The following is a 115,082-nucleotide window of genomic DNA, read 5'->3' on the forward strand; positions in this document are numbered from 1 at the left end:
GCGGCGAAGGCGGTGGCGCGCGGTACGTCCCCGGCGCCGATCATGGCGTCGACGGCGCGCAGCAGCCGGTCTTCGCGTTCGGCGCGGCCGGGGCTCAGCCGGGCGGCGTGCACGAGGGTGTCGGCGACCTCGGACCAGGCGCCCGCGGACGCGCGTCCGGTGGCGTGCCGGTCGAGTTCCTCGGCGAGGGCGGCGTCGGTCGTGGTGGTGGCGGCGGTGCGGTGGAGCAGTCCGCGGCCCGGGTCGTCGGTGAGGCGGGCGGCGCGGGCGTGGAGTTCGGCCCGGCGGGTGAGTCCGAGGCCGGTGCGGACGGCGGCGCGGATCAGGGGGTGGGCGAAGGTGAGCAGGGCGCGCCCGGGGTCGACGGCGGCGGTCAGCAGTCCCGCGGCGCGGGCTTCGTCGACGGCGGGCAGCGGGTCGCCGGGTCCGGCGAGGGCGGCGGCTTCGGCGAGGGGGGCGTCGTCGCCGAGGACGGCGCAGGCCTCCACGAGGGCGCGGGTGGCCGGGGCGCAGTGGGCGAGGCGGCGGCGGACGGCGGCGGTGTAGCGCGCGGGGGCGGGGAGTTCGCCGCGGGGGTCCTGCCAGCTATCGGGGGGCAGTTCGCGCAGGAGGCGGCCTGCGTGGCGGGGGTTGCCGCGGGTGTGGCGGCCGAGGCGGCGGGCGGTGGGCAGGTCGAGCGCGATCCCGGCCCTCTCGCGGGCCAGGGCGCGCAGTTCCTGCGGGGTGAGCGGGCCGGGGCGGACGGTGTGTTCGCGGAAGTGGTCGAGGAGTTCCAGGGCGGTGAGGACGGCCGGGGGCGGTCCTGCGGGCGGCTCGGGGCTCTCGTACGGTTCGTACCCGCCGTACAGCTCGCGGGGGTCGTCCCGGGCGACGAGGACGACGAGGAGCCGTTCGGTGGTGGTGCGGCGCAGCGCCGAGCCGATGGCGCGGAGGCTCTCGGGGTCGGCCCAGTGGGCGTCGTCGACGACCACGGTGAGGGGTTCCCGTTCCGCCCGGCCGGTCCACTGCCGGTGGAGGAGGTGTGCGGCGCCGAGGACGTCGCGGGGTGCTTCCGGTGCGGGCGCCAGGCCGTTGCCGGGGGTGCGCAGGAGCTGCTGGACGACTCCGAAGGGCAGTTCCGTCTCCCAGGAGACGCCGCGGACGCGCAGTACGGCGCCGGGCGGTTCCTGGTCGGCGGCCGTGTGGCGGGTGCGCAGGGCGTGCTCGACGAGGGTGGTCTTGCCGATCCCGGCCGGGCCCTCGACGAGGACCGCGGTCGGGCCCCCGGCGCGGGCGGCCCGGATCGCGCGGGCCAGTGCGGCGAGCTCGGCTGCCCGCCCGATCGGGCTCCCGTACGCCTCGGAAGGGTCGTTCATGAGCGGACGCTAGCACCGGCCCTGCCGGGGGCCTCCCGGCGGGAGCGGGGAAAAGCCGCAGGCGGGGGCGGGCCCGGGAGGGGGCGGTCCCGCGCCGCCGGGCTGCCCGGCCCGGTCCGGCGTGCGGGGTCCGACGGAGTCCGGGGACGGGGCCGTGTCCGGAGGGTCCCGCCTGGCCCGCGCCGCCCGGCACGCACACTCTCCCCCTGTGCTCTTCGGGCACGGGGGTGCCCCACCAGCCGCAGGGCTGGGTAGGCCGCAGGCCCCGCCCTTCGGGCGGACGGCGCTACTCTCCGGACACGGCCTAGGAGGGCCACGCTCTCGCGTACCCGGCCTACCGGCCCCGGTGCCATGGCCCGGCCTGCCCGGGACGGCGACGGGCATGGCGCCCGGTCGGCGCCTCGGGCGGCAGGGGGCAGGCGCCGCTCTGTGCGTCGACGGGCCCCGGACGGGGCGGGGGTACGGGACGGCCCCGCGCGGGGGCGGTACGGGACGAGCGCGCCGTCCCCGCCCGGCCGGGGACGGCGCCCTGCGGCCCGGCTGCGGCGCGAGCGCGGCGACGACCCGGGTCCGCCACCGCCGCTCCGACCGCCGGTACGGGGCACGGGCCGCGCCCGCACCGCACTGTCCCGGAACGGACCCCGGCCGAAGCGGCCGGCCCCGGCGCGGGGCGGGGCGGACCGGACCCGCACTGTCCCGGAACGGACCCCCGCCGACGCGGCCGGCCCCGGCGCGGGGCGGGGCGGCGGCGCGGGCCCGGCCCGGGCGGGGGCGGACCGGACCCGCACGGCGCCGGGCCCCGTTGCCCCCTTCGCCGCCGCGGCAGCGGACCGTCAGCCCTGGTCGCCGCCGCCGACCGGGAGGACCGTGCCGGTGATGTAGGACGCCTCGTCGGAGGCGAGGAAGCAGATGGCCGCCGCCTGCTCCGCCACCGTGCCGTACCGCTTCAGCAGGGTGGAGTCCACCGTCTGGTCGACGATCCGCCGGTACCACTCCCGTTCCCGTTCGTCGCGGGGCGCCGGGCCGCGGGCCACCCGGCGGGGCGGTGCGTCGGTGCCGCCCGCCGCGGCGGCGACGATCCTGATCCCGTACGGCGCGGCCTCCATCGCCAGGGACGCGGTGAGCGCGTTGACGCCGCCCTTCGCCGCCGAGTACGGGATGCGGTGGATGCCGCGGGTGGCGATGGAGGAGACGTTGACGACCGTGCCGGAGCGCCGGGCGATCAGATGGGGCAGCACGGCCCGGGTGGTCCAGAGCGTGGTGAAGAGGGAGCGCCGGATCTCGGCTTCGATCTCGTCGGGCGCGTAGTGCTCATAGGGCTTGGCCAGGATGGTGCCGCCGACGTTGTTGACGAGGACGTCGATCCGGCCGTCCAGCTTCTCCAGCGCCCCGGCGATCGCCGTCTCGGCCCCCTCGTAGGTCTCCAGATCGGCGAGGACGGCCGCGGCCCCGCATCCGGCGGCCGCCTCCCGGACGGTCGCGGCCCTGTCGACGAGGACGACGTCGGCGGATTCGGCGGCGAGCCTGCGGGCGACCTCCAGGCCGATGCCCTGTGCGGCACCGGTGACGACGGCCTTCCGGCCCGCGAAGCGTCCGGGGTGAACTGTCATGCCGCGGCCGCCTTGTCGCGTACGGCGGCGGGCGTGAACTTCTCGTAGTGGAAGCCCGCCGGGGTCGTGCCCAGGGCCGCGATGTGCCCGCGTACGGCCTCCACCATGGCGGGCGGTCCGCAGAGGTAGACGTCGGTGTCACCGCCGTGGAGGGTGCCGGTGTCCATCAGACCGGTGACATAGCCCTTGGTGCGGGCCGTGCTCGCGGGGTCGGCGACGCAGTGGTCGAAGGTGAAGGAGGGGATGGTGTCGGCGTAGTGCTCCAGGGTGTCGAGATGGACGAGGTCCACGTCGGTGGTGACGCCGTAGAGCAGCCTCACCGGCTGTGCGACGGGGCCCTGGGCGAGGTGGTCGAGCATCGACAGCAGGGGGGCGAGTCCGGTGCCGCCCGCCAGGAGCAGGGCGGGGCGGTCGAGCCTGCGGAGGTAGAAACCGCCGAGGGGGCCGGTGAACTCCAGCCGGTCGCCGGGGCGGGCGCGTCCGGTGAGATAGCCGGACATCGCGCCGCCGGGCACGATCCGTACCAGGAAGGACACCTGCCGGCGGGAGGGTGCCGAGCTGAAGGAGTACGAGCGGGTCTCGCCGGTGCCGGGGACGGCGATGTTCACGTACTGGCCGGGCAGGAAGTCCAGGGCCTGCCGGTCGTCGACGTCGAGCACGATCTCGGTGGTGGTGGCCGAGAGGTGTTCGACGGCGGCGACGGTCGCGGTGTGGGCGGCGGGCCCGGTCTTCGCGGCGGCGGACGTCGACGGGACCCGCAGGACGAGGTCGCTCTCCGGCACCATCCGGCAGGGCAGGCAGTAGCCGAGGGCGGCCTCGTCCTCGGTCAGCGCCTCGTCGATGTAGTCGCCGCCGTCGTACGTCCCGGCGTCGCAGCGGGACTTGCAGGTGCCGCAGGCGCCGTCGCGGCAGTCCAGCGGGATGTTGATCCGGGCCTTGTACGAGGCTTCGGCGACCGTTTCACCGGGCCGGCACTCCACGAAGCGGGTGATGCCGTCCTCGAAGTTCAGGGCGACCTGGAAGGACATGTTGGGGCTCATTTCCGACGGTTCCGGGCGGGGCGGGGCCGGTTCAGACGTGGTGGACTCGGCGCGGGGGCCGGTTCAGACGTGGTAGACGTCGACGACGTGGTGCACGTAGTCGTTCTTCAGGACGACCTTCTTCCGCAGGATCAGCGGCTCGGCGCCGGAGAGGTCGAGCGTGAGGAAGGTGGTGCCGAAGTAGGTGTCGGTGGTCTGGTAGCGGTAGTAGAGGGTGAACCAGTTGAACCGGACCTCGGCCGTGGCGCCGTCGCGGGCGGTGATCTCGACGTCGGTGATGTTGTGGCCGGTGCGGGGTTCGGGCAGGCTCGTGGCGCTGGAGCGGTCGGTGCGGATGCGGAAGACGCGGTCTTCGAGCCCGGCCCGGTTCGGGTAGTAGACCAGGGAGATCTCCCGCTGCGGATCGGTGGTCAGCGTGTCGTCGTCGGCCCAGGCGGGCATCCAGAACTCGGCCTCGGGGTGGTAGCACTCCAGCCACCGCTCGAACTCGCGGTCGTCGAGGTACCGGGCCTCGCGGTAGAGGAACTGCCGGATCCGCTCCAGGGTGAGCACCGTCTCGACGGTGATCTCCGGACTCCCCGCCACCGCCCCCGGTGCGGCGGTGCTGTTCGTGTCCGCCGTTGTCGTCACTTCGCCGCCTCCGCGTCCAGGGCCCGGCTCAGGGTGGAGCGCCAGTAGCCGTGCTGTACGGGGTAGAGCCCCTCGTCCTCGACCCGCACCCCGCTGGCGAGCGGATTGATGCCGATCTTCCGGGCGTCCTCGTCCGGCCCTTCGATCTGGTGCAGCGCACCGCGGCTGAGGTCGTTCCAGGGCGCCGACCCGGCGAGATACGTCTTCTGGCAGGAGCGGAACTCTTCGAGATCGTCCGGCGTGGCCATGCCCGTCGCGTTGAAGAAGTCCTCGTACTGGCGGATGCGCCGGGCCCGGTCCTCCGCGGGTTCGCCCTTGGGGGCGATGCAGTAGATGGTGACCTCGGTCCGGTCCACGGAGATCGGCCGGAAGTGCCGGATCTGCGAGCTGAACTGGTCCATCAGATACACGTTGGGGTAGAGGCAGAGATTGCGGGAGACGCCGATCATCCACTCGGCCTTCTCCGGGCCGAAGGACTGGGCGAGTTCGTCGCGCCGCTCGTACAGCGGCCGGTTGGCGGGGTCGAGCCACTTGGTCCAGAGCAGCAGATGGCCGTGGTCGAAGGAGTAGAAGCCGCCCTTCTGCTTCGACCAGCCGCCGGCGTCCATGGTCTTCGTCTCGTTCCTGGACTCCCCGGAGGTACGGCGGGCCTGGGTGGCCGCGTAGTTCCAGTGGGTGGCGGAGACGTGGTAGCCGTCGGCGCCGTTCTCGGCCTGGAGCTTCCAGTTGCCGTCGAAGTGGTACGTCGACGAGCCGCGGAGCACCTCCAGTCCTTCGGGTGACTGGTCGACGACCATGTCGATGACGACGGCCGCGTCCCCGAGGTGCTCCCGCAGGGGTTTGACGTCCGGGTTGAGGCTGCCGAAGAGGAAGCCGCGGTAGCTCTCGAAGCGGGCGACCCGGGTCAGGTCGTGCGAGCCGTCGGTGTTGAACTGCTCGGGATAGCCGGCGCCCCGGGGGTCCTTGACCTTCAGCAGCCTGCCGTTGTTGCTGAACGTCCAGCCGTGGAAGGGGCAGGTGAAGGTGGTGCGGTTGTCGGTCTTGCGCCGGCAGAGCATCGCGCCCCGGTGACTGCACGCGTTGATGAGGCAGTGCAGTTCGCCCTGCTTGTCGCGGGAGATCACCACCGGCTGGCGGCCGATGTAGGTGGTGAAGTAGTCGCCGATCCCGGGAATCTGGCTTTCGTGCGCGAGATAGACCCAGTTCCCTTCGAAGATATGCGCCATCTCCAGCTCGAAGATTTCCTCGTCGGTGAAGATGCTCCGCCGCACCCGGTAGACGCCGGTGTCCGGGTCCTCCTGGAGGGCGTCTTCGAGGAGGGTGCGCGCTCGGCTGCGGTCCTCGGTCATGGCCGCCCCTTTCGCCTCTGGGCAGGGCCGCCTCTGCGGCGGCCGCGTTGCCGTTGCTTTTCAGCACGATGACAGCGGGGTGAAGTTCCGGGCCCCGGGCATTCCCCCAGGGTTGACCCAGGGGGGTATTGATATCGCCCGCGTCTCAATAGCCTGCGGATACATATTTGCCGGACCCCGGACGGGCTTCCTACGCTGATGACCTGTCGAGGGCCCCGAAGCCGGGAAGACCCGGACGACCGGGAAGCCGGACGACCGGACGACCCGGAAATCCGGGAGCCGGAAATCCGGAAGCCGGTCGCCGGAAGCCGGTCGCCGGAAACTCCGGGCAACCGGACGAGAAGAAGGCAGCCCTCGATGGAATTGAGAACTCTTCGCTATTTTGCAGCCGTCGCCGGGACCTGTCATTTCGGCAGGGCCGCGGAGAAGCTCCATATGGCGCAGCCACCACTGTCGCAGGCGATCCGCAGGCTGGAGGCGGAGCTGGGCGTCGAGCTGTTCACCCGTACCACCCGGCAGGTCGCACTGACCGGCGCCGGGGAGGTCTTCCGTACCGATGTGGAACGCATCCTCGGGGCCGTCGACGAGGCGGTCACCCGGGTCGGGCGGTTCGCGTCCGGGGTGGAGGGGGTGCTGCGGCTCGGTCTGACCGGCTCCGCCTCGTACCGGCAACTGCCCGCGCTGGCACGGCTGTTGAAACGCACGATGCCGCATGTGGTGACGGAGGTGCACACCGATATGCTCACGGCCGCCCAGGAGACGGCGCTGCTGGAACGCCGCCTCGACCTCGGGGTGCTGCGCCCGCCGCTGCGCCGGGAGGGCATCGCCCACCGGGCGCTGGCGGACGAGCCGCTGCTCGTCGCCGTCCCCGGGGAGCACTGGCTCGCCGGGTCCGGCCGGATCCGCGTCGGACAGCTGCGCCACGAGGATTTCATCGTCTACGGGGCCGGTCTCGGGTCCGTCGTCGGGGACGCCGTCGTCCGGGCCTGCCGGGACGCCGGTTTCGTCCCGCACCGCGCCTACGAGGTCACCGAGACCTCGGCCGCGCTGGCGCTGGTCGCCGCGGGGCTGGGGGTGGCCGTACTGCCGGACTCGGTGCGCTCCGCGCCCCTCGAGGGCGTGCGGTACGAGGAGATCGAGGACGCGCCGTCCGTACCGCTGGCCCTGGCCTGGCGGGCGGACGACACCTCGCCCCTGCTGCGGAACGTGCTGGGGGCGCTGGAGCGGAACGGTGTCTTTCCCCAGTCCGCCGACCCGGCCGCCGGGCCCGGTGCCGTACCGCCGTCCCTAGCGCCATCCGTAGCGCCCACGGGCCCGTCCGGCCGGACCCCGCCCCACCCCGAAGGAGACCTGTGAAGATCACGGCGGTGGAGGCCGTTCCCTTCGCCATTCCCTATACGAAGCCGCTGGCGTTCGCGAGTGGCGAAGTGCGCACCGCCGACCACGTCCTGGTGCGGATCCACACCGACGACGGGCTGACCGGGACCGCCGAGGCCCCGCCCCGTCCCTATACCTACGGCGAGACCCAGGAGTCCATCGTCGCGGTGATCGGCAAGGTGTTCGCCCCGCAGCTGCTGGGCCTCACCGCGCTGGACCGCGAGGCCGTCCACGCCGTACTGGAGCGGACCGTCGGCAATCCGACCGCCAAGGCCGCGCTGGACATGGCGCTGTGGGACATCCTCGGCCAGGCCGCCGGGATGCCGGTGTCCGGGCTGCTCGGCGGCTATACGGACCGGATGCGGGTCGGCCATATGGTCGGCTTCGCACCCGCCGCCGAGATGGTCGCGGAGGCCGAGCGGATCCGGGACACGTACGGCATCACCACCTTCAAGGTGAAGGTCGGGCGGGTGCCCTACGCCCAGGACGTGGCCGCCTGCCGGGCACTGCGCGAGGCCCTCGGCCCCGGTGTCGAGCTGTACATCGACGGCAACCGCGGCTGGACGGCTTCGGACGCGGCGCGCGTCCTCGCGGAGACGGCCGATCTCGGGCTGCTCTTCGCGGAGGAGCTGTGCCCCGCCGACGACGTACTGGGCCGCCGCCGGCTGGTCGCCGGCAGTCCGCTGCCGTTCATCGCCGACGAGAGCGCCACCCGCCCGGCGGAGGTGACCCGTGAGCTGCTGGGCGGCTCCGCCACGGCGATCAGCATCAAAACGGCGCGGACCGGGTTCACCGGCTCGCAGCGGGTGCTGCACCTCTGCGAGGGCCTGGGCACCGAGGTGGTGATGGGCAATCAGATCGACGGCCAGATCGGCACCCTGTGCTCGGTGGCCTTCGGTGCCGCCCACCGCTCCTCGTCCCGCTACGCGGGCGAACTCTCCAACTTCCTCGACATGGCCGACGACCTCCTCGCCGAGCCGCTCACCATCGAGTCCGGCACGCTGCACGTCCGCGAGGGCGCCGGGCTCGGCATCGACATCGACCCCGGGAAGCTGGCCCGCTACCGGCAGGACCGCTGACGGCCGCCCCGGCCTCCCGAACCACCCTCCCCTGAACCGAAGGACGGGACCCCTCCCATGACCGACACCATCACGGAATCCGGCACCGGCACCGGCACCGAGCAGGCCACCGCGGCCGCGTCGGGAGCCGCCGCCACCGAACGGTTCCGGATCCGCGAGCGGGCGGACGGCACCGCCGCCGACACCGCGCGCGTGAACACCCTCGTCTCCGAACTCCTCGCCGCCGCCCACGACATCATCCGCCGCCACCAGGTCACCTATGCCGAGTACGACGCACTGAAGGCGTGGCTGATCCGGGTCGGCGAGGACGGCGAATGGCCGCTCTTCCTCGACGTGTGGCTGGAGCACGTCGTCGAGGAGGTGGCGCACGAGGACCGGCAGGGCAGCAAGGGCACCATCGAAGGCCCCTACTACGTGCCCGGCTCCCCGTCGCTGCCCGCCGAGGCGACGCTCCCGATGCGCGACGGCGAACAAGGCACCCCCCTGACCTTTCGGGGGCAGGTGACGGACGTCGCAGGGAAGCCGCTGCCCGGCGCCTCGGTGGAGATCTGGCAGGCGGACGCCGACGGCTACTACTCGCAGTTCGCGCCGGGGCTGCCGGAGTGGAACCTGCGGGGCACCGTGACCGCCGACGACGAGGGCCGCTTCCGGATAGGCACCGTCGAGCCCGCGCCGTACCGCATCCCCACCGACGGCTCCTGCGGACGGCTCATCGAGGCCGCGGGCTGGCACGCCTGGCGCCCCGCGCACCTCCATCTGAAGGTGTCGGCGCCCGGCCACCGGCTGATCACCACCCAGCTCTACTTCCGTGGCGGCGAACACGTCGGCGACGACATCGCGTCCGCCGTCAAACCGGAACTGGTGCTGGACCCGGTCCCGGCGGGCGACGGCGAAGGCCGCACGGTCACCTACGACTTCGTGCTCGACGGGGAGTGACGGCGGTGCTGTTCGCGGTACGGATGGACGTGACGATCCCGCCCGGTCTCGACCCCGGGGTCCGCGCGGATCTGGTGGCCCGGGAGAAGGAGTACTGCCGGGAGCTCCAGCGGTCGGGCATCTGGGTGCACATCTGGCGCTGCGCCGGGCAGTACGCCAACATCAGCATCTTCGACGCAGCCGACAACGAGGCCCTGCACCGGATCCTGTGGGAGCTGCCGCTCTTCCCCTATCTGGACATCGAGATCACCCCGCTGGCACAGCATCCGTCCGATCTGGCGGCGGGCTGATGGACAAGACCGTGGGTTCGGCCGCGGAAGCGGTCGCCGACGTGCCGGACGGTGCGTCACTGGCGGTCGGCGGATTCGGCCTCAGCGGGGTGCCGCAGGCACTGATCTCGGCCCTGTACGAGCGGGGCACCGGCGGCCTGCACGTGGTCTCCAACAACTGCGGGGCGCTGGACAGCGGACTGGCGGTACTGCTGGCGGCCGGGCGGATCGCCCGGGTCACCGGCTCCTACATCGGCGCCAACAAGGAGTTCGCCCGGCAGTACCTCGCCGGTGAGCTGGAGGTCGAGCTGATCCCGCAGGGCACCCTCGCGGAGCGGCTGCGGGCGGGCGGCACCGGAATCCCCGCCTTCTACACCCCCGCCGGGGTCGGCACCCAGATCGCGGACGGCGGGCTGCCCTGGCGGTACGACGGCTCCGGCGGGGTGGCCGTGGCCTCGCCCCCGAAGGAGACCCGCACCTTCGACGGCACCGACTACGTCCTGGAGCGCGCCGTCCGCACCGACTTCGCCCTGGTACGGGCGGCGCGCGGGGACCGTCACGGCAATCTGGTCTTCGCGAAGTCGGCGCGGAACTTCAACCCCCTGGCGGCGATGGCCGGCCGGATCACGGTCGCCGAGGTCGAGGAGCTGGTGGAGCCCGGCGCCCTGGACCCGGACTCCGTACAGCTGCCCGGGGTCTTCGTCCAGCGGATCGTCGCACTGACCCCCGGTCAGGCGGCCGACAAAAGGATCGAACGGCGGACGGTGAGCGACTGATGGCCTGGACCCGGCCGGAGACGGCCGCACGGGCCGCGCGCGAACTGCGCGACGGCCAGTACGTCAACCTCGGCATCGGACTGCCGACGCTGATCCCCAACCACCTCCCGGACGGGGTGGAGGTGGTCCTCCAGAGCGAGAACGGCATTCTGGGCACCGGCCCCTACCCCGCCCCCGACCAGGTCGACCCCGATCTGATCAACGCCGGGAAGGAGACCGTCACCGTACTGCCGGGGGCGTCCTTCTTCGACTCGTCCCTGTCGTTCGGGATGATCCGCGGCGGGCACGTCGACGTCGCCGTCCTGGGCGCGATGCAGGTGTCCGCGCGGGGCGACCTCGCCAACTGGGCCGTCCCCGGCAAGCTGGTCACCGGCATCGGCGGCGCGATGGACCTGGTCCACGGCGCCCGCAGGGTCGTCGTGGTGATGACCCACACCGCCAAGGACGGCTCCCCGAAGATCCGTGAGCGGTGCACGCTGCCGCTGACCGGACGGGCGTGCGTCGACCGGATCATCACCGATCTCGGGGTCCTGGACATCACCGAGGAGGGGCTGGTGCTGGTGGAGACCGCGCCCGGGGTGACCGCGGCCGAGGTCGCGGACCGGACGGGCGCGCCGCTGACCCTGGCGGACGGCGGCGGAGCCCGTACCACCGCGCCGCGCGGCGCGGACGGGGGGCGGGTGCGATGAGGGACGTGTACGTCGTGGACGCCGTCCGCACCCCGGTCGGGAAGTACAACGGCGCGCTCGCCGCCGTCCGCCCCGACGATCTGGCCGCGCACGTCCTGCGGGAGCTGCTCGCCCGGACGCCCGCTCTCGACCCGGCGCGGATCGACGACGTCGTCCTCGGCAACGCCAACGGCGCGGGCGAGGAGAACCGCAACGTCGCCCGGATGGCCGTCCTCCTCGCCGGGCTGCCGACGTCCGTCCCGGGCGTCACCGTCAACCGGCTGTGCGCCTCCGGTCTGGAGGCCGTCGTCCAGGGGGCGCGCGCCATCGCCTGCGGGGACGCGTCCGTGGTCCTGGCGGGCGGGGTCGAGTCCATGACCCGGGCGCCGTGGGTGCTGCCCAAGAGCGACCGGCCGTTCCCGGCGGGCCACACCGAGCTGCACTCGACCACCCTCGGCTGGCGCATGGTCAATCCGGGCCTCGACCCGCGGTGGACGGTACCCCTCGGGGAGTCCGCCGAGCTGATTGCCGAGCGGTACGGCATCGGCCGCGCCGAACAGGACGCGTTCGCCCTCGACAGCCACCGCAAGGCCGCGCGGGCCCGGGCGGCCGGACTGTTCGACGCCGAAATCGTCCCGGTGCCGGTGCCGGGCCGCCGGGGCGAGGGGCGCACCGTGACCGAGGACGAGTCCGTACGGCCGGACGCCTCCGCCGAGGCCCTGGCCGCGCTCCGGCCGGTGTTCCGGACCGGCGGCGACGGCACGGTCACCGCGGGGAACGCCTCACCGCTCAACGACGGGGCGGCGGCGCTGCTCCTCACCGACGAGGAGGGTCTGCGGAGCACCGGCCGCGAACCGCTCGCCCGGATCGCCGCCCGCGGTGTCTCCGGGATCGACCCCGACTACTTCGGGCTCGGCCCGGTCGAGGCCGTCGACCGGGCCCTCGGCCGGGCGGGCCGGACCTTCCCCGATGTGGACGTACTGGAGCTGAACGAGGCGTTCGCGGCGCAGGTCCTCGGCTGTCTGGCGGCCTGGCCGGAGGCCGATCCGGCGGTGCTCAACCCCCAGGGGGGCGCCGTCGCGCTGGGCCATCCGCTCGGCGCGTCCGGGGCCCGGCTCGCCGGGACCGTCGCCCATCAGCTCGCCCGCAGGGGCTCCGGCGTCGGGGTCGCGACCCTGTGCGTCGGCGTCGGCCAGGGGCTGGCACTCGTCCTGGAGCGCTGAACCGGGGTCCCGGACCGGTGCCGGGCCGTGGCCCCCGTGTGTACGAGAGAACCTCGTCCACAGCCCCGCGGCCGGGCCGGGGGAAGCCGCCGGGCCCACCCCCGTACCGCCGCACCCCCCGTCCCGACCACCCCGCAGGAGCACCGTGCTGCACCACCACCTCAGCGGTCCCGCCGATGCGCCGCCGCTGGTCCTCGGCCCGTCCCTCGGCACCTCCACCGCGGTCTGGGCCGCCGCACTGCCCGAACTGAGCCGCCGGTTCCGGGTGCTCCGGTACGACCTGCCCGGCCACGGCGGCTCCCCGGCGGGGCTGCTGCCCTCCCCCGAACCCGGCCGGACCACGGTCGCCGACCTCACCGACCTGGTACTCGACCTCGCCGACCACCACGGCTGGGACCGGTTCCACTACGCGGGGATCTCTCTCGGCGGGGCCGTCGGCGCCCGGCTCGCGGCCCACCGGCCGGAGCGGATCGCCTCCCTGGCCCTGGTCTGCTCGTCCGCGCACTTCGGACCCCCGGAGCCGTGGCACGAACGCGCCGCACTGGTCCGTACCGAAGGCACCGCTCCCCTGCTGACGACCGCCCCCGGCCGCTGGTTCGCCTCCCCCGACACCACCGTCACCGCCGGCACCCCCTTCGCCCGGCGGCTGCTGGCCGATCTCGCCGCGGCCGATCCGACCGGATACGCGGCCTGCTGCGACGCCCTCGCCGGTTACGACCTCCGGTCCGAGCTGCACCGGATCACCGCCCCCGCGCTCGTCGTCGGCGGCTCCCGGGACACCGCCACCCCGCCCGCACACGCCCGGGAACTCGCCGCGGGCATCGCGAGCAGCCGACTCCTGCTCCTCGACTGCGGCCATCTCGCGGCCGAACGCCCCCGGGAGCTGGCGGCCGCCCTCCTCCCCCACGCGTCCGTCGAGCCCGCGGCCCGGGACCGGAAGCGGAACCCGGGTTCCGCCGGTGGGGCGGGCCGTTCTACCCTGCGCTGACGGACGACCGGCACACCCGTTCGGAGGTTGCTGTGCCCGCAGGTGACACCACGCTCCGCCCCGAGATCGCCCACTCCTGGTGGCGCTCCGAGCGGAGCGGACTGACGCCCGCAGCGCCCCAGCCCCGGGTGGAGCCCGACGCCGTGGACCGGCGCGGCAGACTGCGCACGGCCGCCGGACCGGTCCTGGCCGAGCTGGCCCGGCAGCTCGGCGAGACGGACTTCTGCGTCGTGCTCGCCGACCGGGCGGCACGCATCACGGAACTGTCCGGCGGCGGCCGCGCCCTCCGCGACCGCCTGGAGTCCCTGGGCGTGGTGTCGGGCGGGGTGTTCCTGGAGGAGACGACCGGCACCAACTCGCTGGCGACCGCGTACGAGCTGCGCCGGGGCGTCGCCGTCCACGGCGAGGAACACTATCTGGAGCCGTTCAAACGGTTCAGCTGCTACGGCCATCCGATCACCCACCCGGTGACCCGCCGCCTCGTCGGCGTCCTGGACATCACCTGCCCCAGCGCGGCCGGCTCCCCGCTGCTGGCCCCGCTCGTCGCCCGCGCCGCCCGGGACGTCGAAGAGGGGCTGCTGCGCACCGAGCGCGCCGCCGAACGCCGCATGCTGGCCGCCTTCCGGGCGGCGACCGCCGGACGGCAGCGGCCGGTCCTGGTGCTGGGCGACGGGGTGGTGCTGGCCGGCCCGGCGGCCGTGGCGCTCCTCGACCCCGTCGACCATCTGACGCTGCGCGAACTGGCCGCCGGTTCCGGGGGCGGCGAGGGCACGCTGTCCGCCGTCACGCTCGCATCGGGCCGTACGGTCTCCGTGCGGTGGCGTCCCGTCGAAGGCTCGGACGGTGTCCTCTTCGAGCTCGCGGAGCTTCCGGAGACCGGTGCTCCGGCCCGGCGGCCCGGCGCCCCGGTGCCGGGCAGCGCCGTGTACATCGGCGGCGCGCCGGGAACGGGGCGGACCACGGCGGCCCGGGCCCTGGCGGACGCGGCAGGCGTTGCCGTACGGACCCTGGACGCGTCGGAAGCGCTGGTACGGGGCGACGCCGACTGGCTGGCCCGGCTGGAGCGGGCGGCCGCCGACCGCCCCGGGCTGCTGCTCGTCGAGGACGCCCATCTGCTCTCCGAGACCTGCGCGGTACGGCTGCACCGGATCATGGCACGGCGCTCGGGACCGTGGACGGTCCTGACCGGCGCCCCGCTCGCCGGGCTCACCGGCGCGCACGCGGTCCTGGCCGCCGACTGCCCCGTCCAAGTCGAGCTGCCCGCGCTGCGGGAGCGCACCGCGGAGCTGCCGGGGCTGGTCAGGACCATGATCGACGGTCTGGGCCTGGGCGGCCGGCTGCACTTCACGCCCGCCGCGCTGGCCGCCCTGGGCGCCCAGCCGTTCCCCGGTGAGCTGCGGGAACTCCACGCGGTCGTCCGGGACGTCGCGGCCCGGCGGTCCGCGGGCGGGGTCACGGTCCAGGATCTGCCCGAGCGGTACCGGTTCGGTCCTGGCAGCCCCGCGATGACCCCGCTGGAGCGGGCCGAGCACGAGACGATCACCGCCGCCCTGCTGGACTGCGGCGGCAACAAGCTGCGGGCCGCGCGGCAGCTGGGCATCAGCCGGACCACCCTCTACAGCCGGATGCGCGCGCTCCGGATCACCGGCTGAACGCTCGGCAGGGGCGGACCGGAAGCGTCCGGACCCACCGGGCCGGGCACCCAGGGGGCCCGAGACAGCCGGGCAGGAAGTGTCCAGAAATCGAACAGTCCCCGCCCCCGCGGCGGCCCTACGGTGCCGGAACACCCCCTGGCAAAGGAGCCGGGCCGTCGACGCGCACCCCCGTGCCCCCGTCCGGCTCCGCCGGGTCCCACGACCGAGGAGTCCCGCGATGAACCTGCGTTACGGCACCTTCTACATCGGCGGCGCATGGGTCGACCCCGCCACGGACCGCACGATCACCCCCGTCGACGCGAGCACGGAGCAGCCGCTCGGCGAGGTACCGGAGGGCACCGAAGCGGATATCGACCGTGCGGTCGCCGCGGCCCGTACCGCCTTCGACGCCCCGGCGGGCTGGGCGTCCTGGGAGCCCGCCCGGCGGGCCGAGGCGATGGACCGGCTCGCGGACGCGATCGACCGGCGGGCCGACGAGTTCGTGACCCGGGTCAGCGCCCAGAACGGTATGCCGGTGTCCGTCGCCCGCCAGTTGGAGACCGGCTATCCGAGCGCGATCCTGCGCTACTACGCGGGGCTGGCCCGCGGTCTGTCGACGGCGGAGATCAGGCCCGGCCTGTTCGGCGGCGATATCGAGGTCCGGCGGGAACCGGTGGGGGTCGTTGCGGCGATCGTGCCCTGGAACTTCCCCCAGGCCCTGGCCATGTTCAAGATCGCCCCCGCGCTGGCGACCGGCTGCACGCTGGTCGTGAAGCCGTCCCCGGAGACCGTACTCGACGCCTATCTGCTGGCGGAGGCCGTCGAGGAGGCGGGCCTGCCCGCGGGAGTGGTCAACATCGTGCCGGGCGGCCGGGACGCCGGGGCTCATCTGGTGGCCCATCCCGCGGTCGACAAGGTGGCCTTCACCGGCTCCACCGCCGCGGGCCGCGCCATCGCGGAGACCTGCGGCAGGCTGCTGCGCCCGGTCACCCTGGAACTCGGCGGCAAATCGGCGGCGATCGTCCTCGACGACGCCGATCTGGACCTGGCGGAGATCGGCGAGGGGCTGTTCGGCGCCACGCTCCTCAACAACGGGCAGACCTGTTTCCTCGGCACCCGGATCCTGGCCCCGCGCAGCCGCTACGCCGAGGTGGTCGACGCGTTCACCGCGTTCGCCGGATCGCTCACCGTGGGCGCGGCGAGCGACCCGGCGACGCAGATCGGTCCGATGGCCACCGCGCGGCAGCGCGAGCGGGTGGAGTCGTACATCGCGAAGGGGATCGGTGAGGGCGCCCGGCTGACGACGGGCGGTGGCCGGCCGGAGGGTCTGGAGCGGGGCTGGTTCGTCCGGCCGACCGTCTTCGCCGACGTCGACAACTCCTCCGCCATCGCCCAGGAGGAGATCTTCGGGCCGGTGCTCTCGATCATCGCGTACGAGGACGACGACGACGCCGTCCGGATCGCCGACGACTCCGACTTCGGGCTCGGCGGCACCGTGTGGACCGCCGATCCGGAGCGCGGTGCGGCCGTCGCCCGCCGGGTCCGTACCGGAACCATCGGCGTCAACCGCTATATACCGGACCCCGCGGCCCCGTTCGGCGGTGTCAAGGCCAGCGGCCTCGGACGCGAGCTGGGCCCCGAGGGCCTGACGGCGTACCAGCGGTTCCAGACGATCTACCGCTAGGTCCTGTCCGGGCGAGCGGCGGCGCCCCCGTCGTACCAGGAGCCCGCGAGGACCTCGGTGGTGAAACCGGGGCCGAAGGCGAGGATCAGGCCCCGGGAGCCGTGCTCAGGGGAGCCGTTGTCGTGGTGGCGCCGGAGGACGTCGAAGACGGAGACGCTGGAGGTGTTCCCCACCCGGGCCATGCTCTCCCGGCTGTGCCGCAGGGTGCCGGGGGGCAGTTCCAGCCCCGCTTCGACGCCGTCCATGATGACCGGCCCGCCCGTATGGGAGACGCAGAAGCCCAGGTCGGACGGGGTCCAGCCGAGTTCGGCGAGGAAGGCCGCGATCTCGGGCACCACCCGGGGGACCGTGGAGCGGACCCTCGGGTCGGTGCGGAAGTGGAAGCCGTGCTCCGAGGTGCTGCCCGCGATCACCGACTGGGTGGCGGGGAGCAGATGCTGCCGTACGGCGCGGATCCGGAAGCCCGTGGTCCCCGGGGACGCGCGGCGCAGTACGGCGGCGGCCGCGCCGTCGCCGAAGACGCCGTTGGAGATGAAGTCGCTGAGGGAGTGCTGTTCGGGCTGGAAGGAGAGGGAGCTGATCTCCGCGGCGACGACGAGGACCGTCGCTTCGGGGTACCCCTGGAGGAAGTGGAAGGCCTCCGCGAGCGCGGAGGCCCCGGCGGCGCAGCCCAACTGCTGGATGGGGGTGCGCCGTACCGTCGGCCGGCAGCCGATCTCCTGGGCGATCCAGGCGTCGGGGCCCGGCAGGGCGTAGCCGGTGCAGGAGACGAAGACGAAGGCGTCGACATCGGCGGCGTCGGCACCGGCGTACTCCAGTGCCTGCTGCGCGGCCGCGGCACCGAGCCGGACGGCCTCCGTGCGGTAGTGGGCGTTGCGCCGGCCGAAGGAGCGGGGTGCCAGCATGGCGGGGAGTCCGGCGACCAGGCTGCGGGTCCGCACGGTGGTGCTGCGCATCAGGTCGAGTCCGCGCTCGACGTGGGGTATCCGGGCGAAGTGGTCGCCGAGGGCGCTGATGATCTCCTCCTGGGTCACCACGTGCTCGGGGAGGACGACCGCGGGGCGGTGGACGGCGACGTGGGTCCGGGGTTGGCGCGCAGGTGTGATCGTCACGGCTGCTTCCTTCGGGTGGGGGGAGTGCGCGGGACACATGAGGTGTGTGTGGGGGGTCCGTGCGTGAGGAAGCATGCGGCGCCGGATATCGCACGGCAAGATCGTCTTTCGGACAGCGCGGCCGGTCCGCCGGAGTACGCGGCCGGGGGCGGGTGCGGGTGCTCCGCGGTGGGGCCGGGCCGGGTGCGGGCGGCCGGTGGTGGGGCCGGGCCGGGTGGCCCGGGAGGGCCGCTCGGGCGGAGCAGGTTCCGGGCGGAGCGCAACGAGCCTCCCCCGCAGAGAACTTCATATCCTTGTCATCAGCTGGGATGATCTTCACGGCCGGGTGGAACGCGGTCGGCACCAGAGACGGACCGCCCGGGACCGGCGTGGTCCACGGAGCCCCGGAGGACGTGTGCAGGACACCACCCCGGGCGGCCCGGACGCCGCCCCCGCAGTGTTGAGCCCCCTGGCCGCCGGGCCGCTGCCGCCCCCTCCGGGGTTCGCGGACGGGCCGGTGTATCTCGACTTCAACGCCACCACCCCGGTGGACCCCCGGGTCGCGGAGGCGATGCTGCCGTATCTCACCGGCCACTTCGGGAATCCGTCCAGCGGTCATCCGTATGCGGAGGCGCCCCGGCGGGCACTGGCCGGGGCCCGGGCGCTGGTCGCCGGACTGATCGGCGCCCGCCCCGGCGAGGTGGTGTTCACCGGGTCCGGTTCGGAGGCCGATCTGCTGGCCCTGCGCGGTGCGGTCCTGGCCTCCGGCCGGCCGCGTCCGCATATCGTCACGCAGGCCACGGAGCATCCCGCGGTGCTGGAGACCTGCCGGGCGCTGGAGCGGCTGCACGGCGCGCGGGTGACGGTGCTGCCGGTCGACGGCCGGGGTCTCGTCGATCCGGCCGTGCTGGCCGCCGCGCTCACCGACGACACGGCCCTGGTGTCCGTGATGGCGGCCAACAACGAGACCGGCGCGCTCCAGCCGGTCGCCGCGCTCGCCGCGGCGGCGCATGCGCGCGGGGCGCTGTTCCACTGCGACGCGGCCCAGGCGGTGGGGAAGGTCCCGGTCGACGTCGGTGCGCTGGGGGTGGATCTGCTGACCGTGGTGGGGCACAAGATGTACGCGCCGAAGGGGTCGGCCGCCCTGTACGTCCGCGACGGGGTGGCGCTGGAGCCCGTTGTGTACGGGGGTGCCCAGGAACGCGGACTGCGCGCCGGTACGGAGAACGTGGCCCTGGCCGTCGCCCTCGGCGCCGCCGCGGAGATCGCGGCCGGGGAGCTGGCCGGGGGCGGCCCGGACCGGACCACGGCCCTGCGCGACCGGCTGCACGACCGGCTGGCGGCGGAGCTGTCGGGCCGGGTCCGGCTCAACGGACCGGAGCGGGAACGGCTGCCGAACACGCTGAACATCAGTGTCGAGGGGGCGCTCGGCCATGAACTCCTCGCCGCGGCGGGCGGGATCGCCGCATCGACCGGCTCGGCCTGCCACAGCGGCACCCGTTCCCCCTCCCCCACGCTGACCGCCATGGGGTTCGCGCCCGCCCGGGCCCTGGGGGCGCTGCGGCTGTCCCTGGGCCGCTGGACCACGGCGGAGGACGTCGAGACGGCCGCGGCGGCCCTGACGGCTGCCGCCCGGCGGACGGGGCAGGACGGGCTGCAGGACTGAACGGAATTGCCGGGCCGGGCGTTTCCGCGCCCGGCCCGGCAGCTGCGGCAGCCGCCCGATGCTGCTACAGCCCCGCGGGAGTGTCGCAGCCCGCGTCGCGGTGGCTCTGGCGTGCCACCGCGAGCGCCAGGTCCCGTACCGTGTCCCGGGCCGCCGCCGTATCGTCGGTCCGCCCGCCCTCCGGCAGCCGTACGGTCACGCTCAGACTGCGGGCCCCCTCGGGCGACTGGCCCGCGGGGGCGCACGGCACCAGGACCGCCGCGGCGCGCGCGGACGCCCGGCCGCTGTCGCCCGGTCCGAAGGGGCGGGTCTCGCCGTCCGGGTAGTCCCGTCCCCGTACGGAGTCGAACCAGCCGGCCACGGGTTCGGTGGCCAGCATCTCGGTGTCCGCGACGAAGAGGACCTTCTTGTCGTCGCCGCGGATCCGGCAGGCGGTGGCGTACCCGTCCGCCTTCTGCACCCGGCGTTCGGCGGTCTCGGCGTCGACCGTGTACGAACCGGCGGTGGGCAGCACCGTGTTCAGTGCCTTCGCGGCCGCCTCGGCGGGCCCGAGCTGCGAGCAGAGCCGGCCCGCCGTGATCTCGGCGTCGTCGTCGCCGGGCCCGGGTGCGACGAGGGCGAAGTACACGGTGCCCGCCGCGACCAGGGAGGCCGCGGTCACTCCGGTGATGAAAAGGTTCTTCCTGCGCATGCCCGTCACTTCTCCGAGTCCAGGGTCCGGGGGATGGCCTCACCGTCGATGTGGTTCTTCACGTTCGTCGTCGCGTGGTCGAAACCCCGCTCCGCGGCGGAGGCGATGGTCCGCTCCAGGGCGGGGTTCGGCGCCTTCGCGGCCTCGCCCGCGGCGGCGGCCTCGCGCTCCAGCAGCCGGTAGGTGTCGTCGTGGGTGGAGTCCCACTTCGTCCCGTTCCGGTAGAGCACGTCGTCCGTGCTGTCCTTCTTCATGCCGTCGGTGATGGAGCCGATCGCCGCCTCGGCGAAGGTGCCCGCGAGTTCGCCCGCGACGATGGCGCCGGGACCTGCGGTCGGCGCCACCAGCAGACCGATACCGGTACCGGCGAGCGCACCGCCCCAGGTCCCGGCGGCGTCCAGGGCGCCGTTGTACTTGGCGTCGTGCGCGGCGCCCTGCACTTCGGCCTCGTAGGCCCGGCCGCCGCCCAGGATGCCCTGCACCTCGCCCATGGCCTCCGCGGCCCGCATCGACGCCGTGACCCCCTTGTCGTCCTTGATGAAGGCGTCCGGGTTGGCGGCATGGTATTCGAGGAGGTTCGAGGTGTAGTTGTGCTGGCCCAGGGTGACCGCGGCATAGCCCTCGGGGTTGCGGCCCAGGGTGTACAGGAAGCGGGTCGCATCGCCCTGGTCGATGTCGGCGGTCGCGCCGGGCGCGATGAAGACGTCCGCCTCACCCTTCTCACCGGCGCTGAAGGCCCGGTTGATATCGGGCATGTACTCGGCGGTCATCTGGCCGAAGCTGTCCGACATATAGCCGTTCTTGAGGAGCCGGTCGGGGTTGTCCGACACGGATTCCACGACGTTCTTGTAGAGCGACGCCTGCTCGGGCGAGTGGGCCACGGTCTCCGAGGTCGGCAGCTCGCCCGCCGGGTGCCCGGTCGTCGCCGCTTCCAGGGCCGCGGCGAGGTAGTTCTTGCCCGAGATGCTCTGCTCGCCCTCGGAGTCCTCTTCCTGCATCCAGTCCCGCTCCTCGAAGAGGTACTGGAAGTTGCTGAGGTCGACATGGCCCTTCTTGCCGTCGTCGTCCGTATCCCGCTTGAACGGATTGCCCTCGGCGTCCTTGTCGATGAACTCGGCGTTGAAGAACGCCGTCGCCGCGTCGGGGCTGTTGGAGAGGGCCTTCATATAGCCGGTCATCGGGTCGAAGCCGAAGTCCGTGCCCGTGGCGTTCAGATGCGGCCAGAGACCGCCGCCGTGGTAGCCCCAGATCTGCTCGGGACGCTGCCCGTTGCGGATGCCCTCCTGCTCCCGGGCCAGCATCCCGGTGCCGTAGCTGTTCAGGAAGTCGTCGTCGTAGTCGCCCCACCGCATCAGATTGGACATCACGACATAGCCGGAGAGTCCATTGAGGGCCCCGACCGGCTTGTCGGCCGCCTGGAGCATGTCCGACTTCCAGACCGACATCTCCGGTGAGCCGCTCTGGGTGGCGTTGGCCAGGGTCAGGCTCAGGTTCTTCTGCAGCTCCGCGTACTGGTCGAGCCGTTTTCCGTCGGCCGCGTGGTCGCGGGCGTTCGGGTCGTTGAGCTTCGCCCAGAAGTCGAGGGTGCCCTGCGCGCCGAGCTGCTGGGCGAAGGTCGAGGCGAAGAGGTCGTCGCCGTGGTGTGCCGCGAGCCCGGCGTTGAGCCGGTCGAACTCCTCGGCCGTGAGCTTGCCCGGGTCCTTCTTGGCGAGGGCCGCCAGCTCCTCGGCCTTCTTGACGGCGTTCGCCGCCTGGTCGCGGTCCTGGTACGAGGCGTCCCCGAAGCCCTTGTCGGCCTGGGCGACCAGGGCGCGCAGCACCCGGGAAGCGGTGCTGTCGCTCTCGGTGGCCTTGGCGAGGATGCCCTGGATCCGGTCGCGCACCCCGTCGACGTCGCCCTGCTTCACGTCCTTCCCGGCGTCGCCGTCGGCGGCCCGGACGACGAAGCCCGATCCGTCGGGACGTACCGAGATATTGCGGGCCTGCGCGGTGGATATCGCCTCGTCCAGCTCTCCTTTGAACCCCCGCAGTTCGCCCGCGGTGTCCTTGAGGATGTTCCGGATGGACTCGGCCTGGGTGTGGGCGTCCGCGAACTCTCCGACCGTCTTGCCGATGAACTTCCGGGAGACGTCCGAGTTCACCCCCCGCCAGTCGGCACCGTAGGCGGTGGCCTTGAGGCCCTCGTTGGCGGCCGTGTCCAGGCTCTTCAGATTCTTGACCAGGGTGCTCCAGTCGGTGACCGCGGCGTCGAGCTTGCCGAAGTTGGCATGGAGAAGAGTGTCGAAGTCCACTTACTTGTCGTCCTTCTTCTTCTCGTCGCCGTCGCCGTACGCCTCGTTGCGCTTCCCGGGCGGGCCGACCCGCTCGTCGAATCCGGATGCGAGGGCGGCGATGCTGCTCATCTCGCGCTCGATGAAGACCTCGTCACCGGCGTGGGCGTTCTTGGTGAAGTCCATATGGTTCGAGATATGGGCGCAGGCGTCCATCAGATCCGAGAGGGAGGACATCCACTTGATGCTCACCTGGGTGAGCGCGCCGCCCAGATCGAAGCCCTGGCCGGCGAGATCGGTGCCCGCGGAGTCGGTGGTCTTCTCGGCCACCCGTCCCTCGTTCCACAGCCGGTTGTAGAGCTCGAACGCCTGGTCGCCGACCTTGGCCAGATGCTGCTGGTCGACCTTGAGGTCGCCCTGGCTGTTCGTGGACAGCGTCTTGCCGTCGCCGGGCTCGTCGGGCACCCGGTTCAACTGCATCTGTGTCGACTGCCGCTCGACGGCCGCCGTTTTCAACTGCTCCCACTCGTCCCACGCCATGGCGGGATCCCCTCCCCGTTGGTTGCGCACTGTGCAGCGGACGGGTCCGCGCCACGAACCCCGCCCTGCCGCCCGCGCCCCAGGGCGTCAGGATCCGGCCGGATCGGGGGCTCTCGGCCATCGAGCCCGTCGACGCGGCCCATTCTGCTACGCGCCGTAGGAGTCGATTCTCAGCCGTGTGCAGGAAGTGGGGAGGTTACATGACGACTCCGCCGGATGGCCGGAATGAATCGTACGCGAGACCCGAATACGGGCGTCCGCACGGCTCACCGGCGCCCGGCCGCGGCCTGACGTCCCTACGGCCCGGACCGGACCGTACGGGCGTCAGGCGGCGCCGGACAGGGTCCGGTGCCGCAGTTCCGAACAGGTGTCGCTCAGCAGACGGGAGACGTGCATCTGCGAGATCCCGCACTCCTCGGCGATCCGGCTCTGGGTCATGCCCCGGAAGAAACGGAGATAGAGGATGCGCTGCTCGCGTTCCGGCAGTTCCGCGATCAGCGGGGTGACCGCCACCCGGTCGACCACGGTGTCCAGCTCGGGATCGGGCGCGCCGAGGGTGTCCGCGAGGGTCGACCCCTCACCGGGCGCACCGGGCGCGAGCTCGGCGTCGAGGGAGAGCGCCGCGTAGGCGTGCAGTGCGGAGAGGCCCTCCAGGACGTCCTCCGGGTCCAGACCGGCGCGGGCGGCGATATCGGCGGGGGTCGGTTCCCGGCCGGAGCCTGCGAGGTCCCGGTGGGCCGTACGGACCAGGCCGCGCAGTTCCTGGGTACGGCGCGGGACCCGCAGCAGCCAGGTGTGGTCCCGGAAGTGCCGGCGGACCTCGCCGGTGATCGTCGGGACCGCATAGCTCTCGAAGGCCGGCCCGCGGTCGGGGTCGTATCCGTCCACGGCCTTGACCAGCCCGAGCGCGGCGACCTGGCACAGATCGTCGAGTGGTTCGCCGCGGTTGCGGTAGCGGGCGGCGATCCGGTGGGCCATCGGCAGCCAGTCGCGGACCAGTCCGTCCCGCAGGGCGTCGTGCTCCACCCCGGGGGGCAGGGCGGCGAGCCGCCGGAAGTCGGCCGCGGTGTCGGGGGCGTCGTCGTGAGAGTGCCGTCGGCGGGCCACGCTGATCACCTGTTCCGGGGAAGGGGGATCGTCACATACCACCGGCCGGGGCGGCGCCTGCGCCGCCGTACGGTCGTCGGCGGGGGCGCGGGGCCCTCGGGCCGGGCAGCTGCGCACCTGCCCCGCTTCCACCCTGCCAAACCGGTCGCCGTCCCGCACCCCGTACTCCGTTCGGCCCGTCCGGGGCCTCAGCGCCCGTTCCGCAGCCGGATCCACAGCGGCAGGACGAACCAGCACAGCACGAACCAGAGCGCCATCGGGACGACCAGCCAGACGGCGAGGGGGTTGTGGAGGGCGACGCGCAGGACGAGCAGCAGGGCGGCGGCCATCGTGCAGAGCAGGAGCACCAGGCCGATGACGGTGAGCCGGGAGGCCAGGTCCACCGTTCTCGGCTTCATCCGGTGTCCGGTGAGCATCCGGTGCAGCGCCACCGGTCCGACCAGGGCGCCGGTGGCGGCCGCGCCGAGGAGGACGGTGATCACATAGATGTTCCGGTCGACGGGCCCCAGTTCGGTGAACCGGGGCTGGAAGACCACGGTCAGCAGGAAGCCGAAGAGGATCTGGACGCCCGTCTGGGCGACCCTGACCTCCTGGAGCAGTTCGGCCCAGAGGCGGTCCGCCCGCTCGTCCTCCGATTCGTCCCGTCCTCGTCTGCGGTGGGCGTCTTCCCGTACCGGTTCCGTCATGGGCTCTCCTCTCCGGCGGCGGCATAGGCGTAGGCGAAGGCGTCGTGCGGCCGGCCCGGGTCAGCGCACCACGGCCGCACCGACCAGCAGCCGGACGGCGGCGGCGATCGAATCGGCGTCGATTCCGGCGTGGGCGAGCTGCTCTGCGGGGGTGGCCGAGCCCGGCATGGTGCGGACGGCGAGCCGGACCAGCCGCGGCAGCGGCCTGCCGTCGGCGAAGGCGGAGGCGACCGCGTCGCCGATACCGCCCTCGGGCCGGTGGTCCTCGACGGTCATCAGACAGCCCGTCGCGTCGGCGGCCGCCTCCAGGGCCTCCGTGTCCACCGGCTTGACCGAGTAGAGGTCGAGCACCCGGACCCCGATACCGGCGCCCGCCAGCAGGTCGGCGGCCTTCAGCGCCTCGTGGACCGTGACCCCGGCGGCGACGACGGTGACCCGGTCGCCGTCCCCGGACCGCAGCAGCCGGGACCCGCCGACGGGGAACGCCTCGTCCGGTCCGTAGAGAACCGGCCCGGCGCCCCGGCTGGTGCGCAGATAGCCGATTCCGGGCAGCTGTGCCATGCGCCGCACCAGATCGGCGGTCTGGTTGGCGTCGCAGGGGTAGAGCACGGTGGAACCGTGGACGGCCCGCATCATGGCGAGGTCTTCGAGGCCCATCTGGGAAGGCCCGTCGGGTCCGATGGCGACTCCGGCGTGGGAGCCGCAGAGCTGGATTCCGGCCTCGCTGACCGCGGCCATCCTGATCATGTCGTGGGCGCGGGTGAGGAAGGCGGCGAAGGTGGTCGCGAAGGGCAGGTATCCGCGGGCCCGCATGCCCACGGCGGCGGCGACGAGCTGCTGTTCCGCGATGTAGAACTCGAAGGCGCGGTCCGGGTGGGCCCGGGCGAACGCCTCGGTACGGGTGGAGTCCCCGACCTCTCCGTCGAGGGCGACGACGTCGCCGCGCACCGATCCGAGGGCCGCCAGCGCCTCGCCGAAGGCGTCCCGGGTCGCCACCTCGTCCCCGATCCGGTAGCGCGGCGGTTCGGCCGGCCTGAGCGGTGTCGCGGGACGGGCCGTCACCGGTGGCGGGAGGGCGACGTCCACCCGGATGTCGCGGACCCCGCCCAGCTCCTCGACGGCCTGTTCGGGGTGCGGCAGGGGCTTTCCGTGGAAGCCCTCCCGGTCCTCGACCTCGGCGACGCCCCGCCCCTTGCGGGTGCGGGCGAGGACGGCCGTGGGGCGCCCGGCGGTGGCGGCGGCCTCAGCGAAGGCCGCGTCGACCGCTTCGACGTCGTGTCCGTCCACCTCGACCGTGTGCCATCCGAAGGCGTCCAGTCTCCGCGCGTAGGCGTCGAGGTCCCAGCCTTCCCGGGTCGGGCCGCGCTGGCCGAGCCGGTTGACGTCCACGATCAGGGTCAGGTGGTCGAGCTTCTCGTACGCGGCCGCCTCGACGGCCTCCCAGACCGAGCCCTCGGCCATCTCGCTGTCCCCGCAGAGCACCCAGATCCGGTACGGAACCCGGTCCAGGCGCTGTCCCGCCAGCGCCATTCCGACACCGATCGGCAGCCCCTGCCCCAGCGATCCGGTGGCCACGTCCACCCAGGGCAGCCGGGGCGTGGGGTGGCCCTCCAGCGGACTGCCGTCGTGGCGGAAGGTGAGCAGTTCGGCACCGTCGATGACGCCCGCCGCCCGGTAGAGCGCATACAGCAGGGGCGAGGCATGCCCCTTCGACAGGATCAGCCGGTCGTTCCCGGGGTGGTCGGGCCGGTCGAAGTCGTAGCGCAGCTGATGGGCCAGGAGTACGGCGGCGAGATCGGCGGCGGACATCGCGGACGTCGGATGCCCCGATCCGGCGGCCGCGGCGGCCCGGACCGCGTCCACCCTGAGCTGCTGTCCCAGCTCCGCCAGTTCCTCGGTGCGCATGGTCGGCTCCCTCTCGTCGGCAGCTGCCGTGCCGCGACCGCCGTCCCCGCGGGGGCTCCCGGCACGACCGAGCGGGAAGACCGCCTCGGGGCGCCTTCCCGATACGCCCCGGGTGCCCATGCGCCCGGGGCCGAAACCCGCCGGGGAACGCGCACCGTACGGAAACACCCGGAACCGTACGGAACCAGCGCCCGGAGCCGTCAGCCGTCGCCCAGCTCGGCCCGGACGCGACGGGAGGGGCTGAAGGTGTAGAGGTCGAGCACCTCGGGCGGATCGGCCTTCCCGGGCCCACCGGCGTCGACCCAGGCGGCTATGTCGGCGCTGGCGTCCGGATCGTTGACCAGGCCCAGCCACACCGGGCGGCCCCCTGCCCTGCGCCCCTCGGCGGAGGGCTGTACGACGACGACGTTGGCCTGCTCGCAGACGTCCAGACAGTCGGTGACCCGGACGGTCGCCTTGTCCGCCAGAGCCGTCCGCAGCTCCCGGAGCTGCGCGGCATGATCGACCCCGGGGATCTTGGCAGTGCCGCAGCAACAGCCCCGGCACACGGTGACGGTGGGCCGGACGGCACCCGGTGCGGACGCGGTGCGGCTGGAACGTCTGCTCATACGATCTCCTCGGCAGGGCCGGTCACGGGCCGTCGATTCCGACGATGATCCGACGATGATCGTAAAGCCTGCGGCACCACCCCTCCGAGGCTAGGCTGGGAGGAGTACTCGGGGCTGCTTCTCGCCGGGAGGCGAAGGACGATGACCGGTCTGGTGATCCGGAACTTCGACACAGCGGACGAGACACGCCCCTTCGAGGACGGCAAGGGGAGACTGGAAGTCCTCAACACCTCGGGCGGACCCGTCGGCCGTGCCGTCTTCGAACCCGGCTGGCGCTGGTCGGACCATGTGAAGCCGCTGGCGGGCACGGACAGCTGTCTGGCGGCCCACACGGGCTATGTCGTGAGCGGCCGCGTGACGATCGTCATGGACGACGGGGAGCGCGCCGATGCCGGCCCCGGCGACTTCATCGAGATCCCTCCGGGACACGACGCCTGGGTGGTCGGGGACGAACCCTGCGTGACGATCGACTGGACCGGGTACGGCGACTACGCGAAGCCCGCGTGACCCCTCGGGAGCAGGGCGGAAGGCGAAGCCGGGCCCGGCCTTCCGGTGTTTCACCGCCGCGGTGCACAACTCGGGCATTTCAGGATCGACCATCCGGCGCACCACTGGTGTGCTAGAATTTCCACGTTGCAGTTTTGGTACCCATGAACTATGTGCGCCTGACGGGAATGTTTCTCCTTCGGGCGCGTTTTTGTTTCCGGCATCTCCGGATGGGGCCTCTGCCTACAGAAGGAGAGCACCATGGCACAGGGAACCGTGAAGTGGTTCAACGCCGAAAAGGGTTTCGGCTTCATCGAGCAGGACGGCGGCGGCCCGGACGTCTTCGCCCACTACTCGAACATCGCGACGCAGGGCTTCCGCGAGCTCCGTGAGGGCCAGCGGGTCAGCTTCGACGTCACGCAGGGCCAGAAGGGCCCGCAGGCCGAGAACATCGTCCCCGCCTGATCGCCGGACGCTGATCGACCCGCCGGGGTCCGCACCGTGACGGTGCGGACCCCGGCGGTGTATCCGGGCCGGGCGCCGTTGCGGCGCCCGGCCCGGTTCTGTTTTCCCGGTGCGGCTCAGCGCCCGAAGAAGGCGTTGTGGACCGTGACCGCCGACTGATTGTCCTGCTGGTCGGTGACGACGGCCTTCAGGGACACCGCCTTGCCCTTCTCCGGCGCGCGGACCGTCGCCTTGCCCCCGACGACCGGGGCGGGCAGCCACTTCTTGCCGTCGTACGACACCGCGACCCGCAGGGCCTTCAGTCCGGCCCCGGCCGCCGCACCCTGGACGACCACGGGGACGGTCTGCTTGCCGCCCGCCGGGACGGTGGAGTCGGGTGCCGTGGCCGGCCGGAACCGGACCGTGGAGACCGGGAGCATCGTCGCCGCGTCGGTACGCGCCGAGGTGAAGGTCCACGAGGCGTCGATGCGGGTTCCGGCCCGGTTGAACGCCGGGTCCCGGTGGACCGTGGTCGCCACCGTGTAGCGGGCGGACTCGGGCGGCAGCGTGAAGTTCAGCGCGTCGAGAGCCGCGTTCTCCTGTGCGTACAGCACACCGTTGCGGTGGATCGTGGTGTTCGCCGCCGCGTACCGTGCGTTGCCGTCGTGGCCCGCGTCGTCACTGATCAGGGGCAGTGAGGCAGAGAGGTCGTTGCCGGTACGGGCGATGCCCGCCCGGGCGTCGACCCGCGGCCCCGGGACTCCGGTGTTGAAGTTCTCCGTGTACGTGGCGCCCGCCGTGTACTGCCGCGGCTCGGTTCCGTACAGCACGTCGAAGCGGAGGTATCCCTCCGGGTCCGGCACGCCGGGGATGCCCGCGGCCAGCTGCCAGGTGGCCCCGTCGTCCGTGGAGAGATGGACGTTACGGGTCTGCGGCGCCGGCCTGACGGAGAAGAACGTCTCCACTCCGGAGCCGCTGGGCAGGGCGCCGAACAGCGCCAGGGCACCCCGGGCACCCGGGGCGGACGCCCCGATGGCCGTCTTCACCAGGGCCAGGTCCTTGGCCGCGTAGGCCTTGGTGTAGCCGGTGGCCAGTTGGGCGACCGGTCCGCCGGCGAGGGTGTGGTACTCGTCGGTGCCGCGCTCCCAGTCCGTGGACCACGTCTGTGCGAGTTCGCCTTCGAGCTGCCGGGGGCCCTGGTAGGCGGTGCGGACGTTGTCGAAGCTCGTGAACTCGCCGCCCTGGAGGAAGAACGACCCGCCTGCCAGGTAGGTGTACAGCACGCCCGCGCGTATCGAGCGGGCGGCCGGGTCCGGCACCGTGACCGTCACCGGCCGGGTGGTCCGGGCGTCGAGGGTGACGGTGGTGGGGCCGTCCACGGAGAACTGCGGATTGTCGATCAGGTCGGCGCCCTTCCGCGGCGCCGCGGGGTCGACGAGCATATCGGCCGAGAGGAAGTAGGTGCCGCGCGGCATCCGGACCGTGGCGGAGCCCGCCGTCAGATCCGGAAGGATGCGCCGGTTGGTGGCGGCGCCGCTGTATCCGCGCAGTTCGGCCTGCCAGTCGGTGCCCGGCGCGCCGTCCCGTCCGAAGGTGTTGAAGGTGACCTCGTACGATTCGACCTCCCGGTCGACCGAGGCCGCGGTCCGTACGGTCCGGCCGCCTCCCGACGCGACGACGGTGACCGAGTACAGGCCGTCGACGGTCCCGCCGAGCCGGGTGTCGGCCGTCAGATCCACCGCGGCGGTACCGCCCGCGGGGACCGTGATCCGCTGCGCCCCGAGCGTGAAGAACCCGGCCGGTGCGGGCTGTCCGTCGGCGCCGGTGGCCGCCGTCGCCGCCAGGTCGAGGGTCACGTCCGCGGTGCCGTAATTGCGGTACGTGAGCTTCTTGGTGACGGGGGTGTCGTCCTGGTGCGGCCACAACTGGGTGCCCAGGTTGAGCGATACGGGTTCGGCGACGACCGTCTGGTCGATCGCCCGGTCGATCTGGATCCGCCCGGCGCCCTGCCGGAACACCGAATGGGCGCCGTCCTTCGCCGAGGCGACCAGCACCGACTTGAGCTGGGCGCCCGTCCAGGTGGGGTTCTTCTGCTTCAGGATCGCCGCGGCGCCCGCGACATGCGGGGACGCCATGGACGTACCGTTCTGGGCGACGTACCCGGGCGGGTTCTGGCCCCCGGTACCCGCGGCCGCGGCGGCCGTGATCGCCACACCGGGTGCGGTGACGTCCGGTTTGACGGCGCCGTCCCCGGTACGGGGCCCGGCCGAGGAGAAGTCGGCCATCAGGTCGTTGTCGTCGACCGCGCCGACGGTGAGGGCCGCGTCGGCGGTGCCCGGTGTGCCGAGGGTGCCCGCGTCCGGCCCCTCGTTGCCCGCGGCGACGGCGAACAGGACGCCCTTCTCCGCGGACAGCTTGTTGATCTGCGCTTCCAGCGGGTCGATCCCGGGGGTGTCGGGCGCGCCGAGGCTCATATTGACGACATCGGCGCCTTGGGCGACGGCCCAGTCGACCCCGGCGAGGATGCCGGAGTCCAGCCCTTCGCCCCGGTCGTCCAGCACCTTGGCGTTGATCAGCTGCGCCCCGGGCGCCACACCTTTGAACCGGCTGTCCTTGGCCCCGGTACCGGCCGCGATGGAAGCGACGTGCGTTCCGTGCCCCGACCGGTCGGTGGCGTCCGGTGAACCGCTGAAGTTCTTCTCCGCGACCACGCGGCCGGCCAGATCCGGGTGGGTGGAGTCGATACCGGTGTCGACCACGGCGATCTTGACGCCGGTGCCGTCGTACGAGCGGGACCAGGCGGCCGGGGTGCCGATCTGTGCGGTGCTGCGGTCGAGCGTCGCCTTCCGCACCCCGTCCAGCCAGACCCGCGCGACGCCGGAGGTCAGTGCCGCCGACCCGTCGCCCTGCGGCCGGCTCAGGGCCTCCCACAGTGCGTCCGCACTGCCTTCGGCGCTGGTCACGGCGTCGGCGTTGAGCATCGACAGGGTCCGGTGGACGGTTGTGCCGCCGGACGTGCGCACCCCGTCCCTGGCCGCCTTCGCCGCGGTACCCCGGTAGCCGACGATCACCTTGAGCCCGGTCCCGTGGGCCTTCCGGAGCTCCGGCTTGGCGAGCGCGGTGACGTCGAACAGCTGTCGGTCCAGGGTGCCGTCGGCGATCAGCCGCCGGGCGTCGCGCGGCACCACATAGGTGCGGCCCTGGTGGATCTGGGTGAAGAAGGGGATGTGCTCCCGCCCCTTCGCCCGCTCGATACCACCGACACGGCCCCGGGCGTCCACCGTGACCCGGTCACCGGTGATCAGGGTGACGGTCTGCCCGGTCCCGGCACCGCCCTTGGACTTCGCGACGGCCGACGGGGACACCGTGTCCCGGCCACCGCTCTCCGCCGACGCCGGGCCGGTCGTGCCCGCCGCCAGAGCCACGGCACACGCGGCTGCCGCGTACGCCCTCTTTGCTGGTTTGCGCAAGATTCCCCCTTGCTCAGGAGTACGGACCGGGCGGGGGCCCGGTCCCTTCCGGGGGCGCATTCGGAAAAGGCGAACGGCCCCGGGATCCCGAAGTATGCCGAGGCCGTTCCGGAGCACTCAATGATCGTTCTGTAACAGGCTTACGCTGGTGGAACGTTGTCGGAAGCACTGCTTCACGGGCGGTAAGCTCGCTGTCGACCGTCGGAAACCGCTGAGAAAGACCGACGGACCCGGGCCGGACAGCAGTAGCCGACCGGGACCCCAGGGCTGCCCCGACATCTTTTGCAGCGTTACTCCTGCAAACACCAGTCGACGAAGGACGCGATGCTGGGGTCCACCCGGCCCTCCCCGTCGGCCACCGCGGCCGTACAGAAGAACCGCACCTCGTCGAACTCCAGGTCCATCGTCTTCACCAGATTCCGCAGCCCCAGCCCCTCGCACAGCCACTCCCGGGCCGTATCGCTGTGGTCCAGCCGCTCCGGCAGCAGCGCGGGCTGCCCGGCGAGCAGATCGGTCTTGCTGACGGCGACGGCCAGCCGCGCCCGGTCCAGCCGGGTGCCCATCGTGCGTACGGTCTGCACCGACCGTGCAAAGACGTCCTCCGGATCGACCGTCGAGGCCAGGGTGCGGTCCACCTTCGGACCCTGCGGGTCCAGCCGGGTCCAGAAGGCGCCGACGGCCATCGGGTCGAGGACGAAGACGAAGGTGCGGGCGGCCCGGGCATAGCGCAGCGCATCCGTCTCGTCCCGGTTGACGAACCGCTCGCCCGCGGTGTCGAAGACATGCACCAGCCGTTCGGCACGGCCGCTGCCCAGGACGAACGAATGGGCCCGGGGCAGCGTCTTCTGGGTGGGGCGGGTACGGCCCTGAATCGCCAGCACCTCGCGCAGGACCCGGTAGTTGCCGTCGGATTCGGCGTCCGCGAGCCGGATCGCCGGACCGCCGTTCCCGGCGGCGTTCTCCAGCGCCATCAGCATCGCCGCCATCAGCTGCGTCTTCCCCGCGGCCCGGCCGCCGATCAACGGCAGGATCAGCTCGGGCATATGCCCGGCGTCGGGGTTCATGGGCTTGCGGCAGTGGTCGTGCACGCAGTGGCCGCTCAGCCGGGCGTCCCTGCTCATCAGCATCAGCAGCGTCGGCAGGCGCTCCCCGCAGGCACAGCGGCGTCTGAAGAGCCCGAAGGTGCCCGGCCGGATATCGGTGTGCCGGCGCCGGCAGGTCGCGCGGGGGCAGTCGTACTCCGGATACGGCACCCGCTCGAAGCAGCTCGGGCACAGCATGCCCCGGGGCAGCCCGCGGAGCACCATCATCGTCCGGTCGGCGGTGCGGAGCGCGCCCGCGGTCAGCCGGGCACCGCCCATCAGCAGGAAAACGCCGAGGGCGTGCAGCCCGAACAGCAGCCCCAGCAGCGGGACCGCGAGGGCCGCACCGGCGGCGAGACCCAGGTGGAGGGTGAGGCCGTACGGCACCGAAACCGCCGGGTGGACGGAGGGCGCGGTGAACTGTTCCGCGGTGACCCGGCGGAAGGAGTCGGTGACCGTACGGACGTACATCCGGGCGCCCAGGGTGCGGAGTTGCCGCAGATCGCGGACCGCGGGGCCGTAGAAGTAGTTGCGGTGGGCCGATTCGTCGGCGGGGCGGTACGGCGGCACCGTCACGTACTCGGGGGTCCGCAGCCGCAGGACGCCGTTGAGGACCCGGGAGTACCGCCAGTGGACTTCACTGACGAAGGCGAGTCCGCGCAGGCCCGCGATCAGGGGGACGACGGACAGATAGAACATCAGCAGGCCCAGATAGAGGGCGGGCACGACGACGAACATCACCACGGCTCCCATGGCCGCTCACCTCTCTTCCCGGCCCGGATCGTCCGGTGTCCGTCGCCGGGTGATCCTGCGGACCAGCTTCTTCCCGGCGCCCAGGCGGCGCTCGGCGCACTTCAGATAGGCATCGGCGAGCGCGGAGTCGTAGGGGCGGACGGCACCGGCCAGCCGGTTCAGGTCGTCCGGCCGCCAACGGCCGGCGATATCGTGGCGCAGGGCCGTGATCAGCTCGAAGTGGGCCTGCGGCAGCGGGCACCGGGAGTCCATCGCGACGACCCCGGTGACATGGCTGAACAGCACCTCGTCGACGGGTCCGCTGTCGGCCGCGGCCTCGCGCAGCGCGCGGAGATAGCCGTCCGTGAGGGAGAACCCGAACTCCCCGATGTCGGTGCGCAGCCGGGCGTGGTCGGCGGGCAGCGCGAGGAGGGCGGGGATCAGCCGGTGGCGTTTCAGGGCGCGCGGCGCCGCCCAGGCGTCGGCCTGCGGGATCCGGAACGCGCGGGCGAGCGCGGTCGCCTCGGGTGCCTCGTGCAGGGCCCGGTCCAGGCCGAGGGTGGTTGCCACGCACTCCCGGGTGACCGGGCGCAGCCAGGCGGAGCGGCCCGGTGCGGCCAGTGCCTCGTAGAGCAGCAGACAGGACCGCAGGGCCTCTTCGTCGTGGATCTCCTGTTTGACGGCGCGGTCGAACCACTCGCCGATCGCGTCGTCGGCCTGCTGTTCCGGGGGAAGCCGGCGGGCGATCTCGGTGGCTTCCTCGTAGGTCCAGGCCGGTGAGGCCTGCCGCCACAGGGCCCTGAGCAGTTCCCCGTCCGGCGAGGTCAGGCCGCGTACTGCCAGGATCCGGAAGAGCAGTTCGACCGTGCGGGCGGGTTCGCGCTCGGCCTGGGCCCGCCAGTAGTGCTCCAGGAGCCGGGGGCGCTCCCCGAGGTCGGATTCGCGCAGCAGGCTCGCGGGGAACTGGGCGAAGAGCTGCTCCTGGCCGTTCCGCCGGGCCAGCACCTCGTGGACGGCGGTCGCCAGTGCGGCTCTGAACTCCGGGAGGGTGTGGACGAGCTGTGCCGTTTCGGCGCGGAGCTCGGGGCCCGCGGCGGAGGAGCCGAGGAGGGTACGGGCCAGGTCCAGGCTCTGTGCGGCGAGCGGTTCGGGCGGCGGGGTGAGCCGGGCGCCCAGGGCCCACAGCAACAGCCGGACCCGGACGCGGGTGGTGGTGGCCTCGTCGAGCAGCCGCTGCCACAGGGCGGTGGCCCGTTCGCGTTCGGCGGGGTGGGTGATCGGTACGGGGCCGGCCGCGTTCTCCGCTCCGGTCGCGTAGGCGCGGATCCGGGACCGGTGGAGCCTGCCTTCGAGTTCCTGGTGGAGTGCGCTGTCTCCGCCCGCTTCGGCGGCTGCGCTCAGTGTCGCCAGTTGCCCGTCGTCCAGGTCCCGGTGGCGGTGGTGGATGTCGGCCGCCACCGCCGCCCGGCGCGTCCCGAGGTGGCCCGCGCCCGGCAGCCAGTCGATCACGGCCCGGACGTCGGTACCGGTCAGTTCGATGCCGCCCGCGGCCGCTGCCGCCGCCACGGGGGCGTGCCAGTCCCCGGGGTCCCGCTCCCGGCCGTCCGCGTACTCGGCGGTCCAGGACCAGACCGAGCGGACGGAGCCGACGCCGATCCCGGTCAGCAGCCGTACCAGATCGTGGACGGGTGCCGGTTCGGGGAAGCGGCCTGCGGAGAAGTCGAAGACGGTGTACGTCTCCTCGCCGTCGGGTCCGAAGTCGGGGTGCGCCTCGGGCACGGTGCCGATGAGGTGGAGCCGGCTGCGGGCGGGGCGCAGCAGGTAGGTGGCGAAGGACAGGGTGCGGGCCAGCGGGGGCGGCAGCAGGTAGGAGACGGCGGCGAACCAGTGGGCGATCCGGTCCGTCGTATCGTCGATCACCACCACCGAGCCGTCGTCCGCGAGTGCCGTGAACACGGCCGCCAGCAGGGCCGGGAGCTGTCCGGCGTCCGGGCGGCCGCGCAGGAAGTCGCGTACGGCGCGGGGGCTGAGCGGGCCGCGCGGCAGGGGTGCGGAGAGTTCGGGGAGTTCGGTGGAGTCGGCCACCCGGGCCGTCCACAGCGGCGAGTTCCACAGTTCGACGGCGAGCAGCCCGCCGCTGTCGGGGGTGAACTCGCCTTCCGTGTGCAGGGCGTGGGCGAAGTAGTTGCCGAATCTGCGGGCCGAGTCGCGGCCCGCGTACCGGACGCACAGCGTTGTCGTCCCCTGTCCGCCGGGGCTGTGGCAGAGGTTGACCGGGCAGCGGGCCAGTGTTTCCGGGGTGTCCGATTCGATCAGGGAGCGCGGGGGTTCGTATCCGGCGAGGCCCTCCACCCGGTGCCGGGTCTCCGCGGAGACCTGCTCGCTGACCGCGTTGAACTGGAAGCCGGAGGAGCCGCTGAGCCCTTGTTCGCAGGAGGTGTAGTACAGCTGCTGGAAGCTCCTCATCCGCGGCCCGCCTTGGGCACCGAGCCGAATTCGGTGAGCAGCCACAGCAGGGGGTCCGCCACCCGGTAGGGCTGGATGCCGGTCGGGGCGACCCGGGAGTCGGGCGTGGCGCTGCGGCCGAGTGCGGAGACCCCGAAGTAGCGGTAGCGGGCGAAGGTGTTCTCCAGGGCCTGGTCGATGGGGACGCCGTCCCACTCCTTCAGCAGCCGGCGGACCTCCTCGTGCACGCTGAGGCTGTCGCCGACGTCGAACCGGCCGCGGGCGGGGGCGTGGGCGCGCAGCGGGCTGCCGTTCTCCAGCAGATGCCAGAAGGCGTCCGTCTTGGAGAAGACCACCGCGAGCGGGGTGTCGACCTTCGCCGCCCGGCCGCCGTTCGCGGCCAGCAGCAGTCCGCTGACCCGGCTCAGTACGTTGATCGGCGGGTCGATGCCGTCCATCCGGGGCAGCGCGGTGCCGGGGGCGGCGTGTTCCCGGGCGCCCGGCATCTGCAGGGGGTCCAGCAGCAGGACGATGCCGTCCGCGTTGGCCAGGTAGCGGGTGTTGAGTTCGACGCTCTCCCGGCTGTTGAAGTCCTCGCCCGCCGTGTCGAAGAACGACAGCACGGTGTGCTGCGGCCGCTCGCCGAACAGCCCTCTGCGGCGCAGCCCGAAGCGGAACACCAGCGGCTCGACCCGGTTGGCGTTGGTCGTCGCGGTCTGGGTGGGCGGGAACATCTGCCGGTCGCGGTAGAGCCGGTCCTCGTACTCCGAGCTGTAGCGGCGCATGGTGGTGTCGTCGAGGCCCATCATGGAGGCGCCGTACGCCTCGCCGACCCGGTTGCGCATCTCGTGCAGCAGTACGGTCATGTAGATCGTCTTGCCGGAGGACCGGGCACCGACCATGGCGATCAGCCGGTTGTCCACCATGCCGAACTGGACGGGCAGTTCGACGTGGCAGACGGGGCAGATGCGGTACGTGGTCTCGCCGTCGCAGTCCGGGCACGGGGCGGTCGGTCTGCGGCCGTCGGCGGTGAAGTCCGGGCCGACGTCGTGGGCGGGGCGGCGGCCGAACCGTTCGTCGAGGACCGGGTCCCGGCGCCGTCGGCACTGTTTGCGGGTGCGGCTGAGCCGGCTGTTGCAGCGGAAGCGGATCTCGCGCGCGGCGAAGGTCTCGTAGCAGTAGGGGCAGGTGAGGCGTTTGGCCATCAGGTCACTCGCAGCTTGTGCAGGGCCGTGGGGCGGATATCGGGATCGGAGTCGGCGGGCCGGGCCGGGAAGCAGACCAGCCAGGAGGGGCCTCGGCCGGCGGGGAGCGGGAATTGGACGGTGAGAGGGGTGCCGGCGGGAAGTCGCTGGGCGGGGACCTCGTGCAGGACGGTGCCGTCGGCCGTACTGGTGGGGCGGTAGCGGCCGACGCCGTGCACGATGCGGAGGTCGGGGAGGTCGCATCCGGTCCGGGCGGTGAAGGTGACGGTGGCGACCCGGGCGCCGGTGAGGCGGCGGCGGGCCGTGGGTTCGTAGTCGACGACGGGGGGTTCGGCCGGTACCCGGAGTCCGGCGGCGCCCTCGGTGTCGGCGGCGGGATCGGGGACGAGTGCCTCCACGGTGAGGGTGACGGCGCCCCGGCCGACGGGGAGGTCGAGGCCGCCGTCGTGTTCGTAGACGCGGCGGCGGCAGAGGATGTCGCCGTCGCGGGGCCCGCTGCCGGTTCCCGTGGTGTCCTCGCGGCGCCAGCGGACCCGGGCGGTGAGCGCGGACTCCGGCCAGGCCCAGAGGACGAGGAGGTGGTCGTCGCGGCGGACGGCCTGGAGCTGGGTCACGGGGACGGAGTACAGGGCGAACGGGGGCGCGGGCTCGGGTCCGGATCCGGCCTCCGCTTCAGGCCCGGTTTCGGCTTCGGGCCGGGGTCCGGGGGCGGTGGCGCCTTCGGGCCGGGGTCCGGGTCCGGGTTCGGGGGTGGCGGCGGGATCCGGGGCCGGTGCGGGGGTCGGCTCGGGGGGCGGTTCCGGTACGGGGGTCGGTGCGGGCCCGGGGGTCGGTGGGGCCGTTACGGGGTCGGGCCGCGGTTCCGCGCGCCGTTCCGGGGGCTCCTCCGCGGCGCCCGGTGGTTCGGGATCCGCCGGAGGAGGCGGCCACGGGGCCGGTTCCGGGTCGTCGGCGAGTGCGGGGGGTGCGAAGTACGCCGTCGCGGGGGCGGTGCCCGTGGCGATACGGAGAAGGCCGAAGTCCGGCAGGGCGAGCAGGCCGTTGACGACGGCGAGTTCGGGTGCGGTGCAGCGGACCGTCAGGCCCTGTGCCGCAGGCAGGTTCTCGATGTCGGTACGGCGGGCGGGGTCGGTGTAGGGGGCGCCGGAGAGGAGAACGGCGTCCGGGGACGCCTCGGTCAGCTCCCCGGCGATCGCCGCCAGGCCCCGGTCGGCGCCCGGCCGCCCGGTGCGGGTGGAGACGATGCGTACGGTCAGATCGGGGGTGACGGCGAGAACCGTCAGTTCCAGGGTGTCCGGGTCCAGGTCGGCCACCAGGACCGTACGGTGGACGCCTTCGTCGATCGCGCCGTAGTGCAGGGCCACCGCGACCGGGACCGGGACGATCCTGCTGACGCGCAGGCCCGCGTCCTCGGCGGCACGGCGCAGCCGGTCCTCGTCCTCGCGACCGGCGGACGCGGGGAGACCGAGCACCGCCTCCCGCTCCTGCCCGCTCTCCGGCTCCTGCTCCTGCTCCTGCTGCGTCTGCGCGGCGAGGATCAGGGCGAGGGCGTCCTCGGGACGGGCGATGCCGTCGGTCCGGTCCAGCTCCACGACCGTGACGGCGGTGCGGCCGTCCGGTCCGGGCCGGCCGACCCGGGCGGAGTGGTGGCCGATGCTGATGCCGAGCATGTCTTCAGCCGTTCCCTTCATCGGCCCTGACCCAGGGCCTGCCGTCGGTACCGGTGCCGAGCCGGACCCTGCTGCCCGGGGGCGGGCGGTGGGCCAGGAAGTGGGCGACCACGGCCGCCCGCAGCCGCTCCAGTTCATTGCGGATCTGCCGGCCGCCGTACGCCCGGCGCTCCGGGTCGTCCATCCGCCCGGTGATCCACGGGTGCAGGGTGTCCGCATCCGGGACCAGCTCGACCTGGTGCCGTTCCCGGACCGATTCGGTGAGCTGGCCCAGCAGCCGGTCCGCGATCCTCACGATGTGCTCGCGGCGCAGCATGTCGAAGACGACCACGCCCGGTTTGAGGCGGCCGTAGATCTCGGGCCGGCCGATGGTCCGGAACTTCTCCTCGACGGCCCGGGTGAAATGCGCTTCCAGGGCGGAGTACGGCACCTCGTCGCCGTCCTCGGCCAGCAGGTCCTGGACCGCTTCGGCGCCCGTGTTGGAGGTGAAGATGATCAGGCACTGGGAGAAGTAGGCGGTCTGGCCGCGGCCGTCGGTCAGCCTGCCGTCCTCCAGGATCTGGAGGAATTTGTCGAGGACCCGGGGGTGGGCCTTTTCGATCTCGTCGAAGAGGAGGACGCTGAACGGCCGCTCCTGGACCCGGCGGGTCAGCTCGCCGCCCTGCTCGTGGCCGATGAACCCGGGTGGGGCGCCCGCGAGCCGTTCGGCCGCGTGCTCCTGCTGGTATTCGCTCATGTCGAAGCGGGCGTACGCGCTCTGGTCACCGAACATCAGCTCCGCGACGGCCTTGGCGAGTTCGGTCTTGCCGACGCCCGTGGGGCCGACGAAGAAGAACGCGCCCCGGGGGCGGGCGTTGCCCGAGCCCCCGAAGTCGACGCCGACGTACGCGGCCTGGAGGGCGGCGGCCACCGCGTCGACCGCCCGGGACTGGCCGACCACCCGGGTGCCCAGGACGCCCGCCGCACGGGCGACGGTCTCCCGGTCCAGCTGGGTCCACGGGTCGACGCTGACATTGAGCCGGTGCAGCTCCAGGAGCTTGTCCGGTTTGCGGAGGGGTGCGTCGCGCAGCCAGGAGGTCCGGGCGAGCGCTTCGATGTCCCAGCCGGACATGCCGTCGGTGGCGCCGACCAGGGCTTCGACCTCGTGGCGGCCGGCCTCCTGGGAGCCGTTGAACTCACCGAGCAGCCAGGTCAGCCACAGACGGCGCTCACCGGGGTCGGGCGGGCCGATGTGGAGGGTGGCGATCCGGGGGTCCTCCAGAGGGAACCAGCCGGGCAGCCGCCCGACGTCACCGACGGCGCAGAGGACCGCGTTACGGGCGTGCGGGGGTCTGCCGGAGCGGGCCGAGTGCGGGGTCACGGCGTCCGTCATGGCCTCGCGCAGCCGGAGATAGCCCGCGTTCGACTCCGGTCGGCCGGGCGGGAGTTGGTGGTCGACGTCCTGGAAGACGAAGGCGGTCGCCGCTTCGGGGGAGGCGGCCAGCCGGTGCACGGTCGCGACCACGTCGTCGAAGGCGCGCGGCGGGCCTGCGGGGCGGGGGGAGAGCAGACCGGCGCGCTCCCGGTCCCGGCCGGTCCCGCTCCGGGGGCGCGGCCGGTCCCGGTCCTCCCGGCTCTCACCGCCCTCCCGGCGCACCGGGTCCGCCGAACTCCGAGTGTTCGCCGAGTGCGCCGCGTTCGCTGCATGCGGCGGGGGTCCCCCGCTCTCGTGGCTCTCCCGGTCCTGCCGGGCCCCGCGGCCGGCCCGGTCCGCCCAGGGGCGCGGCTCGCGCCGGTCGCCGTCGGCGGTCCCGGTGGTGGTGCGCGGCCGGTTCGCCTCCAGTGCGGCGAAGCGTTCCGCGTGGCCGGGCAGTGGGAAGGTGAGCCCGGCCACCGGATCCCACCAGCCCACCACATCGGCACCGCGTGCTTCGAGGACTCCGGCGACCAACTGCCGGAAGGACGCGGGCCGGTCGTCGAACCACCAGCGGTCCCGGATCTGACCGTCGAGGATCACCTGGCGGCCGCGCCGCAGCTCCCAGCCGAGCGACACCGCCCAGAGGGGCATCATTCCGTCGGCCGTGACCGGTCCCGTCCCGTCACCGTCCGGGGAGCCGTCCGGGGAGCCGCCCCGGGACCCGCCCGGCGGTCCGCCCTCGCCCGCGTACCGGCCGGACCCCTCCCCGGGCCCGTCCTTGGCGAATCCGGGCGTACTCATGGGCTCGTCCACCATCGGACGGTCCCGCCGGGCAGCGGCTCGGCACGCCGGTCCGGGGGTTTGCCGTCCCAGGTCAGCTCACCGGCCACAAAGCCGTCGTCACCGCCCAGCGCCAGGTGCACCCGCTCCAGCAGCGCCTCCGTGGTGTCGCACACGGCCTCGCCCCGCTCGGCAGTGAGCGTCGTGTCCGGTTCGCCGTCGACGTGGTAGACGAGTACGGGCGCCCCGTCGTCCCCGGTGGCGACCGTCGTCTCGTACATCGCACCGGTCGGCCGGGAGAAGTGCAGCCGGAAGCTGCCGCCGTCGTCCTCGCCGCCCTCGAAGGCGAACCCCTCCCCGGTCATGGCGTCCCGGAGGGCCTCCACCAGGTCCCGCCGCCGCTCGTACGCCAGTTCCAGTTCGTCGAGCCGGCCCTCGGCGTCGGGGAGCCTGCGTTCGAGGTCGGCAACTGCGGTACGGGCCTCGGCGGGCGAGCGTGCGGCCAGGGCACCGGTCACGGCGCGCAGGGCGTCCCCGATCTCCCCGGCGAGGCCGGGGTCACCGAGTTCGGCGGCGGCAGCCACCACGGCCTCGGCCGCCTCGCGTACCACGTCGAGACGTTCGGCGGCCTCCGCGAGGGCGGTCTCGACGGCTTTCTCCGCGGCCGCCTCCCGTTCGGCGGCGGCCGTCTCGTTCCGTACGCGCTCCGCCTCGTCGGCCGCCGCGCGCTCCCGTGCGGTCCGGGCTGCCCGCTCCGCGGCCGCGAGCGCCTCCGTGACCGTCACCGTATGCCGGGTGAGGGCGTGTTCGACCGTACCGAGCAGGGCTTCGAAGCGGACCTCCCGGCCCGGTGCGGTGGCCTCCCGCAACTGTTCCAGCAGGTCGGTGCAGGCGCGATGGCCGTCCGCGTCGAGTGCGGGTCCGTCCCGGCCGGTCGCCGCGAGCCGTCGGTCCAGCGCGGCCAGGGTCGCGGCGCGGTCCTCCGTACGTGCTCCGGTCGCCGCCGGGCCCCGGTCGACGATCCGGCCGCGCAGCTCCTCCACCGCGCCGCCGAGGGATTCGCCGCGGGCCGCCCTGAGCCGGAGCCCGGTCAACTCCCCCTCCAGAGTGCCGAGATCGGCCCGTTCGCCGGAGCGCCGGGCCTCGGCGAGCAGTCCGCGCAGCTCGTCCAGGGCCCGTTCGTCGGCGCGGGCCTGCCCGGCGCGGACCCGGGCTTCTTGGGCGGTGCGTTCGGCCGCGCGCCGGGCCGCCACCTCGGCTTCTCTACGGGCGGCCGCGGCCCGCCTGCGCTCCGCATCCCGGGCGAGTCTCTCCCGCTCGGCCGCCCGCCGGCGCTCCCGGGCCCGGCGTTCCTCCGCCCGCCGCCTGCGCTCGGCCGCCTCCCGCTGCGCATAGAGCGCGCCGACGCCGACACTGCTGTACTTGGGTGATCCGCTCATCGTCCCCTCCGTGCCTCGGTGCGCAGCACGAACCCGCGCGCCGCGAGCTGTTCCTCCAGCCCCTGCCGGAATCCGGGGACCGGCGGCACCCCGGCCCAGGAGAGGGAGGTGTCGGCGTTCACCGACAGTTCGATTCCGGCGGTCGTGTCCGGTTCTGCCAGGACCCTGCGGTAGCGGTCGGAGAGCGGGATCAGCCGCTGGTTGTCCGAGCCGCGCCAGCGCAGACTGCCGTGCCGGGCGGCGATGTAGGGCCCGTCGACGAGCAGGTCCAGCCGCTCCAGGAGGGCGTGGTGGTCCGGTCCGCCGCGCCGGAGTGCCTCGTGGCGGAAGCCGGAGTACGCCATCGCCCCGAAGTCCGGGCGCCGTTCCCGTACCGCGTCGAGCAGTGCGGCCAGCGCTCCGGCCTGGCTGAACGGCTCGCCGCCGGAGAACGTCACGCCTTCGATTCCGTCCAGACCGGCCAGCCAGTCGGCGAGTTCGGGGATGTCGCGGGCGGTGCCGCCGTCGAAGGGGAGGGTTTCGGCGGCCACACAGCCCGTGCAGCGCAGCGGGCAGCCCTGGACCCAGACGACGGCGCGGCTGCCGGGGCCGAGGACCGTGCAGTGGTCGAGGGTCCGGGCGACGGAGAGCCGGGGCGTCATCGGGCCTCCCCCGGGCGGCGGGGGCCGCTGTCGGCGGCCCGTTCGGCCTGGTCGCACCAGGGGCACCAGGGCCGCTCGACGGTGTGGACATGGCGGCTGTCCACCGCGCAGGCCTTCAGCCGGCCGGGGGCCAGCTCCGCGGTCAGCGCCCGTTCCCACTCGACCGCCGCCGGTCGTCGCAGCGAGCCCGTGAACGCCGCCCGGAACAGCTCCGCGAGCCGTCTCGGCAGCAGATCGGCCGGGGGTGCGGTGCGGGGCAGCAGCACCGACGTGCGGTCGACGATGCGGCAGCGGCCGTGCAGCACGTTGTCGTCGTACGACAGATAGTCGCCGCCGTCCGCCGGATGACCGGCGAAGGGGTGCAGGCCCGCCATGAGGAGCTGATGGACCAGGACGGCCAGGGCGAAATCGTCCGATGCCGGGTCCGGGGGGCGGGCCGTGGGCGTGCCGATGCGTTCGGGTGCCGTGTAGCCGGGGGTGCGCATCCGGCCGGGGAAGACCTCGCGGCCGTCCGTGAACTGCCAGGAGTCGACGTCCGCCATGCCGACCCGGCCGGTCGCGTCGACCCAGAGGTTGTCGGGTTTGAGGTCGCCCACCGCATAGCCCTCGGAGTGGAGCTCCCCCAGCAGCCGGGCGAGGGAGGCGGCCGCGCGCAGGGCGGTCTCCCAGGTCGCCCCCGGCAGCCGGTCACGGCGGGCGGATGCGGTGAGGAGGTGCGGGAACGGCTCGTAGGCGTACCGCATATCGGTCATCACATAGCCGTCGACCCGGTCCGCTTCCGTACCGCCCGCGGTACGGACCACGACCATCGGCCAGGCCAGCCGGACCGGGGTACCGGAGAGGAGGCCGACGGTGCGGGGTTCCCGGCGCTGGCGCACCAGACGGGCCACGCGCCGCCGGTAGGCCTCGGGGTCGGGCGGGTCGGGGACGAGCTTCGCGACGAGGGGGCGGGCGTCGTCGACGCCGTACACGAATCCCTCCGAGCCGCTGCCGATCTGCCCGGTGAGCCGCCATGTGCGTCCGCTGCCGGACGTCACCGTCAGTCCCATCCGGTCACCCCGCTTCGGCGAGGGCGCACAGGACGGTCAGATCGTCTCCGGTCCGGGCGGCCTCCGGCCCGGAGAGCAGCCGTCGCAGGGGTTCGGCGTCCCCGTGGTTCGCGCGGAGCGCGGCGGCGACGCCCTGGAAGAAGTGTTCGGCCGGTAAGGGGCCCGCTTCCGGCGGGAGTTGCCGGATCCGGGGGTGGTCGAGGGTGAGGGCGGCGCAGCCGTCGGTGGCGAGGAACACTCCGCCGAACTCCGGTTCCCAGACGGTGAAGGTACGGATGCGGAGGGCTGCTCCGGGAGAGGAGAGGAACGACACCGGGCCCGGGGGCTGCGGAAGCACCAGATGGCAGCGGCCGTCGCCGGTCAGAAGGGTGGCGAAGCCGTCGCCCGTCGACACGAAGGCGGTCCAGGGCGGGCAGACGACGGCCGCGGTGAGGGTGGCGGCGAGGGCGCCGGGGTCCTGTTCCGTTTCTGGTCCACACCGGCCGCCGCCCAGCAGCCCTGCCACGGCCCGCAGATAGTGGGCGACGATCCGCTGCCCCCGCTCCGCGGTCCACCGGGTCCAGGTCTCCGGCGCGGCGTCCGGGTCCGGTAAGTCCTCGGCCAGCAGCCGGCAGGCGGTGTCGACCGCGAGATGGGCGCCCAGGGCGCTGCGGTCGCGGCTGCTCGCGCCGTCGGACACCGCGAGTACGGCGGCTTCGCCCAGGTCGACCGCTTTGAACGCGTCCTGGCAGCCGCGCGCGCCGGCGAGATGGGCGGTGCCCTGGACGGAGGCGCCGGCGATGATCACCTGTGGTCCCTCTCCAGTCTGTCCATGCGCGCGAGCCGGGCGGCACGGTCGTTGACCTGCTGGTGGATGAGGTCCGCCGCCTGGTCCGGGCTGCTGTCGTCGGTGCTCTGGAAGAGCAGGTCGAGGATCCGGCCGAAGTCCAGGCTCTCCAGGGGGGAGGTGGCCTTCGGTGCGATGACCCGCAGCATCGGCAGGTCGGCGCCGCGCACTCCGATGACCTGGAAGACCCACTCCCCCGCGGCCTCGCCCCGGCGGACCCGTTCCGCGGTCTCCGCCAGGGCCGCCGGGTCGAGGGGGCGGCCCCGGTCGTCGCTGGGGGCGCCGTCCGTGAGGACCCAGAGGAAGGGGCGCCGGACCGGTACCCGTTGCCGTTGCAGCGTGCGGCGGCGGGCGCGGGCCAGTTCGAGGGCCGCTTCCACGGCCTCCGTCAGCCGGGTCAGGCCCCCGGCGCGGAGCGTGGGCGGGCGCATACCGTCGACGGGGACGAAGAGCCCGCCGGGGTCGGCGGACTCGACGGGGACCAGCCGGCCCGCCGCGGGGTCGTGGACGCGGACCGCCGAGTCGAAGGTGATGAGGCAGACCTCGACCCGGGTGCGGAGCCTCTCCTGGGCCCGGACTCCGTCGAACCACCCGGCGAGCGCGGCGTTCAGCTCGTCGATCCGCGGGTTCTCCTCGGGGCGGCCCATGGACGCCGAGGTGTCGAGGAGGAGGACGACGGGCTGCCGTTCGTCGTATCCCGTACCGAATCCGATACCGTCCGCCGTCATCCGGCCGCCGCCCCGGTGTCGTCGGCGCGGGCCACCGGCCCGTGCCGTCCCGGGTCGTGCCCCACGGTGACGGCCGTGCCCGGCGGCAGGCCGGGCGGCTCGGTCTCCATGCGCAGCAGGACCCCGTCGACGAGTACGTACGCATCCGGAGCGGGCCAGGTCACCGTGCGACCGGAGCAGCCGTGCGCCCACTCAACCATCCCCCGGGTCATGGGGCCACGTTAGGTGAATCAGGCACTGTCATTCAGGGTCCTTGCAGAAATCGGTACTCCGCTGCGCGGCTGATCGCCGTGCGCGGGTCACCCGGAGGGCATACACCCCCGAGTCGCCCGTCCGGGCGACCCGCCCCTTCAGTCAAGCGGACCGGCCGGTCGCCGACCGGTCGCGGGCCGGGCGGGTCCTGGCCGGGACGTCCTCGACCGCACGGGCCGCCGCCTGGGTGCGGACGGCGAAGTGCACGTCCCAGCGGGCGCCGCGGGCCAGTTCGGCCTCGACGGCGCTCCAGACGGCGGCCGCGCTGACCCGGTAGGGAAGTCCGCCGCGGCCGGAGCCGAGGAGGGTGAAGCAGACGGAGCGCAGCGGCGGGGCGTACCGGTCGTGCTCCTCGGCCAGCAGCGCGAGGGCGCGCGAGGTGACCCGGGTGATGTCGGCGGGCAGCACGTCGTAGTCGTTGGTGCCGGCCCGGGGTACGGCGACGGCCGCATGGTAGATACGCCGTACGCCGTAGGCGGCGAGGGCGCCCGAGCCGGTGGGCGCCACGGTGCCGGGGAGCACCGGGCGTCCCGCGGTGGCGTGCCGCTCCGTCCAGGTGCGGAGTTCGTCGTGGACCGGGTCGTCCAGCAGATCGCCGGTGACCCCGCGGACGGAGGCGGCCCGGCGCAGGGATGCGGAGACCGAGGACTTGAACGGTTCGGGGAGGGCGAAGTAGGTGTTGGCGGGGGCGACCACCACGTCCACGTCCCGCAGCAGGTCGACGGGGTGGACATGGAGGGTGAGGCGCACGGTGCGGTCGCCGGCCAGGACGTCCACGGACCGGTGGCTGTCCCCCGGCGGTCCGGTTCCGTCGGATCCGTCGGGCCGGTCGGGGCCGTCGGAGTCCGCCAACTCCACGATGTGCTCGGCGACCTGCTCCAGGACCATCACTTCATGGTGCTTGCGGAAGCGTTCCTCGCTGACCCGGTAGACCTCGGCGGCACGGGCCCGGCGGGAGGAGGCGGGCCAGTCCCGGGTGCCCTGGGAGAGCCCGAGGGTGTATTCGGCGGCGGTCCGCAGGGTGCCCGCGTCGAGCCGTTCGACCGCGCGCCGGAGCAGTGCTTCCACGGCGCCTTCGCGGGTGCGCGCGGGGGCCAGCGAGGCGGCTGCCGATTCCAGGGCGGGCAGCTCCCGGCCGCGTAACCTCAGCAGTCCCGCCCGCCGGACCGCCTGGAGCTCTATCAGGACCGACGCGAGGTCGAGGGAAGGTGGCGCCATGCGGCCCACGATGGCACCGCGGGCGGGCCGCCAGCAAGCGCGCGGGGTCATGCGGTCATGCGGTCGTCCTGCCCGGGCCGGGGTGGCCCTGGTGGATGAACGCGGCCCAGTGGACGGGCCGTGAGAGGTCGGGGCGGGAGCTGTCCCTCCTCAGGTCGGCGTCGAGCAGACCGGGGTCCTCGCGGTCGGGGTCGAGCATCCACAGTTGGGCGGCCCGCAGGGCGTCGACGGGGGCGAGCCCGGCCCGCACCTGCCGGTGGAAGACCGCCATCAGCAGGGAAGCTGCGGAGTCGTAGGTGGTCCATCGCGACCCGACGACATCGCGTGCGCCGCCCGAGACGAACGCCGTCGTCAGGGTGAGGGCCTCGTCGTGGTCGCGGTTGCTCAGATCGGTCTGGCAGCCGCTCAGGACGATCAGCGGGCCGTCGGAGGCGCCGTGTCCGGCGGGCTGGGGGCGGTCGAGGAGTCCGGTCACGGTGAGCAGTCCGGGGTCAGCTCCGGAGGCGTCGGACGCGAGGTGCAGCGCGGATTCCGTCGGCTGGGTGCCCGCCATGCCGTGGGTGGCGAGATGGACCACGGAGTGGTCCTGGGCGAGCAGCGACAGGAGTTCCCCGGGGGTTCCGGCGGGCACCGAGTCCTTGGGGAGCCGGTAGAACTCGCCGTACAGCCGCGCCCCCGGATAGCAGGCGTTGCGCAGCTCCAGGACCTCCAACTCGGCGTAGGTCAGCGTCATTCCGGGGTCGGCCACCAGGGCCGGGGCGGAGACGGGGTTGCGCGGTGCGCGTTTCACCGTGCTCAGGAACTGGCTGCCGGAGGCGGCGTAGCTGATCACCAGGGACTGGCAGACATAAGCGTGGGGCGCGCCTGCGGGGAAGCGGGCGGCGTGCCAGGGCACGATCCCGAGGCGGCCGCAGGGGACCAGGACGATCCGGGGGGTACGGCGGTCCGCCGCGTCGCCCGGGAGGTAGGTGTCCAGCCCGGCCAGGACCTGGACGAAGGCCTCGTACGCCCAGTCGCACAGCTCGGACAGGGCGTCCTCCCAGGCCTGTTCGGCCGCGGGGCCGCCCGTGGGGCGTTCTCTGACGGCGTCCAGATAGCGTTCCAGGGGGCCGCTCGCGGTCCGGGCGAGCATGGGCAGGGCGGCCAGGCCGATGCCGATCTCGGGGCCGATGGCCAGCAGCATCCCCGGGGCGTCGCCGTCGCTGCCGGGGACCAGATAGATCAGGGCGTCGGCACCGGCTTCGGCCACACCGGCGGCGATCTCGCCCGGGGTGGGGGTGTTCAGCAGGCCGCCCCGCTCGCGGTAGCCGAGGGCCTCCAGGGCCTGGCGGCGCAGGGTGCTGGGGAGTTCGGCGGGCAGCTCCCCGGCGTCGGTGGCGCCGGACTCCCGCCAGGCGGCGGCGAGCCGGGGGTGGCCGCGCTCCTCCAGCAGATCGGGTACGGCCCGGGAGGTGGCCGCCGTCTGGAGCACCAGTGCCCGGCCCAGCTCCAGGGCGGCGACGGCGTCGTCCACCCTGTGGTGGAAGGCCGCCCACAGCGCGGCCCGGATTCCCAGGGAGGCTCCCTGGCGGGCGGTCGTCAGGCGGTGTTCGGCGCCCTGCTGGAGGAGGACGTCGGCGGCGAGGGTGGTCAGGGCTTCGCCCGCCGCGTCGCAGACGGCGCCCGCGTCGGATTCACTGGATTCACCGGACTCACCGGACTCACCGGACTCACGGTGCCAGCGGACGCGGTAGCTCTCGGCGAGGGTCCACAGGGACCGGGCGGCGACGCGCGGTGCGCGGCCCTGCCGAATGTGCTCGCGGAGCCGTTCCAGCACGGTGATGACGGCGTCCAGGTCCTCGGGGTCCTTGGTGAGGTCGTAGCGGATGCCGAGGCTGTTTGCGGCGGTGTGCAGTTCGGCGGCGGAGGCGTCCGGCGGCGGTACCTCACGCTCCGGGATCCGCTCCGTGTCCTCGGTGAGCAGGGCGCGCAGGGCGGTGAGGCCGGGGACCATGGCCTCCAGTTCGCCGGCCCCGATCGGGAGGCCGCTGCTCGCGGCGGCCGTCCTCGCCTCGTCCAGGTCTGCGAGGCCGCTCAGGATCAGCTCCTTGTCCTGGGTGAAGCGGCCGACCGCGAGCCGGGCCATGGCCCGGCCGGCCCGGACGAAGGAGAGGAAGTCGTGGTCGTCGGGCACGGTGGCGGCCAGCTCCTCGGCCCGGCGCAGCAGGGCGCCGAGCCGCGCCGTGTCCTCGGCCTGGAGGGCCGTGCGGACCTCGGTGACCAGGCCCATCATGTCCGCCATCACTTCCACACCGCCGGCCATGGGGAACGAACTCCCCGACAGGCTCCGCAGATAGTCGGTGACGACCCGGCTGTGCGCGGACCCGAGTGCTTGGTCCTGGAGGGTGCCGCCGGCGCCTTCGCTCAGGTCGAGCAGCAGGGCCATGTTCCCCCGGAGGGCGTCCCTGCCGGGCATGCCCTCCGGCAGCCCGTCCAGCGCTTCGCGCAACCGCCTCAGCTGCTGGTTGAGTGCGGCCGGATCGCCGCCGCCGGCATGGTCGACGAAGTCGACGGACGTGGTGTTGACGGCCTGTACGGCGGCGAGGAGCCGGCGGAAGTCGTCGGCGTTCAGGGGCGGGGCGGGGGTGTCGCCGGGGGCCGCGGAGCCGGTACCGGCCGTCGTCGAGGGGCCCGGGGCACCGGCCCCCGGCCGGTCGGCGGCGTCCGGGGCCGGGCGCTTGCCACCGGTGTCAGGGCCCGGACCGTTCTCCGGCTTCGGCCCGCCGGTGACCGTCGACAGCCAGTCGCCCATCATCGACCGCATCCGTTCGGTGCCGGGCAGCCCGTCGTCGGGGACGAGGCTCAGGAACATGTCGTTGAGCGTCGCAGCCGAGGGGTCGGTGTAGACGTCGCGCACCCGGCGCAGATGCGCCAGGGTCTCCGGCGGCAGCGGCAAATCGGCCGCCTCGGCCATCAGCTCCTGCATCTCGGCGGCGAAGGCGGTCATCCCCGCCGGCCCCTCCCGCATGATCATGTCGAAGAGGGCCGTCGCGTCCGGCTCCGGCGCCAACCCGCCCAGCGACTCCTGCAGCGGCATCGCGTGCGTCAGCAGGAACAGCGCGGCCCACCGCCGGTCCTCGGCGGAGGCCGTGGCCCCGGCCTCCGTGGCCGGGTCCCGGACTTCCCGCAGCAGGCCGTGCGCCCGCTTCCGGTCCTCGGGCGTACCGCCCCCGGCGGCGTGCCGCAGCGTCAGCGCACCGGCCAGCCACAAGGTCACCGAGCTGCGCAGCTCCGGTGCCTGGTCCAGCAGTCGGGACAGCTCGTCGAGTTCGGCGACGGATGCGTCGTGGGCACGGGTGGCCGTGGCGACCAGCCCCGCCTCCGGCAGCAGCGCCCTCGCCCGGCCTACGGCCTCGACGGCCCAGGCCCGTACCGCCAGGACACCACCGCTCTCCGCTTCGTCCCCCATCAGCGCTCCTCGTCCGCCGCGAACGTCAACAACCCCTCACGATCTCCATCATGGCGAGCCGTCCGGCCCGGGGAGGCCGGAACACCGAGGTTCTCCGATGTTCTCGGGGGTCTTCGAGTTCTGCGGGTTTCGCCCGGTCAACAACCGGAGTTCGCCCGGGAAACGCCCGAACGGAGCCGGGGTCGGGGGCGGAGCCGGGGGCGAGGGCGGTGCGGGCCGGGGCCGGACGGGTCCGGCGGGTCCGGTCCGGAGTTCTCCAGATCGGCCCGCATCCCGTAGCGCAGTTCGCGCAGGAGTCCCCAGAGGGCGTCGATCTCCTTCCGGGCCGCGTCGAGGGTGTCGTCCGGCCGCGGGGCGCCGTCGTCGAGACGCCGGAGCCTGCCGTAGACGGCGCCGAGCGCCCGGGCGACCTCGCCGACCGGGGCGAGTACGGGGTCGGGCAGCCGCATCTGGGCCCCCGCGTACACGTCCCGGTGCAGATCCCGGGCCTCGGTCAGACGCTGCCGTACGGTGCCCGGATCCTCCGCGCGGATCAGGGCGTGCAACTGGTCGGTGAGGGCCGCCAGATACTGCCGTGAGGCACTGTTGAGCGCGGTGTAACAGGCCCTCCGCTCCTCGGCGTCCCTGGCCAGGGCCTGCGTGCGTTCGGCCCGTTCCTGCTCGCGCCTGCGGCCGCGGTCGGCGGCGCACTGGGTGAGCAGGGCCGACAGCAGGGTCCCCAGCACCCCGACGACGGCCACGATCAGCGTGCCCGCACTGTTGACGTCCATCGCCCTCCCCCGGGTAGCCCAGCCCGCCCACCAGCGAAGCGGCGCCGTACCCGGTGGGGGAACCCCGTGCCCGCGGACCGACCGGCCTTCGACCGGCCTCCGCCCTGCCCACCCCCGAACCAGTGGGGTGTACTGGCAGTACACCCCACTGGTGTGTACTCTCGGTCCCATGAACCCACCCCTCCCCCGCTTCGAACGTCTGGCACCGGAACGGCGGGCCGAGATCCTGGCCGTCTCCCGGAGCCGGTTCGCCGAGCACGGGCCGCAGAACGCCTCGTACAACAAGATCATCGAAGCGGCGGGCATCTCGAAGACCGCCGCCTACCACTACTTCGACGGCAGGGACGACCTCCTCGCGGCCGTACTGGAGGACGTACGGGAACGGCTGCTCCGGGCCCTGGGGCCATGGACCCCGGCCGAGGACGCCGCCGCCTTCTGGGCCCGGCTGGAGACCGGTACCGACACACTCACCTCGCATCTGCTCGGGCATCCCGACGATCTGGCCCTCGCGGAGGCCGCCGCCGCCCTGGACGGAGGTGCGGCATGGCAGGGCTGGTTCGCCGCCCTGGTCGCCGACGGACAGCGGCTCGGCGCCATCCGGACCGACCTGGACCAGGAGTTGCTGGTCTCCGCGACGGTCGCCGTCATCGGAGCCGCCGACCTCTGGGCGCTCACCGCCCTGGCCGGCGGCCGGCGGCCCGATCGCGCGCAGGTCTGGTCCCTGCTCCGCGGACTGTGGGGCCGGGAAGGGGACCCGCATGCGCACTGACCTCGCCGTGGACTGGGAGATTCCGTCCACCCCGGACGGCCCCGGCGGTCTGCTGGAGCGGTTCATGGGGCCGGGCAAGTCCCGCTCCGAGTCGGCCGTGGAGGTGGCCGGCGGAGCCCTGTGCGCCGGTCTGCTCGCCGCCGGCCTCTGGTCCCCCGCCGCGTCCGGGATACGGGAGTCCTGGTCCACCCTCCAGCTCGTGGTCGTGGCCGCCGCCGGACTCGACCTCGTCGGCGGCATCCTCACCAACGCGACGAACGCGGCGAAGCGCTGGTACCACCGGCAGGCCGCGACCGCCCGCAGGACCCGGCTCGTGTTCGTCGCGGCGCACCTGCTGCACCTGGCCGTGGTCGGCGCGGTCGTCCTGGAAGGCGATGCGGTGTGGGCGTCCGGCAACGCCGCGCTGCTTCTGGGCGGCGCCGTGGCGGTGGAGTTCGCGCCCGTCCAGCTCAAGCGGCCGGTGGCGATGGGGCTGTGGACCGCGGCCGTGCTCGTCAATCTGTTCTGGCTGACGGTCCCCGCGGCCCTGGTGTGGTTCGCCCCGCTGTTCTTCCTCAAGCTGCTGGTGTGCCACCTCGTCCCCGAGGCGCCGCTGAGGCACCGCGATGGCTGAGTCCGGCGGACCGCCGGTCCTCGACGATACGGCCTCCGTGGCGGCCTGCCGCACCGTCCTGAGCGCGGCCTTCGCCGCGGAGCCCGCGACCCGGTGGATCTGCGGCGGCTCCGCGACGACGGTCCGGGAGCGCTGGTTCGCCACCACGCTGGCCGCCCATGCCACACTGCCCGGCGGACGCCGGCTGAGCCTCGCCGAGGACGGGGAGCCGGTCGCCGCCGCGGTCCTGACACCTCCGGGCAGCACCCCGGCCGGGCGCGCCCGGGCCGCCTGGGCGGTCCGCACCGCGGTCGGCTGCGGACCGGCGGCCCTGACCCGGACCCTGCGCTATCTGGACGCCACCGAGTCCACGGCCCCGGCGGGCGCCTGGACCCTGGAGTTCCTGGGCGTCGTCCCGGCCCGGCGGGGCCGGGGCGCGGGCAGCCGCCTGCTGGCCCGCGCCCTGGCGGGACTGCACCCCCCGGGCGGTGTCTTCCTCACCACCGCGGACCCCGCCAACGAGCCGCTGTACCGGCGGTTCGGGTTCCTGACGCTGCGCAGCATCCCCGTCGGGCCGCTGACCACCACCGCGATGTGGCGGCCTGCAGGGCAGGGGGACGCCACGGTCCGGTGATCCGGCCCCGGACCACGAGCCGTCCACGGAGAGCGGTCAACGGAGGGACCGTCAGCGGAGGGGCCGGGCGCTGACCATCGCGTCGTGGAGTTCCCCGGGAGTGACCGCCGGAGGCAGCGGCACCCCGCCCCGCTCCCCGTCCGCGCGGCAGGCCTCGACAAGCAGCGCCACCAGCCGCTTCCAGGCGCCGGGCGCCGCGTCCCGGGTGGCCCTCAGCACCCCCGCGTTGGCCATCAGGAAGAGCATGACGTCCCCGCTGGTCACTCCGGGCCGCAGCCGCCCCTGCTCGCACGCCCGCCCGATCAGGGTGTCCAGGGCCGTGAGGGCACGCGTCCTGGGCTCCTCCATGCCAGGGGAGCCCGGGAAGCAGGCGGTGAAGGCCTCGGTCACGCCCCGGTCCGCCGCCTGCATCGCGCAGGCCCGCTCCACGAACCACTGGAAGCCGTCCCAGGGATCGCTGCGCCGCAGCGCCTGTTCGGCCAGTTCGGCGAGGTCGTCGAGGCGGTCCGCCAGCACCGCCTCGACCAGGGAATCCCGGTCGGGAAAGCGGCGGTAGAGGGTGGCGATGTTCACTCCGGCGCGGCGCGCGATGTCGTCCAGCGGCGCGCCCAGCCCGCGCTCGGCGAAGACCTCGCGCGCCGCCGCCACCAGCCGCTCCCGGTTGGCCTCCGCGTCCCGCCGCAGTCCTCTGCCCCGACCCGATGTCATGCCCCGAGTCTACGGAGCGGGCCCGGCGCCCGGCCGGGACCCCGCCCAGGAAAGCGCAGGATGCACTGCACTTCTGTTACGGTGACGCCACAAAAACGCAGTCACCCCTTCACTTAATGGAGTGCATGTCGTGAACACCGTTCTCCGAGGCGCCCGGGTGGTGCTGGTGCTGCTCTTCACCGCGGCGGGCACCATGAAACTGACCCTCTCCCAGGAGGCCCTGCTTCCCCTGATGCCGTGGGTGGACGCCGTCCCGATGGGAGCGGTGCGCGGCATCGGCGCCCTCGAAGTCCTGGGCGCGGCGGGGCTGGTGCTGCCCTCCCTCGTTCCGGCCGCCGCGCTGTTGCTGCCGCTCGCCGCGGGTGGGCTCGCCCTGCTGATCGCGGGCGGCGGAGCCCTTCACATCAGCCGGGGCGAGTACCCCCAGAGCGCCGGGAACGCGGTGGTGCTGGCGCTCGCGATCCTGGTCGCCCGCTGCGGCCCGGCGCCCCTGCCCGGCCGGACCGGCCGGACCGGCCGGACCGCGCGGCTGTGCGGCGAACGCGCCGGGTGACACACCCCGTCCGGGAGCGGACTTCCGGACGCCCGGCGGCCCGGTAAGGGGCGGGGGCTCCCGGTAAGGGGGCTGCCGTACGGCTCCGGCACATGGCAGGGTGCCTTCTGCTCGTACGACGATCCGGAGGGGACGAGAATGCGCAGAAGGGCACTGCTCCAGGGCGTGTTGGCGGTCGGGGCCGCCGCGGCGGGCGGTACGGTCACGGGCCGGCCCGCGGCCGCCGCCACGAACTATCTGATCGTCACCGTCGAGCAGTCCGCCAACCAGATCCAGCGTTTCAGCAACGGCACCACCAACTGGAACGGCACCCCGGACTGGTACTGGTCCGCCCCGGCCGCGGACAACTCCTCACCGTGGTACCGCCTGTCCGACGTCAAACGCCGTCTCACCGCGCACTGGGGCGCTGTGCTCGTGTGCACGTCGTCCGGCACCTCCGACCTCGGCGGTCGCGCGGCGATGATCCGCGAAAGCGACAAAGAGATCGTCTGGTCCACGATCGTTCCCGGGAATCCGCACTCCATCGAGCGGATCGACGGATACGGGGCGATCGTCACCGCCTCCTCCCGGGCCAGGGTCTTCGGCACCACCAAGAACGACTGGCAGAACGGCGGCGGGATCAACGTCTTCGTACCGGCCACTCCGGGCGGAACCCCGTCCACCTCGTTCGCCGACAGCATCAGCGTCGGCTTCCCCGGAGCCCACGGCGTGTGGTGGGACGACGTGCACGAACTGCTGGTGGCGACCGGCAAGAACGAACTGCGCGCCTACCGGCTGGTGACGAACGCCGGAGGTGTCATCACCGGTCTGTCCCTGGAGACGTCGCTGGCGCTGATCGGCGTGGGTCACGACGTCCTGCCCGACTACTTCTCGGACAAGATCTTCTACACGGTGGGCGGCGACAGCAGCAATCCCGGCCGGGGCATCTGGGAGACCACGCTCGTCCGGGACGCCTCGGCCGGAACCTGGAGCTTCGCCGCACCCACCAGGATCCACGACTGGCTGTTCACCAAGTCCTACAGCAGACTCCCCGACGGAACGGGGTTCTGGCAGGACGCTCCGAACGCGAACGAGTGGTGGAGCGACACGATCGGCTTCTCCGGCCGGGCCGATTCGGTCCGCACCGGCGCCCGCTTCTACAAGGCCAGATTCTGGTCCCACACCCTCAGCTGACTCACTTCACCTGGTCGAAGCGGCCGAGATACCGGAACGCCCCCTTCTGGACCCGGTACAGGAACGCCGACGACTCCATCCGGAGCGCATGGGTGCCGTCCTGGGCGAAGCGGAGCGGTTTGGCCACTCCCGCGTAGGAGGAGCGGAAGATCCGTTCGGCGACATCACCCGCTTCGACGGAGGTCCGCGATCCGAACGCGACGAGGGCGGCGGCGATCAGTCCCACCGCGTCATGGGCTTCGGCGGACCAGCGGGCCGGGGCCGTACCGTACTTCTCCCGGTAGGCGGTGGTGAACGCCCGGGCGGCCTTCGTACCGGCCGACTGCGGCTCGGTGTAGGGCGCTTCGAACACCCAGCCCTCGGCAGCGCTCCCGGCCGCTTTCAGGAACTCCGGCCGCATCGCGGGCTCGAAGCCCGCGCACGTCCCCCTGAATCCGGCCGCGGCGAGCGCGCGGGCACAGGCCGCGGCGCGGACCGCGGAGGTACCGGCGAAGACCACGGCCTGCGGCCGGGTCTCCAGCGCCTCGCGGACCACCGCCGTGAAAGCATCCCGGTCCGCGGGCTGCGGATGTACGGACACCGCGCCGCCGCTGTCCGAGTTCGGCGGCGCCTCCTTCAGTTCCCGGCTCAAGGACCGGGCCGCCGCGCCCGCGGCGGTGTCCTCGACGACGGCCGTACGGCGGCTGTCGGCCACCCAGGTCAGATAGGAGATCACCGGTCCGACGCGGAACGAGGAGGACGCCCGGACGGCGGCCAGGGTACGGGCGTCCGCCAGGCCCAGCCCCACCTCGTCCGGGTCCGGCGAGACGAGGAGGAACGGCATCGACGCCTCGGTGTACCGGCCTGCGGCGGCGCGGACGGCGGCGACGCTGCTGGGACCGATCACCGCGCAGACGGCAGGGTTCGCGACCAGGCTCCGGGCGACCGCATCGGCACGTCCGGCTTCGCCCCGGTCGTCCCGGACGGTGAGGGCGAGCCGGAAGGGCACGTCCTTGCGGGCGTTGTGACCGGCGATCGCGATCCGCGCCCCGCGCTCCTGCGCCGTACCGATGTCCCGGGTACTGCCGGACAGATCCGCCTGGAGTGCGATCGTACGGGTCGGCACCGGGCGGTCGGTCCCCTGGCCGCCCCGGTCGCGGAGCACCGGCCACAGGGCCGCGGTGGCGCCGGAGGCGGCGACGGCCAGGACCGAGCCGCCGATCGTCAGGGCCCTGCGCCGGGTGGGCCGCGGCAGCGCACCGACCGTCGGCGGCTCGGTGGCGGACACCTCGGCGGGCGCCGGGGCCGGGCGGGGCGGCGGGTCCAGCGCCCGCGCCGAGCGGTCGGCCACCAGGCGCAGCACCTCGGGCGGCAGCCAGTCCTCGCCGCCCGCTCCCCCGGCGGCCTCGCAGATCGCCCGGAGTCCGGCAGCGGTGGGCCGCCGCGCGGGCTCCTTGGCCAGACATCCGGCGATCGCCCCCGCCAGTTCCGGCGGCACCCGCGCGTCGAGCCCTTCGAGATCGGGCTCCTCGTGGACCGTACGGTAGAGGACCGCGCCGGGGTCCCCGGTTCCGAACGGCCGCCGCCCGGTCGCGGCATAGGCCAGCACGCAGCCGAGTGCGAAGAGGTCACCGGGCGGGGCCGGTTCGCCGCCCGCGGTCCGGGTCTGCTCGGGGGCGAGATACCCGGGTGTGCCGACCACCGCGTCCGGGGCGGTGAGCACCGCCGCCCCCGCGCCCCGGGCGATCCCGAAGTCGATCAGCCGGGGGCCGTCGAGGGCGAGCAGGATATTGCCGGGTTTGACGTCCCGGTGCACCAGCCCCGCCGCGTGCACCTCGGCGAGTGCGTGCGCCAGCCGGGCCCCGAGCACGGCGACCGTCCGGAGCGGCAGCGCCCCGAGCAGGGCCACCGCCTCGGCGACGGACGGGCCCGGCACAAAGGCACCGGCCAGCCAGGGCGCGGCGGCCTCGGTGTCGGCCGCCGTCACCGGAACCGTCCACGGTCCCCTCAGCCCCGCCGCCAGCTGAACCTCGCGGCGGAAGCGGGCCCGGAACGCCGGATCGGCGGCGTATTCGGCGCGGATCACCTTCAGGGCGACGGGCGTCCCGTCGGCGGCCCGGGCCAGATAGACCGTGCCCATTCCGCCCGAGCCGAGGCGGGCGAGCAGCCGGTGCCCGCCGAGCGACTCGGGGTCCTCGGGACGCAGTGCGTGCATGGGTCCTTCCCTTGTTGTCCTGGGGCGTGTCCCGGCCGGGCGGCCCGCTGTCCGTGCCGTGCCGTGCCGTCAGGTGGGCAGCTTCACCGGTCCGACGTAGTCGAACCGGCCCTTCCGGACCGCGTAGTGGTGGACGTTCTCGGTCTTCAGATGGCGGCTGTCGTTGTATTCGAAGGTCTGGGTCAGCCCCTCGAACCGGACCTTGAGCAGGGCGTCGCCCAGTTCCCGGCGGCCGGTGCCGGGCCGGAGCGCGGTGATCCGGCCGGCCAGCATCCGGATCGCGTCGTACGTCTCCGCCGCCCCGACGGCGGGAGCGGTGCCGTAGCGCTCGCGGTAGGCGCGGGCGAAGTCCCGTACCGGCTCGGCGTCCGGGCCGATGTACGGGGTGACGGCCTGCCAGCCCTCGCCCCGGGCGCCCGCGGCCGCGGTGAAGTCCGGTGTCGCCGAGGACGCGTCGAGGAACCGGGGGCCGGTGAATCCTCGTCCGGCCAGGGCGCGGGCCACCACGGCGGCCCGTTCGGGGGTGCCGGTGTAGTAGAGGGCGTCGATGCCCTTGCCGAGCATGTCGGCGAGCACGGCGTCGGGCCGCGCCCGTTCCGGAACCACCCGTACGTACAGGTTCAGCGAGAGGCCGAGCGCCGACATCCTCGCCAGGTACGTCAGCTCCCAGCGGGTGATGCCGCCCACCCGGTCGATCAGCATTCCCGGCCGCCGGGCGCCCTGCGCGGAGATCGCCGTCATCGTCGCGTAGGCGGTGTAGGGGCGGATCGGGGCGGCCCGGTAGTACCACTTCGGGGACCCGAGCAGTGAGGTGTTGCCGGCGGCCAGCGACACTTCGGAGACCGAGACCAGCGGCAGCCGGGCCCGCTCGTACACCTCGACGGCGGCCACGGCCGACGCGTACCCGGTCGGGCCGACGACGGCGAGGACGTCCGGATTCCCGGTCAGCCGGCGCGCCGCCGCCACGGCACGGGCCGACTCGCCCTTGTCGTCCACCACGTCGAGGGCAAGCGTGAACGGGCGGCCGGGTACGGCGTTGAACTCGTCGACGGCCAGTACCGCGGCCCGCTGCTGCGCCGTGCCGTCGGCCTTCTGCGGACCGCTGAGGTCCGCGTGCAGGCCGATGACCCGCTTCGGAGGGCCCGGGGCCGCCTTCTCGTCGCCGCGCAGACCGGCCCACAGGGCCGCCCCGCCACCCGCCGCCAGCAGTACGGCGCCACCCGCGGCCACCGTGAGGAACCGGCGCCGCCCCGGCGGGCGCTGCTGCTGTACGACGGTCTCCGGGACGAACGTCGGTTCGATGCCCGGCAGCGCCAGCATCGCCTCCGACCGGCGGGCGATCACCAGCACCACCGGATCCGGCAGCCAGTCGATCGTGCCCTCCGGCGCGTCCCCGGCCAGGGACTCGTCCACCGCGGCGGCCGTGGGCCGCTCGGCCGGGTCCTTGGCGAGACAGCGGCCGAGCAGCTCCCGCAGCCCCTCGTCGTCGATGCCGGTCAGATCCGGTGCGTCGTGGACCGTGCGGTACAGCAGCGCGTCCACCGCGCCGGAACCGAACGGCGGCCGGCCGGTGGCGGCGTAGGCCAGTACGCAGGCCAGGGAGAAGACATCACTCGCGGATCCGACCGCACCGGCCCTCGCCTGCTCCGGGGAGAGGAAGCCCGGCGAACCCACCACCATCCCCGCCGACGTCAGTTCGGTCGCCTCGGCGGCCGTGGAGCGTGCGATACCGAAGTCGATCAGCCGGGGGCCGTCCATCGCCAGCAGGACATTGCCGGGCTTGACGTCCCGGTGCACCAGGCCCGCCGCGTGCACCGCGGCCAGCGCCCGGGCCAGCACCTTCCCCAGGACCCGTACCGCCCGCGGGGGCAGCGCCCCGCACTCCGCGACCGCGTCGGCCAGCGAAGGGCCCGGGACGAACGCCGTGGCGAGCCACGGCGATCCGGCCTCCGTGTCAGCGCCGAGCACCGGCACCACCCAGGGGCTCCGCACCCGGCGGGCCGTGGCCACCTCGCGCCGGAACCGGTCCCGGAACGCGTCCTCCGCCGCGAACTCGGGCTGGATGACCTTCACCGCGGCCGGATCGCCGTTCTCGGCGCGGGCCAGGTAGACCACACCCATGCCGCCCGCGCCCAGGCGGCCCAGCAGCCGGTAGGCACCGAGGCGCGAGGGATCGGACGGAAGGAGCCGTTCCATCACTCGCCCTCCTTCGCGGCGGACGGCGACACCGTGCCGGTCGGCGCGGGGCTGCCGGCCTTGGCCTCGGGTTCGCGCCCGAACTCCTCGCGGGCCCTGATCTGCATCGTGGGCAGGGCGTTGACCACGATCTTCATCAACTGACTGATGTCGTAGCCGCGGCCCCCGCACACCGAGGCCGAAGCCACCATCGAGCCGTACGTCACCTGCTGCCAGGTGTACGGATACGGCCCGCCGTGCTCGTCGCTGACGCACTCCCCCGATTCCATCAGGGAGTCCTCGCTGTACAGGTTGGCGGCCTCACCGAGCCGGGCCGGCTGGGGCATCAGCTTGGTCAGCCGCTCGCCCTGCCGGAGCACCTGCTCGTCGCAGTGGAGGGCCTCCTCCACCATCCTGGCCTGCTCCCAGGCCGCTTCCGCGCCCGTACGGTGGAAGGTCACGGTCGCCGAGAGCCGCACCCGGCCCTTTCCGGCGGCCGGGGGCAGCTCGAAGTGGCGGGTGAGCGTCGCCAGGACGTCGCGGGGCAGCCGTTCCCGGTTCCAGACGCAGTTGCGGCGCAGCACCGACCAGGTGCCGGGATCACTTTCGTACGGTGTGGCCTTCCGGACCCCGGCGGTGAAGTCCCCGGGCCCGGCGATCAGTTTCGCGATCAGCGCCCGTGCCTGGGCCGGGGTCCGGGGCTGCTGTCCCGGATCCGCCTCCTTGACGGCGGGCACCGGTGAAACGGCCGGATCGGGTGCCGCGACCACCGCGCCGCCCGGGGACGCCTGCCCGTCCCTCTTCCCATCGCCATCGCCGTCGCCGCCGGTGCAGCCGGTCAGCAGCACCCCGCACACGGCGAGGGTTGCCCACCCCGGCCGGCCCTTCGCATACGTCACGATCCCCGCCCTTTGCATCGTGCCCGTCCGGTCCCCCCGGATGCGCGGCGCCCCGTGTCCTGATGCGCGGGGTCGCGCCCTTACCGATGCTCACCGGGCGCCGCGCGGTTCCCGGAGTTCCCGTCCGATGCCACCGGAAGCGGTCGCGGGCCCTCCGGAACGGCGGCGCCGCCGTCCGACGGCGGCCTTGCGCCGCCGTGGCGGTCCGAGGCGTACCGTGCCGGGCAGGATCTCATAGGGTGAGTGCCCGGTCCGGGGAACCGGCCGGAATGTTTGGATGGGCTTCGCATCTACTTTGCCCCGCGTGCGGCAACGGCGCCGAGCGCTCCAGGGCGGACCGGGCCCGACGGGCCGAACCCGTACCGGATCCGGTGACAGCCGCGCCAGAAAGGCATTCCGTGACGAAGCGATCCGACGTGCAGAACGTACTGGCCGACCTCCGGGCCGGGATCGAACAGCGCAACCCCGGCCAGCCCGAATTCCACCAGGCCGTCCACGAGGTCCTGGAGACCCTGGCGCCGGTGCTCGCGGCCCGCCCCGAGTACACCGAGGCCGGACTCGTGGAGCGGCTGTGCGAGCCCGAGCGGCAGATCGTCTTCCGGGTGCCGTGGCAGGACGACCGGGGGCGGGTGCACGTCAACCGCGGTTTCCGCGTCGAGTTCAACAGCGCACTGGGCCCGTACAAGGGCGGTCTGCGCTTCCACTCCTCGGTCAACCTCGGAGTCGTCAAGTTCCTGGGCTTCGAGCAGATCTTCAAGAACGCGCTGACCGGTCTCGGCATCGGCGGCGGCAAGGGCGGCAGCGACTTCGATCCGCACGGGCGCAGCGACGCCGAGGTGATGAGGTTCTGCCAGTCGTTCATGACGGAGCTGCACCGGCACATCGGCGAGCACACGGACGTGCCCGCGGGTGATATCGGGGTCGGCGGCCGGGAGATCGGCTTCCTCTTCGGCCAGTACCGGCGCATCACCAACCGCTGGGAGGCGGGCGTGCTCACCGGCAAGGGCCGGGGCTGGGGCGGTTCGCTGATCCGCCCGGAGGCGACCGGGTACGGCAACGTGCTGTTCACCGCGGCCATGCTGCGCGAGCGCGGCGAGGATCTGGAGGGGCAGACGGCGGTGGTCTCCGGCTCCGGCAATGTCGCCATCCACACGGTCGAGAAGCTCCTCGCGCTCGGCGCCAACCCGGTGACCTGCTCGGACTCCTCCGGATACGTCGTGGACGAGAAGGGCATCGACGTGGAGCTGCTCAAGCAGGTCAAGGAGGTCGAACGGGGCCGTATCGGTACGTATGCCGAGCGCCGGGGCGCCTCCGCCCGCTTTGTGCCCGGCGGCCTGGTCTGGGAGGTCCCCGGGGACCTCGCGCTGCCGTCGGCGACACAGAACGAGCTGGACGAGAACGCCGCCGCCGTGCTGATCCGCAACGGGGTGAAGGCGGTGTCCGAGGGGGCGAACATGCCGACGACTCCCGCGGCCGTCCAGCTGTTCCAGCAGGCGGGTGTCGCCTTCGGCCCCGGCAAGGCGGCCAATGCGGGCGGGGTCGCGGTCAGTGCCCTGGAGATGGCGCAGAACCATGCCCGTACGTCGTGGCCGGCCCGGCGCGTCGAGGACGAGCTGACGCACATCATGAACGACATCCACGCCACCTGCCATGAAACCGCCGAGCGCTACGGCACCCCCGGCGACTATGTGACGGGCGCCAATATCGCGGGCTTCGAACGGGTCGCCGACGCCATGCTGGCGCAGGGCGTCATCTGACCCGCCCCTCGCGGTCCCCGGTGATTTCGCCGGGGACCGCGAGGGAAGAGGGACCGGCCCGCCGGGGTTGGTAGAAACATGAACGACTCTGAGGCGCGGAACGTGGACGTGGTCGTCGTCGGTGCCGGACAGGCCGGGCTGTCCGCCGCCTACCATCTGCGGCGCATCGGGCTGGAGCCGGACCGTGATGTCGTGGTGCTCGACCATTCCCCGGGGCCGGGCGGCGCCTGGCAGTTCCGCTGGCCCTCCCTCACGTACGGGAGGGTCCACGGCATGCACGCGCTGCCGGGTATGGAGCTGACCGGGGCGGATCCGGACCGGCCTTCGTCCGAGGTGATCGGCGGCTACTTCCGGGAGTACGAGGAGCGGTTCGGGCTGCGGGTGCGGCGGCCGGTGGATGTGACGGCGGTCCGGGAGGGGGACGGCGGGCGGCTGCTCGTGGAGTCGTCGGCGGGGAACTGGTCGGCCCGGGCGCTGATCAACGCCACCGGGACCTGGGACCGGCCCTTCTGGCCGCACTATCCGGGGCAGGAGACCTTCCGGGGGCGGCAGCTGCACACGGCGGGGTATCCGGGTCCCGTGGAGTTCGCGGGGCAGCGGGTCGTGGTGGTCGGGGGCGGGGCCTCGGGGACGCAGCATCTGATGGAGCTGGCGGAGCACGCCGCCGCGACCACATGGGTGACCCGGCGGCCGCCGGTCTTCCGGGAGGGGCCCTTCGACGAGAACGTGGGCCGCTCGGTGGTGGCCCTGGTCGAGGAGCGGGTACGGAACGGGCTGCCGCCGCGGAGCGTGGTGTCCGTGACCGGGCTTCCGCTGACGGACGCGATCCGCGAGGCCCGGGCGAACGGGGTACTCGACCGGCTGCCGATGTTCGACCGGATCACCCCCACCGGGGTGGCCTGGGACGACGGCCGGACGGTCGACGCGGACGCGATCGTCTGGGCAACCGGCTTCCGGGCGGCCCTGGACCATCTGGCGCCGCTGCGGCTGCGGGAGCCGGGCGGCGGGATCCGGATGGACGGCACCCGCGCGGTCCGGGACGAGCGGGTCCATCTGATCGGCTACGGGCCGTCCGCCTCGACGGTCGGCGCCAACCGGGCCGGGCGGGCCGCGGTCACGGAGATCCGGAAGCTCCTGGAGCGCGAGCCCGCGCTCGTACCGTCGGGCTGACCGGCCGGGGCCGGTCCTCGGCGGGCCCGTCTCGCCCCCGGCACGCGCCGGAGCCCGCGGCGTGCCTCGCCGGGGGCGGCCTCGCATGGTCACGGCACCGCCGGTACAGCCTCCCGGGCATGGCCGCGGATCAGTTCGGCGTAACGGCCCTCCAGCGCGAGCAGTTCGTCGTGCGTGCCCCGTTCGGCGATCCGGCCGCCGTCGAGGACCACGATCTCGTCCGCGTCCCGGACGGTCGACAGCCGATGGGCGATGGTGATCGTGGTGCGCCCCGCCGAGAGCGCGTCGATGGCCTGCTGCACGGCGTGCTCGGTACGGGTGTCGAGGGCGCTGGTCGCTTCGTCGAGGACGAGCACGGGCGGGTCCCGCAGAATCGTGCGGGCCAGGGCCAGCCGCTGCTTCTCACCGCCCGAGAAGCGGTAGCCGCGCTCCCCCACCAAGGTGTCGTAACCATCGGGGAGACCGGCGATGTGCTCGTGTATCTGCGCGGCCCGGGCCGCCGTCTCCAGTTCGGCGTCGGTGGCGTCGGGTTTGGCGAAGCGCAGATTCTCGGCGACGGAGGCATGGAAGAGGTACGTCTCCTGGGAGACGACTCCGACGGACCGGGCGATGCTGTCGAAGTCGAGATCGCGGACGTCGACGCCGTCGAGGGTGACCCGGCCGTCGGTCACGTCGTACAACCGGGGTACGAGATAGCTCAGGGTCGACTTGCCGGAGCCGGTCGGGCCCACCACCGCGAGGCTGCGGCCCGCCGGAACGGTGATGTCGATACCGTCGAGCGTCGGGGGCTGCCCGGCCTCGTATCCGAAGCGGACCCCTTCGAAGCGGACCTCGCCCCGGGCCTTCTCCAGTCTGACGGGGCGCTCGGGCTCGGTGATGTCCACCGGCAGGTCGAGGTATTCGAAGATGCGCTGGAACAGGGCGAGCGACGTCTGCATGTCCACACCCGTGGAGAGCAGGCTGACCGCGGGCCGGAACAACCCCTGCTGGAGGGAGACGAAGGCGACCAGGGTCCCGATGGAGATCGCCGCCCCGCCATGGGTCAGGGCCAGACCGGCGGCCCAGTAGATGACGGCGGGCATCGCCGCCATGACGATGCCGATCACGGACATCCGCCAGCGCCCGGCCATGCTGGACCGGACTTCCAGATCGACGAGCTGCTCCGACTCCCGTGCGAAGGAGCGGGTCAGCGAATCGGCCCGCCCCATCGTGCGCCCCAGGAGGATGCCGCTGACGGAGAGGGACTCCGTCACCGTGGCGGCCATCGCCGCCATCTGCTTCTGCCGGTGCGTGGTGATCTTCTTGCGCTCGCGGCCGACCCGCCGGCTGATCCAGACGAACACCGGCAGCAGAAGCAGCGAGACCACCGTGAGCCGCCATTCGAGCGCGAGCATGGCGACGACGGTCGCGACCACAGCAGTGAGGTTGGAGACCAGGGAGGTGGCGGTGGAGGTGACGGTCGCCTGCATCCCGCCGATGTCGTTGGCGATCCGGGACTGGACCTCGCCGGTGCGCGTCCGCGTGAAGAAGGCCAGGGGCATCTGCTGGAGCCGGGCATAGACAGCGGTCCGCAGATCGTGCATCACACGCTGGCCGACCGTGGTCGAGATCAGCGTCTGGAGCACACCGAAGACGCTGTTGAGCACGGCGGCGAGGATCATCCCGAGGGCCAGCAGACCGAGGAGCCCCGTGCGGCCCTGCGGAATCGCGGTGTCGAGAACGGCCTTCAGCAGGAACGGGGAGGCGACGGAGACGAGCGCCGACGCACCGACGAGCAGCCCGACGAGGGCGAGACGGCCCCGGTAGGGACGGAAGAGCCGGAGGATCCGCCGCACCTGCGCGGGCGGCTGCTCCGGCGTCCGGGCCGGGGGTGTCCAGGTGGACGTTTCTTGGCGCATGGTCTCCCTCCGCGGCCCGGCACCGGGCCCGCCCGGGTCGCCGTCCGGCACGACGACAAAGCGAGCATAGTTCATAGTTACCTATATGCACAATGAATAACGTCCTGATATTGTTCCCGTATGACCACACCCGAGCCCGACGGCCTGCTGGCCGAGCAGTTGCTGCGGCTGACCCGGCGGATCCACCGCAGTCAGCAGCGCAGGCTGGAGTCGGCCGGAGTGGCGATCACCCCCGCGCAGTCACGGCTGCTGCGCGCCCTCGCCCAGGAGGAGCGGCCGCCGCGGATGGCCGACCTCGCGGCCCGTCTGGAGGTGGTGCCGCGTGCGGTGACCACCCTGGTGGACGGTCTGGAGGCGGCGGGCCGGGTCCGCCGCGCCCCCGACGCGGAGAACCGCCGGGTGATACGGGTCGAGCTGACCGACACCGGCCGCGCCACCCTCCGCGCCCTGCGGGAGGCCCGCCGCGAGGCCGCGGAGGACATCCTGTCCCCGCTCACCCCCCGCCAGCGCGCGGACTTCGGCGCCCTGCTGTCGACCCTGGTGGACTCGGGCCCGCACACCTGCTGACGCGAAACCCCGCGGGGCGGGGAGCGCTGCAACGGCGTCGACTACGGCACGGTGAATCCGGGACCATCCCCGCGTCCGTGGGGAGCACAAGGTCAGCGTCGATGTCGACGGCCCGCCCGGGGGGCCATCCCCGCGCCCACGGGGAGCACAGCGAGTACACCCACTTCCTGCACTCCGGAACCGGGCCATCCCCGCGCCCGCGGGGAGCACTAGGCCGCGGCCGGGGTACCGCGCCAGAGCCGGGGGCCATCCCCGCACTCGTGGGGAGCACCTCCGTGACCTGCGACCCTACTCCTCACTCCCTCCCGTTCCCATCCGCTTCGCCCACTCCGGCATTCCGCTCCGCACATCACCTTCAGGAACATTCCCCCACCGCCGCCGACCGGGAAGCGCATGGCCACCCGGCCCGCAAGGGCGCCCAACCCGCCATCGGTCCCCGCACCGGCCCACCCGCCCCAGCGGCCCTCTTGCGCATCAGCGATCTCAACCACCATCGTGCTGACCGAGGTTCAGCAACAGCAGCGCACCATCAGCTCCCCCACTGGAGGGTCGATGAACGACGCAGCCACACCTGACCACGGTTCCGACAACGATGTCCCGGACTCCCACCTGCCCTCCGGCGGACCCACCCGGCGGTCCGTGCTGCGGACCTCCGCCGGGGTCGCCGGAGCAGGGGTCGCCGCCGGAGCCGCCGGAACCTTCGGCGCCCCGCCGGCCACCGCGGTGGAAGCCGCCGACGCGGCATCCGCGGCAGACGGATACGCCGCCTCTCCCCCGCGCCGCGGCCGGACCATGGCCGGTGTCCCCTTCGAACGCCGCAGCACCGTACGGGTCGGCATCATCGGCCTCGGCAACCGCGGCGGCAGCATGATCGACCTGTTCCTCGCCCTGCCCGGGGTGAGAGTCGTCGCCCTCTGCGACCCGGTGAAGGCGAAGTGCGAACGCGCCGCCGCCAAGGTCGTGGCGGCCGGGCAGCCCTCCCCCGCCGTCTACGCCAAGGGCGAGGACGACTACCGCGACCTCTGCGAGCGCGGGGACCTCGACCTGGTCTATGTCGCCACGCCCTGGGAGACCCACTTCGCCATGGCCGAGGCAGCGCTCCTCGGCGGCAAGCACGTCGGCGTGGAGTGTCCCGTCGCGATGCGGCTCGACGAGCTGTGGGCCCTGGTCGACCTCTCCGAGCGCACCCGCCGCCACTGCATGCAGCTGGAGAACTGCTGCTACGGCAGGAACGAGATGCGGGTCCTGCGGATGGCACACGCGGGCCTGTTCGGGGAGCTGCTGCACGGAGCGGGCGCGTACAACCACGATCTGCGCGAGCTGATGTTCGACCCGGCTTACTACGAGGGGCCCTGGCGGCGGCTGTGGCACACCAGACTCCGCGGCGATCTCTATCCGAACCACGGATTCGGCCCGGTGGCGAACTACATGGACGTCAACCGGGGCGACCGGGTCGTCAGCATCTCCAGCTTCGGCACCCCCGCGCTGGGCCTCGCCGAGTACCGCGAGGCGCACATGGCACCGGGAGACCCCAGCTTCAAGGAGTCGTACGTCTCCGCGGACCGCACGGTCAGCATGGTGCGGACGGCGAAGGGCCGGATCATCAGGCTGGAGCACGATGTGTCGACCCCGCACCCGTACAGCAGGATCAACAGCCTCGGCGGCACCAAGGGCGTCTTCGAGGACTATCCGGCACGGATCTACGTCGAGCCCGATCACACCGACCACCGCTGGGGCGATTTCGCCCGGTACGCCGACTGGGACCACTGGCTGTGGAAGGAGCACGCCAATCCGCCCGGCGGCCACGGCGGCATGGACTACATCATGCTCTTCCGCCTCGTGCAGACCATGCGCCTCGGGCTGGTCCCCGACTTCGACGTGTACGACGCGGCGGTCTGGACGGCGCCGGTGCCGCTGAGCCACCTGTCGATCAAGGCTCAGGGCGCCCCGCTGCCGATACCCGACTTCACCCGGGGCGAGTGGCGGCGGACCCGGCCGGGTGTGGATTCGGCCAAACCTTCGGACTGATCCGAAGAGTCCCTCTTGAACCCGAGTGCGGTGGAGGGCCCGGGGGAGCGGGAGCCCGGCACGGCTGCCGCTCCCCACCCCCTGTGGAGGTACTCACAACGCCCGAAAACCGATTGCGCAATCGGGTCCGGTGGAGCGAACCTTGCACGGTTTGCACCACCCTCGACCTGTGCTGGGACATGATGCAGATCCACAATCTTCCCTACAGAGATCCCGGTAAACCTGATGTGCGTTCGGGCGCGCGATTTCTGGTCTGGCTCTTCCGGCATCAGCTCGGCGGCCAGGCGAGAGCCCTCGGCTGGGGTTTGCTCAACCAGCTCTGCATCGCCGGTCTGGCGGTGGGCACCGGGATCGCCGTCCAGGCAGTGGTCGACCGGGACGGCAGAGGGCTGGCCCTCGCGGGGCTGCTGATCGCCGGGCTGGGCATCGGCATCGCGCTCGGGGACGCGATGCTGCACCGGGCGACCGTCACCAACTGGATCACCGCCGCCGCCCGTGCCCAGCAGCTGCTGGCCCGCAAGACCGCCGACCTCGGCTCCGTCCTGACCCGCAGGGTCGCGGCGGGCGAGGTCGTCGCCGTCTCGACCGGCGATGTGGAGAAGATCGGCTGGATCGTCGAGGCGATGTCCCGCTTCGTGGCCGCCGCGACGACGGTGCTCATCGTCTGTACCGCGCTGGTGATCTACCAGCCTGCCCTCGGCGTCGTCGTCGCCATCGGCTTCCCCGTCGTCGCCCTGGCGGTGCTGCCGCTGCTGCCGCACGCCTCCGCCCGCGCCGACATCCAGCGCGAGAAGGCCGGATACGCGACCGAGCTGGCCGCCGACACGGTCGCGGGACTGCGCGTGCTGCGCGGTATCGGCGGCGAGGAACTCTTCCTGAACCGCTACCGGGAGGCTTCGCAGGAGGTGCGCGGCGCCGCCGTACGCGCCGCCCGCACCTGGTCGCTGATCTCCGCCGTGCAGGTGCTGCTGCCCGGCGCACTGATGCTGACAGTGGTGGCGTACGGTGCCCAGCTGGCCCTCGACGGCCGGATCACCGTCGGCGAGCTGGTCACGGTGTACAGCGCGGTGCTGCTGGCCCAGCACCCGATGCGGAACGTCGAAGAGATCGCCCTGGCCTACTCGTACTCGAAGCCGTCCGCCAAGCGGGCGGCCCGGGTGCTGGCGCTGGAGCGGACGGTCACCACGACCGGCCACGACCACGGGCGCCCGACCGGTGATCTGTACGACCCGGTGACGGGCCTGCTGGCGCCCGAGGGTCTGCTGACCGCCGTCGTCTGCGGCGACCCGGACGCCGCCGGAAACCTGGCCGAACGGCTGGGCGGACACCCGGCAGGCGACGTCGTCCCGGCGCGGGACGGTGACGAGCCGGAGTCGGATACGGCGCCGGTCGCCCCGGCGGCCCCCTCCGTGACGCTCGGAAAGGTCCCGCTGGACGAACTGCCGCTGGAGGAGGCACGGACCGCAGTCCTGGTCCAGGACAAGGAGCCGGTGCTGCTCTCCGGCACGCTGCGGGAGCTGCTGGACGTGCCTTCGTCCGGCCGGGTCTCCGCCGCGGACGCGCTGGGCGCGGCCCAGTGCGGCGATGTCCTCGACGCGCTGGCCCGGGCGGCGACGGGCACGGACGGCGCGGCCGACCCCATGGAGACCCCGATCACGGAACGCGGCAGGTCGCTCTCCGGCGGCCAGCGCCAGCGGCTGGCACTGGCCCGCTCCCTGGTGACCGACCCGGAAGTGCTGGTGCTCGACGAGCCGACCTCGGCCGTGGACTCGCACACCGAGGCCCGGATCGCCGCGGGCATCCAACAGCTCCGGGACACCCGCACGACCGTGGTCCTCGCCTCCTCGCCGCTGCTGCTCGACCTGGCGGACCGGGTGGTCCTGGTGGACGGCGACACGGTCGCCGCCGTCGGCACCCACCGCGAGTTGCTGCGGTCCGAGCCCCGCTACCGGGCCGTCGTCGCCCGTGAGCCCGAGCCCGGCGCCGGACGGACGGCCGGTGTCCCCGCCTGACCAGCGGGCCCGGCAGTTGCCATGCACACCTTCAGCCTTCAGGAGGAATGACCATGTTCCGGGTGATGCCGCCGGAGTACGATCCGGCGGCCCCCGAGTCGGCGACGACTCTGCCCGTCGCCGGCGCGGCCACCGTTCGGTCCTACGCGGGGGAACTGATACGCCGGCACCGCCGCGCCTTCACCGCTCTGATCACGGTCCAGGCGCTCGCGGTGCTCGCCTCGATGGTGGGTCCGTATCTGCTGGGATCCGTGGTGAACCGGCTCGAAGAGGGCGCGCGCGAGCTGCCTCTGGGCCGCACGATCGCACTGTTCACGGTCGCGCTGCTGCTCCAGACGTTGTTCGTCCGGATGGTGGCGCTGCGCGGGGTGACGCTCGGCGAGGAGATGCTCGCCGATCTGCGCGAGGACTTCCTCGTACGGTCGGTGCGGCTGCCTCCGGGGGTGCTGGAGCGCGCGGGGACCGGTGATCTGCTCTCCCGGATCACGACCGATATCGACCGGCTCGCCAATGCCATGCGGGAGGCCGTGCCGCAGCTCGCCATCGGGGTGGTGTGGGCGGGGCTGCTGATCGCCGGACTCGCGGTCACGGCACCGCCGCTGGCCCTGTCCGTCCTGGTCGCCGCTCCCCTGCTGATCGTCGCCTGCCGGTGGTACTTCCGCCGGGCGCCTTCGGCCTACCGCTCGGAGGCCGCCGGATACGCGGGCGTGGCCGCCGCTCTCGCCGAGACCGTCGACGCGGGCCGCACCGTCGAGTCCCACCGGCTGGGGCGCCGCCGGATCGAACTCTCGGACCGGCGGGTCAAGGAGTGGGCCGCCTGGGAGCGGTACACGCTCTATCTGCGCTCCGTGCTCTTCCCCGTGGTCAACACGGCCCACACCGTGGTCCTCGTCTCCGTGCTGATGATGGGCGGCGTGTTTGTGCTCAAGGGCTGGCTGGACATCGGCCAGCTGACCACGGGCGCCCTGCTGGCACAGATGCTGGTGGAGCCCGTCGGCATCATTCTGCGCTGGTACGACGAACTGCAGGTGGCGCAGGTTTCGCTGGCCCGGCTGGTGGGCGTGCGGGAGATAGAGCCCGACGCGGGCGACGCCGAGCTGCGGCCCGAGGGGCGCGATATGCGCGCCGACGAGGTCCGCTTCGGCTACAGCGAAGGCGTCGACGTCCTGCACGATGTGTCGCTGTCGGTGCCGCCGGGGAGCCGGGTCGCGCTGGTCGGCCCTTCGGGGGCCGGGAAGTCGACCCTGGGCCGTCTGCTCGCCGGGATCTACGGCCCCCGGTCGGGACGGGTCGCCCTCGGTGACGCGGAGCTGTCCCGGATGTCCGCGGAGCGGGTGCGGGAGCATGTGGCGCTGGTCAATCAGGAGCACCATGTGTTCGTCGGCTCGCTCCGGGACAATCTGCGGCTGGCGCGGAACGAGGCGCCGGACGGGGAGCTGTGGGACGCGCTCGCCGTCGTCGACGCGGACGGCTGGGCACGGGCCCTGGCGGACGGTCTGGACACGGAGGTCGGTTCCGGCGGTCTGGCGTTGACGCCCGCCCAGGCGCAGCAGATCGCGCTGGCCCGGCTGGTCCTGGCCGATCCGCACACCCTGGTGCTCGACGAGGCGACCTCCCTGCTGGATCCGCGGGCCGCCCGGGAGCTGGAGCGTTCGCTGTCGCGGGTGCTGGAGGGCCGTACCGTGGTGGCGATCGCCCACCGGTTGCACACCGCGCACGACGCGGATGTGATCGCGGTGGTCGAGGCGGGCCGGATCACCGAGCTGGGCCACCACGACGAACTGGTCGCCGCGGGCGGGCCCTACTCGGCGCTCTGGCGATCCTGGCACGGCTGACGGAACCACTCCCGGGCCGGGTGGGGCGGTGGGGCGGCACGCCGAAAGCGGGCGCGGCCCAGATACCGTCCGCCCCGGCCCGGCGGGCCCGCGGATACGGTCGTGGCGGTGTGATCGAAGCGGGCCGGTCGCCCGTCCCGCCCACCGGCGGGCTTGCGGGCGACCGCCGTCCGCCCACCGGCCCGGCGGCCGGTTCCTCCGGGGGCGCGGCTCGGGCCGTCCGGCCCATCGGAAGGCGTACCCGATGAGCACACCCCCCCGGCCCGGGTCCCGGTCCGGCCGTCCGATACCCACCACATCGCCGTCCGCGGCGCCCGGACCCGGCCGGGCGGCCTTCGCGGTACCACCGACGGGCCGGATCCGGCGTCAGGCGCCGACCAGTTCCGCCTTGTTCATCGCCGATATGACCCGGTCCGGCGCGCCCGCGTCGCCGCCGCCGCCCACGAGCTGGGCGGCCGCGCCGATGAGGAAACCGCCGATGAGCACCGGGACCACCTCGGCGGACGCCGCGCGCGGCGAGTCGGGAATGATCATCTTGGCGAGCTGTCCCGCGCCGCCGATCAGCAGCGCCGCGGAGGCGGTGAAGGCGAGCAGGACTGTGGTCGGACGGCGACGGCGCATAAGCGCTCCCGGGTGCGCGGGCCGCGGCGGCACAGGGGCCGGAGCGGCCGGAACGGCTGGGCCGCCGGATCGGCGACTGATCGGACCGTAGGCCCGGACGGTCCCGCTCCGCCACCCCCTGTGGACAACCCGTACCGAACGGGTGACGGAATTTTCCACCGGGAAAGCGGGCCCGTATCCCCCGAGGCCCTCGCCGGATCGGACACGGCACCGGAAGGGCTCCCGGGCCGTGCTCCCGAACCCGTGCCCCCGCCCCCGGTACCGGCCGCGGGACCCGGGCGACGTGCCCGCCCCCGTCAGAACACGTTCAGCGCCGACGCCCCGCCCACTCCCCCGAGCAGCATGAACACCGGCATCAGCACCTTCAGTTCCACCCAGCTCCCGGCCCGGAAGCGCAGGGCCTTCGGCGGGCCGATGGGGTACCAGCGCCGGTTGCCGATGGGGATCGGCCAGAGGATCGGGCAGCCCGACACGGTCAGGGAGTCGCCGATGTCGTGGACGAGGGCGCCCAGCACGATCGGCAGCCCCAGCCAGAGGTACTCCTGGCCGGGCGCGCTGAACAACCAGTCGGAGCCGTTGCCCGGCTGGTCGAGGACCCCGGCCAGAATCCAGGCGCCGGCGGCGCCCAGCAGCCAGACGAGGACGTCGCTGGAGACGCGCGCGGCCCGCCACAGCAGGCCCTCGACCGCCAGCACCAGATGGACGAAGAGGATCGCCAGGACTGCCCAGCGTCCGCCGGTCACGGCCAGCGCGGACGCGCCGCCGCCGATCATCACGGCCCACACCCAGGTGTGGGTCAGGGTGCGGTGCCCCCCGGTGCGGCGCTTGTCGCCGGGTTTCCGGGTCGCTTTGTAGACGGCGAAGGAGAGTTTGTCGACGATTTCGCAGAGCGCCTTGGAGACGGGGCCGAAGGCCCGGGAGATCGTCGCCGCCTTGTGGTCGAGATCGGGGGCGAGTGCGGCGCCCGCGCAGATCAGCGCCCCGACGACGAGCACCGGCCAGGGCATGGCGTGTCCGGCTGCCGCGGTCGCCGCGCCCACCCCCAGCCAGGCCGCCGCTCCGGACAGTGAGTGTGCCGGTCCCATCATGGTGTCCCCGCCCCCGGCCGTCCCCGGTCCCGGCCGTCGCCGCCCGGTCCCGCGGATCGCCGTCGTTGTGTCGTCGTCTGCGCGCCGGCCCGGCGGAACCGGTCCCTCCCCGTTCGGTCCGGTCGCGCCGGCCCCGTACCACCGGGCCGCTCCGCGCCCGGGCACACCCCGGCCGACAGGGCAGCGTACCGTCCGTGATCTTGGGTCCGCCGCCCGGATCCCCGGTCCGGGGTGAACCGATCGGGGTGCGCCAGGCAAGATGGGGGGCGTGACCCTCATTGATCAGCTGCCGCCGGATGCCGACCCCGATGCCCTCTTCGAGGCTTTTTCCTCCTGGGCGGAGGGCCGGGGCCTCTCGCTGTACCCGGCGCAGGAGGAGGCACTGATCGAAGTGGTGTCGGGGGCGAACGTGATCCTCTCCACGCCCACCGGCTCGGGGAAGTCCATGGTGGCAGCGGGGGCGCACTTCGCGGCGCTGGCCCGGGACGAGGTCACCTTCTACACCGCGCCCATCAAGGCGCTGGTGTCGGAGAAGTTCTTCGATCTCTGCAAGCTCTTCGGCACCGAGAACGTCGGCATGCTGACCGGTGACGCGTCCGTCAACGCAGACGCGCCGGTGATCTGCTGCACCGCCGAGGTACTGGCCTCCATCGCGCTGCGCGACGGCAGGAACGCCGATATCGGCCAGGTCGTGATGGACGAGTTCCACTTCTATGCGGAGCCGGACCGCGGCTGGGCCTGGCAGATCCCGCTGCTGGAGCTGCCGCAGGCGCAGTTCGTGCTGATGTCTGCGACCCTCGGGGACGTCTCGCGCTTCGAGCAGGACCTGACGCGCCGCACCGGCCGCCCCACCGCGGTGGTCCGCTCGGCGACCCGCCCGGTCCCGCTCTCGTACGAGTACCGGCGCACCCCGATCACGGAGACGCTGACCGAACTGCTCCAGACCCGGCAGGCGCCGGTGTACATCGTGCACTTCACCCAGGCGGCGGCGGTGGAGCGGGCGCAGTCCCTGATGAGCATCAACATGTGCTCGCGCGAGGAGAAGGAACAGATCGCGGAGCTGATCGGGAGCTTCCGCTTCACCACGAAGTTCGGCCGCAATCTCTCGCGGTACGTCCGCCACGGCATCGGGGTCCACCACGCGGGCATGCTGCCCAAGTACCGCAGGCTGGTGGAGAAGCTGGCGCAGGCGGGCCTGCTGAAGGTGATCTGCGGTACGGACACCCTCGGCGTCGGGGTGAACGTACCGATCCGTACGGTGCTGTTCACTGCGCTCACCAAGTACGACGGCAGCCGCGTCCGCACCCTGCGGGCCCGCGAGTTCCACCAGATCGCGGGCCGCGCCGGGCGGGCCGGTTTCGATACGGCGGGTCTGGTCGTCGCCCAGGCTCCCGAGCACGTCATCGAGAACGAGAAGGCGCTGGCCAAGGCGGGCGACGATCCGAAGAAGCGCCGCAAGGTCGTCCGCAAGAAGGCTCCGGAGGGCTTCGTCGCCTGGTCGGACTCGACCTTCGAGAAGCTCATCGAATCCGATCCGGAGCCGCTGACCTCACGGTTCAATGTGACCCACACGATGCTGCTGTCGGTGATCGCCCGCCCGGGCAACGCCTTCGACGCGATGCGTCACCTGCTGGAGGACAACCACGAGCCGCGCCGCAACCAGCTGCGGCATATCCGGCGGGCCATCGCGATCTACCGTTCGCTGCTGGACGGCGGGGTCGTCGAGCGGCTGCCCGAGCCCGACGCCCAGGGCCGGATCGTCCGGCTGACCGTCGACCTCCAGCACGACTTCGCGCTGAACCAGCCGCTGTCGACCTTCGCGCTCGCCTCCTTCGAGCTGCTGGACCCGGAGTCGCCGTCGTACGCGCTGGACATGGTCTCCGTGGTGGAGTCGACACTGGACGACCCCCGGCAGATCCTCGCCGCCCAGCAGAACAAGGCGCGCGGCGAGGCGGTGGCCGCGATGAAGGCGGACGGCGTCGAGTACGAGGAGCGGATGGAGCGGCTCCAGGAGGTGACGTACCCGAAACCGCTGGAGGAGCTGCTGTGGCACGCGTACGACGTCTACCGCAAGAGCCACCCCTGGGTCGGTGACCATCCGGTCTCGCCGAAGTCCGTGATCCGGGACATGTACGAGCGGGCGCTGTCGTTCACCGAGTTCACCTCGTTCTACGAGCTGGCGCGGACCGAGGGCATCGTGCTGCGCTATCTGGCGGGCGCGTACAAGGCGCTGGAGCACACGATCCCGGACGATCTGAAGTCCGAGGACCTCCAGGACCTGATCGCCTGGCTGGGCGAGATGGTGCGCCAGGTGGACTCGTCGCTGCTGGACGAGTGGGAGCAGCTCGCCAATCCCGAGGTGGAGTCCGCCGAAGAGGCCCAGGAGAGGGCGGACCAGGTCAGGCCGGTCACGGCCAATGCCCGCGCCTTCCGGGTCCTCGTCCGGAACGCAATGTTCCGGCGGGTGGAGCTGGCGGCCCTGGACAAGGTGGGCGTGCTGGGCGAGCTGGACGAGGAGTCGGGCTGGACCGCGGACGCCTGGGGCGAGGCGATGGACGCGTACTGGGACGAGTACGACGATCTGGGCACCGGTCCGGACGCGCGCGGCCCCAAGCTGCTGCTCATCGAGGAGGACGAGCCGCACGGTCTGTGGCGGGTCCGGCAGATCTTCGCCGATCCGAACGGCGACCACGACTGGGGGATCAGCGCCGAGGTCGATCTCGCGGCCTCCGACGAAGAGGGCCGGGCGGTCGTCCGGGTCACGGCCGTGGGGCAGCTGTGACCCCGGCCCCCGGCGGGGTCCACGCACCGGTGAAACGAATGAAGGAAGTGCGATGACGAATCCGGTGGAGCGTCTGGTCGATCTGCTCGACCTGGAACGCATCGAGGTGAACATCTTCCGCGGGCTCAGCCCCGACGAGTCCCTGCAGCGGGTCTTCGGCGGCCAGGTCGCGGGACAGGCCCTGGTGGCGGCGGGCCGCACCACGGACGGCGAGCGTCCGGTGCACTCGCTGCACGCCTACTTCCTCCGTCCGGGCCGGCCCGGGGTCCCGATCGTCTACCAGGTCGAGCGGGTGAGGGACGGCCGCTCCTTCACCACGCGCCGGGTCACGGCGGTGCAGGAGGGCCGGACGATCTTCAATCTGACGGCCTCCTTCCACCTTCCCGAGTCCGGGAGCATCGAGCACCAGCTGCCGCCGCGGGCCGATTTCCCGGATCCCGAGACGCTGCCGAAGGTGGCGGACGAGATCCGGGAGCATCTGGGTGCGCTGCCGGAGCCGCTGGAGCGGATGGCCCGCCGCCAGCCCTTCGACATCCGGTACACGGAGAAGCTGCGGTGGACGCCGGAAGAGGTGAAGGAGAAGGAGTCCGATCCGCGCAGCGCGGTGTGGATGCGGGCGATGGGGCCGCTGGGCGACGATCCGCTGGTCCACACCTGTGCCCTGACGTACGCCAGTGATATGACCCTGCTGGACGCGGTACGGATCCCGGTCGAACCGCTCTGGGGGCGGCGGGGGTACGACATGGCGTCCCTGGACCACGCGATGTGGTTCCACCGGCCGTTCCGGGCGGACGAGTGGTTCCTGTACGACCAGGAGTCTCCGATCTCCACGGGCGGCCGGGGCCTGGCCCGGGGCCGGATCTACAACCGTGCGGGCGAACTGCTGGTGTCCGTGGTGCAGGAGGGGCTGTTCCGCCCGCTGAACCCCGCCGCCTGAGGGACCCGGTCCGGTTCCCCGGCCCCCCTGTGCGCCCCTGTGTTTGCCGAGACGAGGAGTTGTGAGATGACAACGCTGTACGACATTCCCCTGCGGACCCTGAACGGCGAACCGACGTCCCTGGAGGCCCACCGGGGTTCGGTGGTGCTGGTGGTGAACGTCGCGTCGAAATGCGGCCTGACGCCCCAGTACGCCGGTCTGGAGCAGCTCCAGAAGGAGTACGCCGAGCGCGGTTTCACCGTTGTCGGTGTGCCGTGCAACCAGTTCGGCGGGCAGGAGCCGGGCAGCGCCGAGGAGATCGGCGTGTTCTGTTCGTCGACGTACGGGGTGACCTTCCCGATGCTGGAGAAGGCCGACGTCAACGGTGCCGGGCGGCATCCGCTGTACACGGAGCTGACCCGGACGGCCGATGCGGAGGGCGCGGCCGGTGATGTGCAGTGGAACTTCGAGAAGTTCCTGATCGGCCCGGACGGTACGGTCGCCGGCCGGTTCCGGCCCCGGACGGAGCCGGACGCGCCCGAGCTGGTCGCGGCGATCGGACGGCTGCTGCCCGTCTGACGCACCGCCGCGCCCCGGAGCCCGGCTCCGGGGCGCCCGGTCAGCGGATGGGGACACCGGAGAGGGCCCGGGCGATCACCAGCCGCTGGATTTCGCTGGTCCCCTCGAAGATCGTGTAGATGGCGGCGTCCCGGTGCATGCGCTCCACCGGGTAGTCGCGGGTGAAGCCGTTGCCGCCGAGTATCTGCACGGCCCGCGCGGTGACGTCCTTGGCGACCTCGCCCGCGTACAGCTTGGACATCGACCCTTCGGCGGCGTCGAAGGGCTTGCCCGCGGCCGCCATCCAGGAGGCCCGCCACACCAGCAGCCGGGCCGCGTCGATACGGGTGCGCATATCGGCGAGCTGGAATGCGATGCCCTGGTTGTCGATGACGGGCCGGCCGAACTGGGTGCGGGTACGGGCGTAGTCGAGGGCGATCTCGTACGCGGCGCGGGCGGTGCCGACCGCCATCGCCCCCACCGCGGGACGGGAGGCCTCGAAGGTCGCCATGGCCGCGTTTCCTCCCCGTGCGCCCGCGGGGCCGCCGCGGGCCCGCTCCCGGGCGCGGGCGAGGCGCTCGTCGAGTTTCTCCTTGCCGCCGAGGAGGCAGTCGCCGGGAACGCGGACGCCGTCCAGGACCACCTCGGCGGTGTGCGAGGCGCGGATGCCGTGCTTCCTGAACTTCTGGCCCTGGCTCAGTCCGGGGGTCCCCGGCGGGACGACGAACGAGGCGTGTCCCCGGCTGCCGAGCTCAGGATCGACGACGGCCACCACCACATGCACATGGGCGATACCGCCGTTGGTGGCCCAGGTCTTGGTGCCGTCGAGCACCCACTCGTCCTTGGCCTCGTCGTACACCGCGCGGGTGCGCAGGGCTCCGACATCGGATCCGGCGTCGGGCTCGGAGGAGCAGAAGGCCGCGACCCTGACCTGGTCCGCGTCCCCGTACATCTGGGGGATCCAGGTGCCGATCTGCTCCTCGGTGCCGTTGGTGAGGACACCGACCGCGGCGAGCCCGGTGCCGACGATGGAGAGCGCGATCCCGGCGTCGCCCCAGAACAGCTCCTCCATGGCGAGCGGGATGCCGAGGCCGGTGGGATCGAAGTACTGCCGAGCGTAGAAGTCGAGAGAGTAGACGCCGATCCTGGCGGCCTCCTGGATGACCGGCCAGGGGGTCTCCTCGCGCTCGTCCCACTCGGCGGCGGCCGGGCGCATCACGTCCGACGCGAAGCCGTGCAGCCAGTCCCGCACCTGCTTCTGCTCGTCGTTCAGCTCCAACGTGAAGTTCGCCATGTCCCCTCCGGCGCCGCGATCAACAACCACGAGTTACTCGCAGTAACGGCAGTCTGTTACCGGGTGGTAGAGCCTGTCAACAGATCCGGCACCCGGCCGTCCGGGCTGCGCGGGGTGTTAGTTTTCGCAGGCGTCAGGCACATCGGACGGGCGGGGAGAACGACCTATGGACACCACACGGCAGGCGACCGACCAGGACCGGACGGCCCGGCAGCGCCGCCGCGAGCTGCTGGAGGCGGCGGACCGGGTGGTCCTGCGGGACGGCCCCGGGGCGTCCATGAACGCCATCGCCGCCGAGGCTGGCATCACCAAGCCGATCCTCTACCGGCACTTCGGTGACAAGGGCGGCCTCTACCGGGCCCTGGCCAAAAGACACACCGACGCCCTGCTGGACTCGCTGCGCGCGGCGCTCGACGCCCCCGCCGAACGCCGGCAGCGGGTCGCCGCCACCCTCGACACCTACCTCGCCGCCATCGAGGCGCGCCCGCAGGTGTACCGCTTCCTGATGCACCCCGCTGAAAACGCCGCGACGGCCGCGCAGACCGCGACCGCACCGGCGGACCAAGCGGACCAGGCCCCGCAGCCGGAGGCCGGATTCGACATCGGACGGCACTCCGCTCCCGTGCTGCGGCGGCTGGGCGAGGAGCTGGCGCAGGTCATCGGGGAGCGGGTCGACCTCGGTCCGGACGGCGCCCGGCGGGCCCGGGTGTGGGGACACGGCATCGTCGGCATGATGCATGCCGCGGGCGACTGGTGGCTCGGGGAGCGCCCGTGCTCCCGCGCCGAGCTCGTCGAGGACCTCACCGATCTGCTGTGGGGACGTCTCTCCTCCGTCGCCGACCGCGACGGCAGCCCGGGCTTCTGAACCGCCTTACCCGGCCGGACGGCGTACGGAGGCCTCGGCCCAGGGTGCCCGTGCGACCGCGCGCAGCAGCCTGGTACGGCGCAGACCGGTGAGCCGGTCCGCGTACACGACGCCGTCGAGATGATCGGTCTCGTGCTGGAGGCAGCGCGCGAAGAATCCGGTGCCCTCCACCCGTACCGGCACACCGGCGACGGTGAAGCCCTCGACCACGGCCCGGTCGTACCGCGGGGTGCCCGCTTCCAGGCCGGGCAGTGAGAGACAGCCCTCGGGCCCGCGCAGTTCGAGCCCGTCGGCCTCGACCAGCCGGGGGTTGACGAGATGCCCGAGGTGCCGGACGTCCTCGTCGTCGGGGCAGTCGTAGACGAACACCCGCAGCCCCACCCCCACCTGATTGGCCGCCAGGCCCACCCCCCGGGCCGCGTACATCGTCGCGAACATGTCCTCGACGAGCCGGTGCAGCCCGGGTCCGAAGTCGGTGACGGTCTCACAGGGGGCGTGCAGCACCGGATCGCGGAACAGGCCGACGGGCCGTACGCGTCCGGAACTGCCGGGGATCGGCCGGTTTCGCATGGGCGCAAGGGTACGTTCCGGCCGCCCGGGTCCGCGTGGCGCGGTGCCGCGGTAAGGCGGCCGGGCCGGACCTGGATAGGCTGGGGTCGACCGATGCAAGGAGGATCAAGGACCATGGCAGGCACCTCGGAGCCACTGACGCCACGCGCCAAGCTCGCTGTGACGGCCGGCAAGGCAGCGGCGGCAGTGTCACGCGCGGCCGGACGCGGCAGCGGGTCGGTGATCGGCGGAAAGGTCGCGCTCAAACTCGACCCCGATCTGCTGGGGCGGCTGGCGCAGCACCTGGACGTGGTCCTCGTGTCGGCCACGAACGGCAAGACCACGACCACGCGGCTGATCGCGGAGGCCCTGCGGGCCGCCGGGCCGGTGGTCTCCAACGCCCTGGGCGCCAATATGCCCGCCGGAATCACTTCCGCGCTGGCGGGCGGCTCGGACGCCAAGTTCGGCGTCATCGAGGTCGACGAGAAGTATCTGGCGGGCGTGGCGCGCGATGTGACGCCGAAGGCGATCGCGCTGCTGAACCTCTCCCGGGACCAGCTGGACCGGGCCGCCGAGACCCGGATGCTGGCGGAGAAGTGGCGCGAGGGCCTCGCGGGCTCCAAGGCCGTCGTGATCGCCAATGCGGACGATCCGCTGGTGGTGTGGGCCGCGTCCTCCTCCCCCCATGTGGTGTGGGTGGCCGCGGGGCAGGAGTGGAAGGACGACGCCTGGTCGTGCCCCGCCTGCGGCGGTGTGATGCAGCGGCCGGGCGACGACTGGTTCTGCGGCGAGTGCGGTTTCCGCCGCCCGGCGCCGAGCTGGGTGCTCAGCGGCAACCACGTCCTCGACCCGCACGGCTCGGCCTGGCCGATCCACCTTCAGCTCCCGGGCCGCGCCAACAAGGCGAACGCGGCCACCTCGGCCGCCGTCGCCGCCTGCTTCGGGGTGCCGCCGCAGGTGGCGCTGGAGCGGATGTACCAGGTCCAGGCCGTCGCGGGCCGCTATGACGTGGTCAGCTTCCAGAACCGCGAGCTGCGGCTGCTGCTGGCGAAGAACCCGGCCGGCTGGCTGGAGACCTTCTCGCTGATCGACCCGCCGCCGACCCCGGTGATCCTCTCGGTGAACGCGCGCGGCGCCGACGGGACGGACACATCGTGGCTGTGGGACGTCGACTACACCCGGCTCGCCGGACACCCGATCATGGTGATCGGTGACCGCCGGCTGGACCTGGCCGTCCGGCTGGAGGTGGCGGGCCTGGACTTCCGGGTATGCGACACCGTCGACGACGCGATCGCCATGGCGCCGCCCGGACGGATCGAGCTGATCGCGAACTACACCGCGTTCCAGGACGTCCGCCGCCGTGTGGGCAACTGACCGCAGGACCTCCGGAGAACCGAGAAAGGCTACATCCAGCATGGCCGACAACAGCCTGCGTCTGGTCTGGGTCTACCCCGACCTGCTGTCCACCTACGGCGACCAGGGCAATGCGCTGGTCGTGGAGCGGCGGGCCCGGCAGCGCGGCCTCGACGTCCAGCGGGTCGACGTCCGCAGCGACCAGCCGATCCCCACGTCCGGCGACATCTATCTGATCGGCGGCGGTGAGGACCGCCCGCAGCGGCTGGCCTCCGAGCGGCTGCGCCGTGACGGCGGGCTGAACCGGGCCGCCGAGAACGGCGCGATCATCTTCTCGGTCTGTGCCGGCTACCAGATCCTCGGGCACGAGTTCATCAACGACCTCGGCCAGCGGGAGCCGGGCCTGGGGCTGATCGACGTGATCTCCACCCGCGGCGAGGGCGAGCGCTGTGTGGGCGACGTCCTCGCGGACATCGACCCCCGGCTCGGGCTGCCGCAGCTCACCGGTTTCGAGAACCACCAGGGCATCACCCATCTCGGCCCCACCGCCCGCCCCTTCGCGCGGACCGTCCTGGGCCGGGGCAACGGCACCGGCGACGGTACGGAGGGCGCGTACAACGAGACCGTGTTCGGGACGTACATGCACGGACCGGTCATGGCGCGCAATCCGCAGATCGCCGATCTGCTGCTGAAGCTGGCGCTGGACGTGAACGCGCTGCCGCCGGTGGACGACCGCTGGTACGAGGCGCTGCGCAACGAGCGGATCACCGCGGCCACCCAGCCCGCCTGACCACGGCGTCCGGGGCCCGGACCGGCCGTTCGGGCCCCCGTCCGGCCCCGGTCCGAGGGTAGGGCCGGGGGGCCGGACGGCCGGGCGAGCGTCCCGGCTGCGGCACCGTTCACGGGCCCGGGCGTCCCAGCAGGCGGACGCCCTATTCGGCCCGCGCGCCCGTACGCCGGTAGGGTGAGGGGTGATCCAGCCGGACGACGTGGTCCGGGAGTCGGCCCACGTTGCAAAGGTAATTCGGGCAATGCGCATTGGTGTGCTCACTTCCGGAGGCGACTGCCCCGGTCTGAACGCCGTCATCCGGTCCGTCGTGCACCGCGCGGTCGTCGACCACGGCGACGAGGTCATCGGCTTCCACGACGGCTGGAAGGGCCTGCTGGAGTGCGATTACCGCAAGCTCGACCTGGACGCGGTGGGCGGCATCCTCGCCCGCGGCGGCACCATCCTGGGCTCGTCCCGGGTGCGGCCCGAGCAGCTGCGGGACGGTGTGGAACTGGCCAAGGGGCACTGCGCGGACCTGGGGCTCGACGCGGTCATCCCGATCGGCGGCGAGGGCACCCTGAAGGCCGCCCATCTGCTGTCCCAGGGCGGGCTGCCGATCGTCGGCGTCCCGAAGACCATCGACAACGACATCGCCTCGACCGATGTCACCTTCGGTTTCGACACCGCCGTCGGGGTGGCGACGGAGGCACTGGACCGGCTGAAGACCACCGCCGAATCCCATCAGCGGGTGCTGATCGTCGAGGTCATGGGCCGCCACACGGGGTGGATCGCCCTGCACTCCGGAATGGCGGCGGGCGCCCACGCGGTCGTCGTCCCCGAGCGGCCCTTCGACATCGAGGAGCTGGCCAAGCGGGTCGGCGCCCGGTTCGAGGCGGGCAAGCGGTTCGCGATCGTCGTGGTCGCGGAGGGCGCGAAGCCCCGCGAGGGCACCATGAACTGGGACGAGGGCGGCAAGGACGTCTACGGCCACGAGCGGTTCGCCGGGGTCGCCCGCCAGCTCTCCAACGAGCTGGAGGCCCGTCTGGGCAAGGAGGCGCGGCCGGTGATCCTCGGCCATGTGCAGCGGGGCGGCACGCCGACCGCGTACGACCGGGTCCTGGCGACCCGGTTCGGCTGGCACGCGGTGGAGGCGGCGCACCGCGGCGAGTTCGGCATGATGACGGCGCTGCGCGGTACGGACATCACGCTGGTGCCGCTGGGCACGGCCGTGGAGACGCTCAAGACCGTCCCGGACGCGCGGTACGACGAGGCGGAGTGCGTGCTGTAGCCCGTACGCGCACCCTGAACCGCCCCCCGGCCGCAGCTGCGGCCGGGGGGCGGTTCTACTCTGGTTCGGCACAGCACGACCAGCAGAATCAGGAGCCGCCGGATGGATCACAGCGAACACGGCACGTCGATGGACCTGCCGCCGTTCACGCTGGGACGCGGGCTGGAACTCTCCCCCGACCCGTTCTTCCTGATCGGCTCGCTGGTCGCGCTCGCCCTCTATGCCTGGGGTGTGACCCGTCTGGTCCGGCGGGGCGACGCCTGGCCCGTGGGCCGTACCGTCTTCTTCGTCGCCGGTGTGCTGACCGTACTGCTGGCGATGTGCACCAAGCTCAACGACTACGGCATGGTCATGTTCAGCGTGCATATGGTGCAGCACATGATCATCAGCATGGTCTCGCCGATCCTGCTGCTGCTCGGTGCGCCGGTGACGCTGGCGCTGCGGGCGCTGCCGGTGGCGGGCCGGGGCCGGAAGGGCCCCCGCGAGCTGCTGCTGGCGCTGCTGCACAGCCGGTACATGCGGATCATCACGCACCCCGCGTTCACGATCCCGCTGTTCATCGCGAGTCTGTACGGGCTCTACTTCACCCCGCTCTTCGACTTCCTGATGAGCTCCCAGGCGGGCCATATCGCGATGATGATCCACTTCCTCGCGGTCGGCCTGGTGTTCTTCTGGCCGATCATGGGCGTGGACCCGGGTCCGCACCGGCCAGGCTATGTGATGCGGATGCTGGAGCTGTTCGCGGGCATGCCGTTCCACGCCTTCTTCGGTATCGCGCTGATGATGGCGAGCACGCCGATGGTGGGGACGTACGACAGTCCTCCGGCGTCGCTGGGCATCGACGCGCTCTCCGACCAGCACGCGGCCGGCGGTATCGCCTGGGCGTTCAGCGAGATTCCCTCGGTGCTGGTGCTGATCGCGCTCGTGTTCCAGTGGTACCGCTCGGACCAGCGGCAGGCCCGCCGCAAGGACCGGGCGGCGGACCGGGACGGGGACAAGGAGCTGGCGGCGTACAACGCCTATCTGGCGCAGCTCCATGCGCGCAGCGGCGGTCCGGCGGGCGCGTCCCGCGGCGGCCCGAAGGAGCCCGCCGTGGCCGCCGAGGATGCGGTGGCCTCCGGGGACGAGATCTCGCAGGCCGCGGCGGCCGCGGGCGGGAGTCCGGCGGTCCGGGAGACCGGGTCCGGCGCCGCCGGGCGGTAGCGCGGGACCGGGGTCCCGGGTGACGATGGCGGTGGCCGCGATCGTCGTCCGAGGAGGGCTCGTATGCCCGGATCCACGAGAACGATGGGTGTCATCACCGTCGGCGCCCTGGTGGCGGTGACCGCCTACACGGTGGCGCTCGGCAGCAACGGGTGGCTCTGGTTCGGCTGGGTGGTGCTGGGGCTGCTGACCGTGGGGATGATCGCCGCCCGGAACTGAGCGGAGGCGCTCCCCGGCAGCCGGCGGGCGGCCCCGACCGGGGGCAGGGTCGCCCGGGGACCGCTGTCCCCGTGGACCCGTCCGCGCCGGTCGACGGTGCGGGTGAACCAGATGACCTTGCCCTCGTCCGTACCGCAGGTGCCCCAGCTGTCGCTGAGCCGGCCGACGGTGGCGAGCCCGCCCCGGGCCGGACTGGAGCTGGTCATCCGGGGCATCCTGGGGTCACGGTCGGCGACGGACGCGCTGAGTCTCCGGCCGGACCAGCGCAGCTCCACAACGCACGTCGGGTCACCGGGCACGTGCTGGACGACATTGGCTATCAACTCGTCCACGGCACGGCAGACCGGGGCGATGTGGTTTTCGAGGTCCCAGTGCCGCAGATGGGCCGCGAGGATCCGCCGGATCTGGGGGATCCGCTCCCGGGTCGCCCGCACCTCCATGCGGTAACGGCATTCCGCCTGACCGTGACCGTGCATGACCATGCTCCTCACCGCGACAGTGCGGACTCTCCCGGCTAAGGGACCCCGAGGATGACGGAGAGTGCTCGACCGGCGCTTCCGGGTTACAGCCCAGGGTGACCCCGGGAACCGGGGCCCGCAACAGCGGGCGGCTCCCCCCTGCGGAATCGGGCGGAATCGGGGCCGCGGCGGCGGTCGCCGCGGTGTCCGCGGCGGTGACCGACCCACTTCCGGACACATAAAATGACCGAGTTCGAGAATTCCGTGTGACCAGGGGCGCTCAGCCCGGATCCCGCACTGACCGGCCCACTGCTGAAGGAGCACCCCGAAGTGTTCTACAACGTACTCAAATACGTGCTTCTGGGGCCGCTGCTGCGGTTGCTGTTCCGGCCCCGGATCGAGGGCCTGGAGCATATTCCGGAGGAGGGCGCGGCGATCGTCGCGGGGAACCATCTGTCGTTCTCGGACCATTTCCTGATGCCCGCGATCCTCAAACGGCGGATCACTTTCCTCGCGAAGGCCGAGTACTTCACCGGGCCGGGTCTGAAGGGCCGGCTGACGGCCGCCTTCTTCCGCAGCGCGGGCCAGATCCCGGTGGACCGCTCCGGCCAGGACGCGGGCCGGGCCGCGATCCGCGAGGGGCTCGGCGTACTGAGCAAGGGCGAACTGCTCGGCATCTATCCGGAAGGGACCCGCTCGCACGACGGCCGGCTCTACAAGGGCAAGGTCGGGGTTGCGGTGATGGCGCTGCGGGCCGGGGTGCCGGTGATCCCGTGCGCCATGGTCGGCACCTTCGAAATCCAGCCGCCCGGCCAGACCCTGCCGAAAATCAAGCGCGTCACCGTCCGTTTCGGCACACCTCTGGACTTCTCGCGCTATGCCGGGTTGGAGGACGAGAAGGCGATTCTGCGCGCGGTCACGGACGAGATCATGTACGCCGTGCTCGAACTCTCCGGTCAGGAGTACGTCGACCGGTACGCGGCCGAGGTCAAGGCCGAACTGGAAGCGGCGAAGAAGGCGGGACGGCGCTCCTGACCGTACCGGCGGATCGGGTTTCCCTGCGCTCGTCGCGTCGGGGAACCCGATCCGCCGGTACCCGTCGTTCACGCACCGGGGGGTGCCACCGCCGCGCGCAGGGGTGCCAGCAGCCGGTTGGTCCGGGTGATGCCGGTGGGCGAACCGAGGTCCGCAACTCCTCTGGCCGGATCGGATTTCACCGCATCGGGACCGCAGCGGTCACCGAAGAGGATCACGGCGTTGCGGGGGCGGTGGCGGCGGGACTGCCAGAGGAGACCCTGGGCCTCCGGAGCCTGGGCCCGCAGCGCGCTGGCCCAGCGCCGTGTCTGCGCATAGCTCGCGCCTTCCGCCTCCAGCAGCCAGGAGTCCTGGCAGACGGCGGCCAGATCCTCCTCCGAGACGAGCCGGATCAGTCTGAGTTCGACACGGGTGCGCAGAACGCTCAGGGCCCGCCCCGCGATCCAGGCGCGTGGCACCAGCCGCCGGCCGGAGCGCTCGTCGAAGTCCACCGATCGCAGCAGTACCTCCGCGAGGGCGGTCGCCGGTTCCGTACCCGCGTAGAGGAAGGGGTAGGGGTCGTACACCGTTCCGTCGAAGCGGGCGCCGCCGAAGTGGGAGTCGGCGGCGACCGGGTTGAAGGTCTCGGCGGGGCGGGCGGCGGAGTGGCAGCGCCACAGCTCGGTGCCGGCCGGGAGGGTGGAGATCCTGGGCGACAGACGGTAGCCGTCGGGCGGGCGGCGATCGGGCATCAGTCCACCTCCACCATGGCCGCCGCGGCGCCGATGAGCAGTTCGTCGGAGAGCCTGCCGAGCAGTTCGGAAGGGCGGCCGCCGAGCCAGCGGTTGCCGCTGAGCCACCAGTCGGCCGCGCCCCAGGGGTCCTCTTCGGCGAGGAGCAGCCGGTTGACCTCGCGGACGACGGACGGCGGGCCCTGGGCCCCTTCCGGGAACTGGAACGCCGGGTAGCGGGGGCCTCGGAGGGGATCGTCGAGCCGGATCAGCCCGTCGCCCGGTGGGGCTCCGGAGCAGCGTTCGCGTGCTTCGTCCGGGGAGAGTGTGGGGGTGGCGAGCAGCCGGCGGCGGACCGAGCCGAAGATCTCGGCAGTGTCGGCGTCGGGCCCCTGCTCCGGTGGGTCCTGGTGCGGGGTTTCCGGCTGATCCGCCGGTTCCGCGGCGGAGTTCAGGACGAGCTCCGCCAGCCGCAGTGACTGTTCCGCGAGGCCGGGTCCGACGGCTGCCGGAGCGAGCCGGGTGGTCTCCAGCGCCAGCCGTACGGGGTGGTCCAGCGGCAGCGGCAGCAGGGCGAGGCGTACGCCTTGGAGCGCCCGGCGCAGCTCACGGGGGTCGTTCTCCGCCCGGGCGAGTGCGACGATCCGGTCGGCCAGTACGGTGTACTGCTCGTCCGGCAGGGTCTGCCGGATGTCCGGCCAGTGCCGGGCGATCAGGGTGAGGAGCTCCTCGGATGTCATGCGGGCCTCCCCTCGGCTCGGTCGGGATCGGCCGCGGGGGGCCGGGCGGGCCCGGGATGGCCCTGGTGGATGAAGGCGGCCCAGGCCGGGAGCCGTTCGAGGCCGGGCCGGCGGGCCTCGCGCAGCAGTTCACCGCTGAGCGTGGGCGGCGGCTCACGGTTCGGGTCGAGCATCCACAGCTGGGCGGCGCGCAGGGCATCGGCGGGTGGCAGGCCCTCGACGCTCAGGTGGTGGTGGAAGACCGCCATCAGCACGGCCGATGAGCTGTCCTGGAGGGACCATCGGGACCCGACGACGTCCCGGGCACCGCGGGCGACGAAGGCGGTGGCGAGGGTGAGTGCCTCGTCGTGGTCGCGGGTGCTGAGGTCGGTCTCGCAGGCGCTGAGGACGACCAGGGGGCCGGTGTCCTTGGGCACCGGGGCCCGGCGGCGTTCGTCGAGGAGCCGGCTGACGGTCAGCATGCCGAGGTCGGGGGCGCTGCCGGGCCCGCCCTGTTCCGGTGGGAGTTCTTCGGTCCCTGCCGGGAAGGCCAGTTTCAGTGCGGAGACGGTGGGGCGCATTCCTGCCGATGCGTGGGAGGCGATGTGCAGCAGGGAGAGCGGTGCGGGGCCGGCAGGGGAACCTGCCGGTGACAGCAGTTCGAGTACCTCGTCGGGGGTACCGGTGCCGGACGTCGGCGCGGGCGGCTCGTAGAACTCCCCGTACAGCGTCGCTTTCCGGTAGAACGCGTCGTGCAGTGCGGCGACTTCCTGTTCGGCCCGGGTGAGGTCCATCCGCGGGTCGGCGATCAGGGCGGGCGCCGAGGCGGCCGGGACAGGTGAGCGGGCCACCGTCCGCAGGAACTGGCTTCCGGAGGCCGCGTAGCTGATGATCGCGATCTCGCAGCAGTGGGCGTGTTTGCCGGGGCCGCGGAGGAAGCGGGCGGCGTGCCAGGGCACCACTCCGAGGGTGCCGCAGGGGACCAGGATCAGCCGGGGCGGGCCCGGACGGCCCTTCCGCCGGGCGGGATTGGCGGCGAGGGCTTCGGCGAGGCCGGTGAGGACGGGGCCCATCACGGCGGGCCAGGCCCAGTCGCAGAGTTCTTCGAGGGCTTTCTCCCAGGCCTGTTCGGCGTTCTCCCGGTCGGCGGGACCGGCGTCGGCGGGGAGCCGGGAGCGGGCGGCCGCCGCGTCGAGGTACGCCTCCAGGGGGCGGGCACGTTCACCGATGAGCAGGGGCAGTGCCAGGGAGCCGGGTTTGATGTCGGGCCCGAGCACGATGGCGGTGCCCGGGGCGCTGCCGTGGGTGGGGACGAGGTAGACGAGCGCATCGGCGTCGGCCGCGGCCACGGCCGCCCGCAGTTCCTCGACGGTGGGCGCGGTGAACGGCCCCTGGCCGGGTCCGTCGTCCTGGTATCCCAGCGCCTCCAGGGCCTGGCGGCGCAGACTGCTGGGGAGTTCGGTCACCGGGTCCGTATCCCCGGCGTGCCCGGCATTCCCTCCTTCGCCGGATTCGTGTTCCCGCCAGGCGTCCGCGAGCGCGGGGTGACCGCGCGCAGCAAGCAGCTCGGGTACGGCCGCGGACGCGGCGGCGGCGTGGAGGACCATCGCCCGGCCCAACTCCAGTGTGGCGACGGCCTCCTCGAACCAGCCGTGGGACGAGGCCCAGCTCGCGGCCGTCGTGGCCCGCACCGCGCCGTCCCGGGCGGCGCGGAGACCGTGCTCGGCACCGCTCTGGAGCAGTACGTCCGCCGCGAGGAAACGCAGCGATTCTCCGGCCGCGCGGGTCGCCGAGTGGAGATCCTGGGCCAGTGCCCAGCGGGACTGATACGCCCTGGCGAGCTGCCACAGCCCTTCGGCGGCCTGTCGGCTGCCCTCCCCGGCCCGTACCTCTTCGCGGAGCTTCTCCAGCTCCGCGATGGCACGGTCGAGCTCGGCGGGGTCCTTGGTGAGGCGGAAGAGGGAGTTCCGGCCGTAGCCGATACCCAGGCGCTGGTGGGTCCGGAGGTTCGGGGGAAGCTCGGCGGACGGGTCGTGGGAGCCGTCGCCGTGCGCATCGTCCAGGCTCCGGCGCAGCAGTTCGGGGGACGATTCCAGATCGGCGCGGAGGGTGGCCGCGGAGATCTGGAGATCCCTCAGCCAGGGGCGCGCGAAGGCGGGGGCGGAATCGGATCCGACCGTCTGATCGAAGAGCCGGGCAGCGGCGATCAGTTCCTCCTGGTCATCGGTGACGGATCCGTGCGCGAGCATCACCCGGGAGAGGACGAGAAGCAGTTGGAAGCGGGCGAAGTCGTTCTCCGGCAGGATGGAGAGCAGCTCTTCCAGCTCGGTGATGATCTCTGCGAGGGCCGCACCGTCCCCGGCTTCCTTGGCCTGCTCGGCGCGGGTCAAGGCCACCATGCACTGGAACATCGTGCGGAAGCGCACCGAGTCGAAGTCCGCCGCGGGCGGCAGGGCGGCCAGTCGGGCGGCCGCTGATTCCAGTAACTGCCGCCCGGTCTCGCTGTCCCGAAGGTTTCCTCCCAGTCCGCCCCCCATGCCGAGCATCATGGGGCGGACGGCGTTCAGGGCTTCGGTCAGCTCGTCGTCGGCGGGCATGGCCCCCGTGGCGTCGTGGAGCATCCGGAGTACGGCGTCCAGCGATCCGAGGTCGCCCTCCCCCATCGCCGACGTCACTTTGGCCATGGTGGAGCCCAATGCCCCGAGGGCGATGTCCGCGGGGGTCGTCTTCCGGTCCGGGGGCTCCGCGCCGTCCCGCTGCCGGGCGAGGTCCCGCAGTTGGCTGTCCACGGCGTCCATCTGCCGGCGGAGGGTCTCGGGGTTCACCGATCCGGGAACCGCGGTCCCCAGAAGACCGAGGGTCAGGGCCGTGTCCCGCTCCACCGCTTCCGGTGGTCTCACGGCGGCCTCGGGGACCGTCCGGCCCGCCGGATCGCTCGCCCCGTCAGGGTCTTCCGGTTCGGGAGTGCCGGTGGTGCCGAAGGGCCGGAGGCCCATCGCTTCCATCATGGGGAGGACCGCCTGGAACGCGGCCTGCATCGGGGAGCCTTCGGGAACCAGCCGGAGCAGTTCCGAGAAGTCGCCGCCGGCTTGGGGGAAGCCGCCCCGCAGCGCCTGCATCAGCGGGCCGAGCGCCTCGAACTCGCCCCGCCCTTCCAGATTCAGAGAGGCTGCCATCTCGGCCATCACGGGATATGCCTCGGCGCTCAGCAGCCCGAACTCCTCCAGTCGTGTGTTGAAGTCCTGCGCACCGTTCGCGAGGGCCCAGTCGACCGTCCCTGCCTGGTCCACTTCCTGGCCGTATCCCGGCTTGTCCTTCATGATCAGCATCAGGAAGAACGCGGCGCGGGCTCCGTCCGGCCCGGGCTGCCCCCGCAGTACTTCCCGGGCGGTACGCAGCAGGCGCTCGGCCTTCTCCCGGTCGCCGGGGAGCGCGGCGGCCCCCAGGCCGCGGACCGCGATCAGGGCTCCGCTGCGGTAGAGCAGCCGGGCAGCCAGGGGGTCGTCGCCCAGCAGTGCCGTCACTTCGGCGAGCTGGGCGAGCACCGGGAGGACTTGGTCGGCCGGTGTCCCCTTCCCCCGGGGAGGAAGGATCGCGTCGGCCCGGCTGATCAGATGACCTGCCCAGGAGCGCAGGCCGAGGAGGCCGCCGCTCTCCGTACCGGATTCCCCGTCCCGGTCCTGTGCACCGTGGTCAGCCGCAGTCATCGAAGCCCTCTTCGTTCATGCACCGTGCGCGTCCCTGCTCCCGGCTCCCTGCCCGGGCCGACGCTATGCCCTTCCCGAAGCCGGCGGAAGCGCTACCGGACAGCCGACCTGAAAACGCCCGGGAAGCGACCGGGGCCCAGACCGGTGAGGAACGGAAAACGAATCAACGCGCCTGTAAATGATCAGAGTTGACCGAGAAGGTACGCATCCGAGCGGGGCAGGGCGGGTGGTGGTCCCGGAGTACGGCGCGCAGAAGGGGCGACCGGCGGAATCCGGCCGCCCCTTCACGTACTCCCGCCGGACCCCGGGCGCGGGGTCCGGCGGAGTGCACGGACTACGGCTTGGGCACCGCGTGCGGGTCGCAGGTCACATTGCGGCTGTCCAGCGTCCCGTTGAGCAGATAGGCGTCCACGCGCTGGTTGACGCAGGCGTTGGCGATTCCGGTGACGCCGTGCGAGCCGGCGTTCTTCTCCAGGATCAGCCGGGAGCCCTTGAGCCGCTTCTGCAGCTCGTAGGCGCCGGCGACCGGGGTGGCCGCGTCACGTTCGGCCTGGACGATCAGCACACCCGGGAGTTCCTTGCCGGGGTTGACCTCGACGGCCGGGCCCTGACGGGTCGACCAGGTCGCGCAGGGCAGGTTCATCCAGGCGTTGGACCAGGTCAGGAACGGGTAGTCGCGGTGGAGCCGGGTGTTGTCCCGGTCCCAGGTGCGCCAGTCGGTGGGCCATGTGGCGTCCGCGCACTCGACGGCCGTGTAGACAGCGTTGCTGTTCTCGGAGCGGGCGTTGCCGACGGTGTCCGTCATATCGGGGGCGGCGGCGTCGACGAGTGCCTGGGTGTCACCGGCGACGTACTTGCTCCAGATCCGGGCGGTGGGCGCCCAGGAGGAGTCGTAGTAGGGGGCGCCCTGGAAGAAGGAGAGCAGTTCGGCCGGTCCGACGACCCCGCCGAGCGGGGCCTTCTTCGCGGCGGCGCGCAGCTTCTGCCACTGCGCCTCGACCTTCGCCGGGGTGTCGCCGATGCCGTAGGTGGCGTGGTTCGCCGCGACCCAGGCCTTCCAGTCGTTCCACCGCATCTCGAAGGCGACGTCCTGGTCCAGGTTGGCCTGGTACCAGATCTTCTTCCGCGACGGGTTGACGACGCTGTCGACGACCATGCGGCGGACGTGCCCGGGGAACAGCTCCGCATAGACGGCGCCGAGGTAGGTGCCGTAGGAGACGCCGAGGAAGTTCAGCTTCTTCTCGCCGAGGGCCGCCCGCATGACGTGGAGGTCACGTGCGGTGTTGGCGGTGGTCATATGCGGCAGCATCCAGCCGCTGCGCTCGGCGCACCCGTCGGCGTACTCGGCCGCCAGCTTGCGCTGGGCGCGCTTGTCGGCCTCGCTGTCGGGCACCGGGTCGGCCTTCGGGGCCTTCACGAACTCCTGGGGGTCGACACAGGAGATCGGGGTGGAGCGGCCGACGCCGCGCGGGTCGAAGCCCACGAAGTCGTACGCCTTCGAGGTGTTCACCCAGAGCGGGTTCTTGCTGGTGACCCGCACCGGGAAGCGGAGGCCGGAGCCGCCGGGACCACCGGGGTTGTAGAGGAGTGCGCCCTGGCGCTCGGCCGGGGTGCCGGTGTGGCCGATACGGTCGACGGTCAGCGTGATCTGCCGTCCGTTCGGGCGCTTGTAGTCGAGCGGGACGGTCACCGTGCCGCACTGGATGGGCTTCGGAAGCCCCCAGTCGGCGGGACAGTCCGCCCAGTCGATGCCCTTGGCGGCGGCCCGGTCGGCGGCGAGCTGTACACCGCGCGTCTCGGACGTGCCGCCGCGGCCGCTGTCGGCGCTGGCGACCGGGGCGGTCATCGCTCCCGCGACCAGGGTGCCCGCTATCAGAGTGCCCGCCGAACCCAGCGCTGCTGCGCGTCTCACGGAGAACTCCCCCTTTCTTTCCTTCTGTCGACTTCTCCGCAGGATCCTTTCGCCTCGGGGGCAGCACGAACAGATCGCACAGGCGTTTCTTTACCGAACCAATAACCGGTGAGTGATGTACCGCTGAGCGGTACGACCGTCGGAGGCGGGTGCCGCCGGGCCGGCAGGCCGTCGGGGCGGTCCGCCGTCGGGGCGGTGGTTCAGGGGGCGCCGGGGCCGCGGTGTTCGGCCGTCAGCCCGAAGCGGCCGGGGCCGGGGCCGGCGTGCGGGGCGGCGTGCCCGAGGGAGGACACGGAGGAGATCGCCTGTTCGCCCTCGTCCTCGCTGAGCCGTTCCAGCCGGTCGAGGTCTTCGGCGGAGACCAGTGCCACGAGGGGCTTCCCGTGCCGGGTCACGACCACCCGCTCGCCGCCGTACACCACACGGTTGATCAGTTCGGCCAGCTCAGCGCGGGCTTGCGTCACCGGAATCTCGTAGGCCATGCCGCTCAGCTTAATCGGCGGCAACGGCCGCGATCGGGCACCGGGACGGTCCGCCCACCGGACGCCGCGCCGCTCGCTCAGCGCGAAATCCCCCGCCCGACCTGGCAGTTCACCACCGCCGCAGCTTCCCGAACCCCGGGCGCGACTCTGTACGTCCTGTACATTTTTTACGGAAGACGGGTCGACGGCAGCCGCCCGTCCAGGACCGAGGAGAGGTACGCCATGAATCGTCCCGCCGCCCGCCACGTCCTCCCGCAGTTCACCGAGCGCACCTCGCGGGGCACCCGTACCCTCGACCCCTACAGCAAGCTGCTGGAGGAGCGGATCGTCTTCCTGGGGACCCCGGTGGACGACACGGCCGCCAACGACGTGATCGCCCAGTTCCTCCATCTCGAATACGCCGACCCGGACCGGGACATCGCCCTCTACCTGAACTCCCCCGGCGGCTCCCCGAGCGCGATGCTGGCGATCTACGACACCATGCAGACGGTGGTCTGCGATGTGGAGACCACCTGCATCGGCCAGGTGGCGGCGGCAGCCGCGCTGCTGCTGGCGGCCGGGGCGCCGGGCAAGCGGATGGCGCTGCCGGGGGCCCGGGTCGCGCTCCGCGGGCCCGCCCTCGACAAACCGGTCCGGGGCACGCCGTCGGATCTGGAGATCGAAGCCCGGGAGCTACTGCGGCTGCGCGCCCTGACGGTGGATCTGCTGGCCCGGCACACCGGCCGGGAGCGGGCGCGGATCGCGGCCGATCTGGAGCGGGACCTGTTCCTCGACGCGGCGGGCGCGAAGGAGTACGGGCTCGTCGACCAGGTGATCGGCAGCCGCAAGGCCTCCTCGCGGCCCGGCCGGGACGGCGGCCCCGGCACCGCGGGACCGGCCGCCGGCACCGGTGGCGGCGGCGGCCCGCGGTGAATCCCTCCGCACCGTGGCCCGAACCGCCGCCCCTGCCCGCACTGACCCGTGCCGAGGCCGAGGTCGTCGACGCCTATCTGGCCGTCGCGGATCTCGTCGGCCGGATCAACCCGGCCCGCTCCGAACACACCTACGGAGCCCTTCGCGCGGCCCAGGCCCTGGTGAGCCGGGCCACCGAACTCCGGGACGCCCTGACTCTGATGCACCGGCGCGGGGAGAGTGAGCTGCACACCGGGACGCTCGGCCACGCCCTCCGCATTCTCGACGGCGAAAGGCGGACATTCCGGGTGACCATCCCACCGCAGTCGCCGCCCTGACGGACCGCCGTCCACTCGTCAACCGCTGATCGAGTGGGATTCCCCCTCCCTCAATCGGTGGAGTCGAACCGCCGGTAACACCTACCGTCAAGTTGCGGACGAATGACGATCCCTCTACCGGAAAGTCTTACTCCAGCGCTGGTACGGGGTGTTCCGAGTGCCCTTTCAGGGGCCCGGACAGGGTCATGTTCATACGAACGCCGCATTCGTGTTGAAACTCACATATCGCCGTTTTGACTTCGAAATCCGGCAGTCGGTGGGTCAAGATCCCTGGGACGACAAGCCCCCGTCACCTCGGCGGGGCGGTCCGGGCGGACGCCGAGTCCTGCCGCCGTTCCGGACTACTGGTCGACAGAAGTGCATCGGCAGGAGTGGAGGACCCAGGCAGTACGGAACCGCCGGACCATGTCCGATCCGGAAGTTCCTCGGGGTGAAGCCGCGTCAGCGGCCGGGCACCTTCGTCCGCCCGAACCCGACAGGTCATCCTTCACAGGCGGCTGACGAAGGGTTGCGCATGAATGCGCAGAAAAACGTCCCGTCCCTCCTCGGCCGGGCGGGCGCGGTGTCCGCTCTGACGATTGCGGCGCTCGGCGGCACGCTGGTCGTGCCCGGCGGTACGCCGGAGGCCCAGGCCGCGGCCACGGCGCACGCGGGCAAGGCGCTCAAGATCGCCGCCTCCAAGAAGGGTGCTCCGTACAAGTACGGCGCGGCGGGACCGTCCCGCTTCGACTGCTCGGGGCTGACGGTCTACTCGTTCAAGAAGGCGGGCAAGAAGCTCCCGCGGACCGCTCAGCAGCAGTACAACAAGACCCGCAAGATCTCCGTGAAGTCGCGGAAGGCGGGTGACCTGGTCTTCTTCCACGGTCGGGGCGGTGTTTACCACGTGGGGATCTACGCCGGGAAGGGCAAGATCTGGCACTCCCCCAAGAGGGGTTCCTGGGTGAAGCTGGACAAGATCTGGAGCAAGAGCATCTCGTACGGCAGGGTTCGCTGACCGACCGGAAGAGCTGAGGCGGTGCCGGGGGGCCGGGGCGGACGTGCCGGGCCCCCGGCCGTCGTTTCCCGGCTGTCGTTTCCCGGCCGCGCCCGTGCGGCGCGGCGGGCCGGTCAGCCGGGGTCCGCGGGCCCGGCGCCGGACGGGTGCCAGGGCAGGGCGATCCAGACCGTCTTGCCGCCGTCCGGGGTCGGAGTGACCGTCAGCCGGCCGCCGCTGTGCGCCGTGAGGCTGCGGACGATGACCATGCCCCGCCCGTTGTCCTGGCGGACGGCCGCGGGCAGCCGCTGCGGCCAGCGCGGGTGGCTGTCCGTCACCCCGATCCGCAGCTCCTCGTCCCGCTCCAGCAGCAGGGTCACGGTGAAGGTGGGCGACTGGCCGAAGGTGTGCTGGACGGCATTGGTGGTCAGCTCCGAGACGATCAGCCGGATCGTGTCCAGGGCGTCCGACCCGGCGGGCAGACCCCATTCGGCAAGGGCCGCTGTCACATGTCGGCGCGCCACCGAAACCGAGGCCGCTTCGCTCGGCAGGGTGATCGAGTTCTCCAGGAGATCTGCCATCGCGACGCCGTCCTTTCCACCCGCGGCCGTGCTGTCCGAGGTCATGGCGGAGGTGTGCGCGGACGGCCACGGCTCGCGCTGAGCGCCGGACTGCCCCCATCCTCCCGCCGCAGGCACGATCCGCCAAGATCTGTGGACAACAGTCGCTCAAAGCGGTGAACTCTGCGACGCAAGACCGTTTTTGGCCATGCACAGGCGCTTTGTCCGCCGTTTGGGCGGCCCAGGGCGGCGGAAGCGCCCCTTCCGGAGGCTCCGCCCCCGCGTCACGGGCGCGTCGTCCCCGGCCTTCCGGGCGTATGCCCTCCCGGGCCGGGTCCGGCGCTCCGCGGTCCGCCCGCCCGGCCGTACGGCTACCGGACTCACGGCTCCGGCCCGGTGCTCGGTGCTCCGGCGGAGGCTCGGCCCGGCACCCCGGCTGGGCTCGGCCCGGAGCCGTACGCCTGGCCAGGACTCACCGTTTCGGCCCGGTGCCCCGGATCGGCCCAGTGCCCGGGGCCCGGGTGCGGTGCCCGGGCGCGGTCAGCGGTCAGCGGTCAGCGGTCAGCGGTCAGCGGTCCGAGCGGGCATCCGGCGGTGCCGTCCGGACGACCACCGCCACCGCCTCCGCGAGCTGCTCGTCCGTCAGATCCGCGCGGGCCGTCAGCCGCAGCCGGGAGACCCCGTCCGGCACCGACGGCGGCCGGAAGCAGCCCACCAGCAGCCCGGCCGTCCGGCAGTCCGCGGCCCAGCCCACGGCGGCCTCGGGCGAGGGCGCCCGTACCGACACCACCGCCGCATCGGGCCGGGCGGCCGTCAGCCCCGCCGCCGTCAGCCCCGTGTACAGGGCGCCCGCCGCCGACCGCACCCGGTCCGCCCGGCCGGGCTCACGGGCCAGGATCCGCAGGGACTCCCGGGCCGCGCCGACCGCTGCCGGGGCCAGTCCGGTGTCGAAGATGAACGTCCGGGCGGTGTTCACCAGATGAGCGACGACCCGCGCCGGACCGAGGACGGCACCACCCTGACTGCCCAGCGATTTGGAGAGCGTGACCGTCGCCACCACGCCCGGCGCGCCCGCGATCCCCGCAGCATGCGCCGTGCCCCGCCCGCCTTCACCGAGAACGCCGAGACCGTGGGCATCGTCCACGAGCAGCGCCGCGCCCCGCCCGGCCGTGATCCGGGCCAGCTCCGCGAGCGGGGCCGCGTCGCCGTCGACCGAGAAGACGGAATCGGTGACCACCAGCGCCCGCCGCCCGGGATGCGCGTCGAGGATCTTCCGTACCGCGGAGGGATCCGCGTGGGCGGCGATCTCGGTCTGCGCCCGCGACAGCCGGCAGCCGTCGACGATGGAGGCGTGGTTGGCCGCGTCCGAGACGATCAGCGCGCCGCGCCCGCTCAGCGCCGTCACGGCGGCCAGGTTCGCCGCGTAGCCGGAGGCGAGGACGAGCGCGGCTTCGAACCCGCAGTGGGCCGCCAGTTCGCGTTCGAACTCGGCGTGCAGTTCGGTGCTGCCGGTGACCAGCCGGGAGCCGGTCGAACCCGCACCCCAGCGGTGGGCGGCGGCCGCCGCCGCGGCGGTGACCTCGGGGTGGCGGCTCAGCCCGAGGTAGTCGTTGCCCGCGAGATCCACCAGGGCGGACCCGGCGGCGCGTGGCCGCAGCGTCCGCGTCAGCCCGGCGCGCTCCCGGCGCGCGGATTCCTCGTCGAGCCACTCGAAGGGGTCGTCGGGCATGGTGGCGTGCTCCCCCGCTCTCTGGGTGTTCCGGTGATCCGGCCGCCGAAGTGCTCCGGAGGTCCGGCACTCCGTCCGGCGCTCCGTCCGGCGTCCGTTGCAGGCCCGGTCCGCCGCCGCCGCTTTTGTAGGCAGCGCACAGAGGCTAACCGGGTGCGCTCCCGCTCCCCATGTGGTCATGCACACACTTCGGTGAAGGTCTGTTGTGAGATTCCGACTTTCCCACGGGGAGTTCCTTAGGCCAGGATCGGCGCCATGGAGCTTCTCGGCAGACTGGTGGAGAAGGGGCTGCGGCGCGAGCCGCCGACCCGGGACGAGGCGCTGGCGGTACTGGCGACCTCCGACGACGATGTGCTCGACGTGGTGGCCGCGGCGGGCCGGGTACGCCGTCAGTGGTTCGGCCGCCGGGTGAAACTCAACTATCTGGTCAATCTGAAGTCCGGGCTGTGCCCCGAGGACTGCTCGTACTGCTCGCAGCGGCTCGGTTCGACGGCCGGGATCCTCAAGTACACCTGGCTGAAGCCGGAGGAGGCGTCGCAGGCGGCGGCCGCGGGGGTCGCGGGCGGCGCCAAGCGCGTCTGTCTGGTGGCCAGCGGCCGCGGTCCGACGGACCGCGACGTCGACCGGGTGTCACGGACGATCGAAACCATCAAGGAACAGAACGAGGGCGTCGAGGTGTGCGCCTGCCTCGGACTGCTCTCCGCGGGCCAGGCGGAGAAACTGCGCGGGGCGGGAGCCGACGCGTACAACCACAACCTCAACACGTCGGAGGCGACGTACGGGGAGATCACGACCACCCACACCTACGCGGACCGGGTGGAGACCGTGCAGCAGGCGCAGTCCGCCGGTCTGTCGGCCTGTTCCGGGCTGATCGCGGGGATGGGCGAGACGGACGAGGACCTGGTCGACGTCGTCTTCGCGCTGCGGGAGCTCGACCCCGATTCGGTACCGGTGAACTTCCTGATCCCCTTCGAGGGCACCCCGCTGGCGAAGGAGTGGAACCTGACGCCGCAGCGCTGTCTGCGGATCCTCGCGATGGTGCGGTTCGTCTGCCCCGATGTGGAGGTACGGCTCGCGGGCGGCCGCGAGGTCCATCTGCGGACCCTCCAGCCGCTCGCACTGCACCTGGCCAACTCCATCTTCCTCGGCGACTATCTGACGAGTGAGGGCCAGGCCGGGCGGGCCGACCTCGACATGATCGCGGACGCGGGCTTCGAGGTGGAGGGCGCCGGGACGACCACACTGCCCGCGCACCGGACGGGCGGCGCACCGGACGGTGCGCAGGGCGGGGGACCGGGCTGCGGATCGCACCCGGCCGCCGACGGGACCGCGGGATCCGTCTGCGGTCCGGCCGGGGAGGCCGGTTGCGGCTCCGGCGCCGGTTGCGGTCACGCCACCGGTCCCGGATGCGGTTCCACCGCAACGACCGAAACCAGCAGGGCGACCGGGGCGGCGGGCGGCGGGCCGCGTCCCGATCTGGTGACGGTACGCCGCCGCGGCGCGGGCACCGAGGTGGCGCCCAATGCCTGAGCTGCCGGTACCGGAGCTGCTCGCGCTCGACCGGGCGCACGTCTGGCATCCGTACGCCCCGATGCCCGGCCGTACCGACCCCCTGGTCGTCGCTTCCGCTTCGGGGGTACGGCTGCGGCTCGCCGAACCGGCGCACGGCCGGCACGAACTGATCGACGGCATGTCGTCCTGGTGGTCCGCGCTGCACGGCTACAACCACCCGGTGCTCAACGAGGCCGCGCGCGGCCAGCTGGACCGGATGAGCCATGTGATGTTCGGCGGACTCACCCACGAGCCCGCCGTACGGCTGGCGGCCCGGCTCGTGGAGATCACCCCCGAGCCGCTGCGCCATGTCTTCCTCAGCGATTCGGGCTCCGTCTCCGTCGAGGTCGCGGTGAAGATGTGCCTCCAGTACTGGCGCTCGGCCGGGCGGCCCGCCAAACAGCGGCTGCTGACCTGGCGCGGCGGCTACCACGGCGACACCTGGCAGCCGATGTCGGTGTGCGACCCCGACGGCGGGATGCACCAGCTCTGGTCGGGCGTACTGCCGGAGCAGATATTCGCCGACGCGCCCCCCGCCGGATACGACGCCTACGACGAGACGTACGCCGACCATCTGCGGGACATGGTGGCCCGGCACGCCGACGAGACGGCGGCGGTCATCGTCGAACCGGTGGTGCAGAACGCGGGCGGGATGCGCTTCCACTCGCCCGCCTACCTCCGGGTGCTGCGGGAGGCCTGTGACGAGCACGGGGTACTGCTGGTCTTCGACGAGATCGCCACGGGCTTCGGCCGCACCGGGACGCTCTTCGCGGCCGGTCACGCGGGCGTATCGCCCGATGTGATGTGCCTGGGCAAGGCGCTCACCGGCGGCTATCTCTCCATGGCCGCGACGCTGTGCACCCCGGAGGTCGCCGAGGGGATCTCGCGCGGCGAGTTCCCCGTACTGGCGCACGGGCCCACGTTCATGGCCAATCCCCTGGCCGCCTCGGTCGCGCACGCGTCGATCGGCCTGCTGCTGGACCAGGACTGGGCGTTCGAGGTCAAGCGCATCGAGACCGGTCTGCGGGAGGGCCTGGCGCCGGCCGTGGAGCTGCCGGGGGTCACCGGCGTCCGGGTGCTCGGCGCGATCGGGGTCGTCCAGCTCGACCATCCGGTGGACATGGCGGCCGCCACGGCCGCGGCGGTCCGCGCGGGTGTGTGGCTGCGGCCGTTCCGGGACCTGGTGTACGTGATGCCGCCGTTCGTGACGGGCGACGAGGATCTGGGCACGTTGTGCGATGCGGTCCTCGCGGCCGCCGCCGCGGGATGAGGCGGGCATGGGCAGGGAGAACGGTATGACGCCGGGAGTGGTGATCGTCTCCGGGACGGGCACCGAGATCGGGAAGACCGTGGTCACGGCCGCGGTCGCCGCGCTGGCCCGGGCCCGGGGAGTGGGCGTCGCGGTGGTGAAGCCCGCGCAGACCGGTGTCGGACCGGACGAGCCGGGCGATGTCGGCGAGGTGGCGCGGCTTGCGGGCCCGGTGCACGGGGTCGAACTGGCGCGCTATCCGGAGCCGCTGGCGCCGGCGACGGCGGCCCGGCGCGCCGGGGCCCCGGCCGTACGGCCCCGGGACGCGGCCGACGCGGTGGCGAAGGCCGCCGTGGAACACGGCCTGGTGCTGGTGGAGGGTGCGGGCGGGCTGCTCGTCAGGTTCGACGACGACGGGGGCACGCTCGCGGACACGGCCGCCCTGCTGGACGCCCCGGTGCTGCTCGTCGCGCCTGCCGGGCTCGGCACCCTCAACGGGGTGGCGCTGACGGCCGAGGTGCTGCGCGCCCGCGGTGTCGGCCTGCTCGGTGTGGTCGTCGGCAGCTGGCCCGGGTGCCCGGATCTGGCGGCCCGCTGCAATCTGACGGACCTGCCTGCGGTCGCGGGCGCACCGCTGCTCGGCGCGGTTCCCGAGGGCGCGGGCGGTCTGTCCCCCGCGGTCTTCCGGCGGCGGGCGGCGGACTGGCTGGCGCCGGAGCTGGGCGGGCGCTGGGACGCGGCGGCCTTCACCGCTGCCGCGGGGTGACGCAGGTTCGGCAGGAGTGCCCGAGTTGTACGGTCCGGGGCGGGCGCCGCCACGGCGCGCGTCCCCCGGGGCGCAACCCGGTGCGTCCCCTTGCGTCCCGCGAACCCCGATCCGTCCCCCGCACCGCGATCCGTCCGTGGACAACAGGGTCCGTGGACAACAGGGTCCGTCCGGGGCCGCAAGGGGGACAATGGGCGTGACGCACCCCGCCGGAGGAGGTCCGCGATGCCCCTGCGCAGAACGACAGCTCCGCCCCGGGACGCCGGCGTCGATCATCCGCTCTTCTCCCGTTTCTACGTCCGCTTCGCCGGCCGTCTCGACACCCGCGCCGGTGTCGCGGCCCATCGGCGGGAGCTGCTGGACGGGCTCTCCGGCCGGGTCGTCGAGATCGGCGCGGGCAACGGTCTGAACTTCGCGCACTATCCGCGGGCCGTATCGGAGGTCGTGGCGATCGAACCGGAACGCACCCTGCGGGCCGCGGCGCTGGAGGCCGCGCGGCGGGCCGGGGTGCCGGTCGACGTGGTCCCGGGCACGGCGGAGGCGCTGCCGGTGAAGTCGGAGGCGTTCGACGCCGCGGTGGTGTCCCTGGTGCTCTGCTCCGTACGGGATGTGCCACGGGCCCTCGCGGAGCTGCGGCGGGTGCTGCGGCCCGGGGGCGAGCTGCGGTTCTTCGAGCACGGGCGGGCCGGAACCGCGGGGCGGTTGCGGGTGCAGCGGGCGCTGGACGCGACGGTGTGGCCCCGGCTGTTCGGGAACTGCCACACGGCCCGCGATCCGCTCGCGGAGCTGTCGGCCGCCGGGTTCGAGCTCGGCGCGTACCGCCGGCTGACGGTCCCCGACGGCGGTCCCACCCTCCCGACGTCGCCGTGTGTCCTGGGCGTGGCCCGCCGTCCGTTCCCGCCCCCGGAGGACCCTCCGGAGGACCGTCCGGAGGGCGCACCGCCCGGCGGCTCGGTGCCGCAGCCCTGAGGGCCCTCGCGGCGCGGAAAAGGCCTGGCCTCCGCCGGTCCGCCGTGCTTGGGTCGAACCATGAGCGACCTGCGCATACACACCCGTACCGCCCGTGCCGACGAGGCCGGGGCCGTCCTCTCCTTCTGGAAGGAGGCGGCGGAGGGAACCAGCATCACCGACGACACCGACGGTGTCGTCGCGCTGATCACGCGCGACCCCGATGCGCTGATCCTCGCCGAGACGGAGGACGGCACGCTGGTGGGTTCGGTGATCGCCGGGTACGACGGCTGGCGCTGCTCCCTCTACCGGCTCGCGGTGCTGCCCGCGTACCGCAGGCGGGGAATCGCATCGGTGCTGCTCACGGCCGCCGAGCGGCGGTTCGACGCCGTCGGCGGGCGGCGCGGGGACGCCATGGTGCTGGAGAGCAACGAGCCCGCCCACCGGGCGTGGGCGGCCGCCGGATACCACCGCGAGGACCACTGGCGGCGCTGGGTGAAGCCGCTCGACCGGCAGCGGAGCACCGTCTGAGCGCAGCGCCGACTGTCGTACGGCCCCGGGGGTTCCGCCCCCGGGGCCGTTTCCGTCCCGTCACCCTGCCGCGGGCGGTCACTCTCGGGGGCGACGGGTACGAGGCGCCCGGCGCACCCCCGGCCGTGCGGGGGCGCCCTCCCCGGGCCGGGGGACCCCCGGTCCCCCGAGCGGACGGAAGCGCCGGGATGACACGTTGGTTATGGTTTCGGTGCCGCTTCTCCCGCGGCGCCCGGTCCGCCCCCTCCTCCGGCCCCTGCACAGGGGCACCGAGGGCCCCCGTAGAGGACTTTGCCGATCCTTTACGATGGGGGGACCCATCTGTCGTCACCGAGGAAAGGTGTGAGCGTCCGTCCATGGACGAGCCTCCCAGTAGCAGACATCAATTCCGCCTCCCGCCCCGATCGCGCCGTGGGACGGAGGTGGCCCGATGACCGAGGTGCTCCTCCTCTTCGTGGCGCTTCTGCTCTCCCTCGCGTGCGGTGTCTTCGTCGCGGCGGAGTTCTCTCTGACCACCGTCGAGCGCGCCGATCTCGAAGCGGCCGCGGCCCGTGGTGAGCGCGGGGCCGCCAGTGCCCTGAAGGCCGTCCGCGGCCTCACCTTCCAGCTCTCCGGCGCCCAGCTCGGCATCACCGTCACGAACCTGATCGTCGGCATGCTCTCCGAGCCGTCGATCGCCAAGCTGATCCGCGGCCCGATGGAGGATCTGGGCCTGTCGCCGACGGCCGCGTCCTCCGTGGCGCTCGTCCTCGGTACGGCCATGTCCACGGTCGTCCTGATGGTCGTGGGCGAGCTGGTCCCCAAGAACTGGGCGATTTCTTCGCCGCTCGCGGTGGCCAAGGTCGCGGCGCCCCTGCAGCGGCTGTTCACCGCCGCCTTCAAGCCGCTGATCAGCCATCTCAACAACACCGCCAACCGCATCCTGCGCCGGCTCGGCATGGAGCCGACCGAGGAGCTGGCCTCCGCGCGCAGCCCGCAGGAGCTGGTCGCGCTCGCCCGCCATTCGGCGAAGGAGGGCGCGCTGGAGGCCGATACGGCGGAGCTGTTCGTACGGACCCTGAATCTGGCCGAGCTGACCGCGGAGAACGTGATGACCCCACGGGTCCAGGTCACCGCGCTGGAGGTCCAGGCGACCGCCGAGGACGTGGCCAACGCCACCCGGGCGACCGGACTGTCCCGCTTCCCGGTCTACCGGGGCAATCTGGACACGGTCGTCGGTATCGCGCATATCAAGGACGTTCTGGCGATCCCGGCCGCCGAGCGGCCGCGCACCGGCGTCTCCGAGGTGCTGCGCGAACCCCTGCTGGTCCCCGAGACGCTGACCGTGGACCGGCTCCTGGACCGGCTCGGCGGCCGCTCCACGATGGCTGTGGTCATCGACGAGTACGGCGGCACGGCCGGTGTGGCGACGTTGGAGGACATCGTCGAGGAAGTCGTCGGCGAGGTGCGCGACGAGCACGATCCGCAGGAGACCCCCGACCTGGCCGCCGCCGGGCTCGACGCCGACGGCCGGGCCCTGTGGTCGGCGGACGGCGCCGCCCGCACCGACCAGCTCGAACGGGTCGGCCTGAAGGTGCCGGACGGTCCCTACGAGACGCTGGCCGGTCTGATCGCCACCGAGCTGGGCCGGATCCCGGTCGAGGGCGACCGGATGGACATCCGGGGCTGGCGTCTCGACGTGGTCGACGCGTCGGGCCGGCGGGCCGCGCGGGTCCTGCTGCACGCGCCGCTGCCGTCGGAGACCGAGGAGGCCGAAGGTTTCCCGGACCGGTCCGGAACGGCGGAGAAGACCGCGAAGTCCGGGAAGGCAGGCGATACCGGAACGGACAGCGGTTCGCGCCGTGACGCCGGGGAGGCCGGACGATGACCGCCATCCAGTTGCTCATCGGTCTGGCGACCCTGGTCGTCAACGCCTTCTTCGTGGGTGCCGAGTTCGCCATGATCTCGGTGCGCCGCAGCCAGATCGAACCCGAGGCGGAGGCGGGCAACCGCCGCGCCAAGAGCGTCCTGTGGGGACTGGAGCACGTGTCGGCGCTGCTGGCCACGGCCCAGCTCGGCATCACGCTCTGCACCCTGGTCCTCGGTATCGTCGCCGAGCCCGCGATCGAACACCTGCTGTCGCCGGTCCTCCACTCGATGGGCGTGCCGGAGGGTCTGATCCACCCGATCTCGTTCGTGATCGCCCTGTCGCTCGCAACGTATCTGCACATGCTCCTCGGCGAGATGGTGCCGAAGAACATCGCCCTGGCGGAACCGACCCGCAGCGCGCTGATCCTCGGCCCGCCGCTGGTCGCGGTGGCCCGGGCGCTGCGTCCGGTGATCTTCACGATCAACGCCTTCGCCAACACCCTGCTGCGGCTGCTGAAGGTGGAGACGAAGGACGAGGTCGCGGCAACCTTCTCGGACGACGAGCTGGCCCGTATGGTCAACGACTCCGGCGATGCCGGACTGCTCGACGACCGGGCCGCCGAGCGGCTGCGGGACGCCCTGGAGCTGGGCCGGCGCCCGGTCCGGGACGTGGTGATGCCCGCGGAGCGGGTCGTGTACGCACAGGCCGGGACGACTCCGGAGCAGCTGGAGCTGCTGTCGGCGCAGTCCGGGTACTCCCGCTTCCCGGTGATCGACGCGGGCCGCAGCATCCTCGGCTACCTCCATGTCAAGGACGCCCTGGACGCGGTGCCGCGCGATGTGCCGTTCCCGGCGACGGCCATGCGGCCGATCGCCCGGGTCCGGGCGGCGACGCCGCTGGACGACGTGCTGACGGCGATGCAGCGCAGCGGTACGCATCTGGCCGCCGTGCAGAACGAGGACGGTGCCCCGGAGGGCCTGGTCACCATGGAGGACGTGCTGCGCGAGCTGGTGGGCCGCACGGACTGACACCGGCCCCGGGACCCGTTCCCGGACCGTCGGGCGAGCGGCCCGTCCCGTACTCCCTCCGGAGTCACGGGGCGGGCCGCCGCCGTACGCGCGCCCGGCCCCTACCGGAGGGTAGGATCTTGCGGCCATGGAGACGAATGCCGACTGCAGGAGCCTGGTCGCGGTGGGCGACTCCTTCACCGAAGGCATGTCGGACCTGCTGCCCGACGGGTCGTACCGCGGCTGGGCCGATCTGCTGGCCGCCCGGCTCGCCGCCCGCTCCCCCGGTTTCCGGTACGCCAATCTCGCGGTGCGCGGCAAACTCCTGGGCCAGATCGTCCAGGAGCAGGTCGGCCCCGCCGCGGCGATGCGCGCCGACCTGGTGACCTTCGTCGGCGGCCTCAACGACGTGCTGCGCCCCCGGATCGACATGGGCCGGGTCCATGCCCTGCTGGAGGAGGCGGTGGAGACGCTGGCCCCCTCCTGCCGGCAGCTGGTCCTGATGCACAGCCCCGGCCGGTACGGGCCGCTGCTGGACGCGGGCCGTCCGCGGATGGAGGAGCTGTACGCCCATCTGGACGCGCTGGCCGCCCGCCACGGCGCGCTCGTGGTGGATCTGTACGGCACCCCGGTGCTCGGGGACCCCCGGCTGTGGGACGCCGACCGGCTGCATCTGACGTCCGAGGGCCACCGGAGGGTCGCCGAGGCGGTCTGGCAGGTCCTCGGGCTGCCCGCGGAGGACGACTGGCAGGCACCGCTGCCGACCGCGGACCCGGCCCGGTGGGGCGCCCGGCGGGCGGCGGACCTGCGCTTCGCCCGGCGCCATCTCGCCCCGTGGATCGGCCGCCGGCTGACCGGCCGCTCCTCCGGCGACGGCCGCCCCGCCAAACGCCCCGAGCTGCTTCCGTACGACCCCGGGAGCGGGACGCCCTGACCCGGACGGCCGGGCGGACCCGGTGCGGGTGCCCGGAACGGCGCGATATGCCCGCCGCATCGCGGACCGCCGCACTGGCCTGCGCGGATCGCCAGTAGAATCCGGCCACGTGACTGCTCTGTCTGCGAAGCCCCGCATCCCCAATGTCCTGGCCGGCCGCTATGCCTCCACCGAACTGGCCGCCCTGTGGTCCCCCGAGCAGAAGGTGAAGCTGGAGCGGCAGCTCTGGCTCGCGGTGCTGCGCGCCCAGCGCGATCTCGGCATCGACGTCCCCGAGTCCGCCGTCGCCGACTACGAGCGGGTCCTCGACCGGGTCGACCTGGGGTCGATCGCCGAACGCGAGCGGGTCACCCGCCACGATGTGAAGGCACGCATCGAGGAGTTCAACGCCCTCGCGGGCCATGAGCAGATCCACAAGGGCATGACCTCCCGGGATCTCACGGAGAACGTGGAGCAGCTCCAGATCCGGCTCTCCCTGGAGCTGGTGCGGGACCGCACGGTCGCCGTGCTGGCCCGGCTCGGAAAACTGGCCGGGGAGCACGCCGAGCTGGTGATGGCGGGCCGCTCGCACAACGTCGCCGCGCAGGCGACGACGCTCGGGAAGCGGTTCGCGACCGCCGCCGACGAGCTGCTGGTGGCCTTCGGACGGCTGGAGCAGCTGATCGCCCGCTACCCGCTGCGCGGGATCAAGGGCCCGGTCGGCACCGCCCAGGACATGCTGGACCTGCTCGGCGGCGAGGAGGACAAGCTGGCGGAGCTGGAGCAGCGCGTCGCCGGCCATCTGGGCTTCGCCCGGGCGTTCACCTCGGTGGGGCAGGTCTACCCACGCTCCCTGGACTACGACGTGGTCACGGCGCTCGTCCAGATCGCCGCCGGGCCGTCGTCGCTGGCGAAGACGGTCCGGCTGATGGCCGGGCACGAGCTGGTCACCGAGGGCTTCAAGCCCGGCCAGGTCGGTTCTTCGGCAATGCCGCACAAGATGAACACCCGCTCCTGCGAGCGCGTCAACGGGCTGATGGTCATCCTCCGCGGCTACGCCTCGATGACCGGCGAGCTGGCGGGCGACCAGTGGAACGAGGGCGACGTCTCCTGCTCGGTGGTGCGCCGGGTGGCCCTGCCGGACGCCTTCTTCGCCCTCGACGGCCTGCTGGAGACCTTCCTGACGGTGCTGGACGAGTTCGGCGCCTTCCCGGCCGTGATCGCCCGTGAGCTGGACCGCTATCTGCCGTTCCTGGCCACCACGAAGGTCCTGATGGGTGCGGTACGCGCCGGAGTGGGCCGCGAGGAGGCGCACGAGGTCATCAAGGAGCACGCGGTGGCGTCGGCGCTGGCGATGCGGGAGCGGGGCGCCGAGCGGAACGAGCTGCTGGACCGGCTGGCGGCGGACGAGCGGATTCCACTGGACCGTGCGGCGCTGGACGCGCTGATGGCGGACCGGCTCTCCTTCACGGGTGCGGCGGCCGCGCAGGTGGCCGAGGTGGCCGCCCGGGTCGAGGACGTCGTCAAGCGGTATCCGGACGCCGCCGGGTACGCCCCCGGCGCGATTCTCTGACGTCGCCGGTGTCCGTGCCGCTGCCGTCGCCCGAGGAGCTCCGGGCCGCCCGTGACGGGCTCGTCGACGATGTCGTCGCGCCCGGGCTCTCCGTGCTGTTCTGCGGGATCAACCCGAGTCTGATGTCGGCGGTGACCGGACACCACTTCGCCCGCCCCGGGAACCGGTTCTGGCCGGTGCTCCGGCTGTCGGGTTTCACCCCCCGGCAGCTGGCACCGGCGGAACAGCACCTGCTGCTTGCGTACGGTCTGGGGATCACCAATGTCGTGGCGCGGGCGACGGCCCGCGCCGACGAGGTGGACGCGGCCGAATTCCGCGAGGGCGGACGGCTGCTGCGGGCCAAGGTGGCGCGGCTGCGGCCGCGCTGGCTGGCGGTGGTCGGGATCACCGCGTACCGCACGGCCTTCGCCGAGCCGAAAGCCGTGATCGGCCCGCAGGAGCGGACGTTCGGCGGGACGGGGATCTGGGTGCTGCCCAATCCGAGCGGGCTGAACGCGCACTGGAGCGCGCGGAGCATGGCGGAGGAGTACGGGCGGCTCCGGGCGGCGGCCCTTGCGGAGCCGGGCCGGAGGGAGCCGTGACGGAGCGGCCGGACCGGTCCGCGGCGGGGCGGCCGCTCCGGACCGGGCGCAAGGGCCGTGCGACGGGGACGGCCAACGAGTACCATCCGGCAGACAACACGCCCGGGCTGCACCAGCCGGGGCTGGAAGGACACACGGTGGGGCGGCTGACCGGCGGAGATCCGTCCTTGCTGCGGCGGATCAACTCCGCGGTGGTACTCCACGCGCTCCGGGGCGCGGGTTCGCCCACGCTCACGGACCTGACCCGGGTGACGGGTCTGTCCCGGCCCACGGTCGAGGGCGTGATCGAAGGACTCATCGAGGCGGGCCTGGTCGCCGAGAGCGTGCCCGAGGAGGGCGGTACCAGACGGCAGGGCCGGCCGGCCCGGCGGTTCCGGTTCCGGGTCGAGGCGGGCCATCTGCTCGGTATCGAGATCGGACCGCACCGGGTGGCCGCCCTGGTCTCCGGGCTCGACGGACGGATCATCGGTGCGGCGTCGCGCGATGTGTCGGACACCGCGTCCGCGGACGACCGGCTGGACCGGGTCCGGGTCGTGACCGCCGATGTGCTGCGGCGTACGGGGGTCTCCCGGTCCAATCTGCGGGCCGTCGGGGTGGCCTGCCCCGGGATCGTCGAAACCGACGGAACGGTTCGCCTGGGGGTCGCGCTGCCGGGCTGGACGGGGCTGGCGCTGGGCCAGCGCATCCAGCGCTCGTTCCGCTGCCCGGTCCTGGTGGAGAACGACGCGAACGCGGCGGTCGTCGCCGAGCACTGGAAGGGCGTCGCAAAGGACTGCGACGACGTGGTGTTCGTCCTCGCGGGGCTGAGCCCGGGGGCCGGTTCGCTGATCAACGGACGGCTGCACCGGGGCTTCGGCGGGGCCGCCGGGGAGATCGGAGCACTGCATCTCCTCGGCCGGCAACTGCGGCCGGAGCGGCTGCTGTCGCGGACCGACGAGCCGCTGCACCCGCTGGACGAACAGGCCGTCACCGAGGTGTTCGCGATGGCCAAGAAGGGCGATGCCCGGGCCCAGGCCGCCGTCGACCGCTATGTCCAGCGGCTGGTCCACGATGTGGCGGCGCTGGCGCTGGCGCTCGACCCGGAGCTGGTGGTGATCGGCGGCTGGGCGGCCGGTCTCGACGGGGTACTGGAGCCGCTGCGCAACGAGCTGTCGCGGTACTGCCTGCGCCCGCCGAGGGTCGTGCTCTCGCTGCTGCGGGAGGCCGCGGTGGCCACCGGGGCGCTCCGGATAGCGCTCGACCACGCCGAGGAGGAGCTGTTCGCGGTGGAGGGTACGGCGGCGCGCGACTGAGCGGGGGCCTCCGGTGGACGGGGCCGTACGGGCTCCGCCCGGCGGTGCCGACGACCGCCGGAGGCCCGGTGCGGAGCCGGAAACGGCCGCGGACCGGGCCGCCGGTCTGCCCGGACCCGGTGGGGCGGATCCGGACGGACGGCGGAGCCGGTCCGTGAGAGGTGCTGTTCCGGGAAGGCGGGCCGGGGGTGCCGGTGGGGGGTGGCGGGCCCGGCGCGCTCTTCCCGGAGCGTCAGGAGGCCCTGCGCTCCTCACCGTGGTGGCTGATCCGGACGTCGCCGGAGTCGCCGAAGGTCAGCTTGCAGGTGTCCGCCCGGTAGGTGGCGACGGAGACCGCGACCGTACGCCCCTGGCAGAGGTAGCGGGTCGTGACCACCAGGACCGGCGAGCCGGGCAGCCGGTCCAGCTCCCGGGCGTCGTCGGCACGCGCCGAGCCCAGTTCGACCGCACGGTCCTGACCGTCGAGGTCGAGGCGCTGCAGTTCGCGCAGCACGCAGCGGGCCCGGGCCGCACCGGACGGAGCGTCTATGGCGGTCAGTTCGGGGACGGACGCGGCGGGAACGTAGAGCAGTTCCGCCGCGAGCGGCTGCCCGTGGGTACCGCGCAGCCTGCGCAGGGCGTACGTCTCCTCCCCCGCCGCCGTTCCCAGAGCGCGGGAGACGGCCGGGGGCGGCACCACCTTGTCGCAGTCGAACGCCTGCCAGGCGTCCTGGGCGGCACCGGGGCCGGTGTGCTGGTTGGTGGAGACGTCCACACCGAGCCGCGGCGGGGCGACCGTGGTGCCGACGCCGCGACGGCGCTGGAGCCGTCCTTCGAGTTCGAGTTGTTCGAGGGCCTGGCGGAGCGTGGCCCGGGCCACCCCGAAACGGGCGGCCAGCTCACGTTCGTTGGGCAGGATCTCTCCTACCGCGAAGTCCGAATCGAGGGCTTCGCCGATCACGTTCTTCAGGTGCCAGTACTTAGGCTCCGGCACAGTCTCCAGATGCGTGGTCCCCACCCTGATCCTCCGCGATCGCCGTGTCAGCGGCGGCTATTACGCGCCTTTGTTCGACATTGTTTTTTAAAGGTTCCTGCACTATCCCTGCGACCATAGGGCGGGCCGGAACCTTGGTCAAGACCAATCCTGCCCTGGTTACGCTCTGAAGTCGACCGGTTCCACTGTGCGTTCACGAGCTGTTAGCACCCTGTCGAACTAGATGCGGTCCGGCAGGTACTGGTTTCAGGACAACACCACTGACGTGCGGGAAAGGCCCGTCGGGCCAGCGTGGCGGCGGGGCGGTTTCCGGACGGGGGGCCGCTCGCACGCGTCCGGGGCTTGTCGGAAATGCGGAGGATGTACACCCGGCGGATCGGCCCGCGACAACACCCGCCCGGAGTAAGGCGCAAGGCCGGCCGCCGGAGAAGGCGGCGTCTCGCGCGGCGCCGGGAAATCTCCCGGTGATCTCCGGCGGACCCCGGGCACACGACAGAGGCCGGCCGGGACCCCCGCCACAGGGGTCCCGGCCGGCCTTCGACGGTCCGGGTTGCTTCCCGGTGGACCGCGCCGCGCTCTCGGCGGGTCCACCGGTGGTTTCTCCTAGGCCGTCTGGTCCCCCGAGGGGATGGACGGACGTTCCACGCTGGTGAACGCCCGCCCCGGGGGAGGCTCTTCGCCGTCCGGCGGGTTCCCGGCCCGCGGCCTGCTCAGGGCGACGACTCCGGAGCCGAGGGCGGCGCCCGCGCCCACCAGCACCCCGCCCGCCGCCTGGGCGGCGCCGAAGCTGCCCGCACCGACCAGGGGCGCGGTCAGCGCTGCGGCGACCGGGATCATGCCGGTGAACAGGGTGGCGCGTTCGGTCCCGATCCGCTGGACGCCCATGTACCAGGCGACGAACCCGATGACGGTGACCGCCGCGGCCTGCCAGAGCAGGGCGAGGGTCTCGGTCTGGGTCGGGACCCGGACCAGTCCCGCTCCGTCGACGACGGCTCCGATGACCAGCGACTCCACGGCGGCGACGGCACAGATGCACGCGGTGAGGAGCCGGGGGCCGAGGGGCTTCAGGACGGGTGCGGCGAGGACGGCGAACCCCACCTCGCCCGCGAGCGCGGCCACCGACCAGAGGATGCCCGCGGTGTCGGTGCGGCCCCAGCCCTGGACGGTGAAGGCACCGGCCGCGACCAGCAGGGCCCCGTACAGCACCGGCTTGGTGGGGCGGCGGCTGTTCATCAGCGGGACGAGGACGGCGACCACGACCGGCGCACAGCCGACGAACACGCCGGGCACGGCCGGTTCCGCGGTCCGCTCGGCCGCCAGGACCGCGAGGTTGAAGCCCACCATCCCGATGCCCGCGACCAGCCCGATCCGGACCCACTGACGAGCCGTCAGGGTACGGACGGGGGCCAGGGCCGACCGGCCGCCGAGCAGGGGGAGCAGCAGCAGGAAGGCGAGGCCGTACCGGATCGCCTGGCCGCCCGCGTAGGGGTAGTCGCCGAGGACGCTGTTCGCGGTGAAAGAGGCCCCGACCAGGCTGTACGCGAAGGTGACCAGCAGGATGCCCTGGATCGCGGCGGAGCGGTCGGGAGCCGCCGCCGGAGTGGCGCTTTGCTTCATGACGATCACGCTAGGGACGGTCGCGGTCCCCTTGAAGAGCCACTTCCGCGGCGCTGTCGGGGACCACTTTCCCGGCGCGTCCGCGGCCCGCTCCCGGGTAATCCGTTCGGCGGATTCGCCGCGCGACGGGCGTCCCGTATATCTGGAGCACCGCGACAGTTTCGGAGGTCCGGGGATGACAACACCCGTTCCGGCGGCGAGCGTACGGCTCGTACGACCCCAGGACATGCTGGTGGTCGACTTCGACTTCCACAACCTCCGGCCCGACCCCGGCGCGGACCCCCCGCAGTTGCGCCGGATCGACCCGGCGCGGCCCTGTGTGGTGGTCGTGCGGTTCGAGACGCAGCACGTCACCGAGCAGACGGTGTACGAGAACGAGCCGGACCGGCCCGTTCCGGGGGCGATCGCGGCGCGGGCGGTGGGGCCGAGCCGGATCGCCTTCACCGTCCCGGAGACGGTGAAGACCATCCCGTACAGCGAATCGGGTCTGCTGCGGTGGTGGCAGTGGGTCATGCGGGTGGTGCCGGGCGCCGGGCGGCCGGGGGACCTGGACACGGATCTGCTGGTGGTGGACTGGCTGCATCTGACGCCGGAGCAGTTCGCGACCTGGGACCACGCCGAGAGCCCGGTCGAGCACGACGGCCGCACCGAGCTGTGGCACACGCGGCTGGCGGCGCGCGGGCCCCGGGGCCGTCCGGATCCGCAGCAGGTGCCCACCGTGCGGGTGGTCGCCGCCGACGAGCCGGCGGACCCGGCGGAGGCGAGGCTGTTCGGCGCGCTGAACCCGGAGGGGTTCGACTACCGCCAGCTCGTCACCCTGACGAATCCGCCCGAACCGGACGCCGCCCCGGTGGACGCGGCGCTGCTGGCGCTGAGCGCAGCGGGGGCCACCCTCGACCTGGACGGCCGCTGGGAGCCGAGCACCACACCGGGGCTGAACCTCAAGCACTGGGAGCACCACGCCTGGCAGGGCCGGGACAACAAGG

93 protein-coding genes, 2 pseudogenes and 1 riboswitch (2 of these 96 running past the window's edge) are annotated in these 115,082 nt (G+C 72.9%); of the genes and pseudogenes, 48 read left to right on the forward strand and 47 right to left on the reverse strand.

Going from position 1 to position 115,082, the window contains the following annotated elements; translation table 11 throughout:
• The 5 genes from B7R87_RS02735 to benA all read right to left on the reverse strand — a co-directional run.
• Positions 1-1,355, reverse strand: the beginning of a protein-coding gene (locus B7R87_RS02735) for a helix-turn-helix transcriptional regulator (RefSeq protein WP_130585325.1). The gene continues 1,468 nt to the left of window position 1, outside the view; only the first 1,355 of its 2,823 coding nucleotides appear in the window; it begins with the start codon at positions 1,353-1,355; its stop codon lies off the left edge, out of view.
• Between the two features lie 833 nt (positions 1,356-2,188).
• On the reverse strand, positions 2,189-2,965 hold the full coding sequence (benD, locus tag B7R87_RS02740) for a benzoate diol dehydrogenase BenD (protein WP_006350617.1): 777 nt from the start codon (positions 2,963-2,965) through the stop codon (positions 2,189-2,191).
• A complete protein-coding gene (gene benC / locus B7R87_RS02745) occupies positions 2,962-3,993 on the reverse strand; it encodes a benzoate 1,2-dioxygenase electron transfer component BenC (RefSeq protein ID WP_006350616.1) in 1,032 nt (343 codons plus the stop codon). The genes benD and benC overlap by 4 nt, the downstream gene beginning before the upstream one ends.
• A gap of 75 nt (positions 3,994-4,068) precedes the next feature.
• Positions 4,069-4,635 carry a benzoate 1,2-dioxygenase small subunit gene (benB, locus tag B7R87_RS02750; RefSeq protein ID WP_006350615.1) on the reverse strand — a complete coding sequence of 189 codons (567 nt, stop codon included), beginning with the start codon at positions 4,633-4,635 and terminating at the stop codon, positions 4,069-4,071.
• Positions 4,632-5,984 carry a benzoate 1,2-dioxygenase large subunit gene (gene benA / locus B7R87_RS02755; protein ID WP_006350614.1) on the reverse strand — a complete coding sequence of 451 codons (1,353 nt, stop codon included), beginning with the start codon at positions 5,982-5,984 and terminating at the stop codon, positions 4,632-4,634. The genes benB and benA overlap by 4 nt, the downstream gene beginning before the upstream one ends.
• A gap of 357 nt (positions 5,985-6,341) precedes the next feature.
• On the opposite strand from benA, the gene B7R87_RS02760 reads away from it, so the two are divergent.
• From B7R87_RS02760 to B7R87_RS02805, 10 genes are all read left to right on the forward strand, one after another.
• A complete protein-coding gene (locus tag B7R87_RS02760; RefSeq protein ID WP_078902444.1) occupies positions 6,342-7,340 on the forward strand; it encodes a LysR substrate-binding domain-containing protein in 999 nt (332 codons plus the stop codon).
• Positions 7,337-8,440: a mandelate racemase/muconate lactonizing enzyme family protein gene (locus B7R87_RS02765; protein WP_006350612.1), complete on the forward strand. Its 1,104-nt coding sequence runs from the start codon at positions 7,337-7,339 to the stop codon at positions 8,438-8,440. The genes B7R87_RS02760 and B7R87_RS02765 overlap by 4 nt, the downstream gene beginning before the upstream one ends.
• 57 nt (positions 8,441-8,497) lie before the next feature.
• Positions 8,498-9,376, forward strand: coding sequence for a catechol 1,2-dioxygenase (gene catA, locus B7R87_RS02770; protein ID WP_006350611.1), 879 nt, complete (start codon positions 8,498-8,500; stop codon positions 9,374-9,376).
• A gap of 5 nt (positions 9,377-9,381) precedes the next feature.
• Positions 9,382-9,666, forward strand: a complete 285-nt coding sequence (locus tag B7R87_RS02775) for a muconolactone Delta-isomerase (protein ID WP_040916924.1) — start codon at positions 9,382-9,384, stop codon at positions 9,664-9,666.
• A complete protein-coding gene (locus B7R87_RS02780; RefSeq protein WP_006350609.1) occupies positions 9,666-10,421 on the forward strand; it encodes a CoA transferase subunit A in 756 nt (251 codons plus the stop codon). The genes B7R87_RS02775 and B7R87_RS02780 overlap by 1 nt, the downstream gene beginning before the upstream one ends.
• Positions 10,421-11,110, forward strand: a complete 690-nt coding sequence (locus B7R87_RS02785; protein ID WP_006350608.1) for a CoA transferase subunit B — start codon at positions 10,421-10,423, stop codon at positions 11,108-11,110. Before B7R87_RS02780 ends, B7R87_RS02785 begins: the two co-directional genes overlap by 1 nt.
• On the forward strand, positions 11,107-12,312 hold the full coding sequence (locus B7R87_RS02790; RefSeq protein ID WP_040916922.1) for a thiolase family protein: 1,206 nt from the start codon (positions 11,107-11,109) through the stop codon (positions 12,310-12,312). The genes B7R87_RS02785 and B7R87_RS02790 overlap by 4 nt, the downstream gene beginning before the upstream one ends.
• 145 nt (positions 12,313-12,457) lie before the next feature.
• Complete coding sequence (locus B7R87_RS02795; protein WP_006350606.1) at positions 12,458-13,300, forward strand: alpha/beta fold hydrolase; 843 nt, start codon at positions 12,458-12,460, stop codon at positions 13,298-13,300.
• A gap of 32 nt (positions 13,301-13,332) precedes the next feature.
• Positions 13,333-14,952, forward strand: coding sequence for a sigma-54-dependent Fis family transcriptional regulator (locus B7R87_RS02800; protein ID WP_130585326.1), 1,620 nt, complete (start codon positions 13,333-13,335; stop codon positions 14,950-14,952).
• A gap of 220 nt (positions 14,953-15,172) precedes the next feature.
• A complete protein-coding gene (locus B7R87_RS02805; protein WP_006350603.1) occupies positions 15,173-16,618 on the forward strand; it encodes an aldehyde dehydrogenase in 1,446 nt (481 codons plus the stop codon).
• Here the strand turns inward: B7R87_RS02805 and B7R87_RS02810 are convergent.
• Complete coding sequence (locus B7R87_RS02810) at positions 16,615-17,730, reverse strand: type III polyketide synthase (RefSeq protein ID WP_006350602.1); 1,116 nt, start codon at positions 17,728-17,730, stop codon at positions 16,615-16,617. The two genes, B7R87_RS02805 and B7R87_RS02810, sit on opposite strands and share 4 nt — an antisense overlap.
• 394 nt (positions 17,731-18,124) lie before the next feature.
• Between B7R87_RS02810 and B7R87_RS02815 the strand changes: the two genes are divergently transcribed.
• Positions 18,125-19,375 carry a cysteine desulfurase family protein gene (locus B7R87_RS02815; protein ID WP_233168755.1) on the forward strand — a complete coding sequence of 417 codons (1,251 nt, stop codon included), beginning with the start codon at positions 18,125-18,127 and terminating at the stop codon, positions 19,373-19,375.
• A gap of 64 nt (positions 19,376-19,439) precedes the next feature.
• Here the strand turns inward: B7R87_RS02815 and B7R87_RS02820 are convergent, their stop codons facing one another.
• The 7 genes from B7R87_RS02820 to B7R87_RS02850 form a co-directional block, all read right to left on the reverse strand.
• Positions 19,440-20,066, reverse strand: a complete 627-nt coding sequence (locus tag B7R87_RS02820) for a hypothetical protein (RefSeq protein WP_006350601.1) — start codon at positions 20,064-20,066, stop codon at positions 19,440-19,442.
• A gap of 5 nt (positions 20,067-20,071) precedes the next feature.
• A complete protein-coding gene (locus tag B7R87_RS02825; RefSeq protein WP_006350600.1) occupies positions 20,072-22,357 on the reverse strand; it encodes a hypothetical protein in 2,286 nt (761 codons plus the stop codon).
• The gene (locus B7R87_RS02830; protein ID WP_006350599.1) at positions 22,358-22,876 is read right to left on the reverse strand and encodes a hypothetical protein; all 519 of its coding nucleotides are present in this window, start codon (positions 22,874-22,876) and stop codon (positions 22,358-22,360) included.
• Between the two features lie 324 nt (positions 22,877-23,200).
• Positions 23,201-23,992, reverse strand: coding sequence for a SigB/SigF/SigG family RNA polymerase sigma factor (locus tag B7R87_RS02835; protein ID WP_006350598.1), 792 nt, complete (start codon positions 23,990-23,992; stop codon positions 23,201-23,203).
• Between the two features lie 179 nt (positions 23,993-24,171).
• Positions 24,172-24,669 carry a DUF6328 family protein gene (locus B7R87_RS02840; RefSeq protein WP_006350597.1) on the reverse strand — a complete coding sequence of 166 codons (498 nt, stop codon included), beginning with the start codon at positions 24,667-24,669 and terminating at the stop codon, positions 24,172-24,174.
• A gap of 60 nt (positions 24,670-24,729) precedes the next feature.
• Entirely contained in the window at positions 24,730-26,574 is a 1,845-nt protein-coding gene (locus B7R87_RS02845; RefSeq protein WP_006350596.1) for a transketolase, read from the reverse strand.
• A gap of 200 nt (positions 26,575-26,774) precedes the next feature.
• Positions 26,775-27,182 carry a hypothetical protein gene (locus B7R87_RS02850; protein WP_006350595.1) on the reverse strand — a complete coding sequence of 136 codons (408 nt, stop codon included), beginning with the start codon at positions 27,180-27,182 and terminating at the stop codon, positions 26,775-26,777.
• Between the two features lie 141 nt (positions 27,183-27,323).
• Between B7R87_RS02850 and B7R87_RS02855 the strand changes: the two genes are divergently transcribed.
• The gene (locus B7R87_RS02855; protein ID WP_006350594.1) at positions 27,324-27,689 is read left to right on the forward strand and encodes a cupin domain-containing protein; all 366 of its coding nucleotides are present in this window, start codon (positions 27,324-27,326) and stop codon (positions 27,687-27,689) included.
• 240 nt (positions 27,690-27,929) lie between these two features.
• Positions 27,930-28,133 carry a cold-shock protein gene (locus B7R87_RS02860; RefSeq protein WP_006350593.1) on the forward strand — a complete coding sequence of 68 codons (204 nt, stop codon included), beginning with the start codon at positions 27,930-27,932 and terminating at the stop codon, positions 28,131-28,133.
• Between the two features lie 116 nt (positions 28,134-28,249).
• Here B7R87_RS02860 and B7R87_RS02865 read toward each other — a convergent pair whose 3' ends face one another.
• The 15 genes from B7R87_RS02865 to B7R87_RS02935 form a co-directional block, all read right to left on the reverse strand.
• Complete coding sequence (locus B7R87_RS02865; RefSeq protein ID WP_040916919.1) at positions 28,250-31,582, reverse strand: S8 family peptidase; 3,333 nt, start codon at positions 31,580-31,582, stop codon at positions 28,250-28,252.
• A gap of 290 nt (positions 31,583-31,872) precedes the next feature.
• Positions 31,873-33,417 carry a TRAFAC clade GTPase domain-containing protein gene (locus B7R87_RS02870; RefSeq protein ID WP_006350591.1) on the reverse strand — a complete coding sequence of 515 codons (1,545 nt, stop codon included), beginning with the start codon at positions 33,415-33,417 and terminating at the stop codon, positions 31,873-31,875.
• 6 nt (positions 33,418-33,423) lie between these two features.
• Positions 33,424-35,862: a GTPase-associated protein 1-related protein gene (locus tag B7R87_RS02875; protein WP_006350590.1), complete on the reverse strand. Its 2,439-nt coding sequence runs from the start codon at positions 35,860-35,862 to the stop codon at positions 33,424-33,426.
• On the reverse strand, positions 35,859-37,046 hold the full coding sequence (locus tag B7R87_RS02880; RefSeq protein WP_006350589.1) for a TRAFAC clade GTPase domain-containing protein: 1,188 nt from the start codon (positions 37,044-37,046) through the stop codon (positions 35,859-35,861). Before B7R87_RS02880 ends, B7R87_RS02875 begins: the two co-directional genes overlap by 4 nt.
• Positions 37,046-38,716, reverse strand: coding sequence for an Hsp70 family protein (locus B7R87_RS02885; protein ID WP_157997765.1), 1,671 nt, complete (start codon positions 38,714-38,716; stop codon positions 37,046-37,048). Before B7R87_RS02885 ends, B7R87_RS02880 begins: the two co-directional genes overlap by 1 nt.
• Positions 38,717-38,720: 4 nt before the next feature.
• A complete protein-coding gene (locus B7R87_RS34035) occupies positions 38,721-40,913 on the reverse strand; it encodes an AAA family ATPase (protein ID WP_130585328.1) in 2,193 nt (730 codons plus the stop codon).
• Positions 40,910-42,331 carry a hypothetical protein gene (locus tag B7R87_RS02895; protein ID WP_130585329.1) on the reverse strand — a complete coding sequence of 474 codons (1,422 nt, stop codon included), beginning with the start codon at positions 42,329-42,331 and terminating at the stop codon, positions 40,910-40,912. The genes B7R87_RS34035 and B7R87_RS02895 overlap by 4 nt, the downstream gene beginning before the upstream one ends.
• On the reverse strand, positions 42,328-42,972 hold the full coding sequence (locus B7R87_RS02900; protein ID WP_006350582.1) for a 4Fe-4S single cluster domain-containing protein: 645 nt from the start codon (positions 42,970-42,972) through the stop codon (positions 42,328-42,330). The genes B7R87_RS02895 and B7R87_RS02900 overlap by 4 nt, the downstream gene beginning before the upstream one ends.
• The gene (locus B7R87_RS02905) at positions 42,969-44,021 is read right to left on the reverse strand and encodes a protein kinase domain-containing protein (protein ID WP_006350581.1); all 1,053 of its coding nucleotides are present in this window, start codon (positions 44,019-44,021) and stop codon (positions 42,969-42,971) included. Before B7R87_RS02905 ends, B7R87_RS02900 begins: the two co-directional genes overlap by 4 nt.
• A gap of 4 nt (positions 44,022-44,025) precedes the next feature.
• The gene (locus tag B7R87_RS02910) at positions 44,026-44,808 is read right to left on the reverse strand and encodes a protein phosphatase 2C domain-containing protein (protein WP_006350580.1); all 783 of its coding nucleotides are present in this window, start codon (positions 44,806-44,808) and stop codon (positions 44,026-44,028) included.
• Positions 44,805-45,575, reverse strand: a complete 771-nt coding sequence (locus B7R87_RS02915; protein WP_006350579.1) for a vWA domain-containing protein — start codon at positions 45,573-45,575, stop codon at positions 44,805-44,807. The genes B7R87_RS02910 and B7R87_RS02915 overlap by 4 nt, the downstream gene beginning before the upstream one ends.
• The gene (locus B7R87_RS02920; RefSeq protein ID WP_006350578.1) at positions 45,572-45,787 is read right to left on the reverse strand and encodes a hypothetical protein; all 216 of its coding nucleotides are present in this window, start codon (positions 45,785-45,787) and stop codon (positions 45,572-45,574) included. The genes B7R87_RS02915 and B7R87_RS02920 overlap by 4 nt, the downstream gene beginning before the upstream one ends.
• Positions 45,788-45,929: 142 nt before the next feature.
• Positions 45,930-47,045: a macro domain-containing protein gene (locus tag B7R87_RS02925; protein WP_040916915.1), complete on the reverse strand. Its 1,116-nt coding sequence runs from the start codon at positions 47,043-47,045 to the stop codon at positions 45,930-45,932.
• 55 nt (positions 47,046-47,100) lie between these two features.
• Positions 47,101-50,493 carry a CHAT domain-containing protein gene (locus B7R87_RS02930; protein ID WP_006350576.1) on the reverse strand — a complete coding sequence of 1,131 codons (3,393 nt, stop codon included), beginning with the start codon at positions 50,491-50,493 and terminating at the stop codon, positions 47,101-47,103.
• A 137-nt stretch (positions 50,494-50,630) separates the two neighbouring features.
• Complete coding sequence (locus B7R87_RS02935; protein WP_006350575.1) at positions 50,631-51,263, reverse strand: hypothetical protein; 633 nt, start codon at positions 51,261-51,263, stop codon at positions 50,631-50,633.
• A 169-nt stretch (positions 51,264-51,432) separates the two neighbouring features.
• On the opposite strand from B7R87_RS02935, the gene B7R87_RS02940 reads away from it, so the two are divergent.
• From B7R87_RS02940 to B7R87_RS02950, 3 genes are read left to right on the forward strand one after another with little or no spacing between them, the layout of a single operon-like run.
• A complete protein-coding gene (locus tag B7R87_RS02940; protein ID WP_100249274.1) occupies positions 51,433-52,032 on the forward strand; it encodes a TetR/AcrR family transcriptional regulator in 600 nt (199 codons plus the stop codon).
• Positions 52,022-52,645, forward strand: a complete 624-nt coding sequence (locus B7R87_RS02945) for a hypothetical protein (RefSeq protein ID WP_006350573.1) — start codon at positions 52,022-52,024, stop codon at positions 52,643-52,645. The genes B7R87_RS02940 and B7R87_RS02945 overlap by 11 nt, the downstream gene beginning before the upstream one ends.
• Positions 52,638-53,258 (forward strand): GNAT family N-acetyltransferase, encoded by a 621-nt coding sequence (locus B7R87_RS02950; protein ID WP_130585330.1) that lies wholly within the window; start codon positions 52,638-52,640, stop codon positions 53,256-53,258. Before B7R87_RS02945 ends, B7R87_RS02950 begins: the two co-directional genes overlap by 8 nt.
• Before the next feature lie 51 nt (positions 53,259-53,309).
• Here B7R87_RS02950 and B7R87_RS02955 read toward each other — a convergent pair whose 3' ends face one another.
• On the reverse strand, positions 53,310-53,966 hold the full coding sequence (locus B7R87_RS02955) for a TetR/AcrR family transcriptional regulator (RefSeq protein ID WP_130585331.1): 657 nt from the start codon (positions 53,964-53,966) through the stop codon (positions 53,310-53,312).
• Positions 53,967-54,096: 130 nt separating this feature from the next.
• Here B7R87_RS02955 and B7R87_RS02960 point away from each other — a divergent pair, with 130 nt between their 5' ends.
• Both B7R87_RS02960 and B7R87_RS02965 read left to right on the forward strand, forming a co-directional pair.
• Positions 54,097-54,519, forward strand: a complete 423-nt coding sequence (locus tag B7R87_RS02960) for a DoxX family protein (protein ID WP_233168756.1) — start codon at positions 54,097-54,099, stop codon at positions 54,517-54,519.
• Positions 54,520-54,657: 138 nt separating this feature from the next.
• Positions 54,658-55,692, forward strand: coding sequence for a hypothetical protein (locus B7R87_RS02965; protein ID WP_040916912.1), 1,035 nt, complete (start codon positions 54,658-54,660; stop codon positions 55,690-55,692).
• A 1-nt stretch (position 55,693) separates the two neighbouring features.
• Here the strand turns inward: B7R87_RS02965 and B7R87_RS02970 are convergent, their stop codons facing one another.
• From B7R87_RS02970 to B7R87_RS02980, 3 genes are all read right to left on the reverse strand, one after another.
• On the reverse strand, positions 55,694-57,886 hold the full coding sequence (locus tag B7R87_RS02970) for a bifunctional serine/threonine-protein kinase/ABC transporter substrate-binding protein (protein WP_130585332.1): 2,193 nt from the start codon (positions 57,884-57,886) through the stop codon (positions 55,694-55,696).
• A gap of 69 nt (positions 57,887-57,955) precedes the next feature.
• On the reverse strand, positions 57,956-60,082 hold the full coding sequence (locus tag B7R87_RS02975) for a bifunctional serine/threonine-protein kinase/ABC transporter substrate-binding protein (protein ID WP_006350568.1): 2,127 nt from the start codon (positions 60,080-60,082) through the stop codon (positions 57,956-57,958).
• Positions 60,082-60,960: a hypothetical protein gene (locus tag B7R87_RS02980; RefSeq protein WP_130585333.1), complete on the reverse strand. Its 879-nt coding sequence runs from the start codon at positions 60,958-60,960 to the stop codon at positions 60,082-60,084. The genes B7R87_RS02975 and B7R87_RS02980 overlap by 1 nt, the downstream gene beginning before the upstream one ends.
• A gap of 398 nt (positions 60,961-61,358) precedes the next feature.
• On the opposite strand from B7R87_RS02980, the gene gdhA reads away from it, so the two are divergent.
• Both gdhA and B7R87_RS02990 read left to right on the forward strand, forming a co-directional pair.
• Entirely contained in the window at positions 61,359-62,717 is a 1,359-nt protein-coding gene (gene gdhA / locus B7R87_RS02985; RefSeq protein ID WP_040916908.1) for an NADP-specific glutamate dehydrogenase, read from the forward strand.
• 78 nt (positions 62,718-62,795) lie between these two features.
• A complete protein-coding gene (locus B7R87_RS02990; protein ID WP_006350565.1) occupies positions 62,796-63,887 on the forward strand; it encodes an FAD-dependent oxidoreductase in 1,092 nt (363 codons plus the stop codon).
• 89 nt (positions 63,888-63,976) lie between these two features.
• On the opposite strand, the gene B7R87_RS02995 is transcribed toward B7R87_RS02990, so the two are convergent.
• Positions 63,977-65,785, reverse strand: coding sequence for an ABC transporter ATP-binding protein (locus tag B7R87_RS02995; RefSeq protein ID WP_006350564.1), 1,809 nt, complete (start codon positions 65,783-65,785; stop codon positions 63,977-63,979).
• 120 nt (positions 65,786-65,905) lie between these two features.
• On the opposite strand from B7R87_RS02995, the gene B7R87_RS03000 reads away from it, so the two are divergent.
• The 4 genes from B7R87_RS03000 (at position 65,906) to B7R87_RS03015 (ending at position 72,227) form a co-directional block, all read left to right on the forward strand.
• A complete protein-coding gene (locus B7R87_RS03000) occupies positions 65,906-66,352 on the forward strand; it encodes a MarR family winged helix-turn-helix transcriptional regulator (RefSeq protein WP_006350563.1) in 447 nt (148 codons plus the stop codon).
• A 552-nt stretch (positions 66,353-66,904) separates the two neighbouring features.
• Positions 66,905-68,380, forward strand: coding sequence for a Gfo/Idh/MocA family protein (locus B7R87_RS03005; protein WP_006350562.1), 1,476 nt, complete (start codon positions 66,905-66,907; stop codon positions 68,378-68,380).
• A gap of 182 nt (positions 68,381-68,562) precedes the next feature.
• Complete coding sequence (locus B7R87_RS03010; RefSeq protein ID WP_045853169.1) at positions 68,563-70,392, forward strand: ABC transporter transmembrane domain-containing protein; 1,830 nt, start codon at positions 68,563-68,565, stop codon at positions 70,390-70,392.
• Positions 70,393-70,445: 53 nt separating this feature from the next.
• Positions 70,446-72,227 (forward strand): ABC transporter ATP-binding protein, encoded by a 1,782-nt coding sequence (locus B7R87_RS03015; protein ID WP_006350560.1) that lies wholly within the window; start codon positions 70,446-70,448, stop codon positions 72,225-72,227.
• A gap of 366 nt (positions 72,228-72,593) precedes the next feature.
• Here the strand turns inward: B7R87_RS03015 and B7R87_RS03020 are convergent, their stop codons facing one another.
• On the reverse strand, positions 72,594-72,848 hold the full coding sequence (locus tag B7R87_RS03020; protein WP_006350559.1) for a hypothetical protein: 255 nt from the start codon (positions 72,846-72,848) through the stop codon (positions 72,594-72,596).
• Positions 72,849-73,144: 296 nt separating this feature from the next.
• Positions 73,145-73,936 (reverse strand): metal-dependent hydrolase, encoded by a 792-nt coding sequence (locus tag B7R87_RS03025; RefSeq protein ID WP_006350558.1) that lies wholly within the window; start codon positions 73,934-73,936, stop codon positions 73,145-73,147.
• Positions 73,937-74,204: 268 nt separating this feature from the next.
• Here B7R87_RS03025 and B7R87_RS03030 point away from each other — a divergent pair, with 268 nt between their 5' ends.
• The 3 genes from B7R87_RS03030 (at position 74,205) to B7R87_RS03040 (ending at position 78,213) form a co-directional block, all read left to right on the forward strand.
• Positions 74,205-76,718, forward strand: a complete 2,514-nt coding sequence (locus B7R87_RS03030) for a DEAD/DEAH box helicase (RefSeq protein WP_006350557.1) — start codon at positions 74,205-74,207, stop codon at positions 76,716-76,718.
• A gap of 52 nt (positions 76,719-76,770) precedes the next feature.
• On the forward strand, positions 76,771-77,655 hold the full coding sequence (locus B7R87_RS03035) for an acyl-CoA thioesterase (protein ID WP_006350556.1): 885 nt from the start codon (positions 76,771-76,773) through the stop codon (positions 77,653-77,655).
• Positions 77,656-77,721: 66 nt separating this feature from the next.
• Positions 77,722-78,213 carry a glutathione peroxidase gene (locus B7R87_RS03040; RefSeq protein ID WP_006350555.1) on the forward strand — a complete coding sequence of 164 codons (492 nt, stop codon included), beginning with the start codon at positions 77,722-77,724 and terminating at the stop codon, positions 78,211-78,213.
• 40 nt (positions 78,214-78,253) lie between these two features.
• Here B7R87_RS03040 and B7R87_RS03045 read toward each other — a convergent pair whose 3' ends face one another.
• Positions 78,254-79,486 carry an acyl-CoA dehydrogenase family protein gene (locus B7R87_RS03045; protein ID WP_006350554.1) on the reverse strand — a complete coding sequence of 411 codons (1,233 nt, stop codon included), beginning with the start codon at positions 79,484-79,486 and terminating at the stop codon, positions 78,254-78,256.
• A gap of 166 nt (positions 79,487-79,652) precedes the next feature.
• On the opposite strand from B7R87_RS03045, the gene B7R87_RS03050 reads away from it, so the two are divergent.
• Positions 79,653-80,351, forward strand: coding sequence for a TetR family transcriptional regulator (locus B7R87_RS03050; RefSeq protein WP_006350553.1), 699 nt, complete (start codon positions 79,653-79,655; stop codon positions 80,349-80,351).
• A gap of 6 nt (positions 80,352-80,357) precedes the next feature.
• Here B7R87_RS03050 and def read toward each other — a convergent pair whose 3' ends face one another.
• Positions 80,358-80,921, reverse strand: coding sequence for a peptide deformylase (gene def, locus B7R87_RS03055; protein ID WP_006350552.1), 564 nt, complete (start codon positions 80,919-80,921; stop codon positions 80,358-80,360).
• 114 nt (positions 80,922-81,035) lie between these two features.
• On the opposite strand from def, the gene B7R87_RS03060 reads away from it, so the two are divergent.
• The 4 genes and pseudogenes from B7R87_RS03060 to B7R87_RS03075 form a co-directional block, all read left to right on the forward strand.
• Positions 81,036-82,274 carry a MurT ligase domain-containing protein gene (locus B7R87_RS03060; protein ID WP_006350551.1) on the forward strand — a complete coding sequence of 413 codons (1,239 nt, stop codon included), beginning with the start codon at positions 81,036-81,038 and terminating at the stop codon, positions 82,272-82,274.
• 40 nt (positions 82,275-82,314) lie between these two features.
• Entirely contained in the window at positions 82,315-83,043 is a 729-nt protein-coding gene (locus tag B7R87_RS03065) for a type 1 glutamine amidotransferase (RefSeq protein ID WP_006350550.1), read from the forward strand.
• 241 nt (positions 83,044-83,284) lie between these two features.
• Positions 83,285-84,310, forward strand: a complete 1,026-nt coding sequence (locus B7R87_RS03070; RefSeq protein ID WP_006350549.1) for a 6-phosphofructokinase — start codon at positions 83,285-83,287, stop codon at positions 84,308-84,310.
• Between the two features lie 102 nt (positions 84,311-84,412).
• Positions 84,413-85,354: pseudogene (locus B7R87_RS03075) on the forward strand (cytochrome c oxidase assembly protein); the annotation flags it as partial.
• A gap of 626 nt (positions 85,355-85,980) precedes the next feature.
• On the opposite strand, the pseudogene B7R87_RS34370 reads toward B7R87_RS03075, so the two are convergent.
• Positions 85,981-86,604, reverse strand: a pseudogene (locus tag B7R87_RS34370) (hypothetical protein); the annotation flags it as partial.
• On the opposite strand from B7R87_RS34370, the gene B7R87_RS03085 reads away from it, so the two are divergent.
• On the forward strand, positions 86,521-87,225 hold the full coding sequence (locus tag B7R87_RS03085; protein ID WP_006350545.1) for a lysophospholipid acyltransferase family protein: 705 nt from the start codon (positions 86,521-86,523) through the stop codon (positions 87,223-87,225). The pseudogene B7R87_RS34370 and the gene B7R87_RS03085 sit on opposite strands and share 84 nt — an antisense overlap.
• 68 nt (positions 87,226-87,293) lie before the next feature.
• Here B7R87_RS03085 and B7R87_RS03090 read toward each other — a convergent pair whose 3' ends face one another.
• The 5 genes from B7R87_RS03090 to B7R87_RS03110 all read right to left on the reverse strand — a co-directional run bounded on the left by B7R87_RS03090 (position 87,294) and on the right by B7R87_RS03110 (position 94,755).
• Positions 87,294-87,956: an RES family NAD+ phosphorylase gene (locus tag B7R87_RS03090; RefSeq protein ID WP_006350544.1), complete on the reverse strand. Its 663-nt coding sequence runs from the start codon at positions 87,954-87,956 to the stop codon at positions 87,294-87,296.
• Entirely contained in the window at positions 87,956-88,675 is a 720-nt protein-coding gene (locus B7R87_RS03095) for a hypothetical protein (RefSeq protein WP_006350543.1), read from the reverse strand. The genes B7R87_RS03090 and B7R87_RS03095 overlap by 1 nt, the downstream gene beginning before the upstream one ends.
• Positions 88,672-92,361 (reverse strand): CHAT domain-containing protein, encoded by a 3,690-nt coding sequence (locus B7R87_RS03100; protein ID WP_006350542.1) that lies wholly within the window; start codon positions 92,359-92,361, stop codon positions 88,672-88,674. The genes B7R87_RS03095 and B7R87_RS03100 overlap by 4 nt, the downstream gene beginning before the upstream one ends.
• 334 nt (positions 92,362-92,695) lie before the next feature.
• On the reverse strand, positions 92,696-94,273 hold the full coding sequence (locus B7R87_RS03105; protein ID WP_040916904.1) for an alpha/beta hydrolase: 1,578 nt from the start codon (positions 94,271-94,273) through the stop codon (positions 92,696-92,698).
• A gap of 200 nt (positions 94,274-94,473) precedes the next feature.
• Complete coding sequence (locus B7R87_RS03110; RefSeq protein WP_130585334.1) at positions 94,474-94,755, reverse strand: type II toxin-antitoxin system Phd/YefM family antitoxin; 282 nt, start codon at positions 94,753-94,755, stop codon at positions 94,474-94,476.
• A 222-nt stretch (positions 94,756-94,977) separates the two neighbouring features.
• Here B7R87_RS03110 and B7R87_RS03115 point away from each other — a divergent pair, with 222 nt between their 5' ends.
• From B7R87_RS03115 to B7R87_RS03125, 3 genes are all read left to right on the forward strand, one after another.
• Positions 94,978-95,667 (forward strand): ATP-dependent Clp protease proteolytic subunit, encoded by a 690-nt coding sequence (locus B7R87_RS03115; RefSeq protein ID WP_130585335.1) that lies wholly within the window; start codon positions 94,978-94,980, stop codon positions 95,665-95,667.
• Positions 95,664-95,984: a hypothetical protein gene (locus B7R87_RS03120; protein ID WP_130585336.1), complete on the forward strand. Its 321-nt coding sequence runs from the start codon at positions 95,664-95,666 to the stop codon at positions 95,982-95,984. Before B7R87_RS03115 ends, B7R87_RS03120 begins: the two co-directional genes overlap by 4 nt.
• 348 nt (positions 95,985-96,332) lie before the next feature.
• A riboswitch (cyclic di-AMP (ydaO/yuaA leader) is annotated at positions 96,333-96,495 on the forward strand.
• A gap of 3 nt (positions 96,496-96,498) precedes the next feature.
• Positions 96,499-96,978, forward strand: a complete 480-nt coding sequence (locus tag B7R87_RS03125; protein ID WP_006350539.1) for a C40 family peptidase — start codon at positions 96,499-96,501, stop codon at positions 96,976-96,978.
• 113 nt (positions 96,979-97,091) lie between these two features.
• Here the strand turns inward: B7R87_RS03125 and B7R87_RS03130 are convergent, their stop codons facing one another.
• On the reverse strand, positions 97,092-97,538 hold the full coding sequence (locus tag B7R87_RS03130; protein ID WP_130585337.1) for an ATP-binding protein: 447 nt from the start codon (positions 97,536-97,538) through the stop codon (positions 97,092-97,094).
• A 547-nt stretch (positions 97,539-98,085) separates the two neighbouring features.
• Positions 98,086-99,246, reverse strand: a complete 1,161-nt coding sequence (locus B7R87_RS03135; protein ID WP_130585338.1) for an 8-amino-7-oxononanoate synthase — start codon at positions 99,244-99,246, stop codon at positions 98,086-98,088.
• A gap of 255 nt (positions 99,247-99,501) precedes the next feature.
• On the opposite strand from B7R87_RS03135, the gene bioB reads away from it, so the two are divergent.
• From bioB to B7R87_RS03190, 11 genes are all read left to right on the forward strand, one after another.
• Positions 99,502-100,776, forward strand: a complete 1,275-nt coding sequence (gene bioB, locus B7R87_RS03140; RefSeq protein WP_006350537.1) for a biotin synthase BioB — start codon at positions 99,502-99,504, stop codon at positions 100,774-100,776.
• The gene (locus B7R87_RS03145) at positions 100,769-102,067 is read left to right on the forward strand and encodes an adenosylmethionine--8-amino-7-oxononanoate transaminase (RefSeq protein ID WP_006350536.1); all 1,299 of its coding nucleotides are present in this window, start codon (positions 100,769-100,771) and stop codon (positions 102,065-102,067) included. Before bioB ends, B7R87_RS03145 begins: the two co-directional genes overlap by 8 nt.
• A gap of 25 nt (positions 102,068-102,092) precedes the next feature.
• Complete coding sequence (gene bioD / locus B7R87_RS03150; protein ID WP_157997766.1) at positions 102,093-102,812, forward strand: dethiobiotin synthase; 720 nt, start codon at positions 102,093-102,095, stop codon at positions 102,810-102,812.
• Between the two features lie 225 nt (positions 102,813-103,037).
• Positions 103,038-103,781, forward strand: a complete 744-nt coding sequence (locus B7R87_RS03155; protein WP_006350533.1) for a class I SAM-dependent methyltransferase — start codon at positions 103,038-103,040, stop codon at positions 103,779-103,781.
• A gap of 60 nt (positions 103,782-103,841) precedes the next feature.
• A complete protein-coding gene (locus B7R87_RS03160) occupies positions 103,842-104,291 on the forward strand; it encodes a GNAT family N-acetyltransferase (protein WP_006350532.1) in 450 nt (149 codons plus the stop codon).
• Positions 104,292-104,721: 430 nt separating this feature from the next.
• Positions 104,722-106,158, forward strand: a complete 1,437-nt coding sequence (locus B7R87_RS03165) for a hemolysin family protein (protein ID WP_006350531.1) — start codon at positions 104,722-104,724, stop codon at positions 106,156-106,158.
• Entirely contained in the window at positions 106,155-107,168 is a 1,014-nt protein-coding gene (locus B7R87_RS03170; RefSeq protein ID WP_006350530.1) for a hemolysin family protein, read from the forward strand. The genes B7R87_RS03165 and B7R87_RS03170 overlap by 4 nt, the downstream gene beginning before the upstream one ends.
• A 127-nt stretch (positions 107,169-107,295) precedes the next feature.
• On the forward strand, positions 107,296-108,081 hold the full coding sequence (locus B7R87_RS03175; protein ID WP_130585340.1) for an SGNH/GDSL hydrolase family protein: 786 nt from the start codon (positions 107,296-107,298) through the stop codon (positions 108,079-108,081).
• A 109-nt stretch (positions 108,082-108,190) separates the two neighbouring features.
• Positions 108,191-109,633, forward strand: coding sequence for an adenylosuccinate lyase (purB, locus tag B7R87_RS03180; RefSeq protein WP_006350528.1), 1,443 nt, complete (start codon positions 108,191-108,193; stop codon positions 109,631-109,633).
• Positions 109,634-109,641: 8 nt separating this feature from the next.
• Entirely contained in the window at positions 109,642-110,214 is a 573-nt protein-coding gene (gene mug / locus B7R87_RS03185; RefSeq protein ID WP_006350527.1) for a G/U mismatch-specific DNA glycosylase, read from the forward strand.
• A gap of 137 nt (positions 110,215-110,351) precedes the next feature.
• Complete coding sequence (locus tag B7R87_RS03190; protein WP_040916899.1) at positions 110,352-111,506, forward strand: ROK family transcriptional regulator; 1,155 nt, start codon at positions 110,352-110,354, stop codon at positions 111,504-111,506.
• A 232-nt stretch (positions 111,507-111,738) separates the two neighbouring features.
• Here B7R87_RS03190 and B7R87_RS03195 read toward each other — a convergent pair whose 3' ends face one another.
• Both B7R87_RS03195 and B7R87_RS03200 read right to left on the reverse strand, forming a co-directional pair.
• The gene (locus tag B7R87_RS03195) at positions 111,739-112,503 is read right to left on the reverse strand and encodes a GntR family transcriptional regulator (protein WP_006350525.1); all 765 of its coding nucleotides are present in this window, start codon (positions 112,501-112,503) and stop codon (positions 111,739-111,741) included.
• A gap of 579 nt (positions 112,504-113,082) precedes the next feature.
• On the reverse strand, positions 113,083-114,096 hold the full coding sequence (locus B7R87_RS03200) for a DMT family transporter (RefSeq protein WP_045853166.1): 1,014 nt from the start codon (positions 114,094-114,096) through the stop codon (positions 113,083-113,085).
• Positions 114,097-114,271: 175 nt separating this feature from the next.
• On the opposite strand from B7R87_RS03200, the gene B7R87_RS03205 reads away from it, so the two are divergent.
• Positions 114,272-115,082 carry the 5' end (the start) of a hypothetical protein gene (locus tag B7R87_RS03205; protein ID WP_130585341.1) on the forward strand. 2,252 nt of this gene lie beyond the right edge of the window, so only the first 811 of its 3,063 coding nucleotides appear in the window; it begins with the start codon at positions 114,272-114,274; its stop codon lies beyond the right edge, outside the window.

The organism is Streptomyces tsukubensis (genome assembly GCF_003932715.1).
Classification (GTDB): domain Bacteria; phylum Actinomycetota; class Actinomycetes; order Streptomycetales; family Streptomycetaceae; genus Streptomyces; species Streptomyces tsukubensis.

Bases quoted from the DNA above. Each gene is read 5' to 3' on its own strand.
- benD (WP_006350617.1), bottom strand. From the start codon at position 2,965: ATGACAGTTCACCCCGGACGCTTCGCGGGCCGGAAGGCCGTCGTCACC.
- benC (WP_006350616.1), bottom strand. From the start codon at position 3,993: ATGTCCTTCCAGGTCGCCCTGAACTTCGAGGACGGCATCACCCGCTTC.
- benA (WP_006350614.1), bottom strand. From the start codon at position 5,984: ATGACCGAGGACCGCAGCCGAGCGCGCACCCTCCTCGAAGACGCCCTC.
- B7R87_RS02760 (WP_078902444.1), top strand. From the start codon at position 6,342: ATGGAATTGAGAACTCTTCGCTATTTTGCAGCCGTCGCCGGGACCTGT.
- catA (WP_006350611.1), top strand. From the start codon at position 8,498: ATGACCGACACCATCACGGAATCCGGCACCGGCACCGGCACCGAGCAG.
- B7R87_RS02780 (WP_006350609.1), top strand. From the start codon at position 9,666: ATGGACAAGACCGTGGGTTCGGCCGCGGAAGCGGTCGCCGACGTGCCG.
- B7R87_RS02785 (WP_006350608.1), top strand. From the start codon at position 10,421: ATGGCCTGGACCCGGCCGGAGACGGCCGCACGGGCCGCGCGCGAACTG.
- B7R87_RS02790 (WP_040916922.1), top strand. From the start codon at position 11,107: ATGAGGGACGTGTACGTCGTGGACGCCGTCCGCACCCCGGTCGGGAAG.
- B7R87_RS02805 (WP_006350603.1), top strand. From the start codon at position 15,173: ATGAACCTGCGTTACGGCACCTTCTACATCGGCGGCGCATGGGTCGAC.
- B7R87_RS02820 (WP_006350601.1), bottom strand. From the start codon at position 20,066: ATGCGCAGGAAGAACCTTTTCATCACCGGAGTGACCGCGGCCTCCCTG.
- B7R87_RS02830 (WP_006350599.1), bottom strand. From the start codon at position 22,876: ATGGCGTGGGACGAGTGGGAGCAGTTGAAAACGGCGGCCGTCGAGCGG.
- B7R87_RS02840 (WP_006350597.1), bottom strand. From the start codon at position 24,669: ATGACGGAACCGGTACGGGAAGACGCCCACCGCAGACGAGGACGGGAC.
- B7R87_RS02845 (WP_006350596.1), bottom strand. From the start codon at position 26,574: ATGCGCACCGAGGAACTGGCGGAGCTGGGACAGCAGCTCAGGGTGGAC.
- B7R87_RS02850 (WP_006350595.1), bottom strand. From the start codon at position 27,182: ATGAGCAGACGTTCCAGCCGCACCGCGTCCGCACCGGGTGCCGTCCGG.
- B7R87_RS02855 (WP_006350594.1), top strand. From the start codon at position 27,324: ATGACCGGTCTGGTGATCCGGAACTTCGACACAGCGGACGAGACACGC.
- B7R87_RS02860 (WP_006350593.1), top strand. From the start codon at position 27,930: ATGGCACAGGGAACCGTGAAGTGGTTCAACGCCGAAAAGGGTTTCGGC.
- B7R87_RS02870 (WP_006350591.1), bottom strand. From the start codon at position 33,417: ATGGGAGCCGTGGTGATGTTCGTCGTCGTGCCCGCCCTCTATCTGGGC.
- B7R87_RS02875 (WP_006350590.1), bottom strand. From the start codon at position 35,862: ATGAGGAGCTTCCAGCAGCTGTACTACACCTCCTGCGAACAAGGGCTC.
- B7R87_RS02880 (WP_006350589.1), bottom strand. From the start codon at position 37,046: ATGGCCAAACGCCTCACCTGCCCCTACTGCTACGAGACCTTCGCCGCG.
- B7R87_RS02885 (WP_157997765.1), bottom strand. From the start codon at position 38,716: ATGCTCGGCATCAGCATCGGCCACCACTCCGCCCGGGTCGGCCGGCCC.
- B7R87_RS34035 (WP_130585328.1), bottom strand. From the start codon at position 40,913: ATGAGTACGCCCGGATTCGCCAAGGACGGGCCCGGGGAGGGGTCCGGC.
- B7R87_RS02895 (WP_130585329.1), bottom strand. From the start codon at position 42,331: ATGAGCGGATCACCCAAGTACAGCAGTGTCGGCGTCGGCGCGCTCTAT.
- B7R87_RS02900 (WP_006350582.1), bottom strand. From the start codon at position 42,972: ATGACGCCCCGGCTCTCCGTCGCCCGGACCCTCGACCACTGCACGGTC.
- B7R87_RS02905 (WP_006350581.1), bottom strand. From the start codon at position 44,021: ATGGGACTGACGGTGACGTCCGGCAGCGGACGCACATGGCGGCTCACC.
- B7R87_RS02915 (WP_006350579.1), bottom strand. From the start codon at position 45,575: ATGACGGCGGACGGTATCGGATTCGGTACGGGATACGACGAACGGCAG.
- B7R87_RS02920 (WP_006350578.1), bottom strand. From the start codon at position 45,787: ATGACCCGGGGGATGGTTGAGTGGGCGCACGGCTGCTCCGGTCGCACG.
- B7R87_RS02925 (WP_040916915.1), bottom strand. From the start codon at position 47,045: ATGGCGCCACCTTCCCTCGACCTCGCGTCGGTCCTGATAGAGCTCCAG.
- B7R87_RS02930 (WP_006350576.1), bottom strand. From the start codon at position 50,493: ATGGGGGACGAAGCGGAGAGCGGTGGTGTCCTGGCGGTACGGGCCTGG.
- B7R87_RS02935 (WP_006350575.1), bottom strand. From the start codon at position 51,263: ATGGACGTCAACAGTGCGGGCACGCTGATCGTGGCCGTCGTCGGGGTG.
- B7R87_RS02940 (WP_100249274.1), top strand. From the start codon at position 51,433: ATGAACCCACCCCTCCCCCGCTTCGAACGTCTGGCACCGGAACGGCGG.
- B7R87_RS02945 (WP_006350573.1), top strand. From the start codon at position 52,022: ATGCGCACTGACCTCGCCGTGGACTGGGAGATTCCGTCCACCCCGGAC.
- B7R87_RS02950 (WP_130585330.1), top strand. From the start codon at position 52,638: ATGGCTGAGTCCGGCGGACCGCCGGTCCTCGACGATACGGCCTCCGTG.
- B7R87_RS02955 (WP_130585331.1), bottom strand. From the start codon at position 53,966: ATGACATCGGGTCGGGGCAGAGGACTGCGGCGGGACGCGGAGGCCAAC.
- B7R87_RS02965 (WP_040916912.1), top strand. From the start codon at position 54,658: ATGCGCAGAAGGGCACTGCTCCAGGGCGTGTTGGCGGTCGGGGCCGCC.
- B7R87_RS02970 (WP_130585332.1), bottom strand. From the start codon at position 57,886: ATGCACGCACTGCGTCCCGAGGACCCCGAGTCGCTCGGCGGGCACCGG.
- B7R87_RS02975 (WP_006350568.1), bottom strand. From the start codon at position 60,082: ATGGAACGGCTCCTTCCGTCCGATCCCTCGCGCCTCGGTGCCTACCGG.
- B7R87_RS02990 (WP_006350565.1), top strand. From the start codon at position 62,796: ATGAACGACTCTGAGGCGCGGAACGTGGACGTGGTCGTCGTCGGTGCC.
- B7R87_RS02995 (WP_006350564.1), bottom strand. From the start codon at position 65,785: ATGCGCCAAGAAACGTCCACCTGGACACCCCCGGCCCGGACGCCGGAG.
- B7R87_RS03000 (WP_006350563.1), top strand. From the start codon at position 65,906: ATGACCACACCCGAGCCCGACGGCCTGCTGGCCGAGCAGTTGCTGCGG.
- B7R87_RS03005 (WP_006350562.1), top strand. From the start codon at position 66,905: ATGAACGACGCAGCCACACCTGACCACGGTTCCGACAACGATGTCCCG.
- B7R87_RS03010 (WP_045853169.1), top strand. From the start codon at position 68,563: ATGCAGATCCACAATCTTCCCTACAGAGATCCCGGTAAACCTGATGTG.
- B7R87_RS03015 (WP_006350560.1), top strand. From the start codon at position 70,446: ATGTTCCGGGTGATGCCGCCGGAGTACGATCCGGCGGCCCCCGAGTCG.
- B7R87_RS03020 (WP_006350559.1), bottom strand. From the start codon at position 72,848: ATGCGCCGTCGCCGTCCGACCACAGTCCTGCTCGCCTTCACCGCCTCC.
- B7R87_RS03025 (WP_006350558.1), bottom strand. From the start codon at position 73,936: ATGATGGGACCGGCACACTCACTGTCCGGAGCGGCGGCCTGGCTGGGG.
- B7R87_RS03035 (WP_006350556.1), top strand. From the start codon at position 76,771: ATGACGAATCCGGTGGAGCGTCTGGTCGATCTGCTCGACCTGGAACGC.
- B7R87_RS03040 (WP_006350555.1), top strand. From the start codon at position 77,722: ATGACAACGCTGTACGACATTCCCCTGCGGACCCTGAACGGCGAACCG.
- B7R87_RS03045 (WP_006350554.1), bottom strand. From the start codon at position 79,486: ATGGCGAACTTCACGTTGGAGCTGAACGACGAGCAGAAGCAGGTGCGG.
- B7R87_RS03050 (WP_006350553.1), top strand. From the start codon at position 79,653: ATGGACACCACACGGCAGGCGACCGACCAGGACCGGACGGCCCGGCAG.
- def (WP_006350552.1), bottom strand. From the start codon at position 80,921: ATGCGAAACCGGCCGATCCCCGGCAGTTCCGGACGCGTACGGCCCGTC.
- B7R87_RS03060 (WP_006350551.1), top strand. From the start codon at position 81,036: ATGGCAGGCACCTCGGAGCCACTGACGCCACGCGCCAAGCTCGCTGTG.
- B7R87_RS03065 (WP_006350550.1), top strand. From the start codon at position 82,315: ATGGCCGACAACAGCCTGCGTCTGGTCTGGGTCTACCCCGACCTGCTG.
- B7R87_RS03070 (WP_006350549.1), top strand. From the start codon at position 83,285: ATGCGCATTGGTGTGCTCACTTCCGGAGGCGACTGCCCCGGTCTGAAC.
- B7R87_RS03090 (WP_006350544.1), bottom strand. From the start codon at position 87,956: ATGCCCGATCGCCGCCCGCCCGACGGCTACCGTCTGTCGCCCAGGATC.
- B7R87_RS03095 (WP_006350543.1), bottom strand. From the start codon at position 88,675: ATGACATCCGAGGAGCTCCTCACCCTGATCGCCCGGCACTGGCCGGAC.
- B7R87_RS03100 (WP_006350542.1), bottom strand. From the start codon at position 92,361: ATGACTGCGGCTGACCACGGTGCACAGGACCGGGACGGGGAATCCGGT.
- B7R87_RS03110 (WP_130585334.1), bottom strand. From the start codon at position 94,755: ATGGCCTACGAGATTCCGGTGACGCAAGCCCGCGCTGAGCTGGCCGAA.
- B7R87_RS03115 (WP_130585335.1), top strand. From the start codon at position 94,978: ATGAATCGTCCCGCCGCCCGCCACGTCCTCCCGCAGTTCACCGAGCGC.
- B7R87_RS03125 (WP_006350539.1), top strand. From the start codon at position 96,499: ATGAATGCGCAGAAAAACGTCCCGTCCCTCCTCGGCCGGGCGGGCGCG.
- B7R87_RS03130 (WP_130585337.1), bottom strand. From the start codon at position 97,538: ATGGCAGATCTCCTGGAGAACTCGATCACCCTGCCGAGCGAAGCGGCC.
- B7R87_RS03135 (WP_130585338.1), bottom strand. From the start codon at position 99,246: ATGCCCGACGACCCCTTCGAGTGGCTCGACGAGGAATCCGCGCGCCGG.
- bioB (WP_006350537.1), top strand. From the start codon at position 99,502: ATGGAGCTTCTCGGCAGACTGGTGGAGAAGGGGCTGCGGCGCGAGCCG.
- B7R87_RS03145 (WP_006350536.1), top strand. From the start codon at position 100,769: ATGCCTGAGCTGCCGGTACCGGAGCTGCTCGCGCTCGACCGGGCGCAC.
- bioD (WP_157997766.1), top strand. From the start codon at position 102,093: ATGACGCCGGGAGTGGTGATCGTCTCCGGGACGGGCACCGAGATCGGG.
- B7R87_RS03155 (WP_006350533.1), top strand. From the start codon at position 103,038: ATGCCCCTGCGCAGAACGACAGCTCCGCCCCGGGACGCCGGCGTCGAT.
- B7R87_RS03160 (WP_006350532.1), top strand. From the start codon at position 103,842: ATGAGCGACCTGCGCATACACACCCGTACCGCCCGTGCCGACGAGGCC.
- B7R87_RS03165 (WP_006350531.1), top strand. From the start codon at position 104,722: ATGACCGAGGTGCTCCTCCTCTTCGTGGCGCTTCTGCTCTCCCTCGCG.
- B7R87_RS03170 (WP_006350530.1), top strand. From the start codon at position 106,155: ATGACCGCCATCCAGTTGCTCATCGGTCTGGCGACCCTGGTCGTCAAC.
- B7R87_RS03175 (WP_130585340.1), top strand. From the start codon at position 107,296: ATGGAGACGAATGCCGACTGCAGGAGCCTGGTCGCGGTGGGCGACTCC.
- B7R87_RS03200 (WP_045853166.1), bottom strand. From the start codon at position 114,096: ATGAAGCAAAGCGCCACTCCGGCGGCGGCTCCCGACCGCTCCGCCGCG.